The organism is Sphingobacterium sp. UBA7249, from assembly GCF_002472835.1.
Lineage (GTDB): Bacteria > Bacteroidota > Bacteroidia > Sphingobacteriales > Sphingobacteriaceae > Sphingobacterium > Sphingobacterium prati.
This window is the reverse complement of the sequence record NZ_DKST01000007.1, coordinates 301,955-417,297: the sequence shown is the minus strand read 5'-3', so window position 1 is coordinate 417,297 and position 115,343 is coordinate 301,955. Positions and strand designations below refer to the sequence as shown.

At 39.5% G+C, this 115,343-nt stretch carries 109 protein-coding genes and 3 tRNA genes (2 of these 112 running past the window's edge); 60 read left to right on the top strand and 52 right to left on the bottom strand.

Annotated elements, in window-relative coordinates:
- The 5 genes from B4A24_RS05775 to B4A24_RS05755 form a co-directional block, all read left to right on the top strand.
- Positions 1 to 951 carry the 3' portion of a metal-dependent hydrolase family protein gene (locus tag B4A24_RS05775; protein ID WP_293943476.1) on the top strand. It extends 384 nt beyond the left edge of the window, so the window shows 951 of its 1,335 coding nt (coding positions 385-1,335); its start codon lies off the left edge, out of view; the stop codon is at positions 949 to 951.
- 159 nt (positions 952 to 1,110) lie between these two features.
- A complete protein-coding gene (locus tag B4A24_RS05770) occupies positions 1,111 to 1,920 on the top strand; it encodes a hypothetical protein (protein WP_293943473.1) in 810 nt (269 codons plus the stop codon).
- Positions 1,920 to 2,684, top strand: coding sequence for a methyltransferase domain-containing protein (locus B4A24_RS05765; RefSeq protein WP_293943472.1), 765 nt, complete (start codon positions 1,920 to 1,922; stop codon positions 2,682 to 2,684). The genes B4A24_RS05770 and B4A24_RS05765 overlap by 1 nt, the downstream gene beginning before the upstream one ends.
- 10 nt (positions 2,685 to 2,694) lie before the next feature.
- A complete protein-coding gene (locus B4A24_RS05760) occupies positions 2,695 to 4,845 on the top strand; it encodes a sensor histidine kinase (RefSeq protein WP_293943470.1) in 2,151 nt (716 codons plus the stop codon).
- An 80-nt stretch (positions 4,846 to 4,925) separates the two neighbouring features.
- Complete coding sequence (locus B4A24_RS05755) at positions 4,926 to 6,011, top strand: hybrid sensor histidine kinase/response regulator (protein ID WP_293943468.1); 1,086 nt, start codon at positions 4,926 to 4,928, stop codon at positions 6,009 to 6,011.
- 27 nt (positions 6,012 to 6,038) lie between these two features.
- Here the strand turns inward: B4A24_RS05755 and B4A24_RS05750 are convergent, their stop codons facing one another.
- The 4 genes from B4A24_RS05750 to B4A24_RS05735 form a co-directional block, all read right to left on the bottom strand.
- On the bottom strand, positions 6,039 to 6,503 hold the full coding sequence (locus B4A24_RS05750; RefSeq protein WP_293943467.1) for a response regulator: 465 nt from the start codon (positions 6,501 to 6,503) through the stop codon (positions 6,039 to 6,041).
- A gap of 332 nt (positions 6,504 to 6,835) precedes the next feature.
- Positions 6,836 to 6,908: transfer RNA gene (locus B4A24_RS05745), tRNA-Lys, on the bottom strand.
- A 226-nt stretch (positions 6,909 to 7,134) separates the two neighbouring features.
- Positions 7,135 to 7,854, bottom strand: a complete 720-nt coding sequence (locus B4A24_RS05740) for a hypothetical protein (protein WP_293943465.1) — start codon at positions 7,852 to 7,854, stop codon at positions 7,135 to 7,137.
- 195 nt (positions 7,855 to 8,049) lie between these two features.
- Positions 8,050 to 8,667: a fibronectin type III domain-containing protein gene (locus tag B4A24_RS05735; RefSeq protein ID WP_293943463.1), complete on the bottom strand. Its 618-nt coding sequence runs from the start codon at positions 8,665 to 8,667 to the stop codon at positions 8,050 to 8,052.
- 170 nt (positions 8,668 to 8,837) lie between these two features.
- Between B4A24_RS05735 and B4A24_RS05730 the strand changes: the two genes are divergently transcribed.
- On the top strand, positions 8,838 to 9,050 hold the full coding sequence (locus B4A24_RS05730; protein WP_293943461.1) for a hypothetical protein: 213 nt from the start codon (positions 8,838 to 8,840) through the stop codon (positions 9,048 to 9,050).
- A 103-nt stretch (positions 9,051 to 9,153) separates the two neighbouring features.
- On the opposite strand, the gene B4A24_RS05725 is transcribed toward B4A24_RS05730, so the two are convergent.
- Positions 9,154 to 10,143 carry a helix-turn-helix transcriptional regulator gene (locus B4A24_RS05725; RefSeq protein ID WP_293943459.1) on the bottom strand — a complete coding sequence of 330 codons (990 nt, stop codon included), beginning with the start codon at positions 10,141 to 10,143 and terminating at the stop codon, positions 9,154 to 9,156.
- 221 nt (positions 10,144 to 10,364) lie between these two features.
- Between B4A24_RS05725 and B4A24_RS05720 the strand changes: the two genes are divergently transcribed.
- The 3 genes from B4A24_RS05720 to B4A24_RS05710 all read left to right on the top strand — a co-directional run bounded on the left by B4A24_RS05720 (position 10,365) and on the right by B4A24_RS05710 (position 13,202).
- Positions 10,365 to 11,108: a (Fe-S)-binding protein gene (locus B4A24_RS05720; protein WP_293943457.1), complete on the top strand. Its 744-nt coding sequence runs from the start codon at positions 10,365 to 10,367 to the stop codon at positions 11,106 to 11,108.
- A 72-nt stretch (positions 11,109 to 11,180) separates the two neighbouring features.
- A complete protein-coding gene (locus B4A24_RS05715; RefSeq protein ID WP_293943455.1) occupies positions 11,181 to 12,560 on the top strand; it encodes a lactate utilization protein B in 1,380 nt (459 codons plus the stop codon).
- A gap of 33 nt (positions 12,561 to 12,593) precedes the next feature.
- Positions 12,594 to 13,202 (top strand): LutC/YkgG family protein, encoded by a 609-nt coding sequence (locus B4A24_RS05710; RefSeq protein ID WP_293943453.1) that lies wholly within the window; start codon positions 12,594 to 12,596, stop codon positions 13,200 to 13,202.
- A 179-nt stretch (positions 13,203 to 13,381) separates the two neighbouring features.
- Here the strand turns inward: B4A24_RS05710 and B4A24_RS05705 are convergent, their stop codons facing one another.
- On the bottom strand, positions 13,382 to 16,567 hold the full coding sequence (locus B4A24_RS05705; protein WP_293943451.1) for a S41 family peptidase: 3,186 nt from the start codon (positions 16,565 to 16,567) through the stop codon (positions 13,382 to 13,384).
- A gap of 378 nt (positions 16,568 to 16,945) precedes the next feature.
- On the opposite strand from B4A24_RS05705, the gene B4A24_RS05700 reads away from it, so the two are divergent.
- Entirely contained in the window at positions 16,946 to 18,133 is a 1,188-nt protein-coding gene (locus tag B4A24_RS05700) for an MFS transporter (protein WP_172392503.1), read from the top strand.
- Between the two features lie 221 nt (positions 18,134 to 18,354).
- On the opposite strand, the gene B4A24_RS05695 is transcribed toward B4A24_RS05700, so the two are convergent.
- Together B4A24_RS05695 and B4A24_RS05690 are read right to left on the bottom strand one after the other, a co-directional pair.
- Positions 18,355 to 18,426: transfer RNA gene (locus B4A24_RS05695), tRNA-Arg, on the bottom strand.
- A 445-nt stretch (positions 18,427 to 18,871) separates the two neighbouring features.
- Positions 18,872 to 18,952: transfer RNA gene (locus B4A24_RS05690), tRNA-Tyr, on the bottom strand.
- Positions 18,953 to 19,239: 287 nt separating this feature from the next.
- On the opposite strand from B4A24_RS05690, the gene B4A24_RS05685 reads away from it, so the two are divergent.
- The 6 genes from B4A24_RS05685 (at position 19,240) to B4A24_RS05660 (ending at position 25,384) form a co-directional block, all read left to right on the top strand.
- Positions 19,240 to 19,872 (top strand): peroxiredoxin, encoded by a 633-nt coding sequence (locus tag B4A24_RS05685; protein WP_104384792.1) that lies wholly within the window; start codon positions 19,240 to 19,242, stop codon positions 19,870 to 19,872.
- An 85-nt stretch (positions 19,873 to 19,957) separates the two neighbouring features.
- The gene (locus tag B4A24_RS05680; protein ID WP_172392504.1) at positions 19,958 to 20,272 is read left to right on the top strand and encodes a thioredoxin family protein; all 315 of its coding nucleotides are present in this window, start codon (positions 19,958 to 19,960) and stop codon (positions 20,270 to 20,272) included.
- Positions 20,253 to 20,507: a DUF6952 family protein gene (locus B4A24_RS05675; RefSeq protein WP_172392505.1), complete on the top strand. Its 255-nt coding sequence runs from the start codon at positions 20,253 to 20,255 to the stop codon at positions 20,505 to 20,507. Before B4A24_RS05680 ends, B4A24_RS05675 begins: the two co-directional genes overlap by 20 nt.
- Before the next feature lie 391 nt (positions 20,508 to 20,898).
- Entirely contained in the window at positions 20,899 to 23,352 is a 2,454-nt protein-coding gene (locus tag B4A24_RS05670) for a PIG-L family deacetylase (protein ID WP_293943446.1), read from the top strand.
- A gap of 9 nt (positions 23,353 to 23,361) precedes the next feature.
- Positions 23,362 to 23,571, top strand: coding sequence for a hypothetical protein (locus B4A24_RS05665; protein ID WP_077436917.1), 210 nt, complete (start codon positions 23,362 to 23,364; stop codon positions 23,569 to 23,571).
- 97 nt (positions 23,572 to 23,668) lie between these two features.
- Complete coding sequence (locus B4A24_RS05660) at positions 23,669 to 25,384, top strand: sodium:solute symporter (RefSeq protein ID WP_293943444.1); 1,716 nt, start codon at positions 23,669 to 23,671, stop codon at positions 25,382 to 25,384.
- Positions 25,385 to 25,748: 364 nt separating this feature from the next.
- Here B4A24_RS05660 and B4A24_RS05655 read toward each other — a convergent pair whose 3' ends face one another.
- The 8 genes from B4A24_RS05655 to B4A24_RS05620 form a co-directional block, all read right to left on the bottom strand.
- Complete coding sequence (locus B4A24_RS05655) at positions 25,749 to 26,615, bottom strand: N-acetylmuramoyl-L-alanine amidase (RefSeq protein ID WP_293943442.1); 867 nt, start codon at positions 26,613 to 26,615, stop codon at positions 25,749 to 25,751.
- Positions 26,615 to 27,676, bottom strand: coding sequence for a DUF3078 domain-containing protein (locus B4A24_RS05650; RefSeq protein WP_293943440.1), 1,062 nt, complete (start codon positions 27,674 to 27,676; stop codon positions 26,615 to 26,617). Before B4A24_RS05650 ends, B4A24_RS05655 begins: the two co-directional genes overlap by 1 nt.
- 22 nt (positions 27,677 to 27,698) lie before the next feature.
- Positions 27,699 to 28,460, bottom strand: a complete 762-nt coding sequence (locus tag B4A24_RS05645) for a hypothetical protein (RefSeq protein WP_293943438.1) — start codon at positions 28,458 to 28,460, stop codon at positions 27,699 to 27,701.
- A gap of 61 nt (positions 28,461 to 28,521) precedes the next feature.
- Entirely contained in the window at positions 28,522 to 29,355 is an 834-nt protein-coding gene (locus B4A24_RS05640) for a glucosaminidase domain-containing protein (RefSeq protein WP_293943436.1), read from the bottom strand.
- Between the two features lie 15 nt (positions 29,356 to 29,370).
- Positions 29,371 to 29,892 carry a glucosaminidase domain-containing protein gene (locus tag B4A24_RS05635; protein ID WP_293943434.1) on the bottom strand — a complete coding sequence of 174 codons (522 nt, stop codon included), beginning with the start codon at positions 29,890 to 29,892 and terminating at the stop codon, positions 29,371 to 29,373.
- 22 nt (positions 29,893 to 29,914) lie between these two features.
- Positions 29,915 to 30,550 (bottom strand): O-methyltransferase, encoded by a 636-nt coding sequence (locus B4A24_RS05630; RefSeq protein WP_172392585.1) that lies wholly within the window; start codon positions 30,548 to 30,550, stop codon positions 29,915 to 29,917.
- A 241-nt stretch (positions 30,551 to 30,791) separates the two neighbouring features.
- Entirely contained in the window at positions 30,792 to 31,421 is a 630-nt protein-coding gene (folE, locus tag B4A24_RS05625; protein WP_108635440.1) for a GTP cyclohydrolase I FolE, read from the bottom strand.
- A 28-nt stretch (positions 31,422 to 31,449) separates the two neighbouring features.
- Complete coding sequence (locus tag B4A24_RS05620) at positions 31,450 to 31,863, bottom strand: 6-pyruvoyl trahydropterin synthase family protein (protein ID WP_172392512.1); 414 nt, start codon at positions 31,861 to 31,863, stop codon at positions 31,450 to 31,452.
- 173 nt (positions 31,864 to 32,036) lie between these two features.
- Here B4A24_RS05620 and mqnB point away from each other — a divergent pair, with 173 nt between their 5' ends.
- The 3 genes from mqnB (at position 32,037) to B4A24_RS05605 (ending at position 34,644) form a co-directional block, all read left to right on the top strand.
- Positions 32,037 to 32,678, top strand: a complete 642-nt coding sequence (gene mqnB / locus B4A24_RS05615; RefSeq protein WP_293943431.1) for a futalosine hydrolase — start codon at positions 32,037 to 32,039, stop codon at positions 32,676 to 32,678.
- Between the two features lie 123 nt (positions 32,679 to 32,801).
- Entirely contained in the window at positions 32,802 to 33,788 is a 987-nt protein-coding gene (locus tag B4A24_RS05610; protein ID WP_108635437.1) for a pyruvate dehydrogenase complex E1 component subunit beta, read from the top strand.
- A 100-nt stretch (positions 33,789 to 33,888) separates the two neighbouring features.
- Positions 33,889 to 34,644: a DUF6263 family protein gene (locus B4A24_RS05605; protein WP_293943429.1), complete on the top strand. Its 756-nt coding sequence runs from the start codon at positions 33,889 to 33,891 to the stop codon at positions 34,642 to 34,644.
- A gap of 53 nt (positions 34,645 to 34,697) precedes the next feature.
- On the opposite strand, the gene gcvH is transcribed toward B4A24_RS05605, so the two are convergent.
- Positions 34,698 to 35,078 (bottom strand): glycine cleavage system protein GcvH, encoded by a 381-nt coding sequence (gene gcvH / locus B4A24_RS05600; protein ID WP_104384777.1) that lies wholly within the window; start codon positions 35,076 to 35,078, stop codon positions 34,698 to 34,700.
- A 99-nt stretch (positions 35,079 to 35,177) separates the two neighbouring features.
- On the opposite strand from gcvH, the gene B4A24_RS05595 reads away from it, so the two are divergent.
- Positions 35,178 to 36,374, top strand: a complete 1,197-nt coding sequence (locus tag B4A24_RS05595; protein ID WP_293943427.1) for an anhydro-N-acetylmuramic acid kinase — start codon at positions 35,178 to 35,180, stop codon at positions 36,372 to 36,374.
- Position 36,375: 1 nt separating this feature from the next.
- Here B4A24_RS05595 and B4A24_RS05590 read toward each other — a convergent pair whose 3' ends face one another.
- From B4A24_RS05590 to B4A24_RS05545, 10 genes are all read right to left on the bottom strand, one after another.
- Positions 36,376 to 37,047, bottom strand: a complete 672-nt coding sequence (locus tag B4A24_RS05590) for a DUF2461 domain-containing protein (protein ID WP_293943425.1) — start codon at positions 37,045 to 37,047, stop codon at positions 36,376 to 36,378.
- 7 nt (positions 37,048 to 37,054) lie between these two features.
- Entirely contained in the window at positions 37,055 to 37,855 is an 801-nt protein-coding gene (locus B4A24_RS05585; RefSeq protein ID WP_293943424.1) for a phosphatidate cytidylyltransferase, read from the bottom strand.
- A 1-nt stretch (position 37,856) separates the two neighbouring features.
- On the bottom strand, positions 37,857 to 38,066 hold the full coding sequence (locus tag B4A24_RS05580) for a DUF2007 domain-containing protein (protein WP_172392518.1): 210 nt from the start codon (positions 38,064 to 38,066) through the stop codon (positions 37,857 to 37,859).
- On the bottom strand, positions 38,041 to 38,964 hold the full coding sequence (locus B4A24_RS05575) for a CPBP family intramembrane glutamic endopeptidase (protein WP_293943421.1): 924 nt from the start codon (positions 38,962 to 38,964) through the stop codon (positions 38,041 to 38,043). The genes B4A24_RS05580 and B4A24_RS05575 overlap by 26 nt, the downstream gene beginning before the upstream one ends.
- A gap of 229 nt (positions 38,965 to 39,193) precedes the next feature.
- Positions 39,194 to 42,514 (bottom strand): S41 family peptidase, encoded by a 3,321-nt coding sequence (locus tag B4A24_RS05570; RefSeq protein WP_293943419.1) that lies wholly within the window; start codon positions 42,512 to 42,514, stop codon positions 39,194 to 39,196.
- 216 nt (positions 42,515 to 42,730) lie between these two features.
- A complete protein-coding gene (locus B4A24_RS05565) occupies positions 42,731 to 43,483 on the bottom strand; it encodes a zinc ribbon domain-containing protein (RefSeq protein ID WP_172392521.1) in 753 nt (250 codons plus the stop codon).
- Positions 43,483 to 44,583 (bottom strand): Nif3-like dinuclear metal center hexameric protein, encoded by a 1,101-nt coding sequence (locus tag B4A24_RS05560; RefSeq protein ID WP_293943416.1) that lies wholly within the window; start codon positions 44,581 to 44,583, stop codon positions 43,483 to 43,485. Before B4A24_RS05560 ends, B4A24_RS05565 begins: the two co-directional genes overlap by 1 nt.
- Positions 44,573 to 45,058, bottom strand: a complete 486-nt coding sequence (locus B4A24_RS05555; protein WP_172392523.1) for a hypothetical protein — start codon at positions 45,056 to 45,058, stop codon at positions 44,573 to 44,575. The genes B4A24_RS05560 and B4A24_RS05555 overlap by 11 nt, the downstream gene beginning before the upstream one ends.
- Before the next feature lie 19 nt (positions 45,059 to 45,077).
- Complete coding sequence (locus tag B4A24_RS05550; RefSeq protein ID WP_293943413.1) at positions 45,078 to 45,836, bottom strand: alpha/beta hydrolase; 759 nt, start codon at positions 45,834 to 45,836, stop codon at positions 45,078 to 45,080.
- A 227-nt stretch (positions 45,837 to 46,063) separates the two neighbouring features.
- A complete protein-coding gene (locus tag B4A24_RS05545; protein WP_293943411.1) occupies positions 46,064 to 46,774 on the bottom strand; it encodes an SAM-dependent methyltransferase in 711 nt (236 codons plus the stop codon).
- A gap of 148 nt (positions 46,775 to 46,922) precedes the next feature.
- Here B4A24_RS05545 and apaG point away from each other — a divergent pair, with 148 nt between their 5' ends.
- From apaG to B4A24_RS05525, 4 genes are all read left to right on the top strand, one after another.
- Entirely contained in the window at positions 46,923 to 47,309 is a 387-nt protein-coding gene (gene apaG / locus B4A24_RS05540; protein WP_172392526.1) for a Co2+/Mg2+ efflux protein ApaG, read from the top strand.
- A gap of 352 nt (positions 47,310 to 47,661) precedes the next feature.
- The gene (locus B4A24_RS05535) at positions 47,662 to 49,527 is read left to right on the top strand and encodes an ABC-F family ATP-binding cassette domain-containing protein (RefSeq protein ID WP_293943409.1); all 1,866 of its coding nucleotides are present in this window, start codon (positions 47,662 to 47,664) and stop codon (positions 49,525 to 49,527) included.
- Between the two features lie 93 nt (positions 49,528 to 49,620).
- Complete coding sequence (gene mnmG / locus B4A24_RS05530; RefSeq protein WP_293943407.1) at positions 49,621 to 51,480, top strand: tRNA uridine-5-carboxymethylaminomethyl(34) synthesis enzyme MnmG; 1,860 nt, start codon at positions 49,621 to 49,623, stop codon at positions 51,478 to 51,480.
- 158 nt (positions 51,481 to 51,638) lie between these two features.
- Positions 51,639 to 53,237, top strand: a complete 1,599-nt coding sequence (locus B4A24_RS05525; RefSeq protein WP_293943405.1) for an Ig-like domain-containing protein — start codon at positions 51,639 to 51,641, stop codon at positions 53,235 to 53,237.
- Positions 53,238 to 53,290: 53 nt separating this feature from the next.
- Here B4A24_RS05525 and B4A24_RS05520 read toward each other — a convergent pair whose 3' ends face one another.
- Positions 53,291 to 53,797, bottom strand: a complete 507-nt coding sequence (locus tag B4A24_RS05520; RefSeq protein WP_293943403.1) for a gamma carbonic anhydrase family protein — start codon at positions 53,795 to 53,797, stop codon at positions 53,291 to 53,293.
- Between the two features lie 5 nt (positions 53,798 to 53,802).
- Positions 53,803 to 55,395 carry an L-aspartate oxidase gene (gene nadB / locus B4A24_RS05515; RefSeq protein WP_293943401.1) on the bottom strand — a complete coding sequence of 531 codons (1,593 nt, stop codon included), beginning with the start codon at positions 55,393 to 55,395 and terminating at the stop codon, positions 53,803 to 53,805.
- Between the two features lie 2,855 nt (positions 55,396 to 58,250).
- Here nadB and nadA point away from each other — a divergent pair.
- Both nadA and thiL read left to right on the top strand, forming a co-directional pair.
- The gene (nadA, locus tag B4A24_RS05510) at positions 58,251 to 59,246 is read left to right on the top strand and encodes a quinolinate synthase NadA (protein ID WP_293943399.1); all 996 of its coding nucleotides are present in this window, start codon (positions 58,251 to 58,253) and stop codon (positions 59,244 to 59,246) included.
- A 156-nt stretch (positions 59,247 to 59,402) separates the two neighbouring features.
- The gene (thiL, locus tag B4A24_RS05505; RefSeq protein ID WP_293943397.1) at positions 59,403 to 60,455 is read left to right on the top strand and encodes a thiamine-phosphate kinase; all 1,053 of its coding nucleotides are present in this window, start codon (positions 59,403 to 59,405) and stop codon (positions 60,453 to 60,455) included.
- 118 nt (positions 60,456 to 60,573) lie between these two features.
- Here the strand turns inward: thiL and B4A24_RS05500 are convergent, their stop codons facing one another.
- A complete protein-coding gene (locus tag B4A24_RS05500) occupies positions 60,574 to 61,362 on the bottom strand; it encodes a segregation and condensation protein A (protein WP_293943395.1) in 789 nt (262 codons plus the stop codon).
- Positions 61,363 to 61,522: 160 nt separating this feature from the next.
- On the opposite strand from B4A24_RS05500, the gene dxs reads away from it, so the two are divergent.
- Both dxs and dnaA read left to right on the top strand, forming a co-directional pair.
- Complete coding sequence (dxs, locus tag B4A24_RS05495; RefSeq protein ID WP_293943394.1) at positions 61,523 to 63,451, top strand: 1-deoxy-D-xylulose-5-phosphate synthase; 1,929 nt, start codon at positions 61,523 to 61,525, stop codon at positions 63,449 to 63,451.
- Positions 63,452 to 64,009: 558 nt separating this feature from the next.
- Entirely contained in the window at positions 64,010 to 65,434 is a 1,425-nt protein-coding gene (gene dnaA / locus B4A24_RS05490) for a chromosomal replication initiator protein DnaA (protein ID WP_104384755.1), read from the top strand.
- Between the two features lie 147 nt (positions 65,435 to 65,581).
- Here dnaA and B4A24_RS05485 read toward each other — a convergent pair whose 3' ends face one another.
- The 7 genes from B4A24_RS05485 to B4A24_RS05455 all read right to left on the bottom strand — a co-directional run bounded on the left by B4A24_RS05485 (position 65,582) and on the right by B4A24_RS05455 (position 71,382).
- Positions 65,582 to 65,992, bottom strand: a complete 411-nt coding sequence (locus B4A24_RS05485; RefSeq protein ID WP_293943390.1) for a hypothetical protein — start codon at positions 65,990 to 65,992, stop codon at positions 65,582 to 65,584.
- Between the two features lie 60 nt (positions 65,993 to 66,052).
- Entirely contained in the window at positions 66,053 to 66,439 is a 387-nt protein-coding gene (locus B4A24_RS05480; RefSeq protein ID WP_172392535.1) for a hypothetical protein, read from the bottom strand.
- A gap of 387 nt (positions 66,440 to 66,826) precedes the next feature.
- Positions 66,827 to 67,195, bottom strand: a complete 369-nt coding sequence (locus B4A24_RS05475; protein ID WP_293943387.1) for a hypothetical protein — start codon at positions 67,193 to 67,195, stop codon at positions 66,827 to 66,829.
- A gap of 81 nt (positions 67,196 to 67,276) precedes the next feature.
- Positions 67,277 to 68,326 carry a tetraacyldisaccharide 4'-kinase gene (lpxK, locus tag B4A24_RS05470; RefSeq protein WP_293943385.1) on the bottom strand — a complete coding sequence of 350 codons (1,050 nt, stop codon included), beginning with the start codon at positions 68,324 to 68,326 and terminating at the stop codon, positions 67,277 to 67,279.
- Positions 68,326 to 68,790 carry a gliding motility lipoprotein GldH gene (locus tag B4A24_RS05465; protein ID WP_293943383.1) on the bottom strand — a complete coding sequence of 155 codons (465 nt, stop codon included), beginning with the start codon at positions 68,788 to 68,790 and terminating at the stop codon, positions 68,326 to 68,328. The genes lpxK and B4A24_RS05465 overlap by 1 nt, the downstream gene beginning before the upstream one ends.
- Before the next feature lie 53 nt (positions 68,791 to 68,843).
- Positions 68,844 to 70,229: a PSP1 domain-containing protein gene (locus B4A24_RS05460; protein ID WP_293943381.1), complete on the bottom strand. Its 1,386-nt coding sequence runs from the start codon at positions 70,227 to 70,229 to the stop codon at positions 68,844 to 68,846.
- Positions 70,230 to 70,239: 10 nt separating this feature from the next.
- On the bottom strand, positions 70,240 to 71,382 hold the full coding sequence (locus tag B4A24_RS05455) for an ATP-binding protein (protein ID WP_293943379.1): 1,143 nt from the start codon (positions 71,380 to 71,382) through the stop codon (positions 70,240 to 70,242).
- A 209-nt stretch (positions 71,383 to 71,591) separates the two neighbouring features.
- On the opposite strand from B4A24_RS05455, the gene dnaN reads away from it, so the two are divergent.
- The 9 genes from dnaN to B4A24_RS05410 all read left to right on the top strand — a co-directional run bounded on the left by dnaN (position 71,592) and on the right by B4A24_RS05410 (position 78,612).
- Entirely contained in the window at positions 71,592 to 72,713 is a 1,122-nt protein-coding gene (dnaN, locus tag B4A24_RS05450) for a DNA polymerase III subunit beta (protein WP_293943377.1), read from the top strand.
- A 14-nt stretch (positions 72,714 to 72,727) separates the two neighbouring features.
- Complete coding sequence (locus tag B4A24_RS05445; protein WP_104384746.1) at positions 72,728 to 73,390, top strand: DedA family protein; 663 nt, start codon at positions 72,728 to 72,730, stop codon at positions 73,388 to 73,390.
- Between the two features lie 24 nt (positions 73,391 to 73,414).
- A complete protein-coding gene (locus B4A24_RS05440; protein WP_293943374.1) occupies positions 73,415 to 74,062 on the top strand; it encodes a DedA family protein in 648 nt (215 codons plus the stop codon).
- A gap of 43 nt (positions 74,063 to 74,105) precedes the next feature.
- Positions 74,106 to 74,678 (top strand): CAP domain-containing protein, encoded by a 573-nt coding sequence (locus tag B4A24_RS05435; RefSeq protein ID WP_293943372.1) that lies wholly within the window; start codon positions 74,106 to 74,108, stop codon positions 74,676 to 74,678.
- A gap of 27 nt (positions 74,679 to 74,705) precedes the next feature.
- Positions 74,706 to 75,581 (top strand): YicC/YloC family endoribonuclease, encoded by an 876-nt coding sequence (locus B4A24_RS05430; protein ID WP_293943370.1) that lies wholly within the window; start codon positions 74,706 to 74,708, stop codon positions 75,579 to 75,581.
- A gap of 2 nt (positions 75,582 to 75,583) precedes the next feature.
- On the top strand, positions 75,584 to 76,153 hold the full coding sequence (gmk, locus tag B4A24_RS05425) for a guanylate kinase (RefSeq protein ID WP_172392546.1): 570 nt from the start codon (positions 75,584 to 75,586) through the stop codon (positions 76,151 to 76,153).
- Between the two features lie 8 nt (positions 76,154 to 76,161).
- A complete protein-coding gene (gene nadD, locus B4A24_RS05420; protein ID WP_293943367.1) occupies positions 76,162 to 76,737 on the top strand; it encodes a nicotinate (nicotinamide) nucleotide adenylyltransferase in 576 nt (191 codons plus the stop codon).
- A 243-nt stretch (positions 76,738 to 76,980) separates the two neighbouring features.
- Complete coding sequence (locus B4A24_RS05415) at positions 76,981 to 77,736, top strand: hypothetical protein (RefSeq protein ID WP_293943365.1); 756 nt, start codon at positions 76,981 to 76,983, stop codon at positions 77,734 to 77,736.
- 33 nt (positions 77,737 to 77,769) lie between these two features.
- Entirely contained in the window at positions 77,770 to 78,612 is an 843-nt protein-coding gene (locus B4A24_RS05410; RefSeq protein ID WP_293943363.1) for a formylglycine-generating enzyme family protein, read from the top strand.
- Between the two features lie 28 nt (positions 78,613 to 78,640).
- On the opposite strand, the gene B4A24_RS05405 is transcribed toward B4A24_RS05410, so the two are convergent.
- From B4A24_RS05405 to kduI, 3 genes are all read right to left on the bottom strand, one after another.
- Positions 78,641 to 79,405 carry an SDR family NAD(P)-dependent oxidoreductase gene (locus B4A24_RS05405; protein ID WP_293943516.1) on the bottom strand — a complete coding sequence of 255 codons (765 nt, stop codon included), beginning with the start codon at positions 79,403 to 79,405 and terminating at the stop codon, positions 78,641 to 78,643.
- A 5-nt stretch (positions 79,406 to 79,410) separates the two neighbouring features.
- Positions 79,411 to 80,535, bottom strand: a complete 1,125-nt coding sequence (locus tag B4A24_RS05400; protein ID WP_293943361.1) for a DUF4861 family protein — start codon at positions 80,533 to 80,535, stop codon at positions 79,411 to 79,413.
- 95 nt (positions 80,536 to 80,630) lie between these two features.
- Positions 80,631 to 81,476, bottom strand: coding sequence for a 5-dehydro-4-deoxy-D-glucuronate isomerase (gene kduI, locus B4A24_RS05395; RefSeq protein ID WP_293943359.1), 846 nt, complete (start codon positions 81,474 to 81,476; stop codon positions 80,631 to 80,633).
- A 148-nt stretch (positions 81,477 to 81,624) separates the two neighbouring features.
- On the opposite strand from kduI, the gene surE reads away from it, so the two are divergent.
- From surE to B4A24_RS05355, 8 genes are all read left to right on the top strand, one after another.
- Positions 81,625 to 82,434, top strand: a complete 810-nt coding sequence (surE, locus tag B4A24_RS05390) for a 5'/3'-nucleotidase SurE (protein ID WP_288811125.1) — start codon at positions 81,625 to 81,627, stop codon at positions 82,432 to 82,434.
- Positions 82,424 to 82,684, top strand: coding sequence for a hypothetical protein (locus B4A24_RS05385; protein WP_293943354.1), 261 nt, complete (start codon positions 82,424 to 82,426; stop codon positions 82,682 to 82,684). Before surE ends, B4A24_RS05385 begins: the two co-directional genes overlap by 11 nt.
- A gap of 79 nt (positions 82,685 to 82,763) precedes the next feature.
- On the top strand, positions 82,764 to 83,633 hold the full coding sequence (locus tag B4A24_RS05380; protein ID WP_293943352.1) for a 1,4-dihydroxy-6-naphthoate synthase: 870 nt from the start codon (positions 82,764 to 82,766) through the stop codon (positions 83,631 to 83,633).
- Between the two features lie 318 nt (positions 83,634 to 83,951).
- Complete coding sequence (gene secA, locus B4A24_RS05375) at positions 83,952 to 87,239, top strand: preprotein translocase subunit SecA (RefSeq protein ID WP_293943350.1); 3,288 nt, start codon at positions 83,952 to 83,954, stop codon at positions 87,237 to 87,239.
- Positions 87,240 to 87,259: 20 nt separating this feature from the next.
- The gene (locus B4A24_RS05370) at positions 87,260 to 87,718 is read left to right on the top strand and encodes an SPOR domain-containing protein (RefSeq protein WP_293943348.1); all 459 of its coding nucleotides are present in this window, start codon (positions 87,260 to 87,262) and stop codon (positions 87,716 to 87,718) included.
- A gap of 13 nt (positions 87,719 to 87,731) precedes the next feature.
- Positions 87,732 to 88,922, top strand: coding sequence for a M20 metallopeptidase family protein (locus B4A24_RS05365; protein ID WP_293943347.1), 1,191 nt, complete (start codon positions 87,732 to 87,734; stop codon positions 88,920 to 88,922).
- Between the two features lie 10 nt (positions 88,923 to 88,932).
- Positions 88,933 to 89,505, top strand: coding sequence for a thiamine diphosphokinase (locus tag B4A24_RS05360; RefSeq protein ID WP_293943345.1), 573 nt, complete (start codon positions 88,933 to 88,935; stop codon positions 89,503 to 89,505).
- Entirely contained in the window at positions 89,502 to 90,002 is a 501-nt protein-coding gene (locus tag B4A24_RS05355) for a GNAT family N-acetyltransferase (protein ID WP_293943343.1), read from the top strand. Before B4A24_RS05360 ends, B4A24_RS05355 begins: the two co-directional genes overlap by 4 nt.
- Here B4A24_RS05355 and B4A24_RS05350 read toward each other — a convergent pair.
- Positions 89,999 to 91,303 (bottom strand): M20/M25/M40 family metallo-hydrolase, encoded by a 1,305-nt coding sequence (locus B4A24_RS05350; RefSeq protein WP_293943341.1) that lies wholly within the window; start codon positions 91,301 to 91,303, stop codon positions 89,999 to 90,001. The genes B4A24_RS05355 and B4A24_RS05350 overlap by 4 nt on opposite strands.
- 18 nt (positions 91,304 to 91,321) lie before the next feature.
- Here B4A24_RS05350 and B4A24_RS05345 point away from each other — a divergent pair, with 18 nt between their 5' ends.
- Genes B4A24_RS05345 through B4A24_RS05330 form a run of 4 tightly spaced genes read left to right on the top strand, consistent with a single transcriptional unit; the run spans position 91,322 to position 92,431 of the window.
- Complete coding sequence (locus B4A24_RS05345; RefSeq protein ID WP_293943339.1) at positions 91,322 to 91,606, top strand: hypothetical protein; 285 nt, start codon at positions 91,322 to 91,324, stop codon at positions 91,604 to 91,606.
- Entirely contained in the window at positions 91,572 to 91,886 is a 315-nt protein-coding gene (locus B4A24_RS05340; protein ID WP_070562591.1) for a rhodanese-like domain-containing protein, read from the top strand. Before B4A24_RS05345 ends, B4A24_RS05340 begins: the two co-directional genes overlap by 35 nt.
- A gap of 1 nt (position 91,887) precedes the next feature.
- On the top strand, positions 91,888 to 92,187 hold the full coding sequence (locus tag B4A24_RS05335; RefSeq protein ID WP_108635386.1) for a hypothetical protein: 300 nt from the start codon (positions 91,888 to 91,890) through the stop codon (positions 92,185 to 92,187).
- Position 92,188: 1 nt separating this feature from the next.
- Entirely contained in the window at positions 92,189 to 92,431 is a 243-nt protein-coding gene (locus tag B4A24_RS05330) for a DUF6358 family protein (protein ID WP_293943336.1), read from the top strand.
- Positions 92,432 to 92,520: 89 nt separating this feature from the next.
- On the opposite strand, the gene gcvT is transcribed toward B4A24_RS05330, so the two are convergent.
- The 6 genes from gcvT to B4A24_RS05300 form a co-directional block, all read right to left on the bottom strand.
- A complete protein-coding gene (gene gcvT / locus B4A24_RS05325) occupies positions 92,521 to 93,603 on the bottom strand; it encodes a glycine cleavage system aminomethyltransferase GcvT (RefSeq protein ID WP_293943334.1) in 1,083 nt (360 codons plus the stop codon).
- Positions 93,604 to 93,683: 80 nt separating this feature from the next.
- Positions 93,684 to 94,505, bottom strand: a complete 822-nt coding sequence (locus B4A24_RS05320; RefSeq protein WP_293943332.1) for a DUF6929 family protein — start codon at positions 94,503 to 94,505, stop codon at positions 93,684 to 93,686.
- The gene (locus B4A24_RS05315) at positions 94,502 to 95,188 is read right to left on the bottom strand and encodes a pseudouridine synthase (RefSeq protein ID WP_108635382.1); all 687 of its coding nucleotides are present in this window, start codon (positions 95,186 to 95,188) and stop codon (positions 94,502 to 94,504) included. Before B4A24_RS05315 ends, B4A24_RS05320 begins: the two co-directional genes overlap by 4 nt.
- A gap of 1 nt (position 95,189) precedes the next feature.
- Positions 95,190 to 95,558, bottom strand: coding sequence for a hypothetical protein (locus B4A24_RS05310; protein ID WP_293943328.1), 369 nt, complete (start codon positions 95,556 to 95,558; stop codon positions 95,190 to 95,192).
- A 144-nt stretch (positions 95,559 to 95,702) separates the two neighbouring features.
- Positions 95,703 to 96,200, bottom strand: coding sequence for a DUF4112 domain-containing protein (locus B4A24_RS05305; protein WP_293943326.1), 498 nt, complete (start codon positions 96,198 to 96,200; stop codon positions 95,703 to 95,705).
- A gap of 2 nt (positions 96,201 to 96,202) precedes the next feature.
- Positions 96,203 to 96,919 carry an SIMPL domain-containing protein gene (locus B4A24_RS05300; RefSeq protein ID WP_293943324.1) on the bottom strand — a complete coding sequence of 239 codons (717 nt, stop codon included), beginning with the start codon at positions 96,917 to 96,919 and terminating at the stop codon, positions 96,203 to 96,205.
- Positions 96,920 to 97,082: 163 nt separating this feature from the next.
- On the opposite strand from B4A24_RS05300, the gene B4A24_RS05295 reads away from it, so the two are divergent.
- Together B4A24_RS05295 and B4A24_RS05290 are read left to right on the top strand one after the other, a co-directional pair.
- A complete protein-coding gene (locus tag B4A24_RS05295; RefSeq protein WP_104384719.1) occupies positions 97,083 to 97,274 on the top strand; it encodes a cold-shock protein in 192 nt (63 codons plus the stop codon).
- 112 nt (positions 97,275 to 97,386) lie between these two features.
- On the top strand, positions 97,387 to 97,584 hold the full coding sequence (locus B4A24_RS05290; protein WP_108635502.1) for a quinol oxidase subunit 4: 198 nt from the start codon (positions 97,387 to 97,389) through the stop codon (positions 97,582 to 97,584).
- Between the two features lie 97 nt (positions 97,585 to 97,681).
- Here the strand turns inward: B4A24_RS05290 and B4A24_RS05285 are convergent, their stop codons facing one another.
- The 3 genes from B4A24_RS05285 to B4A24_RS05275 all read right to left on the bottom strand — a co-directional run bounded on the left by B4A24_RS05285 (position 97,682) and on the right by B4A24_RS05275 (position 99,450).
- The gene (locus tag B4A24_RS05285) at positions 97,682 to 98,215 is read right to left on the bottom strand and encodes a DUF805 domain-containing protein (RefSeq protein WP_293943320.1); all 534 of its coding nucleotides are present in this window, start codon (positions 98,213 to 98,215) and stop codon (positions 97,682 to 97,684) included.
- 262 nt (positions 98,216 to 98,477) lie between these two features.
- Entirely contained in the window at positions 98,478 to 99,200 is a 723-nt protein-coding gene (recO, locus tag B4A24_RS05280; protein WP_293943318.1) for a DNA repair protein RecO, read from the bottom strand.
- The gene (locus B4A24_RS05275; protein ID WP_293943316.1) at positions 99,184 to 99,450 is read right to left on the bottom strand and encodes a signal peptidase; all 267 of its coding nucleotides are present in this window, start codon (positions 99,448 to 99,450) and stop codon (positions 99,184 to 99,186) included. The genes recO and B4A24_RS05275 overlap by 17 nt, the downstream gene beginning before the upstream one ends.
- A gap of 218 nt (positions 99,451 to 99,668) precedes the next feature.
- Between B4A24_RS05275 and rpmB the strand changes: the two genes are divergently transcribed.
- The 7 genes from rpmB to B4A24_RS05240 all read left to right on the top strand — a co-directional run bounded on the left by rpmB (position 99,669) and on the right by B4A24_RS05240 (position 108,231).
- Positions 99,669 to 99,902, top strand: a complete 234-nt coding sequence (rpmB, locus tag B4A24_RS05270) for a 50S ribosomal protein L28 (protein ID WP_046672597.1) — start codon at positions 99,669 to 99,671, stop codon at positions 99,900 to 99,902.
- Positions 99,903 to 99,980: 78 nt separating this feature from the next.
- Positions 99,981 to 100,163, top strand: coding sequence for a 50S ribosomal protein L33 (rpmG, locus tag B4A24_RS05265; RefSeq protein ID WP_002998409.1), 183 nt, complete (start codon positions 99,981 to 99,983; stop codon positions 100,161 to 100,163).
- A gap of 53 nt (positions 100,164 to 100,216) precedes the next feature.
- Entirely contained in the window at positions 100,217 to 100,384 is a 168-nt protein-coding gene (locus tag B4A24_RS05260; RefSeq protein ID WP_104384714.1) for a DUF4295 domain-containing protein, read from the top strand.
- 134 nt (positions 100,385 to 100,518) lie between these two features.
- Positions 100,519 to 101,481 carry a signal recognition particle-docking protein FtsY gene (ftsY, locus tag B4A24_RS05255; RefSeq protein ID WP_293943313.1) on the top strand — a complete coding sequence of 321 codons (963 nt, stop codon included), beginning with the start codon at positions 100,519 to 100,521 and terminating at the stop codon, positions 101,479 to 101,481.
- 147 nt (positions 101,482 to 101,628) lie between these two features.
- Complete coding sequence (rimO, locus tag B4A24_RS05250) at positions 101,629 to 102,966, top strand: 30S ribosomal protein S12 methylthiotransferase RimO (protein WP_172392573.1); 1,338 nt, start codon at positions 101,629 to 101,631, stop codon at positions 102,964 to 102,966.
- 320 nt (positions 102,967 to 103,286) lie between these two features.
- The gene (gene bshC / locus B4A24_RS05245; RefSeq protein WP_293943311.1) at positions 103,287 to 104,876 is read left to right on the top strand and encodes a bacillithiol biosynthesis cysteine-adding enzyme BshC; all 1,590 of its coding nucleotides are present in this window, start codon (positions 103,287 to 103,289) and stop codon (positions 104,874 to 104,876) included.
- 175 nt (positions 104,877 to 105,051) lie between these two features.
- Positions 105,052 to 108,231, top strand: a complete 3,180-nt coding sequence (locus B4A24_RS05240) for a TonB-dependent receptor (RefSeq protein ID WP_293943310.1) — start codon at positions 105,052 to 105,054, stop codon at positions 108,229 to 108,231.
- Between the two features lie 204 nt (positions 108,232 to 108,435).
- On the opposite strand, the gene ctlX is transcribed toward B4A24_RS05240, so the two are convergent.
- Positions 108,436 to 109,389: a citrulline utilization hydrolase CtlX gene (ctlX, locus tag B4A24_RS05235; RefSeq protein WP_293943308.1), complete on the bottom strand. Its 954-nt coding sequence runs from the start codon at positions 109,387 to 109,389 to the stop codon at positions 108,436 to 108,438.
- A gap of 533 nt (positions 109,390 to 109,922) precedes the next feature.
- Here ctlX and gcvP point away from each other — a divergent pair.
- Positions 109,923 to 112,796: an aminomethyl-transferring glycine dehydrogenase gene (gene gcvP / locus B4A24_RS05230; RefSeq protein WP_293943306.1), complete on the top strand. Its 2,874-nt coding sequence runs from the start codon at positions 109,923 to 109,925 to the stop codon at positions 112,794 to 112,796.
- Positions 112,797 to 113,066: 270 nt separating this feature from the next.
- Positions 113,067 to 113,891, top strand: a complete 825-nt coding sequence (locus B4A24_RS05225) for an N-acetylmuramoyl-L-alanine amidase (protein WP_293943304.1) — start codon at positions 113,067 to 113,069, stop codon at positions 113,889 to 113,891.
- Positions 113,892 to 114,200: 309 nt separating this feature from the next.
- On the opposite strand, the gene B4A24_RS05220 is transcribed toward B4A24_RS05225, so the two are convergent.
- Positions 114,201 to 115,343 carry the 3' portion of a nicotinamide mononucleotide adenylyltransferase gene (locus B4A24_RS05220; RefSeq protein ID WP_293943302.1) on the bottom strand. Its footprint extends 171 nt past the window's final position, so only the last 1,143 of its 1,314 coding nucleotides appear in the window; the start codon falls outside the window, past its right edge — the gene reads right to left on this strand; the stop codon is at positions 114,201 to 114,203.

Below are 115,343 nucleotides of genomic sequence, written 5' to 3'. Positions count from 1 at the left end.
GTGCGTGATGTCGGCGGACCGATATTTCCGCTGAAGACAGCTATTGACAAAGGTAAATTAATAGGCCCTAGAATCTGGCCTTCTGGGGCTACAATAAGCCAAACTGCGGGTCATGGTGATTTTAGGACACCTGAAGAAAAATCGCGCCGATTCTTTGGTATTGTTTCAAGGGCCGAACGATATGGAGCTACATTTATAGCCGACGGACGTGATGAGGTGCTCACTGCGGTCAGGGAAAATCTCCGATTCGGCGCCAGTCAAATCAAACTGATGGCCGGCGGAGGCACTTCTTCAGCATATGACCCTGTAGATGTGACGCAATATACCCTAGATGAAATGAAGGCCGCGGTGGAAGCTGCGGAAGACTGGGGGACCTATGTTACAGTTCATGCATATACCTCTAGGGCTGTTCGCAGAGCTGTCGAAGCAGGGGTAAAATGCGTCGAACATGGCCAACTATTGGATGAGGAAACGCTTAAGCTTCTTGCAAAGAAAAGTATCTGGCTCAGTTTACAAAATCTAGTGGAAGATACCCCCGATATGGACCCTCAAAGGAGAATAAAACGCAGGCCCGTTATTGAAGGACAGGAAAGAGTATGGCCTCTGGCTAAGAAACATGGTGTAAGGCTCGCTTGGGGTACGGATTTCCTCTTTGAACCCGACCTGAACGAGCTACAGAATTCATTTATCCTTCGTCTTCAAAAATGGTTTACGAATGCCGAAATCATCAAAATGGTTACCCAGGACAATGCGGATTTGTTACAGCTTGCGGGCTTACGAAGTCCATATCCCGGCAAACTTGGCGTGATCGAAGAGGGAGCCCTGGCAGACTTACTTTTAGTTGATGGTGATCCGCTCACAGATCTAAAACTGCTTACAGACCCTGCCAAAAACTTTTTACTTATTATTAAAGACGGACAGATCTATAAAAATAGCTTGCAAAAACGTTGATAAATCAAGTTACCATATAGCTCTATTTTATACAAATGGCATTGAAAATATATTTTTTGTAAAAGGCAGATCATAAAGGTATTTTATTTATTAAAGCTTTAAACAGCTTTGCTTTTTATTGATTAGTTTTGTGTCTCAACGATAAATTAAAGCATTTCGGTGGCATTATTATTCAATGAAGGACGTCCAGTAGTTAGACTAAGAGCATTTCGCGCTATCGACGATCCTAAGACCTGTGAACGTTTTATAGAAGGGCACGCCCATGTCTTGACAGCAATAGGCGTGAAAAAAGTTACTTCGTCCAAAAATGACTGGATGTATAATCCGGCATCATTCGTACTTATTGTAGAATCTCTTGATAGCGAAAAGGTATACGGTGGTGTTCGGATACATGTTTCCGGGGGGAGCGAACCATTACCTATAGAACAGGCTACAGGGACTATGGATACTCGTATCTACGATTTGGTATACAATCATGCCCTACATGGCACTGGGGAAGGCTGCGGGTTATGGAACTCCCGTGAGATCGCAGGCTATGGAATAGGCAGTATTTTCCTCACCAGAGCCGGAGCAGCAATAAGTACACAGATCGGGATCAAATCTCTGTTTGCATTATGCGCTCCATATACCGTAAAGCTTGCCGAGAGTGTAGGTTACCGAATTGATACGAGTGTCGGTAACAACGGAACTTTCTACTATCCCAAATTAGATCTGTTGGCAACAGTGATGATCATGAGGAATTTGGATACATTGACCGAAGCTGACCAAGAAAACAAAGAAGCCATTTTTTCATTACGAACCAACTCCAATATTGTCCGAATAGAAACATTGCGAAATAAAGAAATTGAAATTCACTATCAAATAGACATTCCCAATCTGGATCGTTGGGATCTCAACGAGGTCATAAAAAACTTGGAACATACATCAGCAGATCTGAAAGCAGATCATCGTAATCTAAATATTTTGTAATGGACAATAAACACTATGATGCCGGTTATTTACAGGATACCGGAGACTTTCTCAAGCAATTAAAAATACAGTCTTATTCTCCCTTTAGTATGATCAAAGAGGGGCTCGTTGCTGATTTGGGCTGCGGTACCGGAATGGACGCCGTTAACCTGGCAAAAATGTTAGGAAAGGATGTACAAGTGATTGGTGTTGACCATGATGCCGCACTGATCAATCATGCGAAATCAGGTAATGGCGAAATCAATAATGTCAATTTTGTACAGGGCGAGGTATATCAACTTGATTTCGAAAATGAAGCTGTTTCCGGTGTTCGGATGGAACGTCTTGTCCAGCATTTGACGGATCCGCAGAGTATGTTTCGTGAAGTATATCGCATATTAGGTAAAGGACAGCCTTTGGTAATCGTTGAAACAATCTGGAATAGCCTGACTTTTTACACACAGCATGTGACCATAGAGGCCAAGATCTGTCAATATCTGACAGAGGAGAAAGTCTACAACGGCTGGGCGGGCAACAAGTTGACAGCAGACCTGCTTGCAAATGGATTCCAGCAGGTTCAACTGCAAACGTTATGTATGGTGACACGGTCAAAAGAAGAAGCCAACCGTTATTTATTTTTGGACAAAATCCTTATGGAAATGATCGAAAAAGGTAAATTAAGCCAATCAGAATTTGATGATTTTCATCAAACCTTAAATCATTTGGATGAAGCCGGCTGTTTTTTAGTATCAATGAATTTAGTCATCGCCCAAGCAAAAAAGTAGCGTCTTAAAAATGAAGTGCTGGTTTCTCCTAATCTGTCTATTTATCATTGCTTGCCTGCCGTCGCGAGCACAGCTCACTGTGGACCATTCCGGGCAACGGCAACTGATTGGTCATCAACTGGAGCGCTATACAGGAGTCGGAAATCCCGCATTTTCAGCAATTTTGTCTTCATCGGACTTTCAAACGCTAGATAATGAAGTCCCCAACCTAGGGACCTCAGCCGATGCCATATGGCTTCGTCTTCCTATAAAAAATAGCAGCGACCAAGATTTAGACTTTCTACTGGAAATCGCATATCCGTTATTGGATGAGGTAGAATTATATAGTCCTTCCGAAAATGGCTCTTATCAATATATCAAATTTGGGGAACACCAAAATTTTTCTATACGAAAATACAAAGTCCCCAATTATGTATTTGACATCCATCTACCCAGGCAATCAGAGCGAGTATTTTTTCTGCATATTAAAAGTACCGAACAGATTATACTACCGATCTACCTGAGCAGCAAGCGGTTATTTGTACGGAAAATGAATAACGATAGCCTTATAAGCGGGATATATATCGGCATTGTATTTATTATGGCCATATATAATCTCTTTCTGTTTTTCTCCGTACGGGAAATAGGCTACCTTTACTATGTGTTGTATGTCCTCTGTGCGGGAATTACCCAAATGGGCATCAAAGGATATAGCTTCCAATATTTATGGCCCTCCTGGCCTTATTTTGCCACTAAAGGACCAATTATTTTTGGTTGTTTATCCGGTCTTTGTGCCCTGCTCTTTGCGGATTCATTTCTCCAATTACAAAAGAATGCCCCTCGATCAAGAAGAATAATCATTATTTTTATCGTATTATTTTCCATCGGTATCATCCTAGCTTTAAGCAATCTGGCACAACCCGCATTTTTTGTAATGCAAGGAGTCACTGGTGCCGGTTCGTTGTTCGTGCTCTACCTATCTTTCCGTGTTATGATAGGTGGATACAGACCCGCGAAGTACTTTGTCTATGGCTGGACTATCTTACTCTTGGGATCCGTTGTATTTTTGTTAAAAGACTATGGTATATTAAACTACAACAACTTTACAAGCAATGCTGTGCAAATTGCCTCAGTCATCGAAATGGCATTACTTTCCTTTGGTTTGGCTTATGGCATCAATATACTCAAGCAAGAAAAGGAAGCATCCCGGTTACGAGAATTAGCTATTTCATTAGAAAATGAGCGGCTCATCCGTGAGCAAAATGTGGTGTTGGAGCAAAAAGTCAATGAAAGAACGCATGAACTCAAAGAATCCAATGCCTCATTACAAATGACGTTGACACATCTGAAGGAAGCACAGTCACAACTGGTTGAATCCGAAAAAATGGCCTCTTTAGGACAATTGACTGCAGGGGTAGCACACGAGATCAATAATCCAATTAACTTCGTCAGCTCCAATGTGGCCCCGCTGAAACGAGATATCGGAATGATCTTGGATACACTGGACGAAATCGAACGCATTGCTTTTACACCGCAACTTTCCGATGAGGAGAAACAGTCACAGATTAAAAAATTCAAGGATGAACTAGATCTTGATTATCTAAAGACCGAGATAGATTTTCTATTGAAAGGAATGCATGATGGTGCCCACCGCACCGCTGAAATTGTAAAAAGTTTACGTATCTTTTCACGTGTCGATGAGGACACGTTAAAGTACGCAAATATCAACGAAGGTATAGCATCTACGTTGGTAATACTTAACAGTTTGATTAGTAACACGATCGAAGTAGAAAAAAACTACGGACAACTACCGATGGTAGAATGTCATGCGGGAAAATTGAACCAAGTATTTCTGAATATTATAACAAATGCCATTTACGCCATCAATAAAAAATTCGGTGCTAGTGGAGGGGGTAAACTATGGATAGAAACCGGAATTATCGAGGAGCAATCCAGTATTTATGTCAAAATAGCAGACAATGGTGTCGGTATTCCAAAAAACATTCAGGAACGAATTTTTGAACCCTTTTTCACGACAAAAGAGGTCGGCGAAGGAACAGGGCTGGGGATGTCTATCGCCTATAATACCATTGCCAAACACCATGGTAAGATTATTGTAGAATCAGAAATAGGGGCGGGAACAGTCTTTACGCTACACATCCCCATACAACAAAAGAAATGATGCAAAAGTAAACCCAATGAGTTCGATAAATTATTACTAATTTCGTTCATTTTTGGTAAATAAACCAGATTATAAAAATTATGCAGACGGAGCTTGAAATATTATATATTGATGATGAAGCAAATAACTTGATTGGTTTTAAAGCGAATTTTAGATACGACTATGTCATTCATACCGCATCGAATACAGCTGAAGCCGAGAAAATACTTCGCTCCAATTCGGATATCCGTGTGATTTTTTGTGATCAACGTATGCCCGAAGAACTGGGAATAGACTTTCTGCACCGTATCAAAAAAGATTTTCCAAAGCCCATCCGTATTTTATTGACTGCTTATGCCGACATGGATACAGTTATTGATGCAATCAACAAGGGCCATATCTTTCGGTTTGTCCGCAAACCATGGATGAGGGAAGAGATTATTTCAGCGATCGAAGAAGCAAATAAATTTTATGTCACAAACTCTTTATTAGAAACAAAAAACCAAGAACTACAGAAAGCCTACGATGAGCTGGATAAATTTGCCTATAGTGTGAGTCATGATTTACGTGATCCTTTAACAGGAGTACTCTCTGCGGTGAAACTAGGCTTAGAATTTGACGATATAGACCGTATTCATGAACTGCTCGCTCTAATGGATAGTTCATTGGTCAGTCTCGACGCCTATATTGATAGTTTGCGGGACTACTATCTCTTGCGCCGGGGGGAGCTCATGCTCGCTGAAATTAATTTTGATGAACTTTTCGGCAACGTAAGACAATTCTATAAAATGTATACGCAAAACAAGGATGTAACTTTTAATATCCGTGTCGAGCAGAAAGAACCATTCAAATGCGACAAGGCGATTCTCGAATTGATTTTACACAATTTACTATCTAATGCTTTCAAATATCAGCAAAAAAGTCAAACAGATCCTTTCGTCAGCTTATCTGTTGACGTATCGGACAAAAAGGCGAAGATCGTAGTGAGTGATAATGGTATTGGTATTTCTCCCCAACACATCAATGATATTTTCAAACTGTTTTTTAGAGGTAGTGATCAGGCCAAGGGTATGGGTTTTGGCTTATATAATGTGCAAAATGCTCTTCTGAAATTACAGGGAACAATCGATGTTCAGTCGCCATTAGGGGCAGGCACAACATTTACAGTTAATATACCGAGCAAATAAATGCTGCTTTCCTAAAAGTCTTTGTTTTTAGGAAAGCAACTTTTGACGCAACATAAACTCCAATTGATCATTGGATGACTCAAGTTTTGCATTCGTTTCGATTATTTTTTGTCTTTCCATATACACCTCATAAGCGCGTTGAATCGTGTCATCAAGTTCCTTTTCGCTCCAAGGCTTATTGAGGTAATGAAATATCTTTCCCTTATTAACGGCATCGACAACCGCAGCCATATCAGTATACCCAGTTAAAAGTATACGCATTGGAGCGGCATTAATTTCTATTATTTTCTCCAAAAACTCCACACCAGTCATTTCAGGCATCCGCTGATCTGTGATTATGATATCGATTGGATTATTTTTGACAAGGTCAATTGCATCGGCGCCACTGATGGCTGTAAATACCTCATATTTTAAACGAAACGTTGCTTTGAAGGAAAATAAATTATTCTCTTCATCATCAACGTACAATATTGAAATCTTCTTGTCTTCCATAAACTTATTGTCTCCGAGACAAATTTACGGAATAAATTTACTGAATTAAGTAACTGGTCGTTCGTTTTTACGATTTGACAATTTATCTAGCATGACAAGATCCAGATCCTGAAAATCAAGATTAAAATCAATATTTGGGAAATTTCTTCGTTTAGGTGCATTCAATCTTTCCTTGATCAGCCTAATATTCCTTCAGATCGCAAAAATATCCCTGCCGTACAAGGACATGAAAACGGCCCTATTCAGAGGATTCAGCATGGGATAAACCGATTAAGACGGCCTCTAGAAATGTAAAAAGCCATCCTACTTACGTAAAATGGCTTTTTTTTAAGTGACCCCGCTGAGGCTCGAACTCAGGACCCACAGATTAAGAGTCTGTTGCTCTACCAACTGAGCTACGAAGTCATTCAATGGTTCAAATGTAAGGTTCCCCACAGAAAAAGTCAAGCATTAAGCCGTATTTTTTTGAGTTTTATGACATTCCAGCGAGATTTTTAGTTATTTAGCAAATAGAAATAGCCTATCTATTGGTTCATTCGTTACACGACTCTTAGAATAATTACATATACATAAAGATAATTTAAATAGATAGAATTTATTGGAGGAATAGTGCCAGAACAACTACAGCGCATTAATAATCATCACCCAATTCGTCTCGCATTTTTTTATTCATCGCCTCAATCGCCACAGAAGTCCGCTCATACATCGGTTCCACAAGATCAAATAAATTTTTATAATTCGCAAATACCCATTCCGCAAGTGCGAGATTAGCATTGTAGATCTCCAGAAGCTCCCCATATACTCCGCGAAAAGTCTCCTGATCATCATCTATCGAAACAATGTCGACCGATAGCTCCTCATAACGGGGAAAAACTTTATCAAAAACTGTGAAATACCGACTATGGATAGGCCAATTTTCCTGAAACTCGTCATCCGGATCCATTAAGTCCATCTCAAAGTTGTATTTCTTTGTTAGATCGTCTATCTGTAAGTACAGCTGCTGAAAGACATCATGATGTTTGCGGATATCTTCAAATAACTCCGCTACATCTATCGTGATCTCTCCTTCTATATCGGGGATGGAATCACCAGCAGAAAGTCCCAAAAAATCTTCTATAATCTCCAAGCTCTGTTCCAACGCCAGCGCCTCCATATATAAATTCGCAACTTCGGCATCAGCATCTGCCAATCCTTCCGCTAATATATCCAGTCTTTGCTTCAGCGCATAAACTTCGTCATGTGCTTCGTAGTAGGTCGCCAGGGCTTCTTTTTCAAAGTCAGGTTGTGTTTTGGATTCATCAAACTCCAAAATAATATCTTTTAGGGGATGTTCCCGGACAATAGTCTTCATGTTCATGATTTTTCATGCTAAAAGTTGGCTATCCCCTCCTCAGGAGAGCACGATATTCCGTCGTGCGGGGATAGCCAAACTTAGATAAATTGCTTCTTATATACAATATATTTATACTTCCTATAAAAACAATCTATTGACTTTCTTGTAGCGAGCCCGCAGGCTGCTTAAATAAAAGGAATTACATTGTTCCAATTAGAATACGTACGAACTCACAATGTCGCTATACGTGAGCAGTGGATTTCTGCCAATATACGCTACCCGAAACTCGTACTCCTGAACTGGCTCCAAACCCGTGATCGTAACCCTCGATTTGGAACTCATCACTCGTTTCCATTCTTCACCATTTTTCTTGCGGTATTCAAACTGATAGACCAATACCGCACGCCAGTTGTTTACCCTAAGGTCAGCCACCCCCGATAAATTGGCGCTCACGGCTACCGAAAAGTTTTTCGGCTTGGGCGCAGCTTCGCCTTTAAGGGTAAAGGTCTTCGACGGATTGAAACCCGCAGACAAGATAATTGCCGGATCACCATTCGCTTTACGCTCTATGTATAGCGATAAGTGATAGACCACCGTCTTAAGAGAGGCAAGTGTTTGATTTTTGATCACCACTAACCGCTTATCTCTATAGGCTGCATCCGCTTGCGCCTTCTTAAATGCCGTCAATGCCTGCTGTAAGTCAGCCAAAGTCGGATCCATATCCGGAAAAGACGCCGCATTATCCGTCAATTTAACCACTATGTTTTCAACGAATTTCACATATTGTGCCTCTCCGCTGCTTGTTCCTGTTTGTAATGTTGTTTTTGCCATAATTACTGTTTTTAAAATTTATAACTAGTTGATCAACAAAACAAATATAGCATGGGCACCTCCCAAATAGGGGGTCAAATTGAGCCAAAAATAGCCTCCATCATCGATAATTTTGGCTCAATTTGATCCCCTATATAGCAAAAAAGGAGCAAAATATGCATTTCTGAATCATGGAAGCAGATTTGATCCGTTCAACAAAAAAACTTTTTGGTTTAACAAAACTTCTCTTTTGCTTAGAAAAAAGTACTTTTGGTCTTAAAAATAATAGTTTTGGTTTGACGAAAAGATCAAACGGCACAACAAGTGATTTGTATCATCGGAATAGCAAGGTCATGGTACAACAAATAAATCAAACTGTGATAAAAACAGATCGTTCGGTCTAGTAGATGATACGGATCGTTCAACAAATTCAAATTCTTACCTGTTTACGTTCCATCTTGTCTAATAAAAACACTTTCCCGTCCAAAAAACAAGTATTAATGCAGGTCAGCTCTCGTCATCCTCACCCTGCGCTTTAAAAAACTCCATTTCCTTTTTAAATATACTTGGACTCTGAAAAAAATATTTTTTAAATTCTCTGCTGAAATACTTTCTGTTGGGATAATTCAAAAGATTAGAAATCGCCTCAATAGACATTTCGCCCTCGTAAAGTAGATCACGGGCATGGTTTAATTTCAATCGCTGGATGTAATCAACAATTTTGATCGGCCTGTTTTCGAATGCACGGGTCAAGGTCCGGAGACTGACATTCAATCCTTCAGCAACCATCTCTTTGTTAATCGAATCCAATAGATTATCGTTGATATAAGCCAAAGCCTTATGGTATAACCCCAGCATTGAGCGCTCGCTTTGATCCGACTGTTTATCTAACTGCTTGCAATACTCCTCAAGCAGCCTACACACATGCAACAACAATTCCGCTTTGCCCCGAAATGGGAAATATATGGTTCGCTCAATACGTTTCCATACTTCGCGAAGACTATGGTTGATACTGATATCCGGTTCCCAATACCAGGTCGAATGATCAGCATCGGCACCAAAGACTAGCGAACCCAGCATCGGAAATTCTTTAAGTAGATCTGAAGTAAAATTCTTTTTATAACCGATCAGTATTATCCATTGCCGAGTAGGGCGAAGAATGAGAGGTATTTTGGAAACTTGGGAAGAAAATGAAATGCAACGGTTATCACTCAACGGTAGATTATGTGGCAAATAAATATCCGAGCTGCCCATAAATTGATATAATTGCCAGAGTGACACATGCTCGGTCATAAGATCCAAACGCTGCCCAGCCCCAGTGACAGACTGCTTTAACTCCAGCAATACAAATTCGTCAAGCTCAATATAGATGCCCTCAAAACCCTCTTCGCTACTGTAGTGATGCTGCAAAGGCAAAAATGACAACCTCGCCCCGCGAATAGGCTTATTCGCAGGCAATATCTCCTTCTTTAAATCGATATATACAGCTGTAAACATACAGGTCAGCTAGGGTTAGTGCTATAAATTTAACGAATTCCAGCGAATAATTCATAAAGAGCGGAAATCTCAGTTACCATTCCAAAGCAGTACAAACAAAGCCATTCTTCGTTTGTTACTACTAACGAATTGTGTTCGGTAATTTATCGTTAGGACAGGATAGTTAAGAACAGTAATACCGATATTTATTTGTAAAATTAGCCCTCAATTAAATCACTACTATGCGTGTTGGACTATTTATTCCCTGTTATATAGATGCCATTTACCCAAAAGTCGGTATTGCTACACTAGAATTATTAGAAAAGCTCGGTGTTGAGGTCATTGTTCCGCTAGATCAAACTTGTTGCGGACAACCGATGGGAAATGAGGGCGACCAGAAAAATGCAGCGGCTGCTGAGGCGCTGTTCTGTAAAAATTTCGAAGGCTTTGATTACATCGTTGGCCCCGCAGGCAGCTGCGTAAAGCATGTGCGCCAACATTTTGATGCCATTCCGCAGACTACCCAAGTACAACAGATTCGCAAAAATACCTTCGAACTTGTCGAGTTTTTAACAGATGTATTACAGGTCAGCGAATTTCCCTGGACATCCTTTAACCATAGCGTTGCCATACACAACAGTTGCTCCGCAATCCGCGGACTGCATATTCAATCCCGATCCGAATGGCAGGAACCTAGATTCAATAAAACCGAAGAACTTCTTCATAAGGTCTCCGGTGTAACTGTAAAGCATTTGGACCGACCAGATGAGTGCTGTGGCTTTGGTGGCACCTTCTGTGTGACCGATGAAGCGGTAAGTGTTAAAATGGGGCAAGATAAAGTCGCAGACTACGAAAGGCAGGAAGTTGCGTATGTGGTATCCCCTGATATGTCTTGCCTCATGCATCAGCAGGGCATCGCTGAAAGGGACAAATCGCCTTTAAAATTTGTACATATCGCCCAAGTATTGAACAACGGCCCTTACTAAGGCGGAGATACTTTTAATCGTATGAGCGCCCAAAGGAAACGAACATTGCATGAATAAATGAAATTTAAGCGAATGAAAATAAACGTTGAGAAAAATGCTGCCGCATTCATCCATATGGATGACGTGCATCAACCGACACACGATAAAAATCTTTGGAATGCACGCATGAAACGTGATCGTATGGCCGCCAGCATTCCCGAATGGGAACAGATGCGCGACCTCGCTTCACAGATCAAAGAACATGCGCTGACCCACCTTGATCAATATGTAGAACAGTTTGTCATGGCTGCCACAAAACGCGGCACAATAGTACACTTCGCCAAGACGGCTGAAGATCACAACCGCATCATTTATGAGATCCTCAAAAGCCACAATGCCACCAAAATCGTCAAAAGTAAGTCCATGTTACAGGAAGAATGTGAAATGGCCCCTTACCTGGAATCGCGGGGCATCGAACTTATCGAAACGGATCTCGGCGAACGCATCCAACAACTGTCGGGCGAAATGCCCAGCCATATTGTGATGCCTGCCATCCATAAAACGACGGACGATGTTGCCGAACTGTTTGCAAGAACCATCGGAACCGACCCCAACAATAAAGACCCTCAGGAGCTGACCGAAGCCATGCGCAATAATGCACGACCGAAGTTTTTGGAGGCTCATGCTGGGCTCACCGGAGCAAACTTTGCCGTGGCCGAAACCGGAGCATTTGTTGTCTGTACCAACGAAGGTAATGCAGATCTGACAGCAGCGATTCCTCCGCTACATATTGCCAGTATCGGAATCGAAAAGATCCTCCCGAAAACAGAGGATCTCGGACTGTTTATTCGCCTCTTATCCCGCAGCGCACTCGGCACACCGGCCACACAATATACCTCCCATTTTATGGGACCGCGCGAAAACGGAGCCGAGCTCCATATTGTCCTAACCGACAATGGCCGTTCTGAACGACTGGGTAAAGCGGAGTTTTGGTATTCGTTAAAATGTATCCGTTGTGGTGCCTGCATGAATACTTGTCCCGTATATCGAAGAAGCAGTGGCATTGCGTACGGAGCAACTTATTCCGGTCCCATCGGCATCATTATCGATCCAACGTTTGATGATAAAAAATACAGTGAACTACCTTTTCATTCGTCGCTGTGCGGCTCCTGCACAGAAGTGTGCCCTGTCCATATCAATATCGCCGAACAGATCACGCTATGGCGCCAGCACATGGTGCGTATCAAAGCGTCCAAACCCTCCCTACACTATGCATTTAACGTTGCAGGAAAATTGTTTGGTAGTCCAAAATGGTTTAGAAGAGCTGAAAAATTAGGCTATTACGGCCTTAAACTTGCACCAGATTGGCTGGTATACAATAAAACATTGAATGCCTGGGGCAAAAATAGACAAATGCCAGCCATCCAGAAGGAGACCTTCCGAGACTGGTATATCAAAAATAGAGTAAAATAACGACAGGTATACAAACGCATATATTATTGACCAATGAGCGACTTACACCAACTTTTGGGTGATATCAGAAAACATCTTCCCAAAGAAAAAATAGCTTATCCGCAAGTACCCACATTCACGAAAATAAAAGACAAAGCGGTCCTGAAACAGCAATTTATTGATGCGCTGGCGCTTGTTGGCGGGGTCTGCCATGACGTGAGCGACATTGCTGAATGCCAGCAGATCATGCGTGATAAATTGGGCGAAGTTGCGGTCATCTGTTCGGCTACTGCCGAATGGGAAGGGAATAAGACCATCACGGACATTGCTCACCCCAGAGATCTGGACGATGTCGACTTAGGCATCATCCGTGCCGAATTTGGCGTTGCTGAAATGGGCATGGTCTGGTTGACCGAAAACTCGTTAAAAATTAATTCTCTCGGATTTTTAAGCCAACATTTGGCCGTTTTGCTAGATCCCGATACCATCACCGAGAACATGCATACGGCATACCAGCAGATTGATTTCAATGCATCGGAATATGGCTGCTTTGTCATGGGCCCTTCGGCTACCGCAGACATTGGAGCAACACTGGTTCGCGGCGCCCAAGGCCCCAGAAGCCTAACACTGTTTTTCCTGAAAACGCCTGTTCCTGATCAATAAGGATCCGAAGCGAAGTAACTTCTGAAACGAAGCATCTGCTGATTTAAATGGCTTTTCTGGACAGCACATTCATCCGCCAAAATTCTTCAAAAGCGCTAAGCTGAAGATAATCCAAAATAAAATGGGCCGCCCAAAGTAGCGTGCCCATTTTATTAAACTTTATCCCGCGGGATAACTCCTTATTTGATATCACCGAGAATTTCTTGTATCGCCCGCTCCAATTGAGGATCCCTATTTTCCACCCGATCCTGAACTGTATTTTTCACGAGGATATCCGGTGCGACACCTGTCTGCTCCAAATCCTGACCATCCAGGGTATAACATCCCCAAGAAGGTAATCGGTAGAAAGATCCATCAACCAGTCCTTTACCGGAAGTAAAGATGATCCAGCGGTAAGTTTCATTGCCGATGACCTTACCAAGTTTTAGTGCTTTGAATCCTGCTGCAGTCATCTCCGCATCACTTAAAGACTGCTCATTGATCAACAGTACGATCGGCTTGGCAGCGGGTGCAAAATTACTTTGTGGCGCTCGTTTTCCACCACGATACTGCCACTGTAGGTAAGGGCGCTGCGACAAAAAGCGTAATACTTCATCGTGCACATTTCCTCCAGTATTATAGCGTAGGTCTAAGATAATTCCTTGTTTATTATTCTCCTGCTCAGCCATATCAATGAGAAAACGTTGCAATTCTCCGCCCGACATATTCTTCATATGCGAATAGGCTATCTTGTTGCCACTCAATTTGTCAACACGGCTGCGGTTATCCCTGATCCATTCATCATAAATCAATTCCCTAAAAGCCGTACTGGAAATAGGCCGCACATTGGTATGAACTTCTTTCCCATTGCGGTTTAGCGTCAGCTGCACTTCTTCTTCCAATGATGGCCAGGTAAAATAGCTGTCCCGATCTATCGTCGTGCTTAATTTAACACCATTGACAGCAACCAGTACATCACCCGTTTTAATATCCACCTCTTTCTTTGCTGCGGGGCCATTATTTATGATTCGGCTGATCTTATAAGGGTTTTCGCTATCATATTCCACTCCAATTTCATTCGTTACGAAGCCAAATGGTTTACGTTCTTCAGCTCCCATCGAACTAAAACCTAAATGTGATGAGTTGAGCTCTCCTAACATATCGTTCAGGAGAATACGCAGGTCATTACGATCATTGATTCCAGGCAGATATTTTTCGTATTTCTTTTTTGTTGCCGTCCAGTCTACACCATGAAAATTGCTGTCGTAGAAATTTTCCTCCAGATTGGCCCAGGTCTCATAAAACATCTGGTTAAACTCTTTCTCCAGATCTCTATTGAATTTAAAGCTCATGGTTATCGCATCAAGTTTATTCAGATCAAGGTTATATTTCTGAATGATACCTCGGTGCAAAACAAAGTACTTGCCTGCCGATTCCTGCACCTGTCCCATCCCGCCTTCGATTACTTTTTCAGTTTTTGGCGCTGTGAATGGTTCATAAACTGTACGATAAGCGCTGAACTTGCCTTCATGATCAGACGAATAGAAGACATACGACTTATCTGCTTTTTGGATTACCAAGGGGTTGTACTGTGTCCCAAATGCAGGACTGACCTGCTCGATACGATCCCGCAGCCCCTCTAGATCAAGCTGTACCAAGACCGTTTTCTTCGGCTCTGGACTAGGGGCTGCCGGCTTATTCTTCGCAGCATTGGCCTTACTTTTGTCCTTGGCGTCGTTTTCTTTTTTAGGCACTGTTGGTTTATTTGCTGCAGAATCTTTCTTTACTGCTGGCTGAGCAAATAATTCGTCAAACTTCGTACTACGATAAGGCTGGTCAAAATTGGTCATGGCCATACGAAAGATGCTCGAATTTTGCATTCCAGTAGGGTAGGAGGGTTTAGTTCTATTGCTCGCAAAATAGATATACTTCCCATCCGGGGACCAATAGGGGCTTGTCTCAGAGACGCCGGTATTTGTCAGGTTGGTCGTTTGTCCGCTCTTAAGGTTATGAACAAAGATATCCTGTTCAAAATTTCGAATTGCTGTAAACAACAGGTAGTTTCCATCAGGAGAAAATGAAGGTGATGAATTTTGAAATGCCCAGATTTCATCCTTGACGACGGTCTGGCTCTTTAAGCTTGTCAGGTCCAATGTGCGCACTTCGTCCCGACCGCTCAGGTAGACAGCCTTGGTTTTATCCGCATTGAATGTAATATCGCGGTTATTGCGTAGATCCTGCGTTAATTGCTTTACTTCCCCCTTGCCGTCTGCCGTACGGGAAAACCAGTTCTGATACCCTTGATAGGTTTGGCTATACAGCAAGGTTTTACTATCCTTGAGCCATTTGACTTCCATGACACGCTCCCCTTGGCCAGGCATCTGACGGACAAATTTACCTTCACTATCGGATACAAATAACTCTCCTCTGGATACAAACGCCATTTTTTTTCCGTCGGGCGAAACATCAAAATTGCTGACATTACCCGAAATATCGAATTCCTTCAGCTTGCCAAGGACCTGATTGCGGTTTAAAGCGATATTGGGCTGTACCGTTTTCTTTCCGGTAACATCGTAAATATAGAGCTGATACCCCTTTTCAAATGCAATTTTATCACCGTTCGCTGATACAAAAGGCCGTTTAATGGACTCCGGAAAGCTTGTTAATGCAATCTTGGCCTTACCGTTCAACTTGTACAGGTTGTATTCACCATTGTTTTCATCCGAAACATAATATATGTTTCCCTTTTGATCTGCTGTCGGCCAAAGATCTTTTCCGGAATAGTCTGTATATTGTTGAAAGGTTCTTGTCTTGGGATTATAGGAATGAATATCCGGGTTGAACGCACCTTTATAACGCTTACGATTTGCCGAACTATATCCTTCCCAGCTATCGTTAAACAGGAGCTCGCCCGAAGGTGTAGGCACGATACCGCTGATATAATTGAAAAAATGTGGTAATAAGCGTGTTGCCGTACCACCCTCCAAGGAGACTTGGTAGCCGCCCATGCGATTATAGCGCGTAGAAGTGAAATAGAGTGTTTTACTGTCCCAGCTCCAGCTGTCCACTTCATCCGAGGCATCATGCGCTGTCAATTGGCGGATATCTCCTCCAACCAATGGCATCACATAGATGTCCATATTCCCATTTTGATTGGCCGAGAATGCCATCCATTTGCCGTCCGGAGAGATCCGGGGATTGATTTCATTTCCCTCCATACCCGTAAGCCGGACAGCTACGCCGCCCTCGCTTGCTACTTTCCAAAGATCACCTTCATAACTGAATACCATCTCCTTCCCGTCGGGCGTCAATGTAGGATGAGACAAAAATGTGGGTTGCTGCGCAACGACATAAGCAGTTCCACCATAGGCCAGAACTGCACTCAAAAGCAGTTTTTTTATCATTATATCTAGGAGGCTAATAATTGTTCGCCATAAACAAAAATAGAATAGCTTATTGAAAAACTATCGCCGTATTGTGAATTTTACATTTTAATTGTATTTGAGCATGTTCTACCACATCTTCTTGAAACAACTTCGTATATTTAAAGTAAAAAGGTAATACGTGCTGACGGCCGACGGGTATACAGCGATAGACAAGTTTGAGTTATTCCCCAGCACATCAGACTAATAATAAGGAAGTTATTTTTATTTCCCCCAGTTTTAAGGATCAGTTTCCTGTAGGCCGGGCGATTAAATTTCTTTGTTGATCCTGTCGCGAAATGAAATACTTATCCGTAACTTTGCACGCTCAAATCAAATACTATGGACGCAACGATAACTCCCTCAGAAGAAGATCTTTACAATAAACGTAATCGGATACGGATTGCTGTATCATTATTCTTTTTTTGCCAGGGCATTGCTTTCGCATCCTGGGCTAGCCGTATTCCTGTCATCAAGGAACGCCTTCACCTAAGCGAAGGACAGCTGGGAACAATCTTACTGATGCTCCCTGTAGGGCAATTGGCAACAATGGCTCTTTCGGGCAAGCTGGTTACCAAATATGGCAGTGCCAAAGTGTTGCGGATCGTGCCCATTGCTTATGCATTGGTCTTGTGTGCTATCGCCTTTGCTCAAAATGCCTGGCAACTGGGTGCAGTTCTTTTTCTTTTCGGCGTAACGGGAAATATGTGCAATATATCGGTCAATACACAGGGCGTAGCCACTGAGCTGATCTATAAAAAGTCTATTATGACTTCTTTCCATGGCGCCTGGAGTATCGCTGGTTTTACTGGGGCGTTGGTCGGACTGCTCACCATGAACCTTGGCCTGGATACCCTATCGCACTTCTTGATCATATTGGTTTTTGTAACCGGCAATACATTAATTAACCAACGCTATCTGGTTCCGGGAAAATCTCCACAGAAAGAAAAACGAAGTTTCTTTTCCAAGCCGGAGGGAAGTCTTTTGCAACTGGGTATCATTGGCTTTTTCAGCATGGCAACCGAGGGTGCTATGTTTGACTGGAGTGGTGTATATTTTAAGGAAATCGTCCATGCCCCCGAAAAGTTTGTTGTGGTGGGCTATGCTTCTTTTATGATCATGATGGCTACCGGTCGTTTTGTGGGGGATGCAGTGATCCGGAAACTGGGCCGCAAACGAACGTTGCAATATAGCGGAATATTGATGTTTGTCGGTATGATGACCTCGGTCGTCTTTCCTCAATTTATCGTATGCACACTTGCCTTTATGCTTGTAGGCATCGGTGTTGCCTGTAACGTACCTTCTATCTATAGTATCGCAGGTCAAAATAAAAATGTATCATCTGGGGTGGCTTTGGCTATGGTTTCCAGTATTAGCTATCTCGGTTTTCTTATGGGCCCGCCACTGATCGGTTATATCGCAGAAGCTTTTAGCCTGCGTTATTCCTACGGTGTTTTCGCTTGCTTTGGCTTGCTCATGTTTGGTATGGTGGGAAGGCTATCTTTATTTAAGGAACCGCAGTCCAATTAATAGTCAAACTGGATATCTCCCGGCCAAAAGACAGCCTTAGAACTTGAAAATCCCTGACCTATTTCCGGAATTGCCGATACGGATTGCTGTCGCGAAAATGGACCAATTAGTGGTGTAGTTGCGCAAAATAGTAACATGCCTTAAAACAAAACAGGAGAACTGCTTTTTATAGCGATTTCTCCTGCAATGAAAAGCGATATCGGAATACTCTTCTCCTCTTGTAGCCCCGAGCAGAATCGAACTGCTATCAAATGTTTAGGAAACATCTATTCTATCCGTTGAACTACGGGGCCCTTTCAAAAGCCAAACTTAGGTTTATTTTATAAATAAGTCAATAGCTAGATGAAAATCTATTCCATATTTTTGCAAACCTCCACAATCAGGATATAAAAATGTATTCAGCCCTATTAAGATCAACCGCAAAACAAAAAGCCAAGACAATCATAGAAAATATGCCATCAATGCATTTCTAGCATAAAAAAGCCGCTCAGGCTGCCTGCTGACATGATAAAACGGAATGCCCAGCCAGGTCATTGAATCTGGAAGCTGGCGATCTGAGTTATGATCTATTGGACTATGCCGCAAGTTGACTGCGCCACAGTGCTATCAACTGGCAATACCGCCATATAAACACAAGCACAATATACCCAGACAGCGATCCATAACGATCCGCCATTGATACAAGGCATTAATTATCTGAACGGAAAAATTTAAGAAAAATTTAAAGAAAAAAAAATGTGGAGGGAGAAGGATTCGAACCTTCGAAGCCGAAGCAACGGATTTACAGTCCGTCCCATTTGACCGCTCTGGAACCCCTCCAGCATTGTGCTATTCTGAAATAGAACGTCGCAAAAGTAGGTTTTGCGCAGCATTTGTGCAACTATTTTGACCCATTAATCTGTAACTGTCCCAGTATGAATTGTTTTATTTTTTCAACACACCCCGATTCGGATAGAAATCCCTCAAACAGCTTATATTAATATAATAAAAACTTATTGTTACATTCTAGTCATAATAGATTTTGATGATAGTGTATTGGTAAAATCAATTCGCTTTTTGATCCGGGTTACCTTATCTTTGTGTCAATAAAAAAAGAAAGATATATTATGAGTTTCACAGGTAAAAGTTTTCCAAGCATTACAGTAGATGCAATTGATTATTTAGGCGACAATTTGCAGATCAACATTTTCGAAAAAGCAGTTAAAGAAGGTAAAAAAGTACTTTTGTTCTGGTATCCAAAAGATTTCACTTTTGTGTGTCCTACAGAATTACATGCTTTCCAAGAGGCTGCTGCTGAATTTGAAAAACGCAATACCGTTTTAATCGGTGCTTCTTGCGACACAAACGAAGTTCACTTTGCTTGGTTAAACACTGCAAAAGATAATGGCGGTATCGAAGGTGTTGAATATCCTATTTTAGCTGATACTAACCGCAACTTATCTAGCGTATTGGGTATCCTGGACGTTCAAGAAGTAGAACATCCTGAGTACGGTACATTAGCACAAGGATCTGCTGTTACTTACAGAGCTACTTATTTGATCGACGAAACTGGCCGCGTATTCCACGAGTCTGTAAACGACATGCCTTTGGGCCGTAACGTAAAAGAATATTTACGCCTGATCGACGCTTACGCTCACGTACAAAAATTTGGCGAAGTATGTCCTGCAAACTGGGAAGAAGGTAAAGATGCAATGAATGCAGATAGAAAAGGTGTGGCTGACTATTTAGCTAAACACTAACAATAAAGGACCTCAGGTCTTATCAACAGGGGCCTTTATCCCGGCTCCTGTTGATTTCTCCATCAATCACCTTAATAATAAAATCATGTTACAAGAATTAGAAAACGATAATTTACAAGAAATTGTAAACAATAACGATATTGTAATGGTTCAGTATGCTGCTACCTGGTGTGGCAATTGCAAAATCATGAAACCGAAATTCAAGAAATTGTCTGGCGAAAATGAGGGGGTTCCTTTTATCATCGCTGATGCGGAAAAATTTCCTGAATCACGCAAATTGGCGAATGTCAATAACCTACCTACATTTGCCGCATTTAAAAACGGTAAATTGGTGAATCAAGTACAAACAAATAAGTTGGACGCACTAGTAGAACTATTCAATGAAGCTGCCGGTAATTAAACATCTCACAGAATTCATCGAACAAAATGATGTCGACTATGTATTGGAGACCATCGAGACATTGGAAGCCCTAACGGAGGCGCCGTTGAAAGATGAGGAACTCGACGTCATCGGTGAATTAATTTCTAACCTTTACGGAGCCGTAGAGGTCGACAAGTTGATAAAAGAAGGCAATACAAAAAAAGATGCCTTAAATATGTTCATGAAACGTGTTTTAGGAGCAATTGACAAGTAATTTTGCTTCATTAAACACCCTAACGTGAGACTTTCTTTTCATATTTTTAGTGACCCAAAAGCTAAATTGTTGACAAAATTTAGCAATGTGGAAAACTAATTTAAGGAATCTGACAGAACTAAATATTTTCTACATATATTTACTATGTTAAAGGTTGCCACTTGGAGCGAAGCGACAAAATAACTATTCTCTAAACATTCGTTTCAGGAAAAAATATTTTAATTGTTAAACGGAAATTTCAACTCGATTGGGATTTCCGTTTTTTATTTTGGGATAAATAAGCGGCCAACTCCTTTGTTTTCTTTGCGTTTCGCATTCTTTACAATGAATAAGATACATTAAAATTACAATGTGCAAGATGCTGTGTTGGAGGAAATCTTTATCTTTAAGCATGCGAAAACCCTTTCTTTCTGTTATTATTCTATTGGCCAGTATCTTGTCAAAGTCAACTGTACAAGCACAAAATCCGCAATGGAATGCCGCCGAGATTAAGCTCAACCTGGAAAAACTGAATGTCTTAGGTTCTGTCCTGTACTTTGCAGCACATCCAGATGACGAAAATACCCGCCTGATCGCCTGGCTAGCGCAGGAAAAAAAATATAGAACAGGTTATTTATCCCTGACCCGTGGTGACGGAGGGCAAAATCTGATCGGTACTGAACAGGGGGTCGAATTGGGCCTGATCCGTACACAGGAGCTTCTTGCCGCACGAAAGATTGACAAAGGAGAGCAATTTTTCTCTTCCGCCTATGATTTTGGATTTTCCAAAACACCCGAAGAAACATTTGACTTTTGGGACAAGCAACGGGTGCTGGCCGAAGCGGTATGGTTGATCCGCAAATTCAGGCCTGATGTGATCATAACGCGGTTCCCGCCCGATGCTAGGGGCGGACATGGCCACCACCAGGCCTCCGCAATGTTGGCACACGAAGCATTTAAAGCTGCTGCTGATCCCAAACAGTTCCCTGAACAACTTCAATACGTAAAACCTTGGCAGGCGAAACGCCTCCTCTGGAATACCTTCAACTTTGGCGGACAGGACAATACGCGCGAAGATCAGCTCAAAGTGGACATCGGAAACTATAATGCGCTGATAGGTGCCTCTTATGGTGAAATTGCTGCGCATAGCCGTTCCTCCCATAAAAGCCAGGGCTTCGGATCTGCTGCGCAACGAGGTTCTTCTATTGAATATTTCGAATACGTTGACGGCAGCCCCGCAACAGATTCTCCGTTGGATGGCATTGATACTTCCTGGAAAAGGATACCAAATAGCGGAACAGTACAATCGCTGATCGAAAAAGTCAATCAGAACTATAAAGTAGATAAACCGGAGTCCGCGCTAACTGACCTGCTCCAGCTCTATAAAGCGCTCGACCAGATCAAGGATGATTACTGGAGAGATCAAAAGAAAAAAGAAGTAGAAAAACTGATCCTTGCCTGTAGCGGGATCTGGTTTGAAAGTGTCGTAAAAAATCCGAATTATGCGATGGGCGATCAGATCAATGTCGAAAACGCCGTTATTGCAAGACGTCCAGGCGTTACGGTGCAGCTGGTCAAACTAAATGATAAAGAGATCCATAAAAACCTGGTCAACAATCTTCTTTTAAAAGATTCTATTTCAGTAAATGCATCAATTTCTACACAGCCTTATTGGTTAAATGAACCACACGCTAAGGGGAAATTTAATGTCAGTGATTTTAATCTGACCGGTTATCCAGAAAACCCCAATAATCCAAAAGTACGCTTTGAATTAATGATCAATGGTACTGCAATTACGTTTGACCAGCATATCCAATATAAGTACACGGATCCTGTTCGTGGTGAAATCTATAATCCGGTCGTCATTCTGCCACAGCTCACAGCAAAGAGCTCAAGTCCGCTGGCGTTGACCCAAAATGCAAAATCCATCAAGGTAAATCTGGCGTTCCAAAAAAATGGGCAGGCTCGGTCACAGTCATTTCGCGTAAACGCTGTTGGCGCAAAAGGCTGGGAAATAAATCCGGCTTCATTTGAACTACAGTTTACCTCTGGTGTTAACAGCCTCTCCAAAGAGATCACAATAAGTCCCTTAGAGGCAACTGTTTCATCCATTGATACGCTTCTTTTCCAAGTTGATCAAAAGGATAGACTAAAGGAGACAAAAACAATAGGCTATAACCATATTCCGGAGATTGTCTACTTTCCTGATGTAGCTATAAAAATGAGCAATATCAACCTGATCAATGCGGTTAAAAAGATCGCTTACATCCATGGGGCGGGAGACCTTATTCCCGAATCGCTCAGCGCGATTGGCATCCAAGTGGACGTGCTGACAAGCGAACAGCTTTTAAAAAGTGATCTATCGAGCTATGATGCAGTCATCTTGGGCGTAAGGATCTTCAATGTCAATAAAGATATCGCTCAGATTCAAAATAGATTATTGGGCTATGTCAATAACGGCGGAACCGTTGTCGAGCAATACAACGTAAGCAACGGCTTGGTTTCCAAGAATATCGGCCCCTATGCGTTTAACCTTGGCAGAAATCGGGTTACCGACGAGCTGGCCACTGTTCATTTTGACGAAAAGGATCCCGTTTTCAATTATCCCAATAAAATTACTAAAGCGGACTTTGCCAATTGGGTACAGGAGCGGGGTTTGTATTTTGCCGAAAATATCGATAAAAGATACCGTACACCGATCAGCATGCAAGATCCGGGTGAATCATTGCATAAAGGCTCGTTATTGATCGCTGACTATGGAAAAGGGAAATTTGTCTATACATCCCTATCTTTTTTTAGACAATTACCTGCGGGAATTCCCGGAGCTTACAGATTATTTGTAAATTTGTTATCAAAATCAAAATAAAATATCACAATGGAAAATCAGATTGACAACAACTGCACAACGATTGATGCTGGAAAAGCAAAAGGAATCATCCTTTTAGTCGCTGTAGTATTTGGTGCATTAATTGGCTTCACTGCAAATGAGACATTTTTGAGTATCATTGGTGGTGCTGTTATTGGATTGATTATCGCTGCGTTTTTTAACAGTGTTATCTATCCTCAAAAGGCCTCAGATAGATAAACTATAGGATGAATAGCTGGAAGCGCTACTACTGGATGGTCGTTATCTGGCTATTTATATTTATCCTTTTTCTGTACTTTTTTACAAAACATTATTCATGAGTACAGTAGATTGGGCCGTTCTATTACTGACACTTTTGTCAATTGTCGCCTATGGCATTTATAAAAGTAGAGGGATCAAAAATATTGATGGCTATCTTTTAGGCAATCGTTCTTTGCCTTGGTACCATGTCGGACTTTCGGTAATGGCCACTCAGGCGAGTGCCATTACTTTTCTGTCTGCTCCTGGATTAGCTTACTCGTCGGGGATGAGTTTTGTACAGTTTTATTTTGGCCTCCCATTGGCCATGATCGTACTCTGCATTACTTTTATTCCGATATTTCATAGACTGAAAGTCTTCACAGCTTATGAATTTCTCGAGAAACGTTTTGATGTCAGGACCCGGGGGCTCACAGCCTTATTGTTTTTAATTCAACGGGGTATTTCCACTGGCATCACTATTTTTGCGCCATCATTAATTATTTCAGCTATTCTTCATATTGACCTGACCTTAACAACCTTGGTCATTGGAAGCTTTGTGGTTATCTACACTACCTATGGAGGCACAAAAGCTGTCTCCCATACACAACTGCTCCAAATGAGCATTATATTTGGGTCACTGCTGGTGGCAGGAATGCTTGTCATCCATCTGCTTCCAGCTGATATCGGTCTTTCAAAAGCACTCCATATCGCTGGTAAATCAGGTAAAACCAATGCACTGGACTTCACTTTCGACCTGAATAACAACTATACGCTATGGACTGGGCTGATCGGAGGTTTTTTCCTGCAGCTTTCTTATTTCGGCACGGACCAGAGCCAAGTAGGCCGTTACCTTACCGGATCATCCATAAAGGAAAGCAGAATGGGACTAATTATGAATGGTCTTTTAAAGATCCCCATGCAATTTGCTATCCTATTGATCGGTGTGCTGGTATTTACCTACTATCAATACCACCAACCTCCGATTTTCTTCAATCAGGTAGAAGTACAGAAGTTGAAAGATAGTCCGTATGCGGCCTCCTACCAGGAGCTTGAGCGCAAACATACGCAGCTATTCCAGCAGCGTGAATCTGTCGTCAACGGGCTCGGTACTGCGCTGGATCATGATGCTAAGGAAAACATCGAAGCCTCACAAACGACATTGCATCAATTGAATGCTGAAATGCAGCTGGTAAAAGACAGTACGCTGACGCTTATCAAGAAAAATAATCCTGCTGCCGAGACAAATGATAATAACTATATATTCCTTTCGTTTGTAACCCAAGCCTTTCCAAAAGGTTTGATCGGCTTATTGATTGCCGTTATTTTCCTGGCATCTATGGGTTCTACCGCCAGTGCTATTAACTCCTTGGCTTCGACGACAACGATCGATATCTACAAACGTTTTATTAACCGCAATGCAACCGAAAGGCAGGATCTCCTCTGGTCTCGTATATTTACCTTGATATGGGGAGTCTTCACCGTGATTATTGCACTATATGCGAATAGATTGGGCAATTTATTGGAAGCAGTAAATATCTTAGGATCTTTATTTTATGGCACTATCCTCGGTATATTTATCGTTGCTTTCTATCTGAAAAAAATTCAGGGGAAAGCAGTTTTCCTAGCAGCTGTCCTTTCTGAGGTCATTGTCATCGGCGTTTGGTGTCTCGACAAAATTCCATTTCTCTGGCTGAATCTCCTCGGCTGTTTAGCTGTAATAATAATCGCTTATTTTATACAGCTTTTTCATAACAATCAGACTGCAACACCGGATACCAGGGTTAATCAATAGTAAACAGTCCGAAAAGATTGGCTATTCCGTACGAGCTCAAATTAGGGCCTTGATTGCAAACGGAACTCAATTGGGGAAATCATTTCCTAAACCCCGTGAAGATTGAAATAAAGAGGCTGTATCATAATTGAAATTCATGATTGACCAGAATTAAATTTGGATGCATACTTTAAATTATCGAAATAGTATGAAAAAGGACCAAATTCTTAATACATTGGTCCTCTTTTGTTAAATCGAATGTCGTACAAAATTTTATTTGGTCTCAAATCGCCAAAACTGACTTTTGATACAGCCCCTTCCATGTTGTGCACACAGATGTCAATGTCTTATTTGGTAACATTTGTCGAAATTTGCTTGACGGCAATTAGTATTTTTTATAAATATTATACAATACACTCTTATCATACAGCGTCAGCTCAGGCGTTGTATCACGGACAATAAATTTCCGTTTAAATGCAACGATGGCGGCCTTAAGATTAGTGGTGTCGTATCCGATGATTTTAAGGGCATCAATGGCATTGAAATTATCTGGAGGGGCAACAAGTTGGCCTTCATCGTACCAGATACCAAATCCTTTTTCCGCAAGCTTTTTCCAAGGAAAGAAGACATTTGGATCGTTCTTACGCGAGGGTGCAATATCCGCATGACCGATAAAATTATTATCAGGTATCAGATACCGCGATTTTAGGGTATCTAAGACGGTCATCAATGAATTGATCTGGGCATCCGGAAAGGGTTCCCTGCCATTATTATCCAGCTCGATCCCGATAGAACAGGAGTTCATGTCCACGATAGATCCCCACTTAGCTACACCGGCATGCCATGAGCGGACATAATCGTTCAACATCTGGATAATCTCGCCATTACGGCCGATCACATAATGTGAGCTCACCTTGGTCCGTGGGATCTGAAATGTTTTTATGGTCTGACCGACACTATCTTGTGCCGTATGGTGGATGATTACAAAATTTGGTTTACGGACATCATAGTGAATGGCTTCTGCCTGTCTCCAATAGGGGTGTTCTCCTGTCTTCTGCAAGAAGATTACCTTTCTTTCCTGCGGTGTCAATTGATTTGTGTCGGGTTTGACCACGACCTTCTCCTCCAGCACAGCAGCAGGAGCAAAAGAAGCGACCAGTGGCTTGGACACAGCGGCATGTCCCTTGGACTTACAACTCGCCAAAGACATCAACAGAGCAAGTACGATCCCAATTGACACTTGTCTAAACATTATTTTGGTAAACTATATACAATTCCCATAGCCAATGACTGGCTCAACTGAACTCTTGAAATAACATCCGGATCATAGATCATAATCCCATTTAAATTAACGTTGATGACGCGGGTCACTTTGGCCGTTATGGTAACATCAAGACGATGGGTAGGATCTGAAATCTTTTCATAGTCTGCGAATAGATTATAACGTGCTTTTACATTCAACTTATCGGTAAAATTCTTGTCCAAGTTGCCCGTAAGCTGAAAAGCGAGTGCATTGGCAAAAGAGCGGTCCTCTTTGACACCAAATCTTTCGCCTGTACCTTTACGAAGATTACCTTCACCCTCGGGCTTGTTCATGTCAGGTAAAAGATAATAACCATATTTATCATAAAATCCCTGTACCGAACGTGGTTTTACACGCTCATCCAAAATAAAGGTCTGCCGTGCGGTACCTGTACCAAAACGCAAGGAAAACTCATTGCTTGGCTTGTACTCAAGACCGAAGGATTCGGTCAAATAGGCCGGGGCCATAAATGCATTTTCAATATAGTCTATTGTATCCCTACCATTTCTAGTCGTATATTTATACCCTGCATCAAATTGCGACTCGAAGGTAACCGATGTAAACAGCGCCCAATTTGCCGATAATTTATAAGATAGCTTGTTATCCCAAAATATCCGGTCATTATTCTTTTTAGCAATATTATTCGTATTCTTGATCTTACCGTAACGAAGGTCTACTTCGGTCACAAAATTAAAGTTGTCCCGCGTATAATCCGATTTATGATTGGCATTGAGGCCAACAGCAATAGATCCGACACCTCCTCCCTTCCAATTATCATTAAAAGATGCCTGGTTTAAATTGATTCCAAACTTGGTCCAATGTTTCCAATAGTCAACCTCAAGATTGAGCTTAGGCACAACAGGACGAATGGATTTGATATTTAACGGTTGCTCTTTTTGTACAGAAATTACGGTATCTGGTTTTGCTCTAAGATCTCTTAGCTCCTGTGCCTTTATACTTGTAAAAGAAAGGCAAAGCATAGCCATGCCGACAAAATTGAATAACTTCATTCTGGAAACGTCTATTTTTTGTTTACGGTACTAATTTATAATTAATTGTTGGAAAAGGCTCAATAAAAAATTGCGAAGGGTTCAATCGGTAGCGTGAATAGCAGTCTTTGATGTAATTTGTTACTTCGTAATCACTTGCCGCCAGAATGAAAAAATAGGATGGCCTAAATATTCTTCTAAATTTTTCGGCTTCCTCAAAACTGAGCCCCGTCACCTTACTGATGAGTTCCTTGGTAAATTTATAATCAATCACATTCTCCTTATAATCGTTTTCAATGGTTTTAGTCAACCGGCGTGCTCTTTTGGCCTCTTTGCTAAATAAACTATAAATAGAGTTTATACTCAGTCCCGCTCCGGTAGGTCCGACAGAAAAAACGTCTCCATATCCTGCCAGGCGATAGGCTTTCTCATAATCTTCTTTTGCTTTCTTCAGAATCTCCTCAGGGCTCTTTCGTGCGGACACCTGAACCTCATCAATATAGATTGATTCTCGCAATAAATGAAACAGCAATAATCCTTTTTTGTCAACGGAGAGGGTATCTGAGAAATAGCCTTTGCTCATCGCTACAATCTGATCGCCAATTCGGGCCGGAAAATCAAATTCGCCTTTAATACTATTATAGATTACTTCGCCTGTGCGGAGATTGGCGAGCTTCACATTTCCGATACGTTGCTTGGTGTTTTTGTCGAATACGATACCCTCAACTCTTTTTTCTTGGCAAAAAAGTAGCGGAATACTGCCGAGTATGGCCGAAAACAAAAAAATATACCTTAATAGCTTCACTTTCGTAAAACTACTATATCGCCATACAAAACTGAAATATTTAACATCTTTTAAAGCGTAACTATTTAGATATAACCAATAGCTGTCCTAAGGACAATGCTTCATCTGTAAGGCCATTTAAGGATTTGATTTGCTCCACAGAGACATTATAGAGTTTGCTCAGTGAATAAAGGGTTTCTTGTGCTTTCACCTCGTGAATACGCATCGCCACGGGGCTTTTGATTTCTTCGGTCTTGACCACGGCAGGAGGGGTCTCCTGAACATGCTGTACGATTTCCTCCTTCACAGTCTCTTCACGTACGACCTTCTCCTTCGGCGTCTCCCCACGGTCATATTGATCAAGATGATATCGTTCGATCATTTCTATCAATAAATCGGGATATCGCGGGTTGGTTGCATATCCTGCTGCCTTAAGCCCCTTGGCCCAGCCTTTGTAGTCATTCTTGTCCAACTTGAACAAGCCCGAATAGCGAGGACGTAGCAGGAATTCGGAATGATCTTTAAATGATTGTTCGGGGTTTTCGTATACCCTGAAGCAATCGTTGATATTATCATCAGGGCGTGTCACGGATTTACCCTTCCAAACGCCACCGCACTTGATACCAAAATGATTGTTTGCTTCACGTGCCAGGTAGCTATTCCCGTTACCAGACTCTAACAACGCCTGAGCAAGCTTAATACTGGCCGGAATACCATATTTGTTCATTTCTGCAATTGCGATATCTTTATATTGAGCAATGTAGTCATTTCCAGCCATGGAGGGTCGACCTATGGAAGAAGATGAAGAAGTTTTTGAATTGGAACCAGATTTAGCCGATGATAATGTGCCTCTTCGGCTTGAACATGATGTAATCAACATCATCAATGCAATCATGCCATAAAAAAACTTCTTCATGCAATACTGTCGTGCTTATTTTTTAGTAGACGAGAATTTATTTTGCTTGGAATCGTTATCAAATACATCAAGATGATATAGTTTGATCGTCCGAAGTACCTTCGCTGTCCAGTCTCTACTTGTAGAATATCCCGAACGAGCAATTGCCTTTACCCAAGCTTCATATTTTTCTCCTGGATGTTTTTCAAAAAGGCTTTGGGTAGTCTTTTTTCTTTTTACTATTCCTACAAAGTCACCATAAGAGTCTAATACAGACCGATAACCTTTGTAAGCTGACCGAATAACGGTACTGTTGTTTTTTCCTTTGACACCAAAATGGTTGTTCAAATTTTTTGCTATTCTGCTACGCCCATTTCCGCTTTCATGCATAGCGATGGCTAGAATAACCGATGCCGGAACGCCATGTTCCTCCATCATTTCTTTTGCTATTGGACTGTACTTATCGACATATGCCGCACTTTGAGCTGAAACTTTTGAAATTCCAAAAGTTGCCAAAGCCAGTAACAGTACAAAGCTTTTTAATTGTTTTAAATTCATGAAGAATGTTTTAGTTCACAAATTACTTCTTGCGCAACGCAAAAAGTCCGTCTCGAATCGGTAATATTACCTTTTCTACGCGCTTGTCCTGAGCTAAACGTGCATTCAAATCAATGATCTGCTTTGTTTGGTTGTCTGGTTTTGAATCTAACACCTTACCTTTCCATAAGACATTGTCAATCAAAATAAGTCCCCCAGACGGAACTTGATTTATTATTGTTTCGAAATAATATAAATTCCTCTTTTTATCAGCGTCAATAAATACCAGATCAAATGTTTCGTTCAATGTGGGTATAATCTCTGCTGCATCACCAATATGGTACCTGATTTTATCTGCGAATTCTGACGCATCAAAATACCCTTGGACTCTTTCCTGTTGCTCTTCATTGATATCAATGGTATGTAATATCCCATCCTGCTGAAGTCCTTCTGCGAGACATAATGTTGCATATCCCGTAAAAGTTCCGATCTCCAAAATACGTTTCGGAGCAACCAATTTACTCAATAAAGAAAGAACTCTTCCCTGGTAATGACCAGATAACATATGGGGCATTGTTTCCTTCAAATATGTCTCCCGATTTACCCTTTTCAGTAACGAATTTTCGTCGTCTGTAGTATGTTCCAAATAGGACTCTAAATCGTCGGCAACAATTTCCATAACCACAAAGGTACCAAAAAACATTTTTATGATAAAAATATTTTTTTATAAATACCTGATAAACAATAGTATATAATTATTTGTTTGTAAAGAGATTTTTTATTGACTTGCCTTAATCGCCCAAAAACGCACTATCCTCATTTTTTGAATTTTACGTTTATTTCTATATTTTATCAAAAAATAAGCCCTCGAGAAGACATGCTTCTCGAGGGCTTATTTTTATTATTTGGCGATAAAAATATTAAGCAAGATCGGCCGTGATCAGGCGTAAAAATTCCGATCGGGTCACATCATTTTGAAATGCTCCTGTAAATGCAGAAGTTGTTGTAACGGAATTTTGCTTTTGCACTCCACGCATGGCCATACACATGTGTTTGCACTCCATCACCACAGCGACTCCACGGGCGCCCAAGGTTTCCTGAATACAATCTCTAATCTCATTGGTAAGACGCTCCTGTACCTGCAAACGACGCGCAAAGATATCCACGACACGAGGAATTTTACTCAAGCCTACAATATGTCCGTTTGGAATATAAGCAATGTGTGCCTTGCCAAAGAACGGTAACATATGATGCTCACATAAGGAGTAGACCTCAATATCTTTTACAACCACCATCTGGCTATAATCTTCCTCAAACATGGCTCCTCTAAGCACTTCGGCAGCATCGATATCGTATCCATGTGTCAAAAACTGCAGTGCTTTAGCGACACGCTCAGGAGTTTTTACCAGACCTTCACGCTTAGGATCCTCTCCCAAACATTCCAATATATCTGTATAATGAGAAGCGATGCGATCTACTTTTTCAGTATTGTATTTGTCGATCTTAATATATCCATCCAACTCTTCGCTGTCAAATGAGTGTTGACTCATAGTTTCTACTATTTAAATGTATTAAAGATTAATCGCCAAAATATTCGACGTAGTTATTTTCGGTTTCATGCAAACGTACACTGTGCAATGCAACTCCTTCGTTCTCAAAAAGCGGTTTGAGGATCTTGAATATCTCAATAGCGATATTTTCTGTAGAAGCCATGACGTCTCTCATAAAATCAACATCCAAATTGAAATTACGATGATCCACTTTGTCAATAATGTTACGATTGATAATTTCTTTCATGATCTTTAAATCGATCAAAAAACCAGTTTCGGGATTTATTTCACCCTTTACCGTGACAAAAAGGTCATAATTGTGCCCATGCCAATTTGGATTAGAACAAAGTCCAAACACTTGTTCGTTTTGTTCGTTGGTCCAATCCTCACGATACAGCTTATGCGCTGCACAAAAACGTTCACGACGAGTTATAAATATCATAATAATACAAAGATACGGGTTTAGGGCCAATTTTAACATTCCTATTTTAGGAATGCCGTCAGAATATGGTAATATAATAAATGCGTAAGATCATCAGTCGATTTTTATTTCAACGTACCGAAGACTTGCGCGATAATTCGTATTTTTCGCAAGCTATAATCAAGAAGTTCATCATGAAGATATTAATCGTTTCAGCTACACAATTTGAAATCCAGCCTTTTCTGGAGCTTGCCGCAAACTATCCCAACTGTGATACGGTAATCACAGGAGTGGGCATGGTGGCTACAGCATTTGAACTAGGGAGGGTACTACACGAAAGCAAGTATGATCTCCTTATAAATATAGGTATTGCGGGTTGCTTTGACCGCAATCTGAAAATCGGCGAGGTTGTGCAGGTCATCTCAGAATCGTTCGTTGAATTGGGCGCAGAAGATGACCAGCAATTTATACCGATCGAACAGTTGGGCTATGGAAAATCCAAATTTACTTCTTCTTTGCTCCAAGGCCAGAATATGCAACTACCCTTTGTAGCCCAAGGGCATGGGATTACAGTAAATAAAGTTCATGGCAACGCAGATAGTATTGCAAAAATTAAACAGCTCAGTCCTAATAGTTGTATCGAAAGTATGGAAGGTGCTGCGGTTTTCTTTGCCGCGGATAAAATGGATATTCCCGTGATCGAGCTTCGTGGCATCTCCAATTACGTGGAAAAAAGAAACCGTGCCACGTGGAACATTCCCCTGGCAATAATGAATAGTAACAAGGCGCTTATAGAGACATTGGATTTCTTATCCGGCTTATTTTCAAAAATTTGATACAAAAGTCATTTACTTATTAAAAAATGACATAAAACTATACAATTAGGCTAGTCAAATCTTCAAAATATCAATTTTAAATAGTAGATTTGTAATCTAAAAATTGACACTATTTTACAACTGATGAGAGAAATACAATTCAGAGAAGCACTTCGTGAAGCGATGAACGAAGAAATGCGTAAAGACGACAAAATATTTTTATTAGGTGAAGAAGTTGCAGAGTATAACGGTGCTTATAAAGTGAGCCAAGGTATGCTTGATGAATTCGGCGCAAAACGTATCATTGATACGCCTATTGCTGAACTTGGTTTTGCTGGTATCGCTGTTGGTGCAGCAATGAATGGCCTAAAACCAATCGTTGAGTTCATGACATTCAACTTTTCACTCGTTGCGATTGACCAGGTTATCAATGCTGCTGCTAAAATCCACTCGATGAGCGGTGGGCAATTTTCTATTCCTATAGTCTTCCGTGGCCCGACAGGAAATGCAGGTCAACTAGCGGCACAACACTCTCAAAACTTTGAAAACTGGTTTGCAAATACACCAGGATTGAAAGTGGTTGTTCCTTCAAACCCTTACGAAGCTAAAGGTTTATTGAAATCTTCAATTATTGATCCAGATCCGGTTATTTTTATGGAATCTGAGGTCATGTACGGCGATAAAGGCCAAGTTCCTGAAGAAGAGTACTACCTGGAAATCGGAAAAGCGAATATCATCCAAGAAGGTACTGATGTTACTGTTGTTTCTTTCGGCAAAATGCTTCCACGTGTTGTAATCCCTGCTGTTGAAGAATTGAAAAAAGAAGGCATCAGTGTAGAATTGATCGATTTACGTTCTGTACGTCCTATTGATTACCCTACGCTGATTGAATCTGTTAAGAAAACAAACCGTCTGGTTATCGTAGAAGAAGCTTGGCCGTTGGCGTCGATCTCTACGGATTTGGCATTTAATGTACAACGCAATGCATTTGACTATTTGGATGCTCCTGTAATTCGCGTGAATTGTGCTGATGTACCTCTTCCTTACGCACCAACCTTGATCGAAGCTGCTTTACCTAGTGTAGAAAAAGTGGTTAAAGCCGTAAAAGAAGTATCTTATATCAAAAAGTAATTCAATTACTTTTTCGAAGCAAATAAAAAACCCTTTTACTGATGTAAAAGGGTTTTTTTATATCTTTATCTGTCCTATTATTAATAAAGTAAACCAATAAATGAAAACACTGAAAATAATGGCTTTGACTGCTATATTTGCATTTATCGCCCTATCTGTATCCGCACAAAAGAAATATACCCTAAGGGTAAATCCCGACGAGGGCAAGAAAATAGCGCAGAATGTTATCATGGCAATGGATATCGAAACTGGCGGACAGAAGATTGTGACAGACTTAACAATGGGCTTTGATATTACAAATACAGCCAAGAAAGATAATTCCTTTCTATTTGACCTTATCTATACAGATATCAACATGAAAATGAGTGGAGAAGCCATGGAAATGACCTATGATTCCAAAAATCCGGAGGCAAATGAATTTTCGAAGCAGATGCATGCTACTGTAGGCAAGCTAGTAGATAGTAAAATCAGCTTTTCAATAGATCAATTGGGAAAATCCGCTGATATAAAATTACCAGAAGGCGTCAACCTTCCTTTTGATCGTAGTATGTTTGAAAACATCAGTACAGTGTTACCTGAGCCTGCCATTGCTATTGGCGAATCATGGAATTCAAAAACCGAATCAGAAGAATCGGGTCTAATGATCGAAAACAAAATGACACTCATCGAAGTGAATGAGCAGGGATATAAAGTAAATGTGGAAGGAAAAATGTTTGGATCGGACGCGAAACAGGTGGGCAGTATTCAAGGGTTCTATGTATTGGACAAAAAGACCTGTCTGACTAAAATAACAGAGATGACGAGTGATGTCGATATGCCCGAGGCAAAGATTAAAACGGTCATAAAATGCCAATAAATGATAATAAAAAAGGGGTAATNNATTACCCCTTTTTTATTATCAAGCTGATATTATGCGTTGATTTCCTCTTTGTATTGATCTGCAGATAATAATGCATCTACATCTGCTGCATTATTCAATTTAATACGAACAATCCAGCCTTCACCATAAGGATCAGAATTGACCAATTCAGGAGAAGCATCAATTGCATCATTAACCGATAAAATTGTAGCTGCTACAGGTAAAAATAAATCGGAAACTGTTTTTACAGCTTCGATTGTACCGAAAACTTCATTTGCGGCAACTTCTTCACCTACAGTGTTAATGTCAACAAAAACGATGTCACCCAATTCACGTTGAGCGAAATCGGTAATCCCTACAACTGCTTCATCACCTTCAACACGAATCCATTCGTGATCTTTGGTGTATTTCAATTCTGCTGGAAAATTCATTGTATCTAATTTTTTGATTTTAATGCCGTGAAGTTACAAAATATCTTCAATTGTCAAAAATGATATTCATTATAAGATTTTTGTATTTATTTTTAAGCTATGAATCCTCAAATCGAAAAACTTTATCAGATCGCACAAAAGAAAGAGCGTTTTATTATTGGTTTAATGTCCGGAACCTCTTTAGACGGTCTTGATATTGCATTATGCCGTATTGAAAACGCCGGAAAAGCGACCAAAATCAGTCTGGAAAAATTCATTACAATGGACTATGAGGATATTTTTAGAACCAAAGTCCGTGAAATCTTCGCAAAAAGAACCATCGACCAGCAGCTATTTTCAGGCCTTAATGCATACGTAGGTATCACCCATGCGAACCTGATCAATCAGGTGCTCAAAAACTGGAATATTACAGCCGCCCAGATAGACTGTATCGCTAGTCACGGACAAACAGTCTACCACGCACCGCAATCGTTGACGAAAGATCATGATTGGCCAAATAGCACATTGCAGATCGGTGACGGGGATCATATTGCCATGCATACGGGCATAATTACACTTTCAGATTTTAGACAAAAACACATCGCTGCCGGAGGAGAAGGGGCCCCTTTAGCAGCATACGGGGATTACCTTCTTTTTTCACACCCCATCGAAAACAGATTTTTACTGAATATAGGGGGTATTTCGAATTTCACCTTTATACCGAGTCATCAAAGTAGACTGGAGGCCTATGCAACGGATCTGGGACCGGGAAATACCATGATGAACCAGTATATGAAAGCACATTTTGACCAGGAGATGGACAGAGATGCCCTGATCGCAAAAAAAGGAACCATCAATAACAACCTATTGGAACAGCTCCTGGCCGAAGAATTCTTATCCCTGGAGTTCCCGAAAACAACGGGACCAGAACTGTTCAATCTGGATTATTTAAAAGAGGCTCAAAAACGTTCGGATACGGTAGCGTTGTCAGCCGAAGATGTCATGGCAACACTCAATCGCTTTTCGGCTCAGGCCATAATCAATGGCATACGCCGGCAAGCAGCTGGATTAGCAAATGTCTCGGTATATATCAGTGGCGGAGGATTACATAATCCCTTACTTTTTGACGATATCAAAGCCAATCTGCCCGACTGCAAAGTAGAAAGCTTCGCCAGCCTGGGGATAGATCCTGATGCCAAGGAGGCCGTTCTCTTTGCATTATTAGCCAATGAAACCCTCGCTGGGGCCAAAACCAATGTCGAACACATTAAAGACTCTCCTGCAGTCTGTATGGGAAAAATTAGCCTACCGGAATAAATTACTCACTGGCTATCGCCTCTTGTAAAAACTCCTTGAATGGTAACATCTTTTTGTAAGAGGCGATGATATCATCCAACGCATTTTTGTGTGAAAGATCGTTGATTGAGAGGGCTTGATCAAGAACAAAACTTTTTAACTTGATAAAATCAATATAGGGATTATCTTCAGTATAACCTGCAGGAGCACGCTTCAGCAAATCTTCTTTAAACAGGCTTATTTTTCCGCCATCCAGCACCCCATTCAGAATTTTTGCCAACTTTTCAGCACTATAATCAATCTCCTGTCTTATCGCTTCCAAATTTGGCTTCTCCGGCCGCCAATAACCACAGGCAATAAATGAATTTTCAGCACCGATATGAATATAATATTCAGGACCGTGCAACTTCCTTCCGTCAACAGATATCCCAGCGCCAAACCAAGTCTTATAAGGCGTTTTATCATTTGAAAAACGGGTATCTCTATAGATACGGAATAAACATTTATTGGCTTGAATAGACGTGTTTATTTTGGGGTCAAATTCACTCAACGCAGCTATTAAATCGGTTAGAAAACTCCGGACATCCGCCAATGCAGACTCATATTTCTCGCGGTTCTCTGCAAACCATTCCCTTGAATTATTTTCCTTTAATTCTGCTAAAAAATCAAAGGTAGATTTTTGAATGTGACTCATAATGCTGTTAACTGATTAAAATTAAGAAAACGTAAACCAGCGGTGCCGCCAATAGCAGACCATCAAAACGGTCCAGGAAACCACCGTGCCCCGGTAAGATACTACCCGAATCCTTGACGTGTAAGCTCCTTTTTAACATTGATTCGACCAGATCTCCTAACGTTCCAACAACACTGATGATCATGGCAACAGTAATCCATTGCCATAAAGGCAAGCTTCCAAAATATTTTTCAAGATTTATAGCGACGACTATTGCTAAAATGAAACCGCCAAAAAAACCTTCCCAGGTCTTCTTTGGAGAGATACGCTCAAAAAGTTTATGTTTACCAAAGCTCCGGCCGGCAAGATATGCTCCGGTATCATTGGTCCAGAGCAATATTAAAAAACCAAGGGGAATATAATGGTTATAAACGCCATTGATAAAACCCAACTTTGCAAAAAGAAAGAAGGGAAATGTGACATAGCAGATACCCAAAAAAGTATAGGCAATATCATTAAAGGGAAAACTTCGCTTTTGAAAAAGTGAAATAATATACGTTAAACCGATCAATGGCGTAATGAGCCATAGAAACTTAGCTTCCAAAATATTCATGGCTACCATAGACCCCAAACCGAACAGTGTCACGGCTAAGATAATTCCCAAGGCCTTATTAGGCGCACGCTCTTCGGACGACACGATACCATAAAACTCATACAAGCACCACGCACTCAACAGCGTAAAAAATATACTGTATAAGTATGGGCCGAATAGGGTAGATGCTACCATGACCGCAACAAAAATGACACCGGTTATTGCTCTTGTTTTCATTTTATTGCTCTCCCTCTGCTTCTTCGATCAATCTTACAGCAGCTTCAACCGAGCTTTCGCTAACATACAACTCTATCTTTCCAAACAGATAAGAAGAATCCTGTTTATTTAATACAACAGTCGGAAGACCATTCTCTTCCAGCATTTGTTTCACTATTTCGGCCTGAATAGCATTTGTATACGTCTTAATTTTCTTCCAATCGTTCTCCATGGTTTTCTTTTTGTGTTGACTGATAAAATAAGAATACAAAAATAGCAGTAAAAATGAAGCCTACAACATATATCCACCAAGACTGCATTTCGAATGCATTGATCTCTTCATAACTTTTACCGTTCCTTGTATAATAAAAAGACATCATTGTCGCTCCGGCGTTATTGACAAAATGACCAAAAATAGGCAAGAGAATGTTTTTGCTCCATACATACAGATAGCCAAAAAATGCCCCCAGCAACATTCGTGGTATAAATCCAAAAAACTGCAGATGTATGGCACTAAAGACGATAGCGACAACCCAAATAACAACATGGGAATTCGAAACCCACCTTCCCACGATATTTTGAAGGACACCGCGGAATAAAAGTTCTTCGCCTATGGCTGGTATCAACGCCAGAACCACCAGATTAAAAAGAAATCCCATAAAACTTGTTTCTATGATAATTCCCTTGATCAGATCTCCTGATTCTTGCTCGCTGCGCTCCATCCAAACCTGTACGGATCTCATGTTATCTGGCAACTGTAATGATTCGTTCCAATGTCCGATTATACTCATCAGCGGCATAAAAGCAAGCATGGCAAAAAAGATATAGGCAAACTGCTTTGCCTGTGGCGCGTATTCTTGTTTAAAATAAGTAATTCCGTACCCCTCACGTGTATGCATTAGACAGGCCGGCACAACAAAGGATCCCAAACTACTCATCAACAACAAAAAGCGCATTTCATTTGCGGAACCATGCATGAGGGTAGCCAATGAAAATACCTGTCCTGTAAATTTGTAATAGAAAAAGAGCATAAGAATACCGATGACCTGTGAGAGAAAGGTAAATCCGATGACCAACAGGACCAGACGCAATAATGATTGAAATGGGGAAGTAGTTTGCTCGGGATACATAAAATTTAAAATATGTTTTAAAGATAACAATAAAAGCATGCCACTTTATAAATTTCGCTGCAATTCAATAAGACATCCCTGGCCAGATCAGTAGAAAAAACGGTATTATGAAAGGTTCCAGATCAGTTGGAAACACTAAAAAATAAGTATCAAAATCTAGTAAATAGCGCTTAGATAATGCATAAAAAGGTTCCNNGGAACCTTTTTATGCATTATCGATATTGGTCTATTAATTTACCCGTATCGGATCTGCTGGTTTTTGTAGATTTTTGTAAGGATAGGTTTTCATTTCTTCCAATAAAATCTTCACCGTTCTTTCCAATTGTGGATCACGTCCTTCTAATAGATCCTTCGGCAATTGCTCCACAAATATATCTGGAGCGACACCCTCATTTTCTATAATCCAGTTACCTTTCAGGTCGTATACCCCAAAGTTTGGCGAGGTAATGCGTCCACCATCCAACAACGGCGGATATCCACTGATACCGACCAAAATACCCATTGTTGTACGACCGACCAGCTTACCTAGCCCCTTGAAGCGGAACATATAAGGCATCATATCACCTCCCGAACCCGCATTTTCATTTATGATCATTGCCTTTGGCCCATAAATACCATTGCCTGGAGTCGTAAATCCTTTACCATCACGGATACCCCAGCCGGAAATTAATTCACGCGAGAGTAAGTCAATGACATAATCGGCTACCCAGCCACCACCATTGTTTCTTTCGTCCATCAGAAGGGCCTTTTTATCCATCTGGGAGAAATAATAGCGATTGAAGTAGGTGTACCCCTCAGGACCTGTATTTGGCATGTATACATAAGCAATTTGTCCATTGCTTAACTGATCTACTTTCCTGCGGTTACGCTCCACCCATTCCATGCTGCGCAAACTCATTTCGTCTGCAAAGGAAATCGGTTTTATAACGACTTCGCGGGCACCAACAAGCGATGGTTTGGAATTAATTTTTAACGCCACTTGTTTACCTACAGTATTATCAAATAAACTATAGATATCCTTGTCTTCAGTTAATTCAATACCATTTACAGCGACAATGTAGTCACCTTCTTTGATATTCAATCCGGGTTCTGCCAACGGTGCCTTAAAAGAAGGATTCCATTCCAACCGTGTAAATAACTTTGCGATCTGGTAATATCCATTTTTGATCGTATAGTCGGCCCCTAATACGCCCACTGATACAGATGGACTAGCTGGCTGATCACCTGGATAAATATAATTGTGTCCAACAACCATCTCGCCCATCATTTCGTTCAATAAATAACCTAAATCAGAACGGTGATTGACAAAAGGGAGAAACTTTTCATATTTGGTTTTCATGGCTTTCCAATCTGCTCCATGCATATTCTCGACATAAAAATAGTCTTTCTGCATGGCCCAAACTTCGTTGAAGATCTGTTTCCATTCTGCAGCAGGATCGACCAATTGTTGGATGCCATCCAATTTTATGACGCCAGCCGTCGGAGACGCTACTTTCTGTCCAGCCGTCACAATATTATAACCATTCCCAGTCTGATATAACATTTTTTTGCCATCGGCACTGATTACAAAACTACGGGCATTTTCAACCAATGTCTTATTTTCCAGATCTTTGAAATCATAGGCTCCGATGGTACCTCCGCGCTGGTAAGTCAACTGGTTTGGAACCAGTCCATTCAGACTCCAATAGGTACCTACTGGCAAAGGTAAAGCTACAATACGATTTTCGATACGGTCAAAATCTACCTGAATGGATTTGTCTTCAGGTCTATTCGCCGGAGTTTCCTCCTTTTTATCCTTTTTCGGTGCTTTTTTATCGTTTTCTTTTACACGTGCATTTTTGCTACTCTCTTTTTCCGCTGGTTTATCGGTTTTATCCTCACGAATCTGCTCTTCATCACTTTCGTTCTTAAAGAAAGAAGGGGTTTTACTTGACAGAATGAAAGCATACACGGCATAGTCAACATTACGTTGTGTAGCCGACATGTGCAGACCAGAATTGGTCAATCCTGTATTGGTACTTGCTGTAAAGAAAAGATATTTCCCATCCTGTGAAAAAGCAGTGCTGCGAACAGAACTCATGCCATCTGTAATCTGCTGCGTTTTCTTGGTATCCAGATTGTACATAAATACAGCCGGTACGCCGTTTTCTAAGGTACGTGTAAATGAAATCCATTTGGAATCCGGAGACCAACTCGGTTGAAAATGATTCGAAACTCTGCCGGTTTGGCCGCTCAGTTTATCGTCCGCAACCTTCACTATGGTCTTAGATGCGATATCAATATAGTACAGATTGAGATGAGCGTCGTTATAAAACAGCTTCTTCGAATCCGGAGACCATGTAGGTTCAAAATAAAAATTGGTCTCGCCCAGATTGAAATATAGCGGTTGATCCTTTCCAAACTGATCCACTAAAACGAGCTGATAAGAACCGTTCTTATCTGAGATATAAGAAACCCATTTTCCGTTGGGCGACCAATCCGGAAAACGTTCGTGTGACCCCGGCGAATTCGATAAATTGCGCGCTTCACCTTTCTCCTTGGGTACGGTGAAGATCTCGCCCCTAGATTCAAATAACGCACGTTGACCTGTGGGAGATAGGGCAACGTAACGAATGTCGTCTTTTATATTTTTATAGAAAGGACGCTTAAACATCGCATCTGTGTTTACACTAATGTGTAGGGCAGTTACCTTATTATTGTTAGTTAAGTTTAATGTATTCAATACACCTGCATATTCAAAAATCAATTCATTGCCGTTTCCATTTAGCGAGCGCACATCGTAATCTTTGAAATCAGTTAGCTTTTCAACTTTCTTGGACTTGGTATCGTAACTGAAGATGTTGACTATTTTATCCCGATCGGACAGGAAATAAACCTTATTACCTAACCAAAGGGGCTTAACATCGTTGCTTTTTACCTGGGGAATTGCTTCTATTTCCTTAGTCTTTGTATCAAAAATCCAAATGGTAGGTGTACCACCACCTCTATAGCGCTTGAAAGCTACGCGATCCCGCTCTGTCGGATCCGTATTTTTGATATAAGCCCAATAACGGCCATCAGCGGAAGGGCTACCTTGTGTCGCTTCAGGCATTAGTAAAGCTTTGTCCATCCCTAATCGCTGAATAGTAGAACTGTATAATCGCGGGCTTAGTGCATAGGTGAAGTCACGCGATGTTGTATAATAAACTTCATCATTATTCAACCAGCCACGTAATACGTCCGAAGAAGGATGATAAGTGATACGTTGGGGCTCTCCACCTTCTATAGGAAGAACGTATACATCTGTATTACCATCATAATTTCCCGTAAAAGCAACTTTCTTCCCGTCAGGAGAGAACATTGGATTTTGTTCGACACCGGGATTTGTTGTGAGGCGCCTTGGGTTTGCACCATTCTTGTCTGCTATCCAGATATCTCCGCCGTACACAAAAGCAATATTACTTGCGCTGATACTTGGGTTTCGAAGCAATAAAGTTTCCTGCGCTTTGACCTGTAGAAATGAAGTTCCGATCAAAAATGCCGCAATCAACTTAAAATGAGTTTTATTCATAAATGTTCAAAGGTTAAAATTAATATGCAAAACTATGATTTTGTTCAGTACATTACTCCGCATATCAACTTCATAAAAATATAAAGGTTAAAACTTACCATACAAAGCTACTATTTTGTTTAGTAAATCACTTCGTATATCAACAAAGTTGCATAAAAAAATATAGCGTAAAAAAAGCCCTGCTTTTTGGGCAGGGCTTTATCCTTTTATTGACGATTAAAAACCGTGTTCCTGTTCGATTTCCAATACGATACCTTCGTCCACCAAAACACGACCACAATGTTCGCAGATAATGATTTTTTTACGTTGACGAATCTCAGATTGCATCTGAGCCGGGATCTTATTGTGACATCCTGAACAGCTATCACGATCAATCGAAACGACTGCTAAACCATTTTTGAAGGAATTACGTAAGCGGTAGTAAACTTTTACCAAACGTTCTTCGATATTGGCTTCCGCCTCAGCAGCTTTAGCCAATAAAGCATCTTCTTCCTTTTGAGTTTCAGAAGTAATTGTCTCCAATTCTTTCTTTTTACCCTCTAGTTCGCTTTTGCTGTATTCCAGGTTACCTACCGTGGTATCGTAGTTTTCTGTTTTGTTACGAATCTCGAATTCTGCTTCTTTGATTCTCTTTTCACAAACCTGAATCTCAAGACCTTGGATTTCAATTTCTTTCGAAATAGCGTCGTACTCACGATTATTTTTTACCTCATTTAACTGCGACTCATACTTTTTGATGGCAGCCTGGGCATCCTTAATCATGTTTTTACGCTTAACGATTGAATCTTCTAAATCGTCTAAGTCTGTTCTGATCTTCTCAATACGAGTTTCTAAACCCGCAATCTCATCTTCAAGATCTGCAACTTCCATAGGTAATTCACCACGAACCTGGCGAATTTTGTCTATTTTAGTATGTATGGCTTGCAAAAGCCATAGTGCTTTCAATTTTTGTTCTACGGTTTGTTCCATCAACTGTAGTATTTTATAGGATTTGTATCTATTTCTGTTGTCAAGGTTGCAAAGTTAGGAAATTTTTTCGTAATAATGTCGTACAATAATTCCTGCGTAAATTGTTCGCTCTCAAAATGTCCCGTATCTGCAATAACAATTTCACCCTCCGCATCAAAAAATTCATGGTATTTATAATCAGCTGTTACAAAAAAATCAGCTCCTGATCGCTTTGCCGCACTCAATAGGAAACCGCCTGCACCACCGCAAACAGCAACTCTACTAACCTTTTTTCCGAGAAGCGCTGTATGACGGATAACAATTAAGTTAAGATTCTTCTTCAGGTAAGCCAAAAACTCCAACTCATCCATGGGTTCTGATAAATTACCGATCATTCCGGCGCCAATTTCTATTGCAGTATTCTGTAAATCGAAAAGATCGTAAGCAACCTCCTCATAAGGATGTGCTTCATAAAGCGCCAAAAGGAGTTTTCGTTCAATTGAACGTGTATAGATCACTTCAATCCGCGTTTCTTCAACACGTTCTTGCGTTCCTACTTCGCCTATACTAGGTTCGGATCCCGCCAAAGGTCTAAAACTTCCATAACCAGCAGTATTAAAACTACATTGGTCGTAGTGCTTACCGATCTGGCCCGCTCCGGCATCAAATAACGCTGTCCTGACTTCTTCTACATGGCTCCTAGGCACAAATACAACCATCTTGCGCAGTACATTGGGCTTGGATTCCAATATCGCCTGATTAACCAATCCCAGCTTATCCGCTATTTTTGAATTAACCCCACCGATAACATTATCCAAATTGGTATGTATTGCATAAAGGGCAATTTTGTTTTCTATAGCTTTTATGACAGTACGCTCAACATAATTCTTTCCGTTGATTTTTTTTAATCCTTTGAAAACAATGGGATGATGTGAAACAATCAAATTGCACCCTTTTTCGATCGCTTCCTGTACAACTTCCTCCGTACAATCCAACGAAATTAATACTTTGGTAATCTCTTGATCTGCATTGCCGACAATAAGTCCGGCATTATCGTAAGATTCCTGTAAATCCAATGGAGCCAGCTGCTCCAGGTATTGAATAACTGCTTTAATTTTCATCGTTTATAATGACCTCCTTTTCTCGAAATTTATCATGTTCTTCCAAAATTCTACGATTTGCATTGATATTAAACCAATAGTTAGCCAATGTGACAAAGTGCATGATAACAAGCACACCTGAAATGGAAATCGGCAGGGGAATATTTGTAGCCAAATAGATCCAGGAATATAATGATCCTTTCCGAAAGGTTGGATTCTCCTCAACAGCAATCTTACGATCATAGAACTCATTGATGAGCGAATCTCTTAAGCGGGAAGCAACCTGAAAATTCCAGTAAATATTGACTAATGGAATGGCAACCAACCAAGATTGATTGGGTGTCATCAATCTATTTTCCACAGCTATCAGGCTTAATGTTCTGCGAATCGTATTCGCAAACAACAACCAAATAATAATGCGTATAAGGATCAGACCTAAGGCTGTATACAGTACTTCGGGTTTACTTAATTCTTTTACTAATTCTTCTTGCGTCATTTGGATATCTTACTCTTATTTATTTTTCCTGTAATAACAAATCTACTAATTCTTTCAGCTTTTTTATTTGCGGGTTGTGATCGCTAATCAATTCAACGGTTTTAAAATGACGTTGCTTTGCCTTCGCATAAAATGGGTAAAAGTCATCTTTGTCCATTGCCTTATCATCCTGGTAGGTCAAGATGTAAGTAGCCGGAATTTTCTCTCTCTCCGGATTTCTTAAATTGATTCTATCAGTCATCGTCTTCAAAGGGTGGGGGACATCCCGCGGAAACTTACTCTCATCCTTCACCCAAAATGGAATAATATAACCATCTTTATCAAGTTTTAAAAGGCTATTGCTACTACCTGGTTTAACCATCAAACTCATCACAGATCCTTGATTATCAGGGAAGATGGCATCTAAATAAACCAACTTTTTAATTCGATCTGGAAGACTATCTGCTACGCCTGTTATTATCATTCCACCGTAACTATGGCCGACTAAAACGATATCTCGAAGATCTTCAAACAAGATCGTATTGATCACATCTTTAATGTGAGTCTGCAAACGAATAGTAGTATCCGCTAAATGATAACGTTCTCCAAGGCCGGTTAGTGTGGGTCGATAGGTTTTATGTCCTTCTTTCTCTAATTCATTTGCTGTATTTTTAAATTGCCAAGCACCACCCCAAGCGCCATGCACAATGACATAGGTAGCTTGCTGTGAATAAACACATTTTAAGCTAATAACTAATGAAAAAAACAAGATAAAACAACCTAATTTACTAAAATTCATTCTATTATATTTAGATTATATTTAAACCAATAGTTCTAACATTATTTCTAAAACTACTCAACAAATTACTATGTTCCAATAAGCATATACTATTTCGCTGTTGAAAATAGTATATGTAAGTACTTACTCATAAGCCAACAGCCCGCCCCTTTGTTTTTAAACACGTATTTTATATTAAAATTACCCAGCAGGGCAAAGCAGGGTAGGGGAGAACCCTATAGAACTAATCAGACATACAATAAAAATATGGTTGGTTTTTTATGGTAATCCACTTTTTGTTTTTTCCATTCAGCAATAGTCAGACTCTTTATAGATTCATCAGCAGAAGTCACGTTGCAAGCTACACAGAGCTGGGTATTCGGTTTACATGTTTTCAGAAGATCTTCCAGAAGATGGTTGTTCCGAAAAGGTGTTTCAATAAAAATCTGGGTTTGCTTCTCACGGATAGCTTGCAGCTCAAGATCTTTGATCTTCTTCGTACGCTCATTTTTATCAATAGGTAAATAACCTTGAAAAGCAAACTTCTGTCCACTAAACCCCGAAGCCATAAGTGCCAATAAGATTGAGCTGGGACCAACCAATGGCACCACTTTAATCCCGAGCTGATGCGCACGGGCAACAACAGAAGCGCCTGGGTCCGCTACTCCTGGACAACCGGCCTCCGACATCAAACCTACATTTTTACCTTGCTTCAAGCCCTCAAAAAAATCACTAATATTTCCTTTGTCCCGTGCATGTTTCCCATAATCATGTATTTTCAATTCACTTTGGGGTATTTTTAAACCTGCCAGCTTTAGAAACTTTCTTGCAGTCTTTTCATTTTCAACGATATATTCGTCCAATGTATTGATTGTTTCAACCAAATAGGGAGTAAAAGACTGGAATGCAGCATCATCGCTCAAAGGAACGGGAATTAAATATAATATACCATTTGCCATATACAAACCTACTAATTAACGGCCATTTGCTTATAGTAATTTTAAACTTAGCATAAGCAAATCGTTAAAATTGATTAAATTTGCAAATTTTAAACTCATTATTAGTATTTTAGCATAAGTATTTGTTGCAACAATAAACATCATCCAAATGATCACACAAATTACAGAAGGCGTAAAAATCTCGGTTGAAACCATCTATCAATCGGAGTATTCCAATCCCGACCGTGAACATTTTATGTTTGCTTATCACATTAGCATAGAAAATTTGAGCGATTACACCGTACAACTGATCAGTCGTTACTGGAAAATTTTCGATGCAAAAGGCGACTATAGGGAGGTATCAGGCGAAGGAGTTGTGGGGGAGCAGCCTGTAATTGAACCCGGCCAGATACATCAATACACTTCGGGATGTAATCTCAACAGCGAATTTGGTTTTATGGAAGGACATTACAACATGATCCGTTCTTTGGATAATAGTGATTTTCAGGTTGAAATACCACGTTTCAATCTGATTGCGGATTATGCATTGAATTAAGTTTATCAAGGTAATATCATTATTGCCAATTTATCACACAACGACGCTTTTTTCGCATCGAATAAGAAACTATTTCTTTATTTTTGCATGCATTCTAAAATCAACTTGTTACTGAGACTGTGCTGCGCAGCAGCAATTTACCGCCTGTTAACATAGTATAGAAAGCCATCCAACAGATTTAATTAGTCAGCAATCAAAACAGATTATTGATTCAATATATAAATAATTGAAGATCAAAAATATATGTAACTGTTTGATTTTCAAAACTTTAAAAAAACATCAAGGGTAATGGATTCTTGAAGGGAATTTTATTGTATTAAAATGACTAAAATTAATTTTTGGGTGATATAACGTGAGTATTTTAGCTACAGAACAAGTAAGCCATTCCTTCCACGATAGGTGGCTTTTTAGAGATTTACACTTCGGACTCCAAAAAGGAGAGCGGGTGGCTTTGGTCGGAATAAATGGTACAGGCAAATCAACATTGCTTTCCATTTTAGCAGACCGTACCTTGCCAACATCAGGAAAAGTTGTCAAGGAAAAAGGTATAAAAATAGGTTTTCTCGAACAAGATCCTGATTTCACAGGATTAAAATCAATCAATGATTTTATATATAGTGCGGACAACGATCAGCAGCGTCTAATCAGGGAATACGAAGAACTTCTTGAGAGCAGTGATATCGATCAGAAAAAATTAGAAGACCTCACTGAAAAAATAAGTTCACTGAATGCCTGGGAATATGAGCATAATATAAAGACGATTTTAAATCGGCTAAACATTATGGATTTTCAACAGGATATAAAAAGTCTCTCCGGAGGACAACGTAAAAGACTGGCACTTGCCAAGCTTTTGATAGATGAACCGGACGTATATATCCTCGATGAGCCAACCAACCACCTGGATATAGAGACCATTGAATGGTTAGAGAAGCTGCTTACCACCGGAAATAAAACGGTACTTTTGGTCACACACGACCGTTATTTTCTTGATAATATCTGTACAGAAATCCGGGAACTGGATAGGGGCAATCTATATATTTATAAAGGTAACTATTCTTATTTTTTAGAGAAGAAGTCAGATCGCGAGACGATAGATGCAGTCATGGTCGAAAAGAGCAGAAATCTACTTCGTAAAGAATTGGAATGGATGCGGCGCCAGCCGCAGGCTCGGGGTACCAAATCAAAATCCCGTATCGAAGCGTTTTACGATCTGGAGGAAAAATCAAAATCAATAAAGGGAAACGACGCTGTCCAACTTAGTGTAAAAGTAAGTAGACAGGGATCTAAAATTCTCGAATTGGAACATGTATCCAAACATTATGGACCAAAAGAAATCGTTACGGATTTTTCTTACACATTCAAAAAAGGAGACCGCATAGGTCTGGCTGGAAAGAATGGGACGGGTAAATCAACCTTTCTAAATCTTATCACAAAAGAAGAAACGCCAGATGCTGGAACCATAGCAGTAGGAGAGACTACCGTATATGGATACTATAAACAAGGGGGGCTCGAAGTAAACGAAAATGATCGCGTACTTGATGTTGTAAAAAATATTGCGGACTATATTGAGATGGCAAACGGAGAAGTAATTACAGCATCTCAATTACTCACGCACTTTTTATTTCCTCCGGAGAAGCAGTTTGGCTTTGTCAATAAACTTAGCGGCGGGGAGCGAAAACGTCTCCAACTAATGCGGGTATTAATGAAAAATCCAAATTTCCTTATACTGGATGAGCCTTCTAATGACTTAGACATCGATACCCTAAATGTACTCGAGGAGTTTCTCGATAACTATAGAGGCGTACTGATATTAGTATCCCACGACAGGTATCTATTGGATAAGTTGACAGATCAACTTTTCATATTTGAAGGGACAGGCAAGATCCGTATCTATAATGGAAACTATGCTGACTTTAAAATAGAACAAGACGAACTTCAAAAATTAGAAAAGGAAAAGCAAAAAAAGAATATTCAGGAAACAGCGAAGCCTCAGGCAAAAGAAGAAAAGAAAAAGCTGTCTTACAAGGAGCAGCTTGAATATAACAAACTCGAAACTGAAATAGAAAATCTCGAAATACAACTAAAAGCAAAGAGTAGAGAATTAAACCAATTAACAGATCATATCAAACTTTTAGTAGTGGCAGAAGAGATAAAAGCTTTGCAAGAACAAATAGACAAAAAATCTGAGCGATGGTTACACCTTGCCGATTTAATGTGATTTTTTCATTTGCGTTTCACGTGGAACGTAAATAAAAGAGTAAATTTGTAAACAAATAAAACACCGCGTTTCACGTGGAACAAGAACAGAAAAATGTTTAAAAAATATAATGTAATTGTAGTAGGCGCCGGACATGCCGGATGTGAAGCAGCTGCCGCAGCCGCCAATCTGGGCTCGTCAACTTTGCTTATTACAATGAATATGGGTGTGATAGCTCAGATGAGTTGCAACCCCGCTATAGGTGGTGTAGCCAAAGGACAAATCGTAAGAGAGATAGATGCTATGGGTGGATATACCGGGATCATTGCAGACAAATCAACGATTCAATTTCGCATGCTTAATCTTTCCAAAGGTCCGGCGATGTGGAGTCCACGTACACAAAATGACCGTATGCGATTTGCGGAAGAGTGGAGATTACAATTAGAATCTTTACCTAACCTGGATATGTGGCAAGACACCGTAAAAGAGGTAATCGTTAAAAACGGAAGAGCATGCGGAGTGATCACTTCTATGGGAATCGAAATTGAATCGGATGCCGTAGTCCTAACAAATGGAACATTCTTAAACGGTGTAATCCATATCGGTGATAAAAAATTCGGAGGCGGTAGGACAGGCGAGAAGGCTGCTACAGGATTGACGGAACAGCTCGTTTCACTGGGTTTCGAATCAGGTAGAATGAAAACCGGTACTCCGCCGAGAATTGATGGCCGTAGTCTTAACTATGCACTTATGGAAGAACAGTGGGGCGATGAAAAGAAAGGACGTTTCTCCTATACAGATGTAGCGATGCCGACTGAACAACGCTGTTGCTGGATTACATATACCAACGACAAGGTACATGAAATGCTCCGCACTGGTTTTGAAAAATCACCCATGTTTACCGGGCGGATCAAAGGATTAGGGCCACGTTATTGTCCTTCAATAGAAGACAAAATCAACCGCTTTGCGGAGCGTGAACGGCACCAGATTTTTGTGGAACCGGAGGGATTCAAAACAGTAGAAATTTATGTAAATGGTTTCTCAACCTCACTTCCTGAAGATGTACAGCTAAAAGCGCTGCAGCTCATTCCGGGTTTTGAAAATGCAAAGATGTACCGTCCGGGATATGCAATAGAATACGACTACTTTCCACCGATGCAACTTGACCTAACATTGGAAACTCAATTGGTGAAACATCTTTTCTTCGCCGGGCAGATCAATGGAACCACAGGGTATGAAGAAGCAGCAGCGCAAGGTTTCCTTGCAGGTATAAACGCACATCAACGTGTCAATGATGATAAAGAACTTATTCTAAAAAGATCCGAGTCCTATATCGGTGTACTGGTAGATGACCTTGTCACAAAAGGAACCGAAGAACCGTACCGTATGTTCACCTCAAGAGCGGAACACCGTCTATTATTACGTCAGGATAATGCCGATATCCGCCTTACACCATTAGCCTACAAATTAGGATTAGTTGGGGAGGAAAGACTAAAGAAAGTGCAGGATAAAATAGAAAACTCGAATAACATCATTGAATACCTCAAGCAGAATTCAACAGATCTCGAGAAGATGAATACTGTAATGGCGGAAGTAGGTTCAACTGCACTTCCACAAAAAACACGTTTAAGTAACGTACTTGCCCGACCGCAAGTTAATATACAGGACATCATCAAAGGGGACGAAGGCTTTGCTCAATACGTTTCCCAATTTGACAAGGAAACCATAGAGCAGGCAGAAATTAATCTCAAATACGAAAGCTACTTCGAAAAGGAAATCGAAATCGTCAATCGAATGAAGAAGATGGAAGATAGAGAAATTAATCCTGATTTCGATTATAGTTTGTTAACTTCACTGTCCATAGAAGCCAGACAGAAATTAGCAAAGGTAAAGCCAAGAACATTAGGGCAGGCTTCTCGAATTTCGGGCGTATCACCTTCAGATATCAGCGTTCTGATGGTACATATGAGTTAATTAATTGATTATCAGATTTTTACAAACAAAAATAAACAAGCTTAAAATAAGCGATTTAAGACAATATTCTATTTTTTATGATAACTTCTTTAAAAAGTAATAAAAGTAGTTCAGAGAGGCTAAAAAGTAGCTTAAAAACGAGATTACTTATTTTAAGCATGTTTATAATGCTCATTGGGCTGTCAATACAATGTGCGAGTATACAACAGCCAACAGGGGGGCCCAAAGATTCTATTCCACCAAAAATTCTACAGGAAAGTCCTACGAACTTTTCGAAGAATTTTACAGAGAAAAAAATCGTCATCACATTCGATGAGTATGTCAAGTTGGCCAATCAACAAAAGGAATTCAGTATCACACCTGATATGGGAAGTAATCCCCAATTCAAAATCAAGAAAAAAAATCTGGAAATCACTCTACCAGATTCCCTGGAAAAAAATACGACGTATAGTATTTATTTTGGTAAAGGCCTAGTAGATTATAATGCAGGAAATGCATTGGTAAATTATGCTTATGTATTTGCAACAGGCGATAAAATTGACTCACTCAGTATATCGGGCAATGTAAAGAGCGCAATGACAAAAGAGGTTTTAAAAGAGGTTAAAGTTCTGCTAATTCCGATAAGCCAGGATTCGATTTTTGGAAAAAAGAAAGCCAATATATTTACAACAACGGATACTGCCGGAAATTACAAACTAAATAATCTCCGTGAAGGAACATATCGCATCTATGCGCTCCAGGAAAAGAACAATGACCGAATTTATAATTCACCCGATGAAGAAATAGGTTTTCTGAAAGATTCCATCGTATTGGAACATGATCTCACCAATATCAACCTTGAAGTATTTAAAGCAATTCCAAAAAAATTCCGTACACAGGAAAAGAAGTTTGAAAAAAATGGCAGTGTCCTATTAATTTTCAATAGAAGAGTTGATAATCCCAAACTAAATATATTGAACGATGAGGTCAATAATAAAGATAAGATTGTGCGATTCTCAAAGACTTCGGATTCGGCTACATTGTTTCTGCCAAATTTAAAAATAGACTCTTTAAAACTTGTTCTGACAGAAGATGAGAAACCTTTGGATACCATTCTTGTCAGAAGAGGAAATGTAAAAATTGAACAAGTTATTGATCCCCAGTTTACCCCCAATAATGGAAAGGTGGACAGAATCAATCACCTTCAGGTATCCGCTTTTACACCGATAAAAAATATAGATAAAGCCAAGCTAAAATTCAAAGAGGATTCTCTTTTCAGAACAAATTATCAATTGGCGGTCGATACAAATGACTCCAATATCTACCATATCCGCTATAACTGGAGAAAGGATAAAAAATATCAAATAGAATTTACCGAAGGTGCTATAACTGGCTATTTCGGAGAGCAAAATAAAGAGAAAAAATTTGATCTTACTTATGACGATAGCGAGAACTATGGGGATCTAACATTTGATTTTACGGATCTTGATAGCAATACAACCTACTTGGTCGAACTGATCAATGAGAAAAAAGATAGAATATATAGATTAGACAAAATAAATAGTAATAACGCCTCGGTAGTTTACAAACAGTTTCCAGGAGGAAAATATACCATACGTGTCATTCGAGATGATAACGACAACGGAATATGGGATACCGGAAATGTTGAAAAGAAGACTTTCCCAGAACCTGTTGTCTACTTAAATAAGGTTTTCACTATACGCGCAAACTGGGAACAAAAAGATAGCTTTTCATTAAGTGGTCTCAAAAAAGAATAACGTTGAGGCTTTTTAAAAAATATCACAAAAAATCCAGTGCTAATACGTTTAAGCTAAAACCACGAACTATATAATACATAGTTATGGGGCAACTGCTTCAAAAGCGCTTTCTGTTCATCAGTTAGCGCTTTTATCTTTTTGGCTGGAACGCCAGCATACAAAAATCCCGACTCACAACGGACATTCTCCAGAACAACTGCACCGGCCGCAATAATTACGTTGGATTCTACCACCGCATTGTCCATGACTATAGCACCCATTCCGATCAACACATAATCCTCCACGATACATCCATGTACCATTGCCTGATGACCAATGTTAACATAATTGCCAATCGTCGTTCCACATTTTTTATACGTACAGTGAATAACAGCGCCATCCTGGATATTCGTATAATGCCCGATACGGATATAATTAACGTCGCCACGTATTACAGCGTTGAACCATACCAAACAATTGTGGCCAATCTCCACATCGCCCACAATAGTCGAATTGGGTGCTAAAAAGCATTCTTCTGCGATCAATGGAGACTTGTCCAGAACGGGTAAAATAAGTGCCATATGTCCTAAAATATTGTGTCTTGTAATACAGTTGAGTGTTGTGGATAATCCGTCGTATAATGCAGGCCCCTACTCTCTTTCCGCAGCATAGCCGACTTGGTTACAATATAAGCTACCTGGATCACATTACGTAGTTCACAAAGCTTCACAGAGAGCCTCGTGTTACGATAAAAGTCCTCCGTTTCCGCATATAATAAATGTAGACGCTTTAGGGCTCTTTCCAATCTAAAATCTGACCGGACAATCCCAACATAGTCACTCATAATTTTCTGACATTCGCGCAAGTTATGGCTAACCAAAATGTCCTCGTTAGAAAGTGAAGTCTTGGAGTCATCCCAATCCGGGACATTAGTAACATAATGTATGGATTCAATCGCTTTGGTCGCATCCAAAAAGATGCGATGCGCATATACGAGGGCTTCCAGCAAAGAATTCGAAGCTAAACGATTTGCCCCATGTAGTCCGGTTGACGAACACTCCCCACAAGCGTACAGGTTGCGTATACTACTTCTTCCGAAATCATCCACATAAATTCCCCCGCATAAATAATGTGCTGCCGGAGTGACCGGTATAAAGTCTGTCGCCATATCCAATCCGATGGAGAGACACTTCTCATAAATATTTGGAAAATGCTTAATGATATCCTCCTTATCCCTATGGGTAATATCCAAATACACATAATCTATACCCGACTTTTTCATCTCGGCATCTATAGCGCGTGCCACAATATCCCTGGGAGCCAATGATGCCCGCTCGTCATATTCCTCCATAAAAGAATCACCATCCACCCGTCTAAGAATCCCTCCGAAACCGCGAACGGCTTCAGACACCAAAAATGCCGGAGAATCCTTAGGATTATATAATGAAGTGGGATGAAACTGCATAAATTCCATATTACGCACCTTGCCCTTAGCCCGGTAAACCATGGCTATTCCGTCACCGGTAGCAATAGTCGGGTTAGTTGTACTCGAATATACATGCCCAGCACCGCCAGAAGCCATGACAGTTACCTTACTCAAAATTTTGTCCACGAGGTGAGATGAAGTATTGAAAGCATAGATACCATAACAGGTAATATCCTCCCTATTCTTATCCACATATTCCCCCATATGATGTTGGGTAATCAGATCAATAGCAAAATAATGTGTGACAATTTCAATATTGGGATCGCTATGAGCCTGCTCCAACAATGCTCTTTCTATTTCGTAACCTGTTATATCCTTATAATGAAGAATACGGTGAGCCGAATGCCCGCCCTCTTTAGCCAGGTCATATACCCCCGATTCTTCCTTGTCAAATGAGGTTCCGTAGGAAATAAGTTCAGCAATTCGATCCGGTGCTTCCCTAACGACGTTTTCCACAATTTCCACATCACATAATCCATCCCCAGCTATCTGAGTATCAATGATATGCTTTTCGAAGCTATCAGACTTATCCACAACGGCAGCCACTCCCCCCTGCGCATATTTTGTATTAGACTCATCCTCATTGGACTTCGTGACTATCAACACTTTACCAAATTTTGAAGCTTTCAACGCAAAGCTTAATCCGGCAATACCTGATCCAATGACCAAAAAATCTACCTTTCTATCTGCCATATATTTAAAATTCACAAACTATCCCCAAAAGTGATGGTTGAAATTAACGAAAAATGTGGAAAACGTGTAAATAAAAGGTTAAATAAAAATGAAAAGTATTTAACATTCCACAGATCCCCTATTCACAGCACGAATTCCAATTATTTTTCCGCATAAAATTTGATAGATTTCCACATTTTATCGACACTAACTATTCAACAAAAAATTATGGAAAATAAAAAACGGAAAAAATTAGATTTTTAAAAATCAGCTCTTTAAAGCAAAAATTCTGTTGAAAAATTGTTGAAAACTCTATAAAAACCGCAAATCAAAATCGATTCAGATCAATTTATACCACTTTTCCACACCCTAATAAACAATAAGAGAATCTTTAATTTAAAATATTAGTATTTATTGAAAAAAAAGATTGTGGAATACGTTCGAGAATCTTTGTTTAGCTTTGTCAATATCGAATCAAACCTATTTAGGTTACGATATTTGGAAAGGGATAAACTCCCCTTTTGAAATATTCAATTCTAAACGGCTTTATTTTCGATAACTGGATTCTTGAGGTATTTTAGACCTTTTTAGAATGGAATATTTTTTTTAAAACTTTTTAAACAACTTTTTATGGAATTATAAAAGGGTTTGTATCGGCATTTTTATGTCTTTAAGCCCAGAAATTGGTTTTTGAACCGTTTAGACTAAATTATTTAGACTTTGATAGCTTTATTTCAATTTTATCAAAGTCTGAAAGGCTTTGAAAATTTTGAGATTGAAAGAAATATGAATTTTGAGCCGTTTAGGTTTGGATATTTGATTTTTTTTAAAAAAAAATTGAAAATATGCCGTGCAGAGAGCGTTTTCGATGAATTTTTATGGAATATTTAAATTTGAATTTTATCGATATGCTGTTTTCGTTTCTCTAAAGCGATTTAGATTTGCATATTAGATTTTTTTATAAATTTTTAAGATTTTATGGCATTTTAAGAGGCTTTGGATCAATCGGAATTAATTTTTACCAGCGGAGATTTCAAAATGTGTATTTATGGGCATAAAATCTGGCAAATCTGTTCGGAGATCAGCTTATAGCCGATTTCTTTGCAATATTTGAAATTTTGTAGGATTTTTCGGTAATTATGCGATTTCTGGAGGCTTTGTTATCAATTTTAATACAATTAAACTCAATTACAATTGAATATTTTTTTTGTAAATGCCGTTTTGATTGATTATTGGATTTTAAACAGCTTGATAACAGGTCTTGCGATAGATCTTTGAATCGCCTCCATTAGCAAATGCCAAATGGATTAAATTCGTGGAGATTATTTTTAAAAAATTATTGTGGAATAAAGATTCTTACTATATTTGCGACCCCAGTATCGATTGGGAGCTTAAAAAAAAATATAATTTAGTCTTTTAGATTTTGATAATTACCATTATCAGCTATAATAAATTTTTTAGACGAATGTCAAGGGGCTTATTTTAAAAATAAAGTCCTCCTGATTGCGATAGATTTTTATTTTAAATGCCCTATTGGATTTAATGGATTGTAAAGCCCTATTTTTGCTATTGAAAATAGATCTTAATAATTTTTATAACCTTATTGTAATTTTATTATTTTATAAATTAATAAAATAAAATATAAGGTGTACTATTCCCTATTCAAGTAGGATATCACTAGCATTTGCCTAGTTGAGATTTTTTTCAACTTATTCATTCAAAATCTATTGAACCGAAAAATAATGTGTTTAAAGCTCCTCATACAAGCTGGTTTAGATTTTCATAAAATTTTATTCAGCCATTAATGGCGCAAATATCGCATTCTATGGGGCTTTAACTTTGCTTCTTATGATTTCATAGATAAAATAAACCCCGCCAGTTTGCGCTATAATTTTTTATTTTAAATTTTTACAGAATAATTGTATCCTAAACGACTTTGAAGTACGAAAGCACCGAATAAACTGTTAAACTAATCTTCGCTATTCAAAGCTGCTCGAAACTATCCTAGCCCAGATAGCTGTCTTTGCCTGGCTATCGCGAATAATTTCGCTTTTAATATGTTAAAGTATGTGTCGTGCTGTTTTTCAATTTGAGGCGTCTCACAATCAATTGTACGATATGATACTATAATTCATCGAAAATATCCGATTATCATGGACTTTAATTGAGATCTGATAAATGAAAAATTAGACCTAATGTATTTCCTTCCAATTTTATGGACTCAAATTTTAAATTTTATCGAAATAAAGTCTTCTACGTTTTCTTAAAAGTAAGCTATTGGGTTATGGTATGTAAATATTCCATTCTAAACGAGTTTATAATGGAAGCAGCCAGGCTCTCTTGCAATCTCTTCCTTTTGCCATTAGATATGTATGGTGATTTGTGCTGCCTGTTGGAAACAGGGCGCTGCAACTTTCCGTTTAAACCCTTTGAGCTTTTCATATATTTTTTCTTTCTTTTTCTCTTGGCAAATTTTAAATTCTGGCGGGCGCAAAATCCTAGTTGAATGTGAAATGTTAATAAATAAAGCTTCCGTTTGTGCTATATTTTTGCTTGTTTTGTATTATGCCTAAGAACGTTCAATAAGTGGAAAATAGAGAGAAAGTCATTTTCTAGGTTAGAAAGATTTCGGCGCAAACCCTCTGAGCTTTTGATATAAGGTATATTTCCAGGCAGTTTTCTGAATATTCAACTCAAAAAAGGTTTAAATTGGGTTGGATCTCTATTTATTTATTTTAATGATAATAATTTAATTTAAAATTTATATTATCTTCTCATTAGAGCTCAGCTACATATTTGATTAATTTGCTTTTTATTGACTTTTATATATGTAACAATGCGTATTTTTGTGTTCATAAACTGTTGAAAGTACCCGCATGGAAATTGTAAATTATGAGCTTCAGGCAAAAGGATATAATGATGCTCCGATTGACCCCTCATTGGATTTGGTAGCTGAAATCCAACGATTAAAGAAAGAAAAGAATGCTGTAATTTTGGCACATTATTATCAGGAATCTGAAATTCAAGATATTGCAGACTATATTGGAGATAGTTTAGGCTTGTCTCAGGAAGCTGCAAAGACAGATGCCGATTTAATTGTTTTTGCCGGAGTACATTTTATGGCGGAGACAGCGAAGATACTTTCGCCCACAAAGAAGGTTATCTTGCCGGATGCTAAAGCTGGTTGTTCGTTGTCGGATTCATGTCCACCACACTTGTTTGCTAAATTTAAGGAACAGTATCCGGATCATTTGGTTATTACCTATGTCAATTGTACTGCCGAATTAAAGGCACTTTCTGATATTGTATGTACGTCGAGTAATGCAGTCCAAATTGTAGAGAGTCTTCCGATAGATCAGAAGATCATTTTTGGACCGGATCGTAATCTTGGGGCTTATGTAAAGAAAAAAACTGGTCGTGATCTCGTATTATGGAACGGTGCTTGTATGGTCCATGAAATTTTTTCTCAAGATAAAATTGATCGCCTGAAGAGTGAATATCCTGAAGCTAAGTTTATTGCTCATCCTGAATGTGAAGATCATATTTTGGCTAAAGCGGATTATGTGGGTTCCACATCGGGGATGCTTAAGTTTACGCAAACAGATAATGCGCAGGTTTATATTGTAGCCACAGAATCTGGAATTCTTTATCAGATGCAGAAAGCAAGCCCAGGGAAGACTTTTATTCCTGCACCACCAAACAATGCCTGTGCATGTAATGATTGCCCTCACATGAAGCTTAATACGCTTGAGAAGCTTTATAATTGTTTGAAATATGAATCGCCTGAAATTTTACTTCCTGAAGACGTCATACTTCGCGCACAACGGCCTATTGAGCGGATGTTGGAGATATCAGCAAGTTTGGGATTGTAATAATTTGTATAATTTTTGATGATAATCGATATGATAACACATTGGTATTCATATCGATTATTGTTTTTATAATGCTATTTACGGGGCTAAACGATAGCGGTTATGAGATACTTGTTTGGCCATTATATGATAGTTTAAAATTTTAAATTTTTTAACATGTTTGATTTTGATAATACTGAACGCACCAATTTGGAGGAAATGGGGGAGTTCGGTTTAATTGACTATATCAGTAAAGCAGTGGAGCTGACCGAAAAATCTACCATTAAAGGAATTGGTGATGATGCAGCAGTATTGGATTTTGAAGGAAAGAAGACTTTGATCTCTACCGATTTGCTTTTGGAAGGTATTCATTTTGATCTGCGATATGTCCCTTTAAAGCATTTGGGATATAAGGCAGTCCAGGTTAATTTGAGCGATATCTATGCGATGAACGGAATAGCTTCCCAGATTACATTTTCTATCGGCTTGTCTTCCAAATTTCCACTGGAAGCCGTAGAAGAGATCTATCAAGGAGCTTTGATTGCCTGCAAGAAGTATAATGTTGATTTGGTTGGCGGGGACACTTCGGCTTCAGCACAGGGGCTCGTTATCTCTGTGACAAGTATCGGTTATGCCGATGCAGATAAGATTGTTTACCGTAGCGGAGCAAAGGAAGGTGACTTATTATGTGTATCTGGAGATTTAGGAGCAGCATACATGGGATTGCAGCTATTGGAAAGGGAAAAAGATATCTATTTGGAGAATCCTAATGTACAGCCAGATCTGGAGGGTAAAGACTATATTGTCGAGCGTCAGTTAAAACCAGAAGCGCGAAAAGATATTGTTGAGTTATTTGCGAAATTAGATCTTATACCTACCGCAATGATGGATATTTCTGACGGCTTGGCTTCCGAAATACTTCACATCTGTAGACAATCTGATAAAGGTTGTAGATTGTATGAAGAAAAAATTCCATTGGACCAGATGACCTACGATACCGGACGGGAATTCGGTATTGACCCGACGGTAGCAGCACTCAATGGTGGTGAGGATTATGAACTGCTGTTTACAATAGCACAGGCGGATCACGATAAGATCAAGAATTTACCTGATATCAGTATTATAGGCTACATGACGGCAGCTTCAGAAGGCTGTGAAATGATTTCTAAATCCGGAAATCTTTACCCAATTATGGCCCAGGGCTGGAACGCTTTCAAAAAGAAGGGGTAAATGAAGATAGCTAAAAAGAACAGCAAAGTTTTCAGTGAATGGATATTGAAGAAGTTGGATGTTGACATATTTAGACGATAATAAAAAAAGGTTGTCCAGCTTGCCGGACAACCTTTTTTTATTGTTCTAGTTCTTCTTCGAGTACCAGATCTTCCTGTTTCGGATCCCGCTCCTCGACATTAAAATTGTTGTATCCTAATCCTACTTCAATCTGTAGAAGACGCTGCTGGAGCATTTCTAAAATCGCGAGGAAATTATAGACAAATTGAACCTTGTTTTCGGAGTTTTTCAATAGTTCCTGAAAATCTAATTTCTTATTGATTTCAATAAGCTCAGCTATTGCTTTTTTCTGTTGTTCAATCGTATAAGGATACTTCACAACAGTATGCGTTACCTCGGCTGGTCTATTGCGAAATTGATACATCATTTGCTCATAGATCATCATCAGGCCGTATAGATCAAAGCTATCCAGATTTTCACCTGTAGCATCCAATTGAAGTTGTTGGCGTATATCATAATGGATATTGCCCCTACTATACAACTGGAGTCGGTTTTCTTCCATTACTCGGAGGCCTTCGCAGACCTCTTTGAACTGCTTATAGAGAATAAGTTTCTGAACGAGGTCTTCTCTCAGATCTATTTCGTTTTCATTTTCATCCAGATCTGGTCTCGGCAGTAGCATCTTTGCTTTTATACGCATCAATGTAGAGGCTACAAAAATAAATTCGCTGGCCATCTCCATATTGAGTGCCTGCATCTGACTTACGTAAGACAAAAAATCATCGGTAATTTTCGAAATAGGGATATCATGAATGTTCAGCTCGTCCCGCTCGATAAAAAATAGTAATAAATCAAAAGGTCCCTCAAATTGAGGAAGCTTGATTTCGTAACCTTCTTCTACTTGCATATCTTATACAAATTTACGCAATAAAATCTTTTGGAATCGTTCATATAGAAACTATTGCTGTTTTTATTTGTTGTAGCTCAATATGGAAATGCGATTTATTTTAAAGATTAAATAAAATTGTCGTTACTTTGTGTAAACATTTAATGTAAATAGCAGTACTATGCAATTTGAGGCTGGAGAACTATTAAGTAAAATAAACGATCCCTCTGATCTTAAAAAGCTAAAGGAAGACCAATTAGAACAACTAAGCCAGGAATTACGTCAATTTATTATTGATCAGGTTTCGGTGAATGGTGGTCACTTTGCAGCAAGTTTGGGAGTCGTTGAGTTAACGGTGGCGTTACATTACGTAATGAATACACCCTATGATCAATTGATATGGGATGTAGGCCATCAGGCTTATGGTCATAAAATTCTGACTGGACGTCGCGAGGTATTTCATACGAATCGTATTGAAAACGGTATTTCGGGTTTTCCGAACCGTTTTGAATCTGCATATGACGCATTTGGGGTGGGCCATTCTTCTACCTCAATTTCAGCAGCTTTAGGTATGGCCGTTGCTTCCCAAATAAAGGGAGAAAAAGATCGTCAGCATATTGCAGTTATTGGAGACGGCGCTTTGACCGGTGGAATGTCATTTGAAGCATTGAACCATGCTGGTATTTCCAAATCTAACCTATTGGTGATTCTGAATGACAATTGTATGTCGATAGATCCTAATGTTGGCGCGCTGAAAGAATATTTGACAAGTATTACGACATCAAAACGATACAATAGATTTAGGGATGATATCGCAGCTGTGCTGACAAAAATTTCTGAAGTAGGGCCAAATGCACTCGGTATTGTTAAAAAACTGGAGAAAAGTATCAAAGGGACTTTATTAAAGAATGCTAATCTTTTTGAGTCATTGAACTTTAGATATTTTGGGCCGGTTGACGGACATGATGTAAAGAAATTAGCCAAGACGCTTGAGGATCTTAAACATATACCCGGTCCCAAATTGCTACACGTGGTAACAATTAAGGGAAAAGGATTTGCACTTGCGGAGAAAGATCAGACGAAATGGCATGCGCCGGGTCTATTTGATAAAATTACCGGAGAGATAAAGAAATCTTCCAGTGAAAAACCGGTAGCACCAAAATACCAGGATGTTTTTGGACATACACTTGTCGAACTTGCAGAAGCGAATGAAAAAATCGTTGGTATTACGCCAGCAATGCCTTCGGGCTCTTCAATGAACATCATGATGAATGCAATGCCTGATAGGGCATTTGATGTTGGTATTGCGGAACAACATGCTGTCACATTTAGTGCTGGCTTAGCGACTCAAGGCTTATTACCATTTTGTAATATTTATTCGTCGTTTATGCAGCGCGCCTATGATCAGGTTATCCACGATGTTGCCCTACAGAATTTAAATGTTGTCTTTTGCCTGGATCGTGCGGGTGTAGTAGGAGCTGATGGGGCTACACACCATGGAGCTTATGATATCGCATTTATGCGTTGTGTCCCCAATATGACGGTTTCTGCTCCAATGAATGAAGAGGAGCTCAGAAACTTGATGTATACGGCACAATTACCTAATAAGGGACCTTTCGTCATTCGTTATCCGAGAGGAAATGGTGTGATGCCAGATTGGCGTCGCCCATTTACAGAAATAGAAGTAGGAAAAGGACGGATTATTACTGAAGGTGAAGAGCTTGCTATTTTAAGTTTCGGCACCATTGGAAACGAAGCTGTGAAGGCTGTACAGCGTTTAAATGAATTGGGCATCCATCCTGCACATTATGATCTGCGGTTTGCAAAGCCTTTGGATGAAGCCTTATTGCATCAAGTCTTTAAAAAATTTAAAAAGATAATCACAGTGGAAGACGGTTGTCTACAAGGTGGTATAGGTTCTGCTGTATTAGAGTTTATGACAGACCATGGATACAGTAGCCAGGTTGCACGATTGGGTATTCCCGACCGCGTTGTTGAGCATGCTGAGCAGGGCACCCAGTGGAAGAATTCGCATTATGATGCAACTGCAATTGTGCAAGAAGGAAAGAAAATGTGTGATGGAAAATTTACCCATACGATGGTTGGGTAGATCTAAGCACTTATATGGAGCAAAAAAAAAGGAAATCCTCTAAAGGATTTCCTTTTTTTTTGCGCTGAAACCAGTTTTTTTTTGAATTTTACTAGATGGTAATGTTACAAAAATGATCTAGCAATGGCACCTAATAATATACTTTTCTATTTTCGATAAGGGCTGTGGAATAGAATAGAAAGATGCTGGGTAATGTTGTTAAGCATACTTTAAATTCTTATAAATTTAATATTAAAAATATATGAACTAAAGGTTGTATTTCGCTTTTATTTTGGTTAATTTAGTTCTAGACCTTTAAGACTGATCTGTAGTATGTTTACTACTTTTTTTGTTCTTTTTTTTGAAATAAATTTGGAATGTTAATAATTATTTTTAGAGATCAATTTTAGCGCAAGTTTTCCACAATTTTACAAGTTAACTAGCTGATATATATGGTTTTATTAAATATTTTATATTTTAGTTTTTTAGCTGATTTTTTTTTGTCATCTTCGTTCTCAGAGAAAGTTATCAACATATTTTTTGTCGCGTATTGTAAATCAACTTATTAACAATTTTAGAATGGAAAAAACGTATTCAAGTGTCTGGAATAATTGTCTTTCGATTATCAAAGATAATATACCAGCGCAAAGTTTCAAGACCTGGTTTGAACCTGTGAAAGCAGTCCGTTTGGAGGGTGACGTTTTGACTATTCAAGTACCTAGCTTATTCTTTTACGAGTGGTTGGAAGAACACTATGTAGGTATTCTTCGCAAGACCGTAAAGAAATTTTTGGGAGAACAAGGTAGATTGGAATACAATATTGTAGTTGAGAAGTCGTCGGCTTCTCATCCCTATACGACTAATCTTCCATCGAATGGCAATGGAGCAGAGGGTAAGAGGCAATCTATTCCTGTGCCGGTATCTTTGAACAGAGATATCAAAAATCCATTTGTTATTCCTGGATTAAAGAAATTGCAGGTTGATCCGCAATTGAATCAAAACTACACATTTGAGAATTTTATTGAAGGTGAGTGTAACCGTCTTGCTCGTTCTGCAGGCTACGCTGTGGCAAACAAGCCGGGAGGTACTTCATTCAACCCCTTAATGATCTATGGTGATGTAGGTTTGGGAAAGACGCACCTTGCCCAAGCTATCGGTAATGAAATTAAAAGAAATCTTCCCGATAAGTTGGTCATTTATGTGTCCTGTGAGAAATTCTGTCAACAATTTGTGGACTCATTGAAAAATAATACTATCAATGATTTCGTAAATTTCTATCAGGCAATGGATGTGATTATCATGGATGATGTGCACAACTTTGCTGGTAAGGAGAAAACGCAGGATATCTTCTTCCACATATTCAATCATTTGCATCAATCTGGGAAGCAAATCATTTTGACTTCTGACAAAGCGCCTAAAGATTTAGCTGGTTTAGAAGAACGATTGCTTAGTCGTTTTAAATGGGGATTATCTGCAGATATTCAAATTCCGGATCTTGAGACAAGAATGGCGATTTTGAAGAAAAAAATGTATTCTGATGGCATTGAGTTACCCGAAAATGTCGTGGAGTATGTAGCAACACAGATCGATAACAGTGTTCGTGAATTGGAGGGGGCAATGGTTTCTCTATTGGCTCAATCAACATTGAACAAAAAGGAAATTGATTTGGGATTGGCTAAATCGATGTTGAAGAATTTTGTGAAAAATACACACAAGGAAATTTCAATGGATTTTATTCAGAAACTAGTTTGTGAATACTTTGAAGTTCCTGTGGACATGGTAAAGTCAAAGGTCAGGAAACGTGAAATCGTGCAGGCCAGGCAAATTTCGATGTATTTAGCAAAAGCCCACACAAAATCTTCACTTAAATCGATTGGCGCATTCTTTGGAGGAAGAGATCATTCAACAGTCATCTATGCCTGTCAAACCGTTGAGGATTTAATTGAAACTGACAAGAAATTTAAGACTTATGTCAGCGACATTATGAAGAAGTTAAAATCTTAATGTCGATTGATATCGAGTTAAAGTAAAAAGGTTGTCTATCTGGACAGCCTTTTTTTGTAACCATGGAGGATGATATAATAAAAAACCTCTGAATATGCCTAAGCATATCCAGAGGTTTAATACATTCCTCTTAATTGAGTAAAATGATTATTGTTGTTGATTGCTGTTTTCGTTATTATTTTCCTTTTGTTCTGTTGGTGGTGTTGGGGTTGCGGGAATGTCAACCGCTGGCCGCTCTTCAATATATTTTTGAAAGGCTGCTTTTTGCTCATCAGTCAATAATAGCGCAATTTTGCTATCTGATTCACCCTGGAGTTTTGTAATGCTTTCTTTTTTTACCTCAGGAGTTGTGGTAGAATCCTGTATAAGCGCCGCTACTGCCTTTTCTTGATCCAATACAATTGTTGATACGGCTGTTTTTTGTTCGTCATTCAACGTAAGCTTTGTGACCAATTCGGTCACAACTTTGGTTGCATTTTCTTCTGGAGTCGTTTGCTGTGCGAAGGTGAGACTCATTGCCAGGAAAAATCCTAGACCGGTTAAAAATAACTTTTTCATGATGTTTAATTTTAAATGAAATTATTCAATGAATTTATTAGCGTCTGTTTTTTTAGTTGTTTAATTCGTACTGGATTCTGTTTTAGAAGGTTCAGTAGGTGTAGGGACAGATTTTGCCGGGCGTTCGGCAATTACCTTCTGATAGATGGTTTTTTGATCTTCCGTCAGTAATTGACTCACTTTGCCGTCTACTTCTGTTTGAATTTTATTGAGGGTTTCACCTTTTGCAGCCGCAGTGGAAGTACTGTCTTTTAAAATTGTTTCTTCTGCTTTTGCTTGATCCAATAGAATGGAGGATATGGCAGTCTTCTGCTCATCGTTCAGATTCAGCTTCTGTACCAGCTCGGTAGTGGCTTTTGCCGCAGTTTCCTCTGGTGTGACCTGTTGGGCAAATGTTAGGCTAAGTGCCAGACACATCCCTATACCTGTTAAAATTAGCTTTTTCATATCTATTGTATTTAAAAAGTTACAACTATGATGTCTTGCTATAAAAACTATCAAAGTCAATTTATATTGTATCAAGTATGTTACTTTAACAAATTTTTAACGCTAAATGTGGGTGTATGGTGTTTATTATCAGTTTAATAGGTGTTTTTGGCATAGTATAACATAGACCTGCTATTGTTTTGTTCAAATAAAGGTCTAGGAAAGACGTTCAGTGTAAACTTGAGGAAATTTTGCTTAGATAGATAAATAATGCTGGAAGGCTTTATAATGGTATTTATGGCTAATAAATGGGGGCAATTGAATAACAGAAAATAATAACTGTGTTTATGTCATATATTAACACTATAAAAAAAGGTCGATTATAAATAACCGACCTTTCTATGCAAATTAGTTTGAAGAACGTTTAGACATCCTATCCTTCATTTTTTCTTGCTGCTCATCAAATAATTTGATTTGATCAGGAGTGAGCCAAGACTTTATTTTGGTCGCCTGCGCTTCTTGGAGCTGTTTGATTTTTTCCATATTGGCTTTGCGGTCTCCACCATCATTTTTTTGCGCTGCGCGCTGTTGGGCATTGGCTAATGTAAGGTTATAGATGGAATCTTTTTGCACTTGATTAAGTGTAAGTAGTTTGTCCAGATGTTCTACACGCATCTTCGCATGTTCTTCTGGACTCCGTTGTTGACGCTGCTGCGCAAAAGCTACGGTTGTAGCCAAAAGTAGGCCACTTATTGCCATTAAAGTTTTCTTTTTCATCGCCTTATATTTTAAGTTTACTTTTCTTTTGAATATAAATTTGACGAAAAAGTTTACTAAAATATTAGCCCTTAACAAAATTTAAGGTTGATTAACACTTGAAGCGACTGTATCACTTAAAATATTACAAAATTGAGTACTTTGCTGTAAATCATTAAATTTTAACCCTATCGGCAGATAAACGAGTTCTATTGTATCGAATAGTGCTTTATATGGTTTTAGCCGTTGATAGTCCTTCTCGGTGGTCAATATTATTTTATTGGTACTATTTAAGGATTGGAATGTTTTAATGATGCGGTCAATGTCTGCGTCGGTAAATGTATGGTGATCCCGAAAAGAAATATGGCTGACTGACTTTGCTTTTTTGGTAATATGGTCTGCTAATGGTTGCGGTTTGGCAATCCCTGTCACTAAAACGATATCTTTACCTTCGATATCAATATGTTTTCCATCACTATTAACTGGTTCGAAATAGGTTATATGGCTAAATGCAATTACGGCTTTTTTGTTATACCGACGCAGTTTTTTTTCAATATTAACCTTGTGTTCATCGGAAATATTGACTGGACACTTTGTAATGACAATGATTTGCGCCCGTTTAGATTCAATAAGTAAGTCCCTGAAATTTCCCGCAGGAAATACAAACATAGGTTGTGAAAAAGATCGAAAATCGAATAAGAGGATATTAAATAAAGGCGATAATTTTCGATGTTGATAGGCATCATCCAAGATAATAAGCTGATGATCTGCCTGTAGTTTTTCTATGCCTGTAGATCGATCTTCACATACGGCTACGGTGACATTTGGAAGCTTGTTTTTGAACTGTAATGGTTCATCGCCCACATCTAGCGCTAAAGAATCTGTTTCTACCATTCGGAATCCTTTTGTGTTTCGACCATAGCCCCTGCTGAGGATTGCGAGATTATACTTGTTGCTAAGATAGGAGACAACAAATTCGGTCATAGGACTTTTTCCCGTACCACCAACGGCTAAGTTGCCAATGACAATGGTAGGTATATCGAAAGATCGAACCGGTAGTATGTGAAAATCATAGAGCCGATTTCTTAACCATACGACTACAGCATAGATCAGGGAAAAAGGAAGGAGGAGATATCGTAAAAAGGTCCACATTACTTTGGTATTACTGTCAAGCCAATATCTGTAATTTCTTTTAAAGGATTATCTCGCATATTCTGTTCAATGGATATTGTATATAATCCGGTGTCCGGAAATATATAATCTTTATGGAGAATAGCCTGCTGATTGTAAAGACTACCCGATGATTTTCCGGTCCACTTTCCATCGGATTTTGCCAATTTAACTTCCTTACGGAAGGTATATGTTTTCTTATTGGGACCCTGTTGGTAAATCAACACAAAGAGATTAGAAAAAGCATATTCAGGTGTATGGCGTACATCCATAAATACATCGTATTTCTTCGTGTTATCACTGATATGAAATTGAAAACTTGGACGTGAGGTGTATAACCAAGTCTTATTTTCGATTGGTTTATTCTCATTTAAAATAGCGGTCTGGTCGCAAGATGCCCATAAACCGATACATAAAGTTCCAAAAAGAAAAGCCTTTATTTTCATTTTAAATCTATAAATAGAATATGCCTAACATTTTAAAATTAGGCATATTCGTTTTATTCTGGTTTTGAGGCAGAGTTGTTATTGTTACCTCTGTTTTTATTTCTATGCCGATTAAAGCGTTTTTTAGGCCTATTATTTTGCCCTTCTTTATTCTCTTTGCCAGCCGTTGCCGTAACAGCACTATCCGGATTGTTCTGCTGTTTAGCTATGGCCTGTTTTGGTGGATTTTGTTCAGCTTTATCGCTTTTCTGGCCATTCTTATTTTCCGGTTTAGCGTTACTATTGCTTTTAGTTTTCCGCTTTTTCTTTCTCTTGTTACGGTCATCCAGGCGTGTTAAGCTATCCTGGCCGACTACATTTTCGTAATCGTAGTTGACAATCTTCTCCTCCCGGATATCTTCGGTCTCTATTGCGCTTGATATGGCCTCTGGTTTGATACCCTGCTTATTCATTTCGACAAGTTCTTTGACTTGTTGAACTGGCATTGCAATCCAGTTTTCTGCTCCGGGGAAAGAAAACCACATCATTTTTTTGAAGATATCTGTTTTCTGTAGATAAGCCACACCTTTTAGTGTTTCAATACGGTCAATATTGTTAGGAATGTCTTTCAGCGCATCCATATAGCTGTCCAATTCATAATTGAGACAGCATTTCAATTTACCGCATTGCCCGGCTAGCTTTAACGTATTTAACGATAGATTCTGATAGCGCGCTGCTGAAGTGGATACGGTTTTAAAATCTGTCAGCCAGGTAGAGCAACAAAGTTCACGGCCACAGGATCCGATACCGCCAAGGCGACTTGCCTCCTGGCGCATTCCGATCTGGCGCATTTCTATCCGTATACGGAATGCTTCGGCCATCTTCTTGATCAATTCACGAAAATCGACACGGCCTTCGGCAGTATAATAAAACGTCGCTTTTGTTTTATCGCCCTGATAGTCTACATCAGAAATTTTCATGGATAAGCCCAGATCCAAAGCAAGCTTACGTGCCTTATGCATGGTTTCCCATTCCAGATCTTTTGCGGCATTATACTTTTCTACATCCACTTCATTTGGCTTCCGATAGATCTTTTTTGTGACCGATTCTGCGGTAACATTGTTCTTTTTCAATTGCAGCCTGACCAGTTCACCCGTCAAAGAAACATGGCCAACGTCATATCCTCCCGTTGAGGGTTCTACAACGACCATTTCTCCCATCTCAAGGTATAGGTTGTCTACATTAATAAAGAAATCTTTTCGAGATCCCTTGAATCGTATTTCTACGATATTGAATGGTTTATAGTTTGATGGCATATCCATATCGGAAAGCCAGTCATATACATCTAATTTATTACATCCGCTGGTCATGCAAGAGCCATTATTTTGGCATCCTGCCGGTGTTCCACTTGCCGTGGTAGTACCGCAACCTCCGCCGGATGAGCAACTGCCACATCCCATAGTTTTCTATTTATATATATTGAGTTCCTTTCGGAAACGTTTTGTATTTGTATATTAATGTTAACTGCAAAGATAAATCTAAAAATAATATTTTGGGATTTGCATTTCTTTCTACAAAATAGTGCGTTTCCTCAAATAGATTTATTGTTGCTTCAATTTGTTCCACTGTGTAATGTACTGCAAATTTTTGGACAAAATCCAATTCTTTTACAGGTAAAAATACAAGACTGGAGAGGCCTTCCTTAACTAAAATAATCTGTCGCATCATGCTGATTGCATAAAAAAGAAAGCTTTTCTGATTTTCACGACCCATTTTGGATAAATCCTCTTCCACTAAAGAGATCATATTTGTGCCAGCATCTGATACGATAAATCGCAGCCAGTTAACTAAAATTCCAAAATGGTTATTCGTCTGTGTACTTAGCTGATTAAGTGCTTCCTGCAAGTTTCCATCTGCTATAAAAGCTATTTCGGATGCTTCCTGATCAGAAAGTTGATGCGTTGTTTTCAAATATTGTGTGACTTCAGCATGGTCTAATTTTTTTATTTTGACCAACTGTGTCCGTGAAATAATAGTATTTAAAATTTTATCTTGATTTTCTGCAACAAGAATAAATAAGGTTTTTTCGGGTGGCTCTTCAATCAATTTTAATAAAGCGTTGCCTTGGGTATCCAAGTATTCGGGGAGCCACATGATCAAAACTTTATATTCAGCCTCAAAAGCTTTAAGGCTCAATTTCTTGATGATACCATGTGCTTCGGCAATATTAATATTAACCTGTTTATTATCCGCGTCCAACTGATTTCGCCAGTATTCCAATCCCATGTAAGGATTGGTTAAAAAGGACTTTCGCCAGCTTTCAGCGTAGTCAGCTGCTGTATCTTCTTTGTGTTTGGCAATAAACGGATAAGACATGTGCAAATCTGGATGAATCAGCTTGCTATATTTTCGACAAGATGGACATTCGCCACAACTATCCGTAGCGTGTTTATTTTCACAGTTGAGAAATTGGGCATAGGCATAGGCCAGCGCAAGGCTTCCTGAACCCTCTGGGCCCAAAAATAATTGTGCATGGCTCACACGGTTTTCATGAACCGTATGAACAAGATGTTCTTTGATGTCTTTATGCCCAATGATATCTTTAAACTGCATACACTATTGCTATTATACAAATGTAATAAATATTGTGATTTATCAGGGCGTATTTGTTTTCTATACTTTTGAAAGCGTGCTTATTAATTGAAATACAATTGCTTAATTAAGTGCTATAAATCTTTGTATGTGGAAAGAAAGGCGTTTACAAAACGGGAAAATATTGATTAATTTGTGTATTATTGCACATAATAATTAGTAATTAGGAAATGAGATTCATTGTATCAACATCAATTTTATTAAAGCAGTTACAAGCTATCAATGGAGCATCTAGTACAAGTACTGTTTTACCAATTCTGGAAAACTTTCTTTTTGAAATAAAAGACAATAACTTGACTATTTCTGCTACAGATCTGCAGACAAGTATGGTTACTTCTTTACCGATTGAGGCAAAAGAAGAAGGAAGAGTAGCTATGCCTTCGAAGATCTTGATAGAAACATTAAAAACTCTCCCCGATCAGCCTGTTGCTTTTTCAGTAGACATGAATACATTGGCTATTGAGATCAGCGCCGGTGATGGTAAATATAAATTGAGTGGAGAAAATGCAGATGATTTTCCTAAAATTCCTTCAATTGATAATGGGTCTATTATCCAAATGCCAGCTCCAGTACTTTCGGAAGCGATCAGCAAGACTATCTTTGCGGTAAGCAATGATGAATTAAGACCGGCGATGTCTGGGGTTTTAGTCCAATTGGCTGAGAAAAATGTGACTTTTGTTTCCACAGATGCACATAAATTGGTACGTTACACCAGATCGGATATCAGTGCTGAAAAACCGGCTTCACTTATTTTACCTAAGAAGGCACTTTCTCTACTAAAATCGTCACTACCTTCGGATGATACAACTGTATCAATTGAATATAATCAGACCAATGCATTTTTTAGCTTTGGCAATATCAATTTGATCTGTCGTTTGATCGATGAGCGTTATCCTGATTATGCTGCGGTAATTCCTCAGGTCAATCCAAATAAACTGACGGTTGATAGATTACTTTTCTTAAATACATTAAGAAGGGTTGTCATTTTCGCTAATAAAACGACACATCAAGTACGGTTGAAGATATCAGGTAGCGAATTGAATATCTCAGCTGAAGATTTGGATTTTTCCAATGAAGCACATGAGCGCTTGTCTTGTCAATTTGAAGGGGATGATATGGAAATAGGTTTTAATGCCAAGTTTCTGGTTGAGATGTTAAACAACCTTGAAAGTGAAGAGGTCGTTATCGAAATGAGTACACCAAATCGTGCTGGTTTATTGATTCCTGCAACATCTGAAGATCATGAAGACATTTTGATGTTGGTTATGCCTGTGATGTTGAATAACGCTTAATCTTCTGATCGGTTTTGGAAATAATTACACACCTTATTGACTTTATTCTCCATATTGATAAACATTTGGTTGAAATTGTCAATGACTATCAGTTGTGGACATACCTTATTTTGTTTCTCATTATTTTTGTTGAAACAGGGGTGGTTGTCATGCCTTTCTTACCCGGAGATTCCTTATTGTTTGCTGGGGGAATGCTTGCTGCACAACCAAATGAATTGAATGTTTGGTTAATGATATTGATTTTATTGATTGCTGCAGTAACTGGTGATTCTCTCAATTACTCCATCGGAAAGCATTTTGGGATGCGATTGACAAAATTCAAGCTTTTTGGCAAACAGGTTGTCAAGGATGAGCAGATTGCCAAAACACACGCTTTTTATGAAAAGTATGGCAGTAAAACAATTGTAATTGCTCGTTTTGTCCCTATTGTACGTACTTTAGCTCCATTTGTTGGTGGTATCGGAAAGATGAATTATGGTACTTTCATTACTTACAATGTTGTTGGAGCAATATTATGGGTAGGAGGTATTACATTGGCGGGCTATTTTTTGGGCAATATCCCAATTATTAGAGATAACTTTTCTAAAGTGGTACTGCTGATCATTTTCATATCGGTATTACCTATTATATTTGAATTGGTAAAAGAGAAAATAAAAACTAAGAAGGGGGTCCAATAGGATTCCCTTTTTGATTTATTGCCTATGGAAGTTGTTTCTCAACTGGTCGATTTTATCCTGCATATTGATCAACACCTGATACAGATCGTCAATACCTATGCCGGCTGGACTTACTTGATTCTGTTTCTGATTGTCTTTGCCGAAACAGGATTTGTTGTGACGCCATTTCTTCCAGGAGATTCAGTTTTATTTGCTTTAGGTGCCATTATTGCACGTCCTGAAAGTAATTTATCATTATCACTTTTCTTATTTATTTTGATATGCGCAGCGATTTCAGGCGATTTTGTTAATTATGAGATCGGCAAGTATTTTGGAGCCAGGGTTTTTAAACCTGAATCAAAAATTTTTAAACCATCTTATCTTCGGAAGACGCAGGATTTCTATGCTAAATATGGTACTAAAACCATTGTTTATGCTCGTTTTGTCCCTATTGTCCGAACATTTGCTCCTTTTGTGGCAGGTGTCGGAAAGATGCCATATACTATTTTTGGTAAGTATAATATAATGGGTGGTATTCTATGGGTATCCTTATTTATCCTGGGCGGCTACTTTTTTGGACAGATTCCCTATTTCAGGCATAACTTTTCATTAGTTGTATTGGCGATCATATTTATTAGCTTAATACCCATGGTGATACAGTTTTTGATGGTTAAAAGGTCAAAAAAAGATTAAACGTCAAATACTAAAATCAGTCTTTTAAGGTTAAAGGATTGATATGAAATATTTCATTTTAACATTTACCTTATTCGTCACACAGTTAGCTTGGGCACAGCGTGCCATTGTAGATCGTGGTCAAGCAAAAGAAGCTTACGAACTGTTGAATAAAATTCGAACAAATCCCGAAAAATATAAAAGGGAACTGAAGCTATTTAATCTCCGTAAGATTACCCGAACAAAGCTTAATTGGAACAAGCAGCTTGCCGAAGTAGCGGAATACCGGGCTAAGGATATGGCAAAACGTGGTTATTTTGATCACGTCTCTCCCGAGGGCTATGGTCCCAATTATTTTATTGAAGAAGCCGGATATCATTTAAATCAGTCCTGGGTAAAAAAAAGGAATGCTAATAATTTTGAATCCATTGCTGCTAATCGCGCCAGCGCGACCGATGCTATAAAAGCATTGATCATCGGAAAAGAAGCGCCCGGTTATCATCATCGTACGCATCTGCTAGGGATGGATCAATGGAACGGGTCGCTGTATGATATTGGGATCGGGTATGTGAAGTGCAGGGGAGCCAAACCTTATGAAAGCTATCTCGTTGTTATTATTGCAAAGCATGATTGGTAAAGAAAATGAAAAATCATACCTTTGCATATGATAAAATCCATGACAGGATATGGCACGGCTTCCCGAGAGAACGGTAAAGTCAAATATAGTGTCGAAATAAAGTCCTTAAATTCAAAATTCCTTGAATTAAATCTTCGTCTGCCCAAAGTCGTTTCGGACAAAGAATTGACCTTGCGCACAGAGTGCAGTAAGCTTATTGAACGCGGCAAAGTTAATTTGAATGTAACCGTGGAATATACTGACCAAACAGCCAAGGCCTCATCTATCAACGCTGATTTACTTAAAAAATATTATGGTCAATTGCAGCAGATCGCAAATGAGCTAAATGATACGAATGTCAATCTATTCGAATTGGCGTTAAATATGCCCGAAGTTGTCACCAACAATGATGATACCGTTGATGATGAAGAGTCCAGCGTATTGATGGATGCTTTTTATGATGCGGTTAAACATTTCAATACATTTCGTGAGGACGAAGGAAATGTATTGGCTCAAGATCTAAAAAAGCGAGCTGAGCTAATTTTGACTTATTTGAGTGAGGTGGAAGATCTGGAAGTTGAGCGTATCCCATTGATCAGACAGCGTATAGAGCAATTTCTCAATGATAGTGTGGGTAAAGAGAACGTGGATCAGAATCGTTTTGAACAGGAGCTTGTTTACTATATAGACAAATTAGATGTCACTGAAGAGAAAGTTAGGTTGCGTTCCCACTGCAACTATTTTCTGAAAGCCTTTGATTCTGCCGATTCCAATGGTAAGAAATTAGGGTTTATCTCTCAAGAGATGGGCCGTGAAATCAATACCTTGGGATCCAAAGCTAATCATGCCGGTATTCAACAGATCGTGGTTAGAATGAAAGAAGAATTAGAAAAAATAAAGGAGCAGTTGCTCAACGTATTATAAGGATGAGCGGTAAATTAATTATTTTCTCGGCACCATCAGGAGCAGGAAAAACAACTATAGTAAGAGATCTATTAAGTAAACATGGGGATAAAATAGAATTTTCTATTTCTGCGAGTACCCGCGATCCAAGGGGGCAGGAAGTCGATGGAAAAGACTACTACTTTATGTCCAAAGAAGAATTTTTGCATAAAGTTGCCAAACAGGAGTTTATCGAATTTGAAGAGGTCTATTCGGGTACATTTTATGGTACTTTGCGTTCCGAAATCGAACGCATCTGGAAAGAAGGTAAAAATGTTATTTTCGATATTGATGTCGTCGGAGGATTGCGCCTGAAATCTAAATTTCCAGAACAGGCAATCTCTATATTTGTACAACCACCTTCATTAGAGGTGCTTAAAGAACGTTTAACCGGACGTGGCACAGATTCGGAGGAAAAATTGCAGGAAAGATTTGCCAAAGCGAAATTGGAACTTACCTACGCGAATAAATTTGATGTGATCTTGAACAATTTTGATCTGGCGACGGCTTGTGCCGAAGCTGAAGAAATTGTAATGGGTTTCATCAATAAATAACGAATTGAATGAAAAAGATTGGTTTGTTTTTTGGCTCTTTTAATCCCGTGCATGTTGGGCATTTGATTATAGCAAATTACATGGCCAATTTTACCGGGCTGGATGAAGTATGGTTTGTGGTATCTCCACAGAATCCATTTAAGAAAAAATCAACTTTAGCGGATCCCTATGATCGTTTGGAAATGCTAAACCTCGCGGTGGAGGATTGCGAACATTTGCGTGTAAGTGATATTGAATTTCATTTGCCCATACCATCCTATACCATAGACACCTTAACCCATCTGAAGGAAAAATATCCAGCTAGAGAATTTGTGCTTTTGATGGGAGAAGATATCTTAGAGTCATTGGAAAAATGGAAAAATGCAGAGATTATTTTGCGCGATTATCATATTTACGTTTATCCGCGTCCGGGCTATAATGGGGGAAGGTTAAAGGAACATCCCTCCATAACCATGACAGATACGCCCTTGATGGAGCTTTCTTCTACTTTTTTACGAAAGGCAATCAAAGAAAACAAAAATATTCAGTTTTTCACACCTCAAAAAGTGATTGATTTTATAGATAAAAAAGGACTTTATTCCTAAAGAGCTATATTATATCATAATAAAAATTACTCCCTGAATTTTATATGAGATTCAGGGATTTTTGTTTTTATGTCCCTGCAAAATAAACGGGATGCTTACCTTTTTTTGTGAGTGATATCAGTTTCAATAAGAATGTGTATTGCCGTTTATCGAAGGTTAAAGGAGCTGTGCTTTTAGATTTAACAAATAGCGTTGTTTAAGTAGGAATAATTTTTTTAATTTTAAAAGAATTATGTATACTTTATGAGAAGTTTAATTTTATTATTTATCTGCCTAAGTAGCTGGACTTGTGCCTTTGCACAGGCAGAAAATGAGGTGGGAAGTGATTACTTCATGGACCCCGTTGCTATTGAATTCCGGACAAAGATGACCATACCTCCATATGGTTTTGCAAAGGTGAAAGCAATGATCGCAAAGTTGTCGCCGGTAGAAGATAAAGATGGTACAGATACTGGTTTATTGGCACTCTCAGCGACGGATTTTAAGAATTTAAGTTTACGTGAAAAATTTACTTACACCATGATTCATGCTGAGGTGTATGCACAAAATTGCGATATACCAGAAAATCAGAAGGCTATCGACAAAAAAATATTTGGTAAGTTGCTCGGAGGTTTTAATGAAGCCTGGTGGTCAGAAAGGCAGATTGATTTTCTGCAGGAAAACAGAGATTCGGTCATGAAACTGATCCAGGAATCTGTTCTGAGAAGCAAACGAATGGGCGTGAATTATAAAGAGACGATCGAACAGATTAATGGCTGGCAAATGATTCCATTTATCATTGAATATGCAAAGAAAACCCCTAAAGATAAGGATGCATTGACTTTATTGCTGTTACTAATGAAACGTGGCGAGTATAGCGAATTTATGCAGTCTACATCCTTCAAAAAGTTATATGGTGAGATGAGTAACTACTATTCCTATTTAGACTATAATATAGAGAATGAAGCATTGATATATCGTAGAGCAATGGGATATTACAATGAGAAAAAAGCTAAATAAATTAGGGGTCTGCTATAAAAAACGTCAAAATCAGTGAGGAAAGCATTATACATATTGCTCTTTTTTTTATCAAATTGTTTATCGTCATTGGGACAGGAGAAGGGATATATTTTAATTCCCGGGGGAGACTATCAATTGGGTGATACGATGAGTTTGGATAATCCGAGAAGAACGGTGCATATCACATCGTTTTGGATTGCTCCCTATGAGCTGACGAACGCTGAATTTGAAAAATTTGTCCTGGCAACGAATTATCGGACTTTGGCTGAACGACATCATAATGCAATGGTATTTGAGCCCGGCCTTGCGGAGTTCAGGTGGCTGCAAGATAGCACCGCTTATTGGCGCTTTCCAAATGGAATAAGCCGAGGTGGTATAGCAGACAAAATGGATCATCCTATCACCTGTATTTCTTTTAAAGATGTATTGGTCTATTGTGCCTGGGCCGATTGTAGATTACCGACTATTGAGGAATGGGAGGTCGCTGCGCGAGCCGGTAATGATAGCCGTTATTTTGAAGGGCTGAATAAAGAAAATATCGGACAATATGCCAATATATGGCATGGTAAAGATCATCTTAAAGCAGACTATTCGGATGGTTATATGTATACTTCTCCGGTAGGGACTTTTAAACCGAATCCATGGGGACTATATGATGTATTTGGTAATGTATTTGAATTTTGCCGGGGCAAACTAAATAGGGATGAGGAGCGCGATGTGGCTCATGCAAGAGGTGGTTCATGGTGGTGCAGTAAAAATAGCTGTTCGGCCTTCAACACGGTTTATATTGGCTCTGTCAGTCCGAATGCCTCATTCAGCAATCTTGGGTTTAGGGTCGTAAAAAAAGCCTTTACCACGCAGGATAAAGACTTTTAAAACAAACTAATCTTAAAAGGTTGATTTTTTATCTTCCCATCCAGCCGCCGTCGACAGTAAGAATGGTACCGTGTACATAGTCCGCTGCTTTTGAAGCAAGGAACACTGCCGGTCCTTTAAAGTCTTCCGGGGTACCCCAGCGTCCTGCGGGGATACGGTCCAAGATGGATTTCGAGCGTTCGGGATCCTCTCGCAGTGCTTCCGTATTATCCGTTGCGATATAGCCCGGCGCAAAACCATTTACATTCACTCCTTTGGAGGCCCATTCATTTGCAAAAGCTTTGACCAATGATCCTATTGCACCTTTGGATGCAGCATATCCCGGAACATTGATACCGCCTTGAAAAGTCAATAACGATGCCGTGAATACGATTTTACCAGTTCCACGTGAAATCATATCTTTTCCAATTTCCCTTGTCAGAATGAATTGAGCATTCTGATTAATTTCAATGATTTCATCCCAATATTCGTCAGGGTGTTCCGCGGCCGGTTTACGAAGGATATTCCCGGCGTTGTTGAATAGGATATCTATTGTCGGATGCTCTGATTTTACTTTTTCAATAAACTTATATAATTCCGTTCTTTTTGAAAAATCACATTGATAAGGATAAAAGTTGCGGCCTAACGCTTGGATAGATCTTTCCACTGCGGAGCCTGTTGCCTCCAACGACGCCGAAACACCGATGATATCCGCTCCCGCTTCCGCTAATGCTTCCGCTATAGCTTTACCTATTCCCCTTTTACAGCCTGTTACCAAAGCGACCTTTCCGGTCAGATCAAAAGATTGCAGTATAGACATTATTTTGCGTATTTTATCGTTAATGGTTGATTTAAGTTATTTCTGAATTCTTTGATATAGGATTGCCATTGATCAAAACTGGTTATTTTACCTGCTTTATTGAATGCTGCTCCGGCAAAATAGATCAAAGGGCTGTTATTTTTGACGGTAGTAGCCAATAAAAACTGTTTTGGACTATCTTTGAATTCATATTTTACTTTGGGTAAGATCACTGCTGTTCCGGTGATTTTATCTCCTTCAGCAGGCTCCCAATAAGCCAAAATACCATTTTTGGGATCGTTTAAGAGCTGCGGTTTATCCTCTTTACGTTTGGCAAGACCAACGACTACAGCTGTACTGCCTGAGGTCGTATTTTTGATTGCATAACTTATTTTGTTCAGCTGGCTTCCCGCATCCAGAGAGACTGTCTTTTCAACTTGTATATGCTGTCCCTTTAAATTTTCTGGCTCATAGATAAGCTTAAATGTAGTGCGTAAAGGACCGTTATCCAGCACTTTGTATTGACGATAATGTTTGTGATAGGTGACCTCCTGGTCAATAAATGGAGTTGCATCTCCTACTCCTAGGGTCTGACCTACAGAATAATAATCTAAACCTTTTCCATGATCGGCATGGTAATCTCCTGTTTTATACCATTCGTCAATAACGAGGTCGTTACTACGTTTAGCCCAAAAATCAAATCCCTGGGCATCCTCAGAGCTGCCTTCCAAAGCTTTTCCATAGGCTCTAAAAGCTGCAATGTCATTTTCCCAGGCAAAGTCATCTTTACGTTCAGGCACGTAACGTGCATATGCCCTGGAAGTAACGGCTTGAGGATTATTTCCAGTTACGCCAAAAGTTAAAGCGCTTTTAGGCGCAATGGAGACTTGTATCAGCACATTTTGGGGTGTTGGCTGTCCTAATTTTTCCAATTGGTAAGCCAGTTCCACTTTATTCTTGCTATCAACAATCGTAAAGACATTTTTCTTCAGTTCGAAATGTTTTTCGAACGTTGCATAAGGAATACTGATCAGCTCTGTTCTAGTTACCGCTGAAGGATTATTTATTGTGATCGTCTTATTATTTTGGGCAAAGGCGATACTTGAAAGCCCCAGCGCTAAACTTAATATGAATGTTCTTTTCATTTGATAACGAATTAAAGAAAAAAGATTAAAGACAGCGTTTGTAAGCGGAGGCTTGACCAACTAATATCTCAAATCTATCATCTAATATCTAAATACTACTTAAGCTCAGTGATAGCACATTTGTCCATGTCATCGTAGTCAAGGTTTTCACCTGCCATACCCCAGATAAATGTATAGTTGGACGTGCCTGCCCCCGAGTGAATTGACCAAGGCGGAGAAATGACCGCTTGATCATTATGCATCCAGAGATGACGCGTTTCATCTATTGGTCCCATAAAATGAGATACTGCCTGACCTTCTGGCAATTCAAAGTAAAAATAAACCTCCATACGACGGTCATGTGTATGCGATGGCATGGTATTCCAAACGGATCCCGGTTTTAACTCTGTCATACCCATTTGTAATTGACAAGTTTGTACAACTTTATTCAATAACATTTGGTTGATGGTACGGTGATTGGCTGTTTCCAATGATCCTAATTCTATTTTATTGGCATCTTCCTTGGTTACCTTTTTTGTGGGATAACTATGGTGAGCTGGGGTTGAGTTTAAATAAAATTTTGCCGGATTTGAACTATCCCGACTCGAGAAATAGATATCTTTTGCACCTTGCCCGATGTAAAGTGCTTCTTTGGTTTTAAGTTCATACAACGTTCCATCTACTTCCACCTGACCATTGCCACCGACATTGATAATACCTAATTCCCTTCTCGAAAGAAAGTAAGGTTCTTTTAATAATTCAGGGATTGTTTCTAATTTGATTTTCGAATTTACGGGCATTGCACCACCAGCCATGTAACGATCATAGTGTGTGTAGACAAAGTTAATTTTATCAGTTTCAAAAACTTTTTCGATTAGAAAATTATCTCTTAATCCTTGTGTATCTAACGTTTTGTATTCTTTAGGCCCGATTGCATAGCGGGATTCAAAATTAATGCTCATAACTGAATGATTTATTTGAAAGCTAAATTTAGGGCTAATATTTATCAAAAGCGATAGAATCTTACGCAAACGATGTCGTACTTAGGTAAATGATCTATCGAGACAAAATTCTTGAGGTTTTTATTTTTCAGATTTGCTAACTTCGTATATGGTAAAGAAAAAACCGAATATTTTAGTTGTTAATGATGATGGTATTACAGCTCCGGGAATTAAGGTGCTGTTGGAAGAAATGCAAAAAATTGGAAATGTGGTTGTCGTGGCGCCGGATTCCGCCCAATCGGGGATGGGGCATGCGATCACGCTTGGTAGACCACTGCGATTAGATAAGATCAACCTCTATGAAGGTGTTGAAATGTATCAATGTTCGGGAACACCAGTAGATTGTGTCAAGCTTGCTGTTAATAAAGTTTTCAAAGGGCAGAAACCAGATATTTGTGTGTCTGGTATAAATCATGGACTCAATAATTCTATCAATGTGCTGTATTCAGGAACAATGTCCGCTGCGGTCGAAGGTGCGATTGAGGGAATACCTTCTGTCGGTTTTTCGCTGGATAATTTTTCTCATGATGCCGACTTCAGCTATTGCCGGCCTTATGTGATTTCCATTACAGAACAAGTTTTGGCCAATGGCCTACCCAAAAATACCTTGCTTAATGTCAATTTTCCGCAAACACAGGGATTTAAAGGCATTAAGATCTGCAGGCAAGCTGGAGGTCATTGGGTAGAGGAGTTTGATGAGCGTATAGACCCGCATAATCGTGATTATTATTGGACTACGGGAAAGTTTGTCTTACAGGATCGTGGCGAGGATACGGATAGTTATGCATTGGCAAATGGTTATGTATCGGTTGTCCCTACGCAATTCGATATGACTGCGCATCATGCTATTCCGGAATTAAATTCATGGAGTTTTGATCATTTGGCTGGCACAGCAAAACACAGTAAGGGTGAAAAATAATATTTGGATAGGTTTGAGCGGAGGAACTGTCTTTCCTTTACTGGCATTTTTGTTGGTACGTTTCACCGATCTTGAACTTCATTTTCTGCCCGAGAAGCCAATGGCAACATATACCATTGCCGTATTGATCAATTTGATTTTTTTAAGGTTTGCGTACCGCTCAGGAAATGATCAAGTAGGGAAAGGGATTATCATGGTGACTTTTTTAGCCATGGTACTTTATCTAATAACACACAAAGTGACTGTATAAAACAAAAGGTAAATATCCGGGCCTACAGCGAAGGTTAGCTACAAGTTTTTTACCGCTCATTTTTTAAACGAAGAATAAAATGAAATTAACATTAGGGTTTTCTCCCTGTCCAAATGATACATTTATTTTTGATGCTTTGATTCATCATAAAATTGATACCAAAGGGTTAGATTTCGATGTCGCCTATCACGATGTCGAAACCTTGAATCTAAAAGCGTTCCAAGGAGAACTGGATATTACCAAATTGAGTTATCATGCTTTTGCTTACGCTGTTGAAGACTATGAGCTGTTGGATGCGGGCAGTGCTTTGGGTTTTGGTGTGGGACCGATGCTGATCACCAAAGATGCGGAATTGGCTAAGGCTCTCCAGGAAAGGTTAAAGAGTGGTCAGGGTTTGGGTGAATATGACAAGTTAAATGTTGGGTATCCGGGTAAGTTTACAACCGCGAATTTTCTATTGGGATTGGCATTTCCCGAATTAACCAATAAAATAGAACTGGTTTTTTCGGAGATTGAAGGGGCTTTATTGGATGGTTCAATCGATTTAGGACTTATTATTCATGAAAATCGTTTTACTTATGCTGAGAAAGGATTGTATAAAGTCGTCGATCTGGGAGAATATTGGGAAAGTACGACAAAATTTCCGATTCCACTGGGCGGGATTGTCGTAAAACGATCATTGCCAAAAGAAATAAAAGATACGCTAAACACAATTTTAAAACAAAGTGTTGAATTTGCCTTTGCTAATCCGAGGTCGGGATTAGAATTTATTCGTAGCCACGCACAGGAAATGAGTGAAGACGTCATGTATAAGCATATTGAACTCTATGTCAATAAATATTCGGTTGAATTAGGCGATGAAGGGCGGGATGCAATTACTAAAATGTTTCAAAAGGCGCAGGAAATGGGCTTTATCCCGCATTCGGATAAGAAACTGTTTCTTTCATAACATCGGTTCCAATAGTTAGTAGTGGTAGAAATAAATCGCATGTTCACGAGCGCTGCCTGTTTGTAGTTAAGTATTGCTATTTTTGATTTGAAGAGGGTGTGCTAAGGATAATAATGGTAAAATAGCAAGAGTACAGTAAATAGTGGAGCGGAGAATAGGGGGCGAAACCTATTGAAAAAAATAACGTAAAAAAAATAGTGGTAAGCTGTTAGATATCATATCTAATAACTAAATTTGCCCGATTAGTGTCAAATTGTCTGCAATTTTACTTTGGAGTCATTATTGTACAAAATCTTTAGTTGAGATAGAAAAAAAATTATGTTAAAGTTTTTAAGTAAATTATTTGGAAGTAAATCCGAAAGAGATATCAAGGGGGTTCAGCCTATTGTAGAGCAAATCAAAGCTGAATATGATAAACTTTCAAATCTAACCAATGACGAGTTACGTGCCAAGACCGCTGACTTCAAAGAAAGAATTAAGAATTACCTTGCAGATATTGACCAAGAAATAGATACGCTAAAAGCAGAAGCGGATCAAGATGAGGACGATATGGCCAAGAAAACTTCTATTTATGAACAAGTGGATAAATTGTCCAAAGATCGTGATAAGAAGTTGGAAGAGGTCTTAAATGATATTTTACCAGAGGCGTTTGCTGTGGTTAAGGAAACTTCAAGACGTTTGACCGAAAATGAAGAACTTGAAGTTACTGCTAGCGATTTTGACAGAGAATTGGCTGTTTACAAGCCAAACGTTATTATTAATGGTGATAAAGCCATTTGGAAAAACAAATGGATGGCTGCTGGTACAGAAGTAACCTGGAACATGGTACACTATGACGTACAGCTGATCGGTGGTATCGTTTTACATAGTGGAAAAATTGCTGAGATGGCTACGGGTGAAGGTAAAACCTTGGTAGGGACATTACCAACGTACCTAAATGCGCTTTCTGGACAAGGGGTACATATCGTAACCGTGAATGATTACCTTGCCCGTCGTGACTCGGAGTGGAATGCACCGTTATTTGAGTTCCACGGTTTATCTGTAGATTGTATTGACAAACATCAACCAAACTCACCACAACGCCGTAAAGCTTACCAATCGGATATCGTATATGGTACGAACAACGAATTTGGTTTCGACTATTTACGTGATAATATGGTTCAGACGCCTGATGCATTGGTGCAAGGTAAATTACATTTTGCCATGGTCGATGAGGTTGACTCGGTTTTAATTGATGATGCCCGTACACCATTGATTATTTCAGGTCCGATCCCGCGTGGCGATCAACATGAATTCTATCAACTGAAACCACGTATTGAGCGTTTGGTACATGTTCAAAAGGCTTACATCAATACCGTATTAAATGATGCTAAAAAAGCATTGGCTGCAGGTGATTCTGATGTTGAAGGGGGTGGTCTTGCTTTATTGAGAGCGTACAGAGGTTTGCCTAAAAACAAAGCGTTAATCAAATTCTTGAGTGAAGGTGCCAATCGTTCTATCTTGCAAAAAGTAGAAAACTACTATATGCAAGAGCAAAATAAAAATATGCCTAAAGTCGATGCAGAACTTTATTTTGTCATCGATGAGAAAAACAATCAGGTCGAACTGACAGAAAAAGGTATCGAATTGATCACAGCGACAGGAGAAGATCCTTCATTCTTTATTTTACCTGATGTAGGTACTGAAATTGCAGAAATCGAAAAGTCTTCGTTGACTTTGGAAGAAAAAGCAGCTCAGAAAGAAGACTTATTGCGCGATTACTCGATCAAAGCTGATCGTATCCACTCAATCAATCAGCTATTGAAAGCATATACCTTGTTTGAGAATGATGTGGAATATATCGTGGATGAAGGTAAAGTGAAAATTGTCGATGAGCAAACCGGCCGTATTATGGATGGTCGTCGCTACTCAGACGGTTTACACCAAGCGATCGAGGCCAAAGAGAATGTGAAAGTCGAAGATGCGACACAAACTTATGCGACGATTACCTTACAGAACTACTTCCGTATGTACCACAAACTTTCGGGTATGACCGGTACTGCTTCAACGGAAGCCGGAGAACTTTGGGAAATTTATAAGTTGGATGTTGTAGAAATCCCTACAAATCGTGTTGCCCAACGGGAAGACCGTCAGGATCTGATTTATCGTACGGCACGTGAAAAATATAATGCAGTAGCAGAGGAAATTCAACGGCTGACAGAACAGGGGCGTCCTGTATTGGTGGGTACAACATCGGTAGAAATTTCCGAGCTCTTGAGCCGGATGCTTCAACTGCGTAAGATCAGACATAATGTATTGAATGCGAAGCTTCACCAAAAAGAAGCAGATATTGTTGCTGAAGCCGGACGTCCGGGACAAGTGACGATCGCGACGAATATGGCTGGTCGTGGTACGGATATTAAATTGACGGAAGAAGTTAAAAATGCAGGTGGTCTTGCAATTATCGGTACAGAACGACACGAATCTCGTCGTGTTGACCGTCAGTTACGCGGTCGTGCAGGTCGTCAGGGAGATCCAGGATCATCACAATTCTTCGTTTCCCTAGAAGATAACTTAATGCGTTTGTTTGCTTCTGAAAGAATCTCCAATATCATGGTGAAAATGGGTGTTGAAGAAGGTGAAGTGATGCAACATAGCATGTTGACCAAATCCATCGAACGAGCACAACGTAAGGTTGAGGAGAATAACTTTGGAATTCGTAAGCGTCTATTGGAATATGACGACGTGATGAATTCACAGCGTACCGTAATCTATTCTAAACGTAAAAATGCATTGTTTGGCGAGCGTTTGGATGTGGATTTGAATAACATGATCTTTGACGTTGCTGAAGAGATTGTCGCTGAAGCGAAGGAGCAAGGCAATTACGAGGACTTCCAAATTGAGGTCATCCGCATTTTTGCCATTACACCGGAAATCACAGCTGAAGAGTTTGCACAAGGAAAAATCGAAGGGCTGACAGATCGTCTTTTTGATCAGACAATCAGAGCTTATCACCATAAAATAGATGCTATCGGTGCTTTGACCGTTCCGGTATTGAATAATGTGTTTGCAGAACGTGGTCAGATTGTTGAAAATGTGGTGATTCCATTTACAGACGGTATCCGTGGTATTCAAGTTTCAGCGAATTTGAAAAAAGCGATTGAGAGCAACGGTAAAGAGGTGTTCAAATCCTTTGAAAAAGGAATTGTATTGGCATTGATCGACGAAGCATGGAAAGAACATTTGCGTGAGATGGATGATCTAAAACAATCTGTTCAAAATGCTGTTTATGAACAAAAGGATCCGATCATTATCTATAAAATGGAAGCCTTTAACTTATTCAAATCTATGTTAGCTGTTATGAATAAGGATGTCGTGAGCTTTATTTTCAAAGGTGAGATTCCCGGACAAGAAACAACCTCATTACAGGCTAGACAAGTGACTCAAGCACCTGTAAAGACAGTTGAGACCAAAGCAGAGTTGATTTCACCAACAGGTGTTAGTGAAGAAGATGTAAATGATGGTCCAAAAGAACCTGTTCGTAACGAGAATACAGTGGGTCGCAATGACGAATGTCCTTGTGGTTCTGGTAAAAAATATAAAAATTGCCACGGCGCAAATAACTAATCGATAAGAAAGGTTAAACTATGCTGAAGAGAGGATTGATTTTCATACATGCACTTGTGCTATTTACGATCGTTCATGTAAAAGCACAGGAAAAGGGTGGAGTTATTGTAACCAAAGATTCTTTGATTACGCAGCTTCAGAATTTTAGGGCAGTAATGGGAATCAATCCTGTCGAAAGCAAAACCACAACAGTGCCTTCTAAACCTGTTGTACGTTCCGCAGCAACAAGAGTCAAGGTGAGAGGCTTTCGCGTCCAGATTTTTGCTGGATCCAGTCGAAACCAAGCTTTTTCGGAGCAAACTCGTTTTCGGGGAATGTATAAAGATGTTGATACCTATATCACTTATGATGAACCCAATTATCGGGTGAAGGTGGGCGACTTTAGAAGTCGTTCCGAAGCGAATGCGTTTATGCGTGAGCTACGTCAATATTTTAGTAACGTTTTCGTATTTTCAGAAAGCGTTTTTGTTTATCAATAAATCAAACAACCTCATGGCAAGTACGAAAGAAAAAGTCCTGGCCTTAGCCCATCAATATTTTGAAGATACAGTCACTAACCGTAGACATCTTCATCAAAATCCTGAACTTTCTTTTGAAGAATATAATACTTCGGCATTTGTAAAGGCGCAGCTGGATCAATTAGGCATCCCTTATGAAGTAAAAGCAGACACAGGTATCGTGGCGTTAATTAAAGGTGAACTCGCTTCAGATGAAGTAATCGCCTTGCGCGCGGATATGGATGCATTACCTATTCAGGAAGTCGAAGGACGACCTTATGGATCCAATACTCCGGGAGTAATGCATGCTTGTGGCCATGATGTACATACGTCCTCGTTGTTGGGAACCGCAAAGATATTACATAGCCTGAAAGCTGAATTTGGTGGGACGGTGAAATTAATCTTTCAGCCCGGAGAAGAACGTTTGCCCGGTGGAGCATCCATTATGATCAAAGAAGGAGCACTCCAAAATCCGGCACCTTCTGCGATAGTAGGCCAGCATGTCATGCCCTTTATTGAAGTGGGCAAAGTCGGCTTTCGTGAAGGCAAATATATGGCTTCCTGTGATGAGTTATTTATGACCGTAAAGGGTCGGGGCGGGCATGGTGCACATCCGCATCAGAATATAGATCCAATTGTGATCACAGCACATATTATTACCGCTTTACAGCAGATAGCAAGCCGTTTTGCGGATCCGCGTACACCGACTGTTCTGTCTTTTGGCAAAATCATCGCTAATGGTGCGACAAATATAGTCCCTGACCAAGTGTATCTCGAAGGTACGTTCCGAACATTCGACGAGCAATGGCGTGCTGAGGCACATGAGACGATGGTAAAAATGGCTGTCGGAATCGCCGAAAGTATGGGCGCTACCTGCGACTTCGAAGTTCGCAAAGGCTATCCATTTTTGATCAATGAGCCTGAACTAACTAGGAGTGCGCGCACTTTTGCAGAGGAATATCTTGGAAAAGAAAATGTCGTGGATTTGGACCTTTGGCCAGCTGCGGAAGATTTTTCTTACTACTCGCAAGAAATCAATGCTTGTTTCTACCGATTAGGTACAGGAAATAAGACGAAAGGAATAACTTCTGCGGTGCATACACCTACATTCGATGTCGATGAATCCTCGCTGGAGGTCGGTACGGGTTTGATGGCTTACATCACCTTGCGCAGATTAGGGTATTAAATCTTTCGAAATGTCATCGCATCATATTGTTCGTGAAAACCAGGAACCTGCTCTGCTGATTGAAGATCTTTTTCTGATTGATGAAGAAAATTTGGGACAACTGCTCGAATGGAGCCCATCTATTGTCATCGAAAATAATCTGGTTGATCAACTGGCTGCGAGAAGATATAAGTTTGATATTGTTTTTGCGCAGAACCATATAGAGCCGCTCCAGGAAAATTTAAAAGTCATCCCGTATCGTGATAATTTTTTACAGTCCGCTATTGAATATCTTGTTGAACATCAGTATAAGGCAGTCAATATTATTACGGATCAAATAAGCCTTGCTCAATATCAGTACTATTTGGACCTGATCAACATCGTATTGTTAACGCAGGGGATGCGCTATTACTTTGTTCGTACTGGATTTACAAAATGGAAAGCAGGCGGCGAACAGCTAAGAATAGATGCCCAAGGCGAAGAAATTACGACAGAAGGTCTGAAAAAAATTGGGGCGGGTCTTTATGAAACAGAAAAGGACGGCTTATTTAAACTAGGATTTTCGAATTCGAAATATATTTTAATAGGAGAGACGATCGCATGATAACGATAGAATTAGCCGAACAGACAGACATCCGTAGTATTTCCAATATGGCTCATATCATATGGCCAGACGCTTATGGAAAAATACTTTCAAAAGAACAGATTGATTTTATGCTGGAGAAAAGCTATACTGTTGAGGGCTTAGCTGAGGGAATGGTAAATGGACAGTTTTTTTATATTTTGAAGGAAGATGGTATCGGCCAGGGCTTTGTTGCACTGAAAACTTTTGCAGACAAACTCCGGATTGAAAAGCTCTATTTGATGCCCGATGTACAGGGAAAAGGTTTCGGGAAAGCTTTGATTGATTTTGCCATGGACAAAGCAAAAACCAAAGGCAAGGATATTCTGGAACTCAATGTCAATAGAAATAACCCTGCTTATCATTTCTATTTAAAGCAGGGCTTTCAGGTTGTCGAAACTGTTGATATTCCCTATTATGATTATGTATTGAATGATTATGTCATGCAACGGGCAATAGATCGTACAGCCTCTTCTTAGTCTTTTAATTTTTCCACACGTGAAGGCGTTTGTTTACCATCCACAATGCCTGAAGTGCCGATAGCGATTGCTTCGATACTGGAAATAATATTTTGAACGTTTAAGGTGGTGACTTCATCCTTTACCGTGTGGTAATATTCATCCTTGTCCATTTGGGATGTAGAAAATGAATGTGCGGGCACACCTTTTGCCGCTAACACGGCATTATCGCTGCGATAGAATAAATTCTGTTTTGTGTAAGGATCAGGATAAAATTTGAAAGTCGTGTTCTTTAGATTTTCCTGCATTAATTTACCTAAATCCGAGTGATCATAGCCTGTTATATAGACCGTATTAGGGCCAAATTTTGAATCTTTTCCGATCATTTCCATGTTGATCATCGCCACGACCTGATCCGCATTGATATGGTTGGAAAAATATTTTGAACCATACATGCCGAGTTCTTCGGCTGTAAATGCCACAAAAATAAGAGTCCTTTCATTGCTGTTTTTCTTTTTGTAGTAATCCGCCAGTGTCAACATCGCTGTTACTCCAGATGCGTCATCATCGGCTCCATTGGCAATTGAATCTTGTCCTACGGCAGGTAATATACCAATATGGTCATAATGCCCGGAAAAGATGACGTACTCATCGGGTTTACTCTTTCCGGGGATAACACCGGCTACATTAAAAAGCGGGAGGTGCTCAAGATCCCGTTCGATATGGATGTGGAGTGTTTTTGGTTTTTCCTTCGTCAGCAGGTAGACTATCGAAGGTCTTTGTGCGCCCGGATCTTCAATAAATTTGGGTTTGTTGAGCATTTCGCCAAAACGAACAAAAGAAGCTTCAAATGAAGGATCTACCAGTACAAGCGTATTTTCTTTGGATAGGGAATGCTCCCGAAAGGCCTGGGAGAAATCTGCTCCGGATGCGATATAAACGACTTTCACAGAACTTTTTTCATCCCATTTGAGCGTTACGTGGTTACCCAACGATATGATATGCTCAGCGGGAACAGCCTTTTTATTGATCGTCGCGACGTAGCTTTTGGGTGAGAGCTTGTCCAGCTGGAATGTTTGCCTGAAAGATTCTTCGGCGTAGGGCTTGAGACCTATTTTTTGCATCTCCCCTGCGATAAAATCTGCCGCTGGCTCAATGTCTTTTGTCAGAGCCGATCGTCCACGCATATCATCCGAGGCCAAGGTATTTAAGATACGGTCCACATCCTGACGCTGTTGTTCAGAAATCACTTGCTGTCCAAAAGTAATGGAAGATAGGGCAACTAATGCGAATGTTAAAAATATTTTGGGTATCGAATTCATAACGTTAGTAATGTTCGGATGAAGATACTGATTTCGCCCGTAATTTTTGTGGAAATTCGTGCTATCCGCCAACTAAGGCTTATTATCTTTACCCTTAAGGCGATAAAAGTTGAAATGAAGGTTGTCATTGCCCTTCAGGAAAAAGATGCATTCAATAAAACTTTCGTGGTTCCCTTGAATGAGCAACAGGCACGAATGTTCTTGATGACCTTTGAAGACAGACAATTCAGAAAAAAATGTAGTATATTTGATTATAAATTTTTTGACAATGAAAGAAGTATCTGTACAGGAATTAAAGAATAAGATCGATAACAATGAAGATTTTCAATTGATTGATGTGCGTGAGTCATTTGAATATGAGGTTTCAAATTTGAACGGTTTGAATATTCCACTATCAGGGATCCTGATCGAGGCAGATAAAATCGCCAAAGACAAACCTGTTATCGTTCAATGTCGTTCTGGAAAACGTTCAGCGCAGGCAATTATGTTATTGGAACAACAAGGTTTTGATAATCTTGCAAATTTAAAAGGCGGCATCTTGGCCTGGAAAGAGGAAATCGATCCAGAGTTAGACGTTTATTAATATGAAAAACTTAGAGCATCAGACTAAACAGGCTTTCTTGTTTAGTCTTGCTTTTTATATCGTAGCCCTATTCGCCCGGCTATTTAGCTTAGGTATTTTCCCCATATTAGGCAGTCTTTCTATTCTATTATCCCTTTTGTGGGTGATATTGGTCTTACGGGAAATTATGCTTTCCAGGACAATTCCCAATAGTGAGAGGATGTTGATGGCACTGGCTATCGTACTGCTCAATATTATCGGTGGAGCTTTCTATTTCTTTGGTGGATGGAGACAACGGGTATTGGGATTAACAAAAAAGTAATATGACAAAATATTTTATACTGAATATTGTATTGAACTTGGCCATTGTATTTTTGGCGTATTGTGGATTTGAAGGATATAAAGCCGGAAATATGCTGGTGACCGGATTGTCAATCGCATTTTTGGTGGTACTTATTTACCTTAAGGTTGTCTTAAGCAAACGCATAAAAGTGATGATTCAGGAGAAAGATCGCGAGAAAAAGCAGCAATATGCCAATAAGCAGGCGAAGGGAAAAAATAAATAGAAGCGAGTTTCTTACTTAAAATATATAAAAAGAGCAGAAAATGACCATTTTCTGCTCTTTTTATATATTATTGCTCTCTACTCCTGTTATTATTTTACAAAAGGAGGTTTTGTTACTTTTGCTTTCACTTTTTGATTGCGGATATGGATAAAAATATCTGTACCGTCTTTTGCGAAGGCAGTATCTACGTAACCCAAACCAACCGATTTTTTCAATGTCGGAGATTGCGTTCCGGAAGTAACCCGACCGATTACATTGCCATCAGCATCTACTATTTCATAATCATGTCGTGGGATGCCTCTGTCGATCATTTCAAAACCAACCAGTTTCTTTTTAAGTCCGGCTTCTTTTTCGGCTTTAAGTGCAGCGGAGTTGACAAAGTCTTTCGTGAACTTCGTTACCCAACCTAACCCAGCCTCTAAAGGCGAAGTATTGTCGTCGATGTCATTTCCATAAAGGCAGAAACCCATTTCTAACCGTAAAGTATCGCGGGCACCCAATCCGATCGGTTTGATTCCGTAAGCTTTTCCGGCTTCAAAAATAGCGTCCCAAACTTTTTGTGCATCTTCATTGGCCACGTAAATCTCGAAACCACCGGCACCGGTATATCCTGTAGCGGATACCAATACGTTATCTACCCCGGCAAAAGTACCTTTGGCAAAGGTATAGTATTCCATTGGCGCAAGCTCGATATCTGTCAGCGATTGTAAGGCATCCGCTGCTTTAGGGCCCTGAACGGCAAATAAAGAAGTCTGGCCAGAAATATTTTTCATTTCCACACCATCGGTATTGTATTTGGAAATCCAGTTCCAGTCTTTTTCAATATTGGACGCATTGACAACCAAAAAATAGGTATTATCGTCGATTCGGTATGTTAGAAAATCGTCTACTACACCGCCAGTTTCGTTTGGAATATAAGCATATTGGACTTTACCGTCATATAATTTCGACACGTCGTTTGAAGAGATTTTTTGAAGAAGATCCAGGGCCTTTTCACCTTTGAGGATGAATTCACCCATGTGGCTTACATCAAAAACTCCCACACCTGTACGAACTGTTTCGTGCTCATCATTGATACCGGTATATTGTACTGGCATGTTGAAGCCTGCGAAGGGAACCATCTTTGCTCCTAAAGCAATGTGCGTCTCCGAAAGGGCAGTATTTTTTAACATAAAAATTAAGTTTTAATCAGTTGCAAATTTAATAAAATATACGTGATTCCTAGCTTTGAATCTATTTTAGAACAAACGATTTAATTCGTTACATTCAACGAATAAACAGTCAGTTCAGCGTCTTCTGTATCCGTATCTTCGCATAGCAGGAAAATTAAACCCTTATCAGTTTTCTCCTTGAAGGTAATGCCCTCAAATTTATGATTTCCGGGGATCTGGAATACTTCCGGCCCGGAAGACAGATCAGCGGATATTTTTCCAAGTAATGACCCAGCGATCTCGCCGTCAAGATAGGTCGATTTCGCATCCTCCGCGGTCGCGATGAAATAAATGTCTTCACCGACCAGTGCGGCATCCGAAAAACCGGTGCTGATTCCCTTTATCGTCGGTAATTCGACTGGAATACACCGCGATTTATCTTCAGCTTTACCATTGTATTCTAAAATTGCATTGATTCCTTGTGGGCCATTGCCCCGATTAAACAACAATATCCGGTCATCAATATGAACCACCCCCTCGATGTTAAAGTCATCTTTACTGATCTTAAATTTCTGCATTAAATGCGCGTAGATTTTGCTGTAGTCTTCCTTTACAACCTCTTTTCCATCCCAAATAAAACGATTGTTTCTTTTTTCAGTGGATCCCGATCCATAGAGGTAGTAACGGTTGCCATCGAAAGTAATGGATTCAAGATCCATTTTATTCGCTTTGCTGATGTTTTCCATGGGCTCAGCTTCCAATAAGGCTGTTTTGGATAAGCGTTGCTGAGCGAGGTTGTAGCTATACAGGTAATTGCTGTTGTCCGAGACAATATGAAGCTCATCATTATGGTAGACAATACCAGATGCCGCCGTGATACCAGATATGCTAATAAATGCTTCGAGAATTAATTTTAACATCATTCGTGTATGTTTAAGATTCCAAGTACTTTCTGGAAATCGGATTGGACCGGAGCGGTTACATGGATGGTCTCGCCCGACAAAGGGTGTTTGAAGGTCACTTCCGAAGCATGCAATAGCATGGTATCCATCTGGTAGTTCTCTTTCCAGAATTTGTTTTGTTTATTGCAGCCATGCGGACGATCGCCGATAATGGGGTAAAAGATATGCGCAAAGTGACGCCGTAATTGATGCATGCGACCTGTAAGTGGATTGGCTTCAACAAGACTGTACCTTGACGTTGGAAATTTCCCGAAAGGGATATCGAGTTCACTCTTTGCTAATAATCGGAACGATGTCTGTGCATCTTGTAATGTGCCATTTTCCTTTTTCAAAGGATAGTCGATAACCCCTTCCTCAGGCGCAAATCCTCGGAGCACGGCAAGGTATTTTTTATCAATTTGATGTTCCTGAAAGCTTTTTTGTAGGTATTGATCCGTTTCTTTGTTCAGCGAAAACAAAAGAACCCCGCCAGTTTTACGGTCCAGGCGATGAGCAGGGTATACGGTTTTGCCCAGCTGGTCACGTAGTAGTTGAAGGGCAAATTCGGATGTGTCACGCGCAATGGATGAACGATGTACCAAAAGACCATGCGGCTTATTGATCGCCACAATGGATTCATCTTCGTAAAGAATTTCTAAGGACATATTAGATTTTTTTCAATGCAGCAATAATTTCATCTGCTTTTTCATCAATCTTGGGGCTCAGCCAAATCTGTTTAAACGCGCCACCACCGATAATCTGTTCTGTGCCTTGCCATTTGATCTTGGTAAGGGAAAAAAGATAATAATTGTCTATAACAACGGAATTCTGGACAAAATCGTCTACTAATTTGTTGCCGAAAAGTTGCATTCCCAATCCGAAAAAAGCCTGGTCTTTTGCATGAAGTTGACTTTTTAGTAATTGCTCAGCCTTTGCACGGACAATTTTTTCATGTTCCTCTTTGCTCGGGTTTGTCAGTATAGCCGCCAGCATGATGACAATCAGAAGCAGGGCAAATATTCTTTTTTTGCTCATTTTTTAATGCTTAAATTAGTGTTGAGAGACCGTGTCACAACTGGATCTACCGCTATCAAAATTATTAAATAGATATTAGATATGCACAATTGTTTTTATATCGAGGCTGTGCAGCGAAGGAAAACGGTGTGAAAAGGGTGGATCTTAGAAAGAAATTCCATTTAACAGCGAAAATGCCCAGGAAAAGAAAGTCCAGATCAGGTAACAAGTAGCAGTTATTAAGATAAATAGGATCAATACGATTGTTAGGATAATACCGATGCCCGAACCTTTGTGCCGGCCCTCGTAATAGTGCTCACGCAGCAGTTTGATGTTCTTTTCATTGGCTTTGCTGTAAAAGTCGAAAATATTACCAAGGAAAGGGATGCTTCCTAAGATCGCATCAAGGCTGATATTAAGCAGCATACGGATCACTAATTTAGGACTTGCCCCATTCCGCCACATGGCGATGACCAGGACAAGTGATGTACCGAAACCGGCAATAGCTCCGCCTAAGGGAATCAAATTCAAAATTGGATCCAGTCCGAACCGGAAGTTGCCAATCTTGAATTGATTATCCATTAACCAAGATATTCGGTTGATCCAACCGAAATCTTGGTCTATTTGTTTCTTTTTATCTTCTGGAGATAATTCCCTCTGCATGATTATAATAACTCAAATGAAGCGCTGATTTCACTTGTTACTTTCATTGGTCTGATATTAAGGTCAAGACCGCTTCCACTGGCGTCGTCTGCCGATTCAGCCATGGCTCCTTTATACATTGCATTACGCATAACGGGTTGAACACCAAAGATAATCTGCTGCGGAGTCTCAGAAAGCACGATAGCCTTACCAATTTTTTGTCCAGCTGCTTCAGCGAGAATCTGCGCGTTGGCTTTGGCATCTAATACTGCTTTCGTTTTTAAGGTCTTTTCGAGCTCTTTTTTCTTCGAGTAATCGTATTCACTGATGTAAGTGTTCTGAATGCCTGCTCTATCAACACCGTCCAACAATTGGTCTAAATTATTTAGGTTAGTGACCTTAATGCGGTATTGTCTAGAAAGCAGAATATCGGTATCCTTTTTCTTTTTTTCCGGTGTATTGTAGCTCCAGATATTCTGGATCGTAAAATCTTCTTTTTTAACACCGGCTTTCGTTGCTGAATCAAACAGGTCTTTTTCTAACTTGTCTATGGCAACCTTTTTCTTGGTGTTTCCATTGTCATAAAATTCCTTCAGTGTAACATCTATATAGATGATGTCCGGGGTTACTTCTTCCTCTGCGCGACCCACTGTGGATACAAATTCTTTATTTACCATTTGTTGAGCATTTAGTGTTGTCATCAAACCTAAAAAAGTCAGTCCTAATAATATTTTTTTCATGTTTTACTATCTTAAAGTTATTATAATAATACGATTGCTATTATCGCATTGCTACAAGATTGGAGCCAAAGTAGACAAAATAGTTTAACGGATAAAAAAAATAAAAACGTTAAGATTTTTGATTTTATTTCTATACCTTTAGGGAAATTAATAAAATAGTGCCATGCAAGAAGGTAAAGTAAAATTCTTTAATGAGACCAAAGGTTTCGGTTTCATCATCCCTAATTCAGGCGAGAGCGAGATTTTTGTTCACGTTTCTGGATTAATTGACAAAGTTCGTGAGAATGACAATGTATCTTACGAAGTTGAACAAGGCCGTAAAGGTCTTAATGCGGTAAATGTAAGAGTTATCTAATTAGATTCAAGATATATTTATTGTGAAAAGGCCCATGCGATAAGCATGGGCTTTTTTATTGAAATAAAATTTGGACTGATAATTGCATAAATGTTTCAAATAGATGTTTAACATGAAACGTACTTTAATAGTAATCCTTTCTGTGGTGATGGCAATTTCAATGTCCGCATGTTATTCCACCCATCATGGGCATAGACATGGGCGTGGACCAAAAGGTATGCCTCCAGGTCAGGCAAAAAAATATTATGGAGAACAATCAGCTAAAGATTTTGCTCCGGGACAACAGAAGAAAAAGAAACATAGACATTGATCTCGCTGAATTTCACTTTCGCTGAAAATTTCGCAATCGCAAGACAAAAAAGAGCTTTCATTTTAATGAAAGCTCTTTTTTGTTCCGTTAGAACGACCTATGCAAATGGATCTTTATCTGCAGGAGGTGTTGAAGATGCAGGAGGCGTTTGTGAATTTCCAAACGGATCATTGTTCCCCGTATTTTGTGTTGGCTGTGAACTTCCAAATGGGTCCTTCGATTGTGTAGAGCCAAATGGATCTTGTGGTTGATTGAATGGGTGATTTATCCCATTTTCCTCAGCTTTTGGATCAGGTCCATATTGATTGGGGCCTTTATCGCCTTCTATAACCAATAAATAAATCAAGTATAAATTGACAAATGGTATAAGTGCCAATAATAAAAACCAGCCAGATTTATTCGTATCATGTAGTCTCCGTACAGCAACAGCAATGCCCGGAATAAGCAATGCTAAACTTATTAGACCAGAGATATAAGAAAATAAACTTGCGATTTGGCCTAGTATACCGAATACGACCCCGATGAGAAGATTTGCCAGAAAAAACATCCAGTACTCTTTCCGACGGGCACGTCCATTAAAGTTTGCATAGTTATCTCTTACAACTTTTAAAAACCAATCTTTAATTTCCATATAATTTTAAGATTTTTAGGTGAAAAATATGTGTTAGTAAATCAAATGTAATTTAAATGATTTTGTTACAATAAATGTACCAAGAATTATCTGATGGAACAATTAATATGGCAATGCTAATGTAAACAATTTAATCCTAGTATAAAAAGAGGTCTGAGCTTAGTTGTTCATTTACAGGTTGTTGACGGTATACCTACTATTGCTCCGGAGTGATACATTTATATTTTGCCGGTACAGAACTTAAAATGGCGGCAATGTGATACTACCGAAAGATTTCCTCCAATATATACAACGATTTTATTTCCCTAAAATTTGTGCGGTGAAGGCGGTAGAAATCGAGTAGTTTTTCCAATAAAAATTGCCTGTCTGTACTTGACATTCTGATACGGTCACAATTTGAATATTCAGCTTCGGTTAGGCTCCGAAAAATTGATGTGTGGGGTTCCTGAAGGACGAATGGATGTTCCGGAAGTAGATTTGAAAACGTTGCTTCATGTAGGTTAAAATAAGGAAGAGCTCGTTTGGAAACCGTTGGGTAAAACCCTAGAAAGCGAGTCAGTTTGATTAGAAATAACAGATGAAAATTGGCGAGATTTAAATGAGTTTCATCTAACCATCGGACAGACTGATGGATGAATTCAAATAAATAAGGATCACTTTCCTGTTCTTTCAATATTTTGTACAGGATTTCATTTAAGAACAGGGCAAGCGAGCTTTTTATAATATCGTAAGGTATTTCCTGTAATACCGGTGTTTGTCGGGCTTCGGAAATACGTTGTAATGATCCGTTATCCTTATGAGTTGCAATAATTTCAAGTAGATGCAACGGTTGTAAGATATTGGCTTTGATTTTAGCCTTTGGCTTACGTGCGCCGGCAATGAGGTACGATTGCATACCAAAAGATTCGGTGTATATCTGTGCAACGAGGCTGCTTTCCGAATAATTCGTTGTTTTTAAGACGATACCTCTAGTTTTGTTCAGCATCCCCTTCCTTTTCTTTTTTATGAATTTCCTCCTTATGAGCCTCTTCGCGCATTTCAATAATTGCATCGCGGTCCACTTTTCGAATCATTCGATAGATTAATGTGAGGAAACCAATACCGAATGTAATAACGCCGATGATCATCGCCAATTTGTACCAATTGGATCGTTGTTCCATGAGGTAATAACCCAGGACGACGAATAACACACCGATGATTATTTCTCTTAAGCCCTTGCGAAGATATTTATTCATAAATGTGAATTGTTGAAAACTATTTTTGTTTACAGAGCAAATATAATACAATAAAATGCTTTATTTTTGCTCATACCCTTTCTGTGCAGAACTATTTTTTAAAATAATTCCTATAATGTTGTTGCTTATCTAAAAAAAAATATAGATATTTGCAAACTCTTTGCAGAGAGTGCAAAGGATTAACATATTGTAATAAAGACAACAAAAAAGATAATATCATGTCAAGAATTTGTGATTTAACAGGCAAAGCGGCGTTAACAGGAAATAACGTTTCTCACTCAAACGTTAAAACTAAACGTAAATTCTATCCAAATTTACAAACTAAACGTTTTTACATTCCAGAAGAAGATCGTTGGATTACGTTGAAAGTATCTACTTCTGCTATCAAAACTATCAACAAGAACGGTATTACAGCTGCGATCAATAAATTTATCGTTAAAGGATCAATTTAATATTGATTTATCGCCTGTTACATTAAGATTATTCATGAATTTGAATCCTATATTTAGGATTCAAAATAAAGTAAAACAATGGCTAAAAAAGGAAATAGAGTACAAGTTATCTTAGAATGTACTGAACACAAAGAAAGTGGTCTTCCGGGAATGTCTCGTTACATCACTACTAAAAACAAAAAGAACACAACTGAGCGTTTAGAGCTAAAAAAATTCAATCCAGTATTGAGAAAAGTTACTGTTCATAAAGAAATTAAGTAATTCACCCATCTTAGCACTTGCAATAGAGGGCTGAGTAAAAATATTTAAATACCATGGCAAAGAAAGCAGTTGCATCGTTACAAAAAGGTGGCGGTAAAGAATTTACAAAGGTTATTGTTACTACTAAATCTGCAAAAACTGGCGCGTATACTTTCAAAGAAGGTATGGTTCACAACGATAAAGTGAAAGACGTCCTTGCAGAAGCTCAAAAAAATAACTAGTAGCATTTTCCTTTTTTAAAGTTTTTCTTTAAAAAGAATTCGATAAAAATAGCCGTTTTGGTATCCTACCGAAAGGGCTTTTTTTGTTGAGGACATTTGTTTATATTTGGACATCAATTTTCACTAAACACTCCATGGGATTATTTGATTTTTTTAAGAAAAAGCCGCAAACACAAGAAGAAGAGCAAGCCTTAGACAAGGGTTTGGAAAAAACCAAAGAAGGATTTCTTTCCAAGATAACGAAAGCTGTAGTGGGTAAATCTACTGTGGATGACGATGTGCTTGATAATTTGGAAGAAGTTTTGGTTACTTCTGATGTAGGGGTTACGACGACTTTAAAAATCATAGACCGCATACAAGCGCGTGTTGCCCGAGATAAATACGTCTCTACTTCAGAGCTAAACAATTTACTAAAAGAAGAGATTCAGACCTTACTTGCCGAAAATAACAGCTCAGATTTTGAAAACTTCAATTACGGAGATCATAAACCTTATGTCATTATGGTCGTCGGAGTGAATGGCGTTGGTAAGACGACAACAATAGGCAAACTTGCCCATCAGCTCAAGCAAGCTGGAAGTAAAGTCGTGTTAGGTGCAGCAGATACATTTCGCGCTGCGGCTGTAGATCAGCTTAAGTTATGGGGCGAGCGTGTTGGAGTGCGCGTTGTGGCACAGGCAATGGGTTCAGATCCCGCTTCGGTCGCTTACGATACGGTTAAGTCTGCTGTTGCAAATGGGGACGATGTCTGTATTATTGATACGGCAGGCCGTCTACATAATAAGGTTGGTCTAATGAATGAATTGACCAAGATTAAAAACGTCATGCAAAAAGTCGTTCCCGGCGCTCCGCATGAAATTTTATTGGTCTTAGATGCTTCTACAGGTCAAAATGCCATAGAACAATGTACGCAATTTACCCAGGCGACTGATGTAAACGCATTGGCACTGACGAAATTGGATGGAACAGCCAAAGGCGGTGTTGTTATAGGGATATCCGATCAGTTCAAAATTCCAGTGAAATACATCGGTGTAGGCGAAAAAATAGGCGATCTCCAATTATTTAATAAAAAGGAATTTGTAGACTCCCTTTTCAAATAGAAAATTAAAATTATTGTCAGAAATAAGGTTGTCATTCTTTGCTATGCATGATGATTAATCAGATTGAGGAAATAGATGGACATGTTTAAGACCTTGTTTCCTTAGTCAGGAGTTCCTTTTTGTTTCTAGACAAACCCTTCTAATCATATGAAGACAAAATACACGAAACCTGTCCCACTGATCAATAAACCACGTGTCAACGTCGTTACTTTGGGCTGTTCGAAAAATATTCACGATAGTGAAGTGCTGATGGGCCAGTTGAAAGGTAATCAGATGGAGGTAGTTCATGAAGCCTCCAATATCCAGGCGAATGATATTGTTGTCATCAATACCTGTGGCTTTATTGACAATGCTAAGCAGGAATCTATTGATACAATATTACAATATTCAGAATTAAAGGACCAAGGCAAGATCAATAAAGTAATTGTCACAGGATGCCTTTCTGAACGTTATAAACCCGAACTACAAGCTGAAATCCCTAGTGTGGACGCTTATTTTGGGACAAATGATTTGCCAGACTTACTATCCTCTATCGGAGCTGACTATCGCCATGAATTGCTCGGTGAGCGTTTATTGACTACGCCATCACACTTTTCGTATTTTAAGATCGCGGAAGGTTGTAACCGCCCATGTTCATTCTGTGCAATACCATTAATGCGTGGTAAGCATGTTTCCAAATCAATTGATGACTTGGTTAAGGAAGCGAAATTTTTGGCATCAAATGGAACCAAAGAATTAATTTTAATAGCGCAAGATTTAACCTATTATGGATTAGATATCTATGGGAAACGTAATCTTTCAGACCTGATGCGTCATTTATCAGATGTGGACGGCATTGAGTGGATTCGTTTACAATATGCTTACCCTTCTGGTTTTCCAATGGATATTTTGGATGCAATGAACGAGCGTTCTAACATCTGTAATTATTTGGATATGCCGTTACAGCATATTTCCGATCCGATGTTGAAGTCTATGCGTAGAGGGACAACCAAACAGAAACAGATCGACCTTGTCAATGCGATCCGGGACAAAGTGCCTGATATCGCGTTGCGTACGACATTAATCTGCGGATACCCCGACGAGACCGAGCAGGATTTTCAAGAGATGTTGGAATGGGTGGAGGAAACTCGTTTTGACCGTTTGGGCTGTTTTACCTATTCCCATGAGGAAAAGACCCATGCCCATACCTTGGAGGATAATGTTCCACAAGAAATAAAAGAAGAACGAGTTGAGGCTATCATGGAGGTTCAACAAGGCATTTCTTATGAGATTAATCAATCGAAAGTCGGTAATACCTATAAAGTGCTGGTTGATCGTGTGGATGGAGATTATTTTATCGGACGGACAGAATATGATTCTCCGGAAGTGGACAATGAGGTCTTGATTTCGGCAGCTGATTCCTATGCGCGGATCGGCGATTTTGTTCAGATAAAAATAGATCGTGCGGAGGATTTCGATCTCTATGGCGAAATTGTCAAAAAATAAGACGCAATTTGACCGATAAATTTCATTAAGAATATAAGGAAGAGCCTCCCGAAATACAAGGGAGGCTCTTTTTTTGAATAGTCTGTTTTTTATTGACTCGTAATTTTTCATTGGGGCATCAATGAGTTCGCTAGGCTCGGTTATTGGTCAGGGAGAACCTTCTTTGGATTTATGTCGCTGTGCCTGCGAAAGTATGAGGGTTTTATTTGAACATTTGTCAATTGAATGATATAATTTAAAAGTGGGATGAGCTTTTTATTAAAAATCATTATTTTGTCTGCCCAAACTAAATACATTTGTATATCGTACAATAAGCATATATGAAAGCAACTTATATTGAATACAGTGAGACAAATAGTTTTTCCAAAACATTGCTGGCCTATCTGGCTCATGACGAGATGCTGAAACCATTTGTCGGTCATTGGCCCACGTTTGACGGATTTGCGAAGCAATTGCAGGAAAAGAAGCCTTTTGATCACCGTGCTATCCTGGTGGAGCGCCTTAAAGCTCAATATGCTGCACTGCTGAACGATTCCCCGATTGTAGCTGAAAATATAGATTTGTTGTTACAGGAGAATACGTATACGATTACTACGGGGCATCAGTTGAATATCTTTACAGGACCCTTATACTTTATATTTAAGATCATGACCGCAATACGTCTGTCAGAGGACCTGCGTGCCAGACATCCGGACAAAAACTTTATCCCGGTATATTGGATGGCTACTGAAGACCATGATTTTGAAGAAATTAATCATACAAAAGTCTACGGAAAGAAAATTGCCTGGGAAATACCTGCGGTATCGGCTACAGGGCGTATGGATACAGCTTCAATTGTCGATGCAGTAAAGCAGTACACCAATATCCTTGGTCTTTCGGACAATTCAGCCAAGCTCACGGGTATTGTGGAACAAGCATACCTGAAGCACACGAGGTTGGCTGAAGCGACACGTTATATGGTGAACGAACTTTTTAAAGCCTATGGTCTTTTGATTATTGATGCCGATGATAAAGAACTGAAGGAGTTATTTAAACCTATTATCAAAACGGATATTTTATCCGAAAATAGCTTTAGAGCGATCACGGACAGGTCGAAAGAACTAGAATCAAAGGGTTTTTCCACACAGGTGCATGCGCGGGAGATCAACTTCTTTTATCTGACCGATGAATTTAGAGAACGCTTGGTTCTGACTGCAGACGGCCGATATGAGGTGCTGCATCAAAATATATATTTTACCAAGGAAGAGCTGGAAAAAGAAATAGATGCCTATCCTGAGCGTTTTAGTCCCAATGTGGTAATGCGTCCAATGTATCAGGAAATTATCCTTCCTAATTTAGCCTATATCGGTGGTGGTGCTGAAATGGTCTATTGGATGCAACTGAAATCTAATTTTGATCAGTACCAAATAGACTTCCCCATCCTGATTCCTCGAAATTCAGCAATGATTACCGAAGATAATGTGGCCGCGAAGCTTTTCCGTGTTGATCTAACCTTCAAAAGTATCTTCCGGCCAGCAGAGGTTTTGAAGAAGGAATATGTGCGTCGTCATACCAAGGAAAGATTAAACCTTAATGATGAATGGATGGAACTGAATGCGATCTTTGGAAAGATAAGATTACGTACACACAAAATTGATCCGAGTCTGGGACCCAGCACCGAGGCGATAAAAGCTCGCTTGAAAAAGGCGATGAACAACCTGGAAAAAAAGTTGATGAAAGCAGAAAAACGAAACCATGAGCATGCATTGGCAGATATAGACAATGTAAAAGAAAAGCTCTTTCCCGGAGGGGGACTACAGGAGCGATCGGAAAACTTTGCCTTGTTGTATGTAAAATATGGTGATAACCTCTTTAGAGATCTTTATAAGTACTTTAATCCCCTGGATTTTAAATTTACAATCTTATATTAAAGTCAGTATTTTACTGACTTTTTTTATGATTAATCCTCTCTTGTCTTTGCTTTTTACTTCGTTATTTTTCCTTATTATGTTTTGTGATCTTTTGTTTATAATTTCATAATATTTCGTTTAGCTTCTGTTAATACTGTCGAAGTAGTTTTGTTGCCATATCACAACCAACAACTAAATGAAAGAAATATTACTTACGACTTGTGCCATTGCGATAGGAACAGGTTTGTATGCGCAAACAACCCAGGCAGGATTTTCCGGAAAAATTACGGACGAGAATAACAAAGGGGTTCATGGAGCTTCAGTAGAGGTTCGTAACGAATCGACTGGTTTTACCACCAAAACATCTACCAATGCCAATGGCGATTTCAATTTCAAGGAGCTTCCATTGGGAGGCCCGTACATCATTAAAGTGACTTATGTAGGTTACGGAGAGCAGGTTCGTTCCGGCTTTACGCTAAACCAAGGGGATATGATCCGGTTAAACATTCCGATTCAGAATGCTTCAAATGTACTGGAAACAGTTGAGTTGACTGGTGTAAGCACCCTCAAGAATAAAATAGAGAACTTCGGTGCTGCAACAGCGGTTACAGCCCGGGATATTGCGAAACTACCCGTCAATGGCCGTAATTTTACTTCGTTAATGGATCTATCCCCATTGAGCAAGGGCGATAATATCGGTGGTCAGCTCGGCTCTTCTACCAATTTTACAATTGATGGTATGAACGCAAAAAACCCGACTTCTGCGGGTTCGACAACAAGCCGGAGTGGTGCTCCTTTTTCGATCTCTATTGAAGCAGTTCGGGAGTTTAAAGTCGTGACCAACCAATATGATGTAACCTATGGCAGGGCAGGGGGCGGAACAGTCAGTGCGGTGACGAAACAAGGTACAAATAAAACTCAGGGCAGTGCCTGGTTATATTCGCGAGCAGACTGGTTGTCGAGTCCATACGATATTCGGGGAAACAAACGAAGCAACGATTTTTCCACTTATCAATATGGCTTTACTTTGGGTGGTCCCATTATAAAAGACAAACTCCATTATTTTGTTGCCTGGGATCATCAGCAAGACTCCCGTCCCTTGATTATTGCGGATATCAACTCTGAAGCCGATGAAAAAAGATTTAATGTTACAAACGAGACATTGGATGAATTTGTCAATATCGGGCGGAAAAAGTACGGATTGGGAAACGAACGCCAATATGGTGCTTTTGACAAGAAAAGAGGCTCCGATGCGATTTTTGGGCGTATTGACTGGCAAATCAATGATAATAACTTATTGACAATCCGTAATAACTTTACAAGTGACAACAATAAGCTGGGGCTACAAGACAACAAGCCAATTACTTTATATGAATCTTACGGGAATGATAAGAATATTGACAATAGCCTATTGGCAACTTTGCGTACCACCATTTCCCCTAGGGTAACCAATGAGTTAAAAGTACAACATCTCTATACCTATCAGAAAAGTAGTCCGGGAGACCTTTTACCCGGTCAGAATATTCCACGTGCAATTGTAGAAGATGCAGTCTCCAAAGTTGCCGGGGAAGATAAAAAGACCACATTGCAATTGGGCGGACATCGTTTTGCGCAGGAATCCTTTAAAAATAATGTATTTCAGCTTGTCGATAATATCTATTACAGCACCGACAATATCAATTATACCTTTGGTGTGGACCTGATGTATACCCATGCAAATTCCATTTACGGAAGTGAGGTCAACGGTCGCTTCCATTTTAGACCAAGTGATGGAAAAACGGCTATGCAGAACTTTGACGACATGAAGCCATACGCTTACTATCGTGAAGTTCCTTTGATGAGTGATCCGGCAGTGGTCGGTAAGATATTCAACGCCGGTGTGTATGGACAATTGCAAACCAAGCTAACGCAGGGATTGGACCTGGTCGCCGGTTTACGATTGGATTACGGACATTATCCTACCTCTCCTCTGAATGAAGAATTGTTAAGAGAAGTCGGTGTCCGTACAGATCATAAACTCAAGTCTTTTGTGGTACAACCGCGTTTTCAGATGACCTGGGATGTGAATGAGGAGCGTAAAGACTTTTTCCGTGTGGGCGGGGGTATTTTTGCCTCGGATATCAATAATTATATGACGATCAATAACCTGACTTTTGATGGGAAGCATTTTGCTACTGTTGATGTTCGCGGTGCTGATGTACCTACACCAAATTTTGTCGGCTATAGAAACGATCCATCATCCATACCCACTTTGGCCCAGTTTCAGGTCCCGACCATCAATACGTATGGTCCCGATGCCAAAATCCCGGTCGTGTATAAAGCCAATGTATCTTATACACACTTTTTTACAGAAAAATTAAAAGCGAGCGTTTCGGGATATATGAATTTGGGACGCAATAACTATATGTACGTAGATCGAAATATGGTACAGGATCCTTTCTTTAGATTGGCTAATGAGGATAATAGAGGCGTATTCGTTCCTGCGGCATCCATCGTTGATGGAGCTCCGGATTGGAAAAAAGGACGGATTTCAGATAAATTTGGCCGAGTTTTGGAATTGAATTCTGAGGGTAAAGTCAATCAGTTTGCTGTCGTCCTGGATGCAAGCTATCAGTATTACAAGGATGGAACGATCTCGGTTAGTTATACCTGGAACGATGCAAAGGACAATACTTCCTTCAACGGGAATGTGGCCAATACGGCTACCTTATCCCTAGCGGTGAAAGATGATCCTCGCGATTTGAGCAAAATGAGCTATTCGAACAATCAATTCCGTAATAAGATTGTTATTTACGGAACTTTGCCCACATTTTACGGGGTTAGTGTCGGCGTTCGCTACTCAGGTATCGGCGGGACACGGTATAGTTTACTCGCAGGCGGTAACATCAATGGAGACTTTGTCGCCGGGGATAATGATTTGGCCTTTATCTTTGACCCGAATAACCCGAATACTTCAAAACAGCTGGTTACCGGACTCAACAATCTGTTGAATAACCCAGAAGCGAGTCAGAGTCTTAAAGATTATATCAAGAAATATCAGGGTAAAATAGCAGAACGTAATGGTGGGGTGAATGGTTTTTATGGTTTGATTGACCTACGAATTGCTAAAAAATTCAATTTATATAAGAACCATGCTCTTGAAATATCAGGGGACCTTTTCAACGTTGCCAACTTATTTAAGAAAACTTGGGGTATAAATGAGTCTCTAGGCAATCAAAATCTGTATGCTTTAGGCGGGAAAGATGCTGCCGGGGAAAAGCTGATCCCTTTTGATGTTGCGAAGCAGCAGTTTAATTACAATGTAAACAATTCAGGTATCGTTACTCCCTCCGGCAATCCATACCAATTCCAGCTGGGACTACGTTATTCTTTTTAAACGTTTTAGAAAAGCGGGACATGGCTATTTAATCAGATAGCTGTGTCCTTTTGAAATTGAATCAAAAATAACAATTAAGGGGCAAATGTCTGATGTCGTATCGGTTCAGATATGAGAAAAGTCAATAAAAAATTAGTTAACTAAAAGAGATTCAATAGCTGTATTGACCTGATGGAATTTGAGTTTCAAAAAGTGATGAATGCCCTAAGCATTCATCACTTTTTCTTTTGGAAGGAATACTTCCGCCATCATATGGCGGACACTACCTCCGCCACAGGTTTCAATAACATGTAAATCCTGATGGATGATTTTTCCATGCTTTTCCAATTGTGCCGTTTGATAAAGGGTCAATGAGGATAATGCTTTATCGCTTAATACGATAAAACGGTTTCCGTATTTATTTCTGACCTGGAGACAGTTTGCCGCAAAATTTTCCAGTTGGTTTTCGTTTATCTCGATGATTTCTTTTCCAGTTTCTTTTAATTTCTTGAACAATTCCTCCCGTTCGGATTGATTGTCAATCGCAGCCGGACATAAGATTGCAAAATCTTCTCCTACCGCCAATACCACATTGGTATGATAGATAGGTCTGCGTTGGCCATTGACTGTCTGAAATGCATGAAAGACGATCGGGGTGTAATTTTCCGTTCTGCAGTATTCGTCCAACATGGTGCGGTCCGCGCGTTCCGACAGCGCACAATAAGCAATACGGTGTGTTCGGTCTAGTACAAGGGCCCCGGTCCCTTCTAAATATTGTCTGTTATTTTCGGCCTCACTTAAGTCTTTAATCAACTTTACATAGTAACCGTTTTGTTTCAATGGGCCCTCAAAATCCAATAAATGCTCTTTTCGACGGTTTGGGGCAAACATCGGATAAAAGATAATTTTTCCGTCCTGATGGAAAGAGACAATATTGTTCGGAAATATACTGTCTGGACTTTCTGATTTTTCATCATCTTGAATGACCGTCACTAGAATGCCGTGTGATTTCAATTCATTGACAAGGGCATCAAATTCACTTTGTGCCTCCCTATTTACATCTTCACCGCTTAAGTTTTCAATGTCCTTTTGGAAAAAATTATTGACTGCGGTTTGCTCATTTTTGCGGAAGACAGAGGGTCTTACTAGGAGTACACTGTCTGTTACCTGTTTTCTCATGATTTATAATCGTTACTTCGCTGGTTTATATTTGTTAAAAAGAATGATATTCTTGTTTGTACGAGTTCCATTGCAGTAAAAGCACGATTTCTCTTTTCGATTTTTTAGCAATGCTGCAAATCTCTTTGAATCATTGACCAGTGTCAGAAATCACTTTACAATTGGTACTTATACTAATGTATTGAAAAATCGGCGCCATTGCAAAAAGAATATCTTCAAAAAGAAAAAATGGGGGTTGAAAAATAACAGCAAAATCTTTTGTTTTTTATTATTCTGTTAAGTTATCTTTGATTTGGTTGGTATATTTTCAACACGAACTTTGGTTGTTTGTTTTTATTTGAATTTTATCGCATATAGGACAATCGATTGCACATCTGCCCGTTGTTAAAACTGACTTTTTATACACTTTTTTGCTTCGTTTTCAGTCATTTATTTTGCTATCTTTGCTCATCCAAAAAACGACTGTTTATAAGAGAGTTAATTACCTAATTAGTATGTCGCTAACTGTCTATAAGCGTTAACTTTTTGCACACATGAGCAATATACACTTCCAAGAAAAATTCGAAAGTCGCCACAATGGCCCAAGTCCAGTTGAAGCGAATGAAATGTTGGCCAAATTGGGCGTAACGTCAATTGACCAGCTAATCGACCAAACGGTCCCTTCTCAAATCCGTGCTCCAAAACCTTTAAATCTTCCAAAAGCATTGTCTGAGGTTGCCTATTTAAAGCGGATAGCGGAAATCGCAGAGAAAAATAAAGTTTTTAAATCTTTTATTGGTCAAGGATACTATGACGTGATCCTTCCGGGTGTAATTCAACGTAATGTGTTTGAAAATCCGGGATGGTATACGCAATATACTCCTTACCAGGCGGAAATTGCACAAGGTCGTTTACAGGCACTGTTAAACTTCCAGACAGTTATTTCTGATTTTACTGGATTGGAAATTGCAAACGCTTCATTATTGGATGAAGCCACGGCTGCGGCTGAAGCTATGTTTATGCTTTACTCAGCGCGTAAAAACAAAGAAGCAAATGTATTCTTGGTTTCTGAAAATGCGTATCCACAGACGATAGATGTATTGAAAACGCGTGCGTTATCTTTCGGTATCGAGCTAAAAATCACAGCTATTCAAGACTCGGAATTGACAGACGACGTTTTTGCTGCATTCGTACAATATCCAGCAGCAGATGGTTCAATCGTTGATTACAAATCATTTGCTGACGCTGCACACGGTAAAAATATGACGGTATGTGCTGCTGCTGATCTAATGAGCTTGGCGCTGTTGACTCCTCCGGGAGAATGGGGGGCAGATGTTGTTGTCGGTAACTCACAACGTTTTGGTGTGCCGATGGGATTCGGAGGTCCGCACGCGGCATTCTTCGCTACACGTGATAGCTTCAAACGTAATATTCCCGGACGTATCATTGGTGTAACTTCTGATTCCAATGGAAAGTATGCCTTACGTATGGCTTTACAGACACGTGAGCAACATATCCGTCGTGATAAAGCTTCTTCCAATATCTGTACGGCGCAGGCTTTATTGGCTATTATGGCCTCTTTCTACGCTGTTTACCATGGTCCCCAAGGAATTAAAAATATTGCATCCCGTATCAATGCTTTAGCAAGTTTATTGGATCAAGTATTACAATCATTGGGTTATGCCCAATTGAATAAAGCGTACTTTGATACCCTACGTGTGGATTTAGGTGCACATGCGGGCGCATTAAAATCTGAAGCGTTGAACAATGAGTTGAACTTCTACTACAACGGTTCACAGGTTTCCATTGCTATCGATGAGACAACAACTTATGAAGATATCAAAACAATCGTAAAAGTGTTTGCAAAAATTCAGGGCAAAACATTGAACGATGTAGATTTCGATACCTTAGAAGAAAACTTAGGTTCTTCTATCCCTGCTGAATTGGTTCGCACCTCAGCGTACTTAACTCATCCAAATTTTAATAGCTACCATTCTGAACACGAAATGTTACGCTATATTAAATCATTGGAAGCAAAAGATTTATCGCTTTGCCATTCGATGATCCCATTGGGTTCATGTACCATGAAATTAAATGCCACAGCTGAAATGACCCCTGTTACCTGGGCGCGATTTGGTGGATTACACCCATTTGCACCAGCAGACCAAACTTCAGGTTATATGCAGATGATCGGTGAATTGAACGATTGGTTGTCTGAGATCACAGGTTTTGCTAAAATGAGCTTCCAGCCGAATTCAGGAGCACAGGGTGAATACGCGGGTCTAATGGTTATCCGTGCTTATCATGAGAGCCGTGGCGATCACGGACGTAACATCTGTCTGATTCCAGCTTCTGCACATGGTACTAACCCTGCATCGGCTTCAATGGCTGGTTTGAAAGTGGTCGTGGTAAAATGTGATGAACTTGGAAACATTGATATTCCAGATTTAAGAGCAAAAGCGGAAGAGCATGCTGCTCATCTGAACTCTTTAATGGTGACTTATCCATCTACACACGGTGTGTTTGAGGAATCTATCATTGAAGTTTGTGAAATCATCCATGCTAATGGCGGTCAGGTATATATGGACGGAGCAAATATGAACGCACAGGTAGGTTTGACTAGTCCGGGCCACATTGGTGCTGACGTCTGTCACTTAAACTTGCATAAAACATTCTGTATCCCTCATGGTGGTGGTGGTCCGGGTATGGGACCGATCGGCGTTGCTAAACACCTAGTGCCTTTCTTGCCTAATCACCAAGTTGTTTCAACATCCGGAGAAGAAGGAATTACGGCAGTTTCTGCTGCGCCATTTGGTTCAGCATCAATCTTGATCATTTCCCATGCCTATATTTCGATGATGGGTGGTGAAGGCCTGACCAATGCTACACGCACGGCAATTCTAAATGCAAACTATATTAAGGCGCGTTTGGAAAATGCTTATCCAGTACTTTATTCAGGTAGCAATGGACGTTGTGCACACGAGATGATCCTTGATTGCCGTGGTTTCAAAAATGTAGGTATCGAAGTTGCTGATATCGCGAAACGTTTGATGGACTACGGTTTCCATGCGCCAACAGTTTCTTTCCCTGTCGCAGGTACATTGATGGTTGAGCCGACGGAGTCTGAATCAAAAGCTGAATTGGATCGTTTCTGTGATGCATTAGTTGCTATTCGTCAGGAAATTGCTGCAGTTGAGGCTGGAGAAGCGGAACAGGCAAATAACGTATTGAAGCATGCTCCGCATACAGCGGCAGTGGTTACCGCAGATGAGTGGGATAGACCTTACAGTCGCCAAACGGCCGCTTATCCTTTGGAATATGTGAGAGAGCGTAAGTTCTGGCCTTCAGTAGGTCGTGTAAACGATTCTCAGGGAGACCGTACATTGATTTGCTCATGTCCTTCGATCGAGGAATATGCTGAGGCGTAACAGTCTTAAAAAAATATAATAATAAAGCCTCCGTATTACGGAGGCTTTTTATTTAATTCATAAATATTATCGCAATCGATTATACAGTTCTCTATAAATATACCTTCGCATCTTTTTTTTCTTATAATCAGATCATTTTAGGGGGAAATAATCCAAGATTAATTGATAATTCAACTGAAATCAATTCAGAAGAAAGTTATTGTATCAATTTAAGCTACAATCCTCCTGATATGGTATTTTGGAAGTATATTTGTGTTGAAACATTTCGATATGAAGATAACATCAATATTCAATCTTTTTATTGCTGCGGCATTGATTACATCTTGTGCGGGCAATAAATATGCGAAGACCGAGAAAGTATATAAGAATCAAGCGAAGGAGTTTTCTAATTTATATCGCGCCTCTCCCGTAACCGGACAGCTGGAAAAAGTAAATGTCAAAGATCAGCAGTGGATTGCCTCCATAAATTTTGGTATCCGGAAGCCTAATTTTGTGGTTATCCATCACACTGCCCAGGATTCTCTGGGACAGACCATTCGTACCTTTCATTCCGCAAAAGCAGGTGTAAGTTCACATTATGTTGTCGGTAGGGACGGTAAGGTTGTGCAGATGGTGAATGATCTGTACCGTGCGCATCATGCTGGTCTGGGTAAATGGGGAAACGATACCGACCTGAACTCTTCGTCCATAGGTATTGAACTGGATAATAATGGGACAACAGATCCTTGGACGGATGCTCAGATAAATGCGTTGACACAACTATTGACTTATCTAAAGAATACTTATAAGATTCCGCAGGCAAATTTCATCGGTCATATGGATCTTGCCCCTACACGTAAAAATGATCCGTCACGATTCCCTTGGAAAAAGCTGGCCGATCAGGGATTTGGCTATTGGTATGAAGAATTTTTGGAAACACCTCCTGTTGACTTTAACCCCAAAATGGCGTTACGTATTATTGGCTATGATGTCAGTAACCTGGATGCGGCAATAAAGGCATTTAAGATTCACTATATCCAACAGGATGTGAATACAGCATTTTTGGGTGAAAATGATTTAAAGATTATGTATTCCATTTACAAAAAGTACTTATAGTGTTTTTCTAGACAATATAGAACGAAAGGAGCAATTTGTGACAGAATTGCTCTTTTTTATGTGCTGGATAAGCAGGTTGGAGGGGCTTTTGTTATTGTGCTATCGGTTGTGTGTGACCATTATATTATGACCATTTGATCCTTTTCCTCTGCATTATTTTTTGACTGCCTATTTCTCCATTCGTCCAGTGACGGTATCATTCGCATCGACTAGTATAACATTTTGTGGCTTCATGAGGACTGGAAATAAATATAGTCCAATTTGGTTAAATTGGACTATATAATAAAGTAAATTTTAACGAAGCGTATATTATACGGTTTTTACAAATTTCTCGTCGTAATTTTCAATATCAATAATATATCCGTTTTTGATCAGGAATTCGAAGAGAGGCTGTGCCTCTTCCGAAACCGGCATATTCTGTGTGGTGATGATTTTATTTTCCTTTTTCAATAGATAAGGATAAGCATAAAGCTTTACATTTTTGTTGAACATACCGGATATGTACGATAATAGCTCATTGGTATAGAGTTCTTTATTATAGTTGTCCGAATTGAATATGTTCTTTAAGTTATAAACGTTTGTCGCAATTCCGATATTCTTAGGTCTAAAGTTGCTTATAAACTCAGCGAGATGATTATTTCTACGGAAGTTGCTGACGATAATATTATTGCCTGTTGCACATAGCTCATCTGCTCTTGATGCGAATTCTTGTAGATCTTCATCTGTAATTTCATGCGTATCCTCTAGCACATTCCCCATCAAAACCTCGATCAAAACAATGGTGTCTTCATCAGTAGCGCCTGTATTTTTCTTAAACTGCTCGACGGCAAGGTTAAATAAGTCAAAGTTAGGAAGTGATTTCTGACGGTATTTTGTACGAAGTAAGATGATATTCTTTTTATATAAATAATCCTTGATCTGTACCGCTTTACCGTCCGGCTGGAAAATAGCGGCTTTTGCAAACCCTTTGGCAATAAGATATAAGTTGATCAGGCGTTGATTGACATTTTCGAACAAAGGACCGTTTAGTTTGACCAGATCAATTTCGACAGATCCTATCGACAAATTATCAACCAGGGATTCAATCATTGTCTGTACATTTTCTGCGTAGTAATATGCAGCAAACAACAGGTTTACACCAATAATACCCAATACTTTCTGTTGAAGCTGGTTGTCACTGTCCAGGAGTCTGACATGGACGATAATGTCATTTGTAGGGCCACCGACCTCGTGTTGAAACCGAAGACCGATCCAGCCGTGAGGCTCATTGGTTTTGGTAAAATTCAGCGTGGTAACCGTGTCCGCAAAGGCAAAGAATTTTTTGTTGCAATACTTGTCGCCATGTAACCGTTGCGTCAGCAAGTTAAATTCATGGGAGAGCATCTTCTGTAAACGGGTTCTGCTGACGTATCTGCCGTCTTCTTCTTCACCATATATGGCGTCACTGAATGC

Coding starts and splice junctions, on each gene's coding strand:
- B4A24_RS05765 (WP_293943472.1), top strand. CDS start 1,920: ATGGACAATAAACACTATGATGCCGGTTATTTACAGGATACCGGAGAC.
- B4A24_RS05760 (WP_293943470.1), top strand. CDS start 2,695: ATGAAGTGCTGGTTTCTCCTAATCTGTCTATTTATCATTGCTTGCCTG.
- B4A24_RS05755 (WP_293943468.1), top strand. CDS start 4,926: ATGCAGACGGAGCTTGAAATATTATATATTGATGATGAAGCAAATAAC.
- B4A24_RS05750 (WP_293943467.1), bottom strand. CDS start 6,503: ATGGAAGACAAGAAGATTTCAATATTGTACGTTGATGATGAAGAGAAT.
- B4A24_RS05740 (WP_293943465.1), bottom strand. CDS start 7,854: ATGAAGACTATTGTCCGGGAACATCCCCTAAAAGATATTATTTTGGAG.
- B4A24_RS05735 (WP_293943463.1), bottom strand. CDS start 8,667: ATGGCAAAAACAACATTACAAACAGGAACAAGCAGCGGAGAGGCACAA.
- B4A24_RS05730 (WP_293943461.1), top strand. CDS start 8,838: ATGGAAGCAGATTTGATCCGTTCAACAAAAAAACTTTTTGGTTTAACA.
- B4A24_RS05725 (WP_293943459.1), bottom strand. CDS start 10,143: ATGTTTACAGCTGTATATATCGATTTAAAGAAGGAGATATTGCCTGCG.
- B4A24_RS05720 (WP_293943457.1), top strand. CDS start 10,365: ATGCGTGTTGGACTATTTATTCCCTGTTATATAGATGCCATTTACCCA.
- B4A24_RS05715 (WP_293943455.1), top strand. CDS start 11,181: ATGAAAATAAACGTTGAGAAAAATGCTGCCGCATTCATCCATATGGAT.
- B4A24_RS05710 (WP_293943453.1), top strand. CDS start 12,594: ATGAGCGACTTACACCAACTTTTGGGTGATATCAGAAAACATCTTCCC.
- B4A24_RS05700 (WP_172392503.1), top strand. CDS start 16,946: ATGGACGCAACGATAACTCCCTCAGAAGAAGATCTTTACAATAAACGT.
- B4A24_RS05685 (WP_104384792.1), top strand. CDS start 19,240: ATGAGTTTCACAGGTAAAAGTTTTCCAAGCATTACAGTAGATGCAATT.
- B4A24_RS05680 (WP_172392504.1), top strand. CDS start 19,958: ATGTTACAAGAATTAGAAAACGATAATTTACAAGAAATTGTAAACAAT.
- B4A24_RS05675 (WP_172392505.1), top strand. CDS start 20,253: ATGAAGCTGCCGGTAATTAAACATCTCACAGAATTCATCGAACAAAAT.
- B4A24_RS05670 (WP_293943446.1), top strand. CDS start 20,899: ATGCGAAAACCCTTTCTTTCTGTTATTATTCTATTGGCCAGTATCTTG.
- B4A24_RS05665 (WP_077436917.1), top strand. CDS start 23,362: ATGGAAAATCAGATTGACAACAACTGCACAACGATTGATGCTGGAAAA.
- B4A24_RS05660 (WP_293943444.1), top strand. CDS start 23,669: ATGAGTACAGTAGATTGGGCCGTTCTATTACTGACACTTTTGTCAATT.
- B4A24_RS05655 (WP_293943442.1), bottom strand. CDS start 26,615: ATGTTTAGACAAGTGTCAATTGGGATCGTACTTGCTCTGTTGATGTCT.
- B4A24_RS05650 (WP_293943440.1), bottom strand. CDS start 27,676: ATGAAGTTATTCAATTTTGTCGGCATGGCTATGCTTTGCCTTTCTTTT.
- B4A24_RS05640 (WP_293943436.1), bottom strand. CDS start 29,355: ATGAAGAAGTTTTTTTATGGCATGATTGCATTGATGATGTTGATTACA.
- B4A24_RS05635 (WP_293943434.1), bottom strand. CDS start 29,892: ATGAATTTAAAACAATTAAAAAGCTTTGTACTGTTACTGGCTTTGGCA.
- B4A24_RS05630 (WP_172392585.1), bottom strand. CDS start 30,550: ATGGAAATTGTTGCCGACGATTTAGAGTCCTATTTGGAACATACTACA.
- folE (WP_108635440.1), bottom strand. CDS start 31,421: ATGAGTCAACACTCATTTGACAGCGAAGAGTTGGATGGATATATTAAG.
- B4A24_RS05620 (WP_172392512.1), bottom strand. CDS start 31,863: ATGATATTTATAACTCGTCGTGAACGTTTTTGTGCAGCGCATAAGCTG.
- mqnB (WP_293943431.1), top strand. CDS start 32,037: ATGAAGATATTAATCGTTTCAGCTACACAATTTGAAATCCAGCCTTTT.
- B4A24_RS05610 (WP_108635437.1), top strand. CDS start 32,802: ATGAGAGAAATACAATTCAGAGAAGCACTTCGTGAAGCGATGAACGAA.
- B4A24_RS05605 (WP_293943429.1), top strand. CDS start 33,889: ATGAAAACACTGAAAATAATGGCTTTGACTGCTATATTTGCATTTATC.
- gcvH (WP_104384777.1), bottom strand. CDS start 35,078: ATGAATTTTCCAGCAGAATTGAAATACACCAAAGATCACGAATGGATT.
- B4A24_RS05595 (WP_293943427.1), top strand. CDS start 35,178: ATGAATCCTCAAATCGAAAAACTTTATCAGATCGCACAAAAGAAAGAG.
- B4A24_RS05590 (WP_293943425.1), bottom strand. CDS start 37,047: ATGAGTCACATTCAAAAATCTACCTTTGATTTTTTAGCAGAATTAAAG.
- B4A24_RS05585 (WP_293943424.1), bottom strand. CDS start 37,855: ATGAAAACAAGAGCAATAACCGGTGTCATTTTTGTTGCGGTCATGGTA.
- B4A24_RS05580 (WP_172392518.1), bottom strand. CDS start 38,066: ATGGAGAACGATTGGAAGAAAATTAAGACGTATACAAATGCTATTCAG.
- B4A24_RS05575 (WP_293943421.1), bottom strand. CDS start 38,964: ATGTATCCCGAGCAAACTACTTCCCCATTTCAATCATTATTGCGTCTG.
- B4A24_RS05570 (WP_293943419.1), bottom strand. CDS start 42,514: ATGAATAAAACTCATTTTAAGTTGATTGCGGCATTTTTGATCGGAACT.
- B4A24_RS05565 (WP_172392521.1), bottom strand. CDS start 43,483: ATGGAACAAACCGTAGAACAAAAATTGAAAGCACTATGGCTTTTGCAA.
- B4A24_RS05560 (WP_293943416.1), bottom strand. CDS start 44,583: ATGAAAATTAAAGCAGTTATTCAATACCTGGAGCAGCTGGCTCCATTG.
- B4A24_RS05555 (WP_172392523.1), bottom strand. CDS start 45,058: ATGACGCAAGAAGAATTAGTAAAAGAATTAAGTAAACCCGAAGTACTG.
- B4A24_RS05550 (WP_293943413.1), bottom strand. CDS start 45,836: ATGAATTTTAGTAAATTAGGTTGTTTTATCTTGTTTTTTTCATTAGTT.
- B4A24_RS05545 (WP_293943411.1), bottom strand. CDS start 46,774: ATGGCAAATGGTATATTATATTTAATTCCCGTTCCTTTGAGCGATGAT.
- apaG (WP_172392526.1), top strand. CDS start 46,923: ATGATCACACAAATTACAGAAGGCGTAAAAATCTCGGTTGAAACCATC.
- mnmG (WP_293943407.1), top strand. CDS start 49,621: ATGTTTAAAAAATATAATGTAATTGTAGTAGGCGCCGGACATGCCGGA.
- B4A24_RS05525 (WP_293943405.1), top strand. CDS start 51,639: ATGTTTATAATGCTCATTGGGCTGTCAATACAATGTGCGAGTATACAA.
- B4A24_RS05520 (WP_293943403.1), bottom strand. CDS start 53,797: ATGGCACTTATTTTACCCGTTCTGGACAAGTCTCCATTGATCGCAGAA.
- nadB (WP_293943401.1), bottom strand. CDS start 55,395: ATGGCAGATAGAAAGGTAGATTTTTTGGTCATTGGATCAGGTATTGCC.
- nadA (WP_293943399.1), top strand. CDS start 58,251: ATGGAAATTGTAAATTATGAGCTTCAGGCAAAAGGATATAATGATGCT.
- thiL (WP_293943397.1), top strand. CDS start 59,403: ATGTTTGATTTTGATAATACTGAACGCACCAATTTGGAGGAAATGGGG.
- B4A24_RS05500 (WP_293943395.1), bottom strand. CDS start 61,362: ATGCAAGTAGAAGAAGGTTACGAAATCAAGCTTCCTCAATTTGAGGGA.
- dxs (WP_293943394.1), top strand. CDS start 61,523: ATGCAATTTGAGGCTGGAGAACTATTAAGTAAAATAAACGATCCCTCT.
- dnaA (WP_104384755.1), top strand. CDS start 64,010: ATGGAAAAAACGTATTCAAGTGTCTGGAATAATTGTCTTTCGATTATC.
- B4A24_RS05485 (WP_293943390.1), bottom strand. CDS start 65,992: ATGAAAAAGTTATTTTTAACCGGTCTAGGATTTTTCCTGGCAATGAGT.
- B4A24_RS05480 (WP_172392535.1), bottom strand. CDS start 66,439: ATGAAAAAGCTAATTTTAACAGGTATAGGGATGTGTCTGGCACTTAGC.
- B4A24_RS05475 (WP_293943387.1), bottom strand. CDS start 67,195: ATGAAAAAGAAAACTTTAATGGCAATAAGTGGCCTACTTTTGGCTACA.
- lpxK (WP_293943385.1), bottom strand. CDS start 68,326: ATGTGGACCTTTTTACGATATCTCCTCCTTCCTTTTTCCCTGATCTAT.
- B4A24_RS05465 (WP_293943383.1), bottom strand. CDS start 68,790: ATGAAAATAAAGGCTTTTCTTTTTGGAACTTTATGTATCGGTTTATGG.
- B4A24_RS05460 (WP_293943381.1), bottom strand. CDS start 70,229: ATGGGATGTGGCAGTTGCTCATCCGGCGGAGGTTGCGGTACTACCACG.
- B4A24_RS05455 (WP_293943379.1), bottom strand. CDS start 71,382: ATGCAGTTTAAAGATATCATTGGGCATAAAGACATCAAAGAACATCTT.
- dnaN (WP_293943377.1), top strand. CDS start 71,592: ATGAGATTCATTGTATCAACATCAATTTTATTAAAGCAGTTACAAGCT.
- B4A24_RS05440 (WP_293943374.1), top strand. CDS start 73,415: ATGGAAGTTGTTTCTCAACTGGTCGATTTTATCCTGCATATTGATCAA.
- B4A24_RS05435 (WP_293943372.1), top strand. CDS start 74,106: ATGAAATATTTCATTTTAACATTTACCTTATTCGTCACACAGTTAGCT.
- B4A24_RS05430 (WP_293943370.1), top strand. CDS start 74,706: ATGATAAAATCCATGACAGGATATGGCACGGCTTCCCGAGAGAACGGT.
- gmk (WP_172392546.1), top strand. CDS start 75,584: ATGAGCGGTAAATTAATTATTTTCTCGGCACCATCAGGAGCAGGAAAA.
- nadD (WP_293943367.1), top strand. CDS start 76,162: ATGAAAAAGATTGGTTTGTTTTTTGGCTCTTTTAATCCCGTGCATGTT.
- B4A24_RS05415 (WP_293943365.1), top strand. CDS start 76,981: ATGAGAAGTTTAATTTTATTATTTATCTGCCTAAGTAGCTGGACTTGT.
- B4A24_RS05400 (WP_293943361.1), bottom strand. CDS start 80,535: ATGAAAAGAACATTCATATTAAGTTTAGCGCTGGGGCTTTCAAGTATC.
- kduI (WP_293943359.1), bottom strand. CDS start 81,476: ATGAGCATTAATTTTGAATCCCGCTATGCAATCGGGCCTAAAGAATAC.
- surE (WP_288811125.1), top strand. CDS start 81,625: ATGGTAAAGAAAAAACCGAATATTTTAGTTGTTAATGATGATGGTATT.
- B4A24_RS05380 (WP_293943352.1), top strand. CDS start 82,764: ATGAAATTAACATTAGGGTTTTCTCCCTGTCCAAATGATACATTTATT.
- secA (WP_293943350.1), top strand. CDS start 83,952: ATGTTAAAGTTTTTAAGTAAATTATTTGGAAGTAAATCCGAAAGAGAT.
- B4A24_RS05370 (WP_293943348.1), top strand. CDS start 87,260: ATGCTGAAGAGAGGATTGATTTTCATACATGCACTTGTGCTATTTACG.
- B4A24_RS05365 (WP_293943347.1), top strand. CDS start 87,732: ATGGCAAGTACGAAAGAAAAAGTCCTGGCCTTAGCCCATCAATATTTT.
- B4A24_RS05360 (WP_293943345.1), top strand. CDS start 88,933: ATGTCATCGCATCATATTGTTCGTGAAAACCAGGAACCTGCTCTGCTG.
- B4A24_RS05355 (WP_293943343.1), top strand. CDS start 89,502: ATGATAACGATAGAATTAGCCGAACAGACAGACATCCGTAGTATTTCC.
- B4A24_RS05350 (WP_293943341.1), bottom strand. CDS start 91,303: ATGAATTCGATACCCAAAATATTTTTAACATTCGCATTAGTTGCCCTA.
- B4A24_RS05345 (WP_293943339.1), top strand. CDS start 91,322: ATGAAGATACTGATTTCGCCCGTAATTTTTGTGGAAATTCGTGCTATC.
- B4A24_RS05340 (WP_070562591.1), top strand. CDS start 91,572: ATGAAAGAAGTATCTGTACAGGAATTAAAGAATAAGATCGATAACAAT.
- B4A24_RS05335 (WP_108635386.1), top strand. CDS start 91,888: ATGAAAAACTTAGAGCATCAGACTAAACAGGCTTTCTTGTTTAGTCTT.
- B4A24_RS05330 (WP_293943336.1), top strand. CDS start 92,189: ATGACAAAATATTTTATACTGAATATTGTATTGAACTTGGCCATTGTA.
- gcvT (WP_293943334.1), bottom strand. CDS start 93,603: ATGTTAAAAAATACTGCCCTTTCGGAGACGCACATTGCTTTAGGAGCA.
- B4A24_RS05320 (WP_293943332.1), bottom strand. CDS start 94,505: ATGATGTTAAAATTAATTCTCGAAGCATTTATTAGCATATCTGGTATC.
- B4A24_RS05315 (WP_108635382.1), bottom strand. CDS start 95,188: ATGTCCTTAGAAATTCTTTACGAAGATGAATCCATTGTGGCGATCAAT.
- B4A24_RS05310 (WP_293943328.1), bottom strand. CDS start 95,558: ATGAGCAAAAAAAGAATATTTGCCCTGCTTCTGATTGTCATCATGCTG.
- B4A24_RS05305 (WP_293943326.1), bottom strand. CDS start 96,200: ATGCAGAGGGAATTATCTCCAGAAGATAAAAAGAAACAAATAGACCAA.
- B4A24_RS05300 (WP_293943324.1), bottom strand. CDS start 96,919: ATGAAAAAAATATTATTAGGACTGACTTTTTTAGGTTTGATGACAACA.
- B4A24_RS05295 (WP_104384719.1), top strand. CDS start 97,083: ATGCAAGAAGGTAAAGTAAAATTCTTTAATGAGACCAAAGGTTTCGGT.
- B4A24_RS05290 (WP_108635502.1), top strand. CDS start 97,387: ATGAAACGTACTTTAATAGTAATCCTTTCTGTGGTGATGGCAATTTCA.
- B4A24_RS05285 (WP_293943320.1), bottom strand. CDS start 98,215: ATGGAAATTAAAGATTGGTTTTTAAAAGTTGTAAGAGATAACTATGCA.
- recO (WP_293943318.1), bottom strand. CDS start 99,200: ATGCTGAACAAAACTAGAGGTATCGTCTTAAAAACAACGAATTATTCG.
- B4A24_RS05275 (WP_293943316.1), bottom strand. CDS start 99,450: ATGAATAAATATCTTCGCAAGGGCTTAAGAGAAATAATCATCGGTGTG.
- rpmB (WP_046672597.1), top strand. CDS start 99,669: ATGTCAAGAATTTGTGATTTAACAGGCAAAGCGGCGTTAACAGGAAAT.
- rpmG (WP_002998409.1), top strand. CDS start 99,981: ATGGCTAAAAAAGGAAATAGAGTACAAGTTATCTTAGAATGTACTGAA.
- B4A24_RS05260 (WP_104384714.1), top strand. CDS start 100,217: ATGGCAAAGAAAGCAGTTGCATCGTTACAAAAAGGTGGCGGTAAAGAA.
- ftsY (WP_293943313.1), top strand. CDS start 100,519: ATGGGATTATTTGATTTTTTTAAGAAAAAGCCGCAAACACAAGAAGAA.
- rimO (WP_172392573.1), top strand. CDS start 101,629: ATGAAGACAAAATACACGAAACCTGTCCCACTGATCAATAAACCACGT.
- bshC (WP_293943311.1), top strand. CDS start 103,287: ATGAAAGCAACTTATATTGAATACAGTGAGACAAATAGTTTTTCCAAA.
- B4A24_RS05240 (WP_293943310.1), top strand. CDS start 105,052: ATGAAAGAAATATTACTTACGACTTGTGCCATTGCGATAGGAACAGGT.
- ctlX (WP_293943308.1), bottom strand. CDS start 109,389: ATGAGAAAACAGGTAACAGACAGTGTACTCCTAGTAAGACCCTCTGTC.
- gcvP (WP_293943306.1), top strand. CDS start 109,923: ATGAGCAATATACACTTCCAAGAAAAATTCGAAAGTCGCCACAATGGC.
- B4A24_RS05225 (WP_293943304.1), top strand. CDS start 113,067: ATGAAGATAACATCAATATTCAATCTTTTTATTGCTGCGGCATTGATT.